The 89,791-nt window shown below is 72.0% G+C and carries 83 protein-coding genes and 1 pseudogene; 26 read left to right on the top strand and 58 right to left on the bottom strand.

All coding sequences use genetic code 11. The features are described from left to right. The 16 genes from ACZ6Y1_RS33795 to ACZ6Y1_RS33720 all read right to left on the bottom strand — a co-directional run. Positions 1-742, bottom strand: a 742-nt coding sequence (locus ACZ6Y1_RS33795; protein ID WP_469639047.1) for an adenosylhomocysteinase, incomplete at its 3' end; no start/stop codon positions are given. A 35-nt stretch (positions 743-777) separates the two neighbouring features. After that, positions 778-1,752, bottom strand: coding sequence for a methylenetetrahydrofolate reductase [NAD(P)H] (gene metF, locus ACZ6Y1_RS33790; protein WP_469639044.1), 975 nt, complete (start codon positions 1,750-1,752; stop codon positions 778-780). 19 nt (positions 1,753-1,771) lie between these two features. Then, entirely contained in the window at positions 1,772-5,224 is a 3,453-nt protein-coding gene (gene metH / locus ACZ6Y1_RS33785; RefSeq protein WP_469639041.1) for a methionine synthase, read from the bottom strand. Next, the gene (locus ACZ6Y1_RS33780) at positions 5,221-6,213 is read right to left on the bottom strand and encodes a carbohydrate kinase family protein (RefSeq protein WP_469639037.1); all 993 of its coding nucleotides are present in this window, start codon (positions 6,211-6,213) and stop codon (positions 5,221-5,223) included. The genes metH and ACZ6Y1_RS33780 overlap by 4 nt, the downstream gene beginning before the upstream one ends. Before the next feature lie 91 nt (positions 6,214-6,304). After that, the gene (gene metK, locus ACZ6Y1_RS33775) at positions 6,305-7,528 is read right to left on the bottom strand and encodes a methionine adenosyltransferase (protein WP_469639034.1); all 1,224 of its coding nucleotides are present in this window, start codon (positions 7,526-7,528) and stop codon (positions 6,305-6,307) included. A gap of 1 nt (position 7,529) precedes the next feature. Further along, complete coding sequence (locus tag ACZ6Y1_RS33770) at positions 7,530-9,491, bottom strand: condensation domain-containing protein (protein WP_469639031.1); 1,962 nt, start codon at positions 9,489-9,491, stop codon at positions 7,530-7,532. Positions 9,492-9,600: 109 nt separating this feature from the next. Beyond that, complete coding sequence (locus ACZ6Y1_RS33765; RefSeq protein WP_469639028.1) at positions 9,601-10,443, bottom strand: 4'-phosphopantetheinyl transferase family protein; 843 nt, start codon at positions 10,441-10,443, stop codon at positions 9,601-9,603. Then, a complete protein-coding gene (locus tag ACZ6Y1_RS33760; protein ID WP_469639025.1) occupies positions 10,440-12,212 on the bottom strand; it encodes an acyl-CoA dehydrogenase in 1,773 nt (590 codons plus the stop codon). Before ACZ6Y1_RS33760 ends, ACZ6Y1_RS33765 begins: the two co-directional genes overlap by 4 nt. A gap of 21 nt (positions 12,213-12,233) precedes the next feature. Next, a complete protein-coding gene (locus tag ACZ6Y1_RS33755) occupies positions 12,234-13,148 on the bottom strand; it encodes an aromatase/cyclase (RefSeq protein ID WP_469639022.1) in 915 nt (304 codons plus the stop codon). 176 nt (positions 13,149-13,324) lie between these two features. Beyond that, the gene (locus tag ACZ6Y1_RS33750) at positions 13,325-13,597 is read right to left on the bottom strand and encodes an acyl carrier protein (RefSeq protein ID WP_469639019.1); all 273 of its coding nucleotides are present in this window, start codon (positions 13,595-13,597) and stop codon (positions 13,325-13,327) included. A gap of 40 nt (positions 13,598-13,637) precedes the next feature. Then, on the bottom strand, positions 13,638-14,867 hold the full coding sequence (locus tag ACZ6Y1_RS33745) for a ketosynthase chain-length factor (RefSeq protein ID WP_469639016.1): 1,230 nt from the start codon (positions 14,865-14,867) through the stop codon (positions 13,638-13,640). Next, positions 14,864-16,129 (bottom strand): beta-ketoacyl-[acyl-carrier-protein] synthase family protein, encoded by a 1,266-nt coding sequence (locus ACZ6Y1_RS33740; RefSeq protein ID WP_469639012.1) that lies wholly within the window; start codon positions 16,127-16,129, stop codon positions 14,864-14,866. Before ACZ6Y1_RS33740 ends, ACZ6Y1_RS33745 begins: the two co-directional genes overlap by 4 nt. 97 nt (positions 16,130-16,226) lie before the next feature. After that, positions 16,227-17,183 carry an aromatase/cyclase gene (locus ACZ6Y1_RS33735; RefSeq protein WP_469639009.1) on the bottom strand — a complete coding sequence of 319 codons (957 nt, stop codon included), beginning with the start codon at positions 17,181-17,183 and terminating at the stop codon, positions 16,227-16,229. Beyond that, complete coding sequence (locus ACZ6Y1_RS33730) at positions 17,183-17,986, bottom strand: SDR family NAD(P)-dependent oxidoreductase (protein ID WP_469639006.1); 804 nt, start codon at positions 17,984-17,986, stop codon at positions 17,183-17,185. Before ACZ6Y1_RS33730 ends, ACZ6Y1_RS33735 begins: the two co-directional genes overlap by 1 nt. After that, positions 17,983-19,680 carry an FAD-dependent oxidoreductase gene (locus tag ACZ6Y1_RS33725; protein ID WP_469639002.1) on the bottom strand — a complete coding sequence of 566 codons (1,698 nt, stop codon included), beginning with the start codon at positions 19,678-19,680 and terminating at the stop codon, positions 17,983-17,985. The genes ACZ6Y1_RS33730 and ACZ6Y1_RS33725 overlap by 4 nt, the downstream gene beginning before the upstream one ends. Before the next feature lie 51 nt (positions 19,681-19,731). Further along, complete coding sequence (locus ACZ6Y1_RS33720) at positions 19,732-21,300, bottom strand: class I adenylate-forming enzyme family protein (RefSeq protein ID WP_469638999.1); 1,569 nt, start codon at positions 21,298-21,300, stop codon at positions 19,732-19,734. Between the two features lie 105 nt (positions 21,301-21,405). Here ACZ6Y1_RS33720 and ACZ6Y1_RS33715 point away from each other — a divergent pair, with 105 nt between their 5' ends. After that, positions 21,406-21,873, top strand: a complete 468-nt coding sequence (locus ACZ6Y1_RS33715) for a nuclear transport factor 2 family protein (protein WP_469638996.1) — start codon at positions 21,406-21,408, stop codon at positions 21,871-21,873. A 39-nt stretch (positions 21,874-21,912) separates the two neighbouring features. Here the strand turns inward: ACZ6Y1_RS33715 and ACZ6Y1_RS33710 are convergent, their stop codons facing one another. The 13 genes from ACZ6Y1_RS33710 to ACZ6Y1_RS33650 form a co-directional block, all read right to left on the bottom strand. Continuing rightward, complete coding sequence (locus ACZ6Y1_RS33710; RefSeq protein ID WP_469638993.1) at positions 21,913-22,227, bottom strand: hypothetical protein; 315 nt, start codon at positions 22,225-22,227, stop codon at positions 21,913-21,915. 226 nt (positions 22,228-22,453) lie between these two features. Continuing rightward, positions 22,454-22,777 carry a replication initiation protein, RepL2 gene (locus ACZ6Y1_RS33705; protein WP_469638989.1) on the bottom strand — a complete coding sequence of 108 codons (324 nt, stop codon included), beginning with the start codon at positions 22,775-22,777 and terminating at the stop codon, positions 22,454-22,456. After that, on the bottom strand, positions 22,774-23,262 hold the full coding sequence (locus ACZ6Y1_RS33700; RefSeq protein ID WP_469638986.1) for a MarR family transcriptional regulator: 489 nt from the start codon (positions 23,260-23,262) through the stop codon (positions 22,774-22,776). Before ACZ6Y1_RS33700 ends, ACZ6Y1_RS33705 begins: the two co-directional genes overlap by 4 nt. A 786-nt stretch (positions 23,263-24,048) precedes the next feature. Next, the gene (locus ACZ6Y1_RS33695) at positions 24,049-24,675 is read right to left on the bottom strand and encodes a class I SAM-dependent methyltransferase (RefSeq protein WP_469638983.1); all 627 of its coding nucleotides are present in this window, start codon (positions 24,673-24,675) and stop codon (positions 24,049-24,051) included. Between the two features lie 79 nt (positions 24,676-24,754). Then, entirely contained in the window at positions 24,755-26,023 is a 1,269-nt protein-coding gene (locus ACZ6Y1_RS33690) for a beta-ketoacyl-[acyl-carrier-protein] synthase family protein (RefSeq protein ID WP_469638978.1), read from the bottom strand. Continuing rightward, the gene (locus ACZ6Y1_RS33685) at positions 26,020-26,805 is read right to left on the bottom strand and encodes a thioesterase II family protein (protein WP_469638975.1); all 786 of its coding nucleotides are present in this window, start codon (positions 26,803-26,805) and stop codon (positions 26,020-26,022) included. The genes ACZ6Y1_RS33690 and ACZ6Y1_RS33685 overlap by 4 nt, the downstream gene beginning before the upstream one ends. A 32-nt stretch (positions 26,806-26,837) precedes the next feature. Further along, positions 26,838-27,659, bottom strand: a complete 822-nt coding sequence (locus tag ACZ6Y1_RS33680) for an AfsR/SARP family transcriptional regulator (RefSeq protein ID WP_469638972.1) — start codon at positions 27,657-27,659, stop codon at positions 26,838-26,840. Positions 27,660-27,914: 255 nt separating this feature from the next. Continuing rightward, positions 27,915-28,706 carry a 4'-phosphopantetheinyl transferase family protein gene (locus tag ACZ6Y1_RS33675; protein ID WP_469638969.1) on the bottom strand — a complete coding sequence of 264 codons (792 nt, stop codon included), beginning with the start codon at positions 28,704-28,706 and terminating at the stop codon, positions 27,915-27,917. 10 nt (positions 28,707-28,716) lie between these two features. Then, positions 28,717-30,483, bottom strand: coding sequence for a polyketide synthase (locus ACZ6Y1_RS33670; RefSeq protein ID WP_469638966.1), 1,767 nt, complete (start codon positions 30,481-30,483; stop codon positions 28,717-28,719). A gap of 16 nt (positions 30,484-30,499) precedes the next feature. Next, entirely contained in the window at positions 30,500-31,189 is a 690-nt protein-coding gene (locus ACZ6Y1_RS33665) for a phosphopantetheine-binding protein (protein WP_469638963.1), read from the bottom strand. 32 nt (positions 31,190-31,221) lie between these two features. After that, the gene (locus ACZ6Y1_RS33660) at positions 31,222-32,073 is read right to left on the bottom strand and encodes a ScbR family autoregulator-binding transcription factor (protein ID WP_469638960.1); all 852 of its coding nucleotides are present in this window, start codon (positions 32,071-32,073) and stop codon (positions 31,222-31,224) included. 13 nt (positions 32,074-32,086) lie between these two features. Beyond that, positions 32,087-32,938, bottom strand: coding sequence for an AfsR/SARP family transcriptional regulator (locus ACZ6Y1_RS33655; protein ID WP_469638955.1), 852 nt, complete (start codon positions 32,936-32,938; stop codon positions 32,087-32,089). Between the two features lie 238 nt (positions 32,939-33,176). Next, positions 33,177-33,812 (bottom strand): ScbR family autoregulator-binding transcription factor, encoded by a 636-nt coding sequence (locus tag ACZ6Y1_RS33650; protein WP_469638952.1) that lies wholly within the window; start codon positions 33,810-33,812, stop codon positions 33,177-33,179. A gap of 445 nt (positions 33,813-34,257) precedes the next feature. On the opposite strand from ACZ6Y1_RS33650, the gene ACZ6Y1_RS33645 reads away from it, so the two are divergent. Beyond that, positions 34,258-35,253: a ScbA/BarX family gamma-butyrolactone biosynthesis protein gene (locus ACZ6Y1_RS33645; RefSeq protein ID WP_469638949.1), complete on the top strand. Its 996-nt coding sequence runs from the start codon at positions 34,258-34,260 to the stop codon at positions 35,251-35,253. A 161-nt stretch (positions 35,254-35,414) separates the two neighbouring features. On the opposite strand, the gene ACZ6Y1_RS33640 is transcribed toward ACZ6Y1_RS33645, so the two are convergent. Further along, positions 35,415-36,260: an NAD(P)H-binding protein gene (locus ACZ6Y1_RS33640; protein WP_469638944.1), complete on the bottom strand. Its 846-nt coding sequence runs from the start codon at positions 36,258-36,260 to the stop codon at positions 35,415-35,417. 132 nt (positions 36,261-36,392) lie between these two features. Here ACZ6Y1_RS33640 and ACZ6Y1_RS33635 point away from each other — a divergent pair, with 132 nt between their 5' ends. Next, on the top strand, positions 36,393-37,064 hold the full coding sequence (locus ACZ6Y1_RS33635) for a ScbR family autoregulator-binding transcription factor (protein ID WP_469638941.1): 672 nt from the start codon (positions 36,393-36,395) through the stop codon (positions 37,062-37,064). Here ACZ6Y1_RS33635 and ACZ6Y1_RS33630 read toward each other — a convergent pair. Continuing rightward, entirely contained in the window at positions 37,007-38,755 is a 1,749-nt protein-coding gene (locus ACZ6Y1_RS33630) for an FAD-dependent monooxygenase (protein WP_469638938.1), read from the bottom strand. The two genes, ACZ6Y1_RS33635 and ACZ6Y1_RS33630, sit on opposite strands and share 58 nt — an antisense overlap. Before the next feature lie 281 nt (positions 38,756-39,036). Here ACZ6Y1_RS33630 and ACZ6Y1_RS33625 point away from each other — a divergent pair, with 281 nt between their 5' ends. After that, entirely contained in the window at positions 39,037-39,534 is a 498-nt protein-coding gene (locus tag ACZ6Y1_RS33625; protein ID WP_469638934.1) for an anthrone oxygenase family protein, read from the top strand. Positions 39,535-39,646: 112 nt separating this feature from the next. On the opposite strand, the gene ACZ6Y1_RS33620 is transcribed toward ACZ6Y1_RS33625, so the two are convergent. Then, on the bottom strand, positions 39,647-40,216 hold the full coding sequence (locus tag ACZ6Y1_RS33620) for an anthrone oxygenase family protein (RefSeq protein ID WP_469638931.1): 570 nt from the start codon (positions 40,214-40,216) through the stop codon (positions 39,647-39,649). 283 nt (positions 40,217-40,499) lie between these two features. After that, positions 40,500-41,948 carry a multicopper oxidase family protein gene (locus ACZ6Y1_RS33615; protein WP_469638928.1) on the bottom strand — a complete coding sequence of 483 codons (1,449 nt, stop codon included), beginning with the start codon at positions 41,946-41,948 and terminating at the stop codon, positions 40,500-40,502. Between the two features lie 201 nt (positions 41,949-42,149). Between ACZ6Y1_RS33615 and ACZ6Y1_RS33610 the strand changes: the two genes are divergently transcribed. From ACZ6Y1_RS33610 to ACZ6Y1_RS33585, 6 genes and pseudogenes are all read left to right on the top strand, one after another. Beyond that, positions 42,150-43,538, top strand: a complete 1,389-nt coding sequence (locus ACZ6Y1_RS33610) for a pyridoxal phosphate-dependent decarboxylase family protein (RefSeq protein WP_469638925.1) — start codon at positions 42,150-42,152, stop codon at positions 43,536-43,538. Positions 43,539-43,583: 45 nt separating this feature from the next. Next, the gene (locus ACZ6Y1_RS33605) at positions 43,584-44,174 is read left to right on the top strand and encodes a hypothetical protein (protein WP_469638922.1); all 591 of its coding nucleotides are present in this window, start codon (positions 43,584-43,586) and stop codon (positions 44,172-44,174) included. Then, a complete protein-coding gene (locus ACZ6Y1_RS33600; protein ID WP_469638919.1) occupies positions 44,171-44,806 on the top strand; it encodes a DUF6875 domain-containing protein in 636 nt (211 codons plus the stop codon). Before ACZ6Y1_RS33605 ends, ACZ6Y1_RS33600 begins: the two co-directional genes overlap by 4 nt. A 454-nt stretch (positions 44,807-45,260) precedes the next feature. Continuing rightward, the gene (locus tag ACZ6Y1_RS33595; protein ID WP_469638916.1) at positions 45,261-45,437 is read left to right on the top strand and encodes a hypothetical protein; all 177 of its coding nucleotides are present in this window, start codon (positions 45,261-45,263) and stop codon (positions 45,435-45,437) included. An 11-nt stretch (positions 45,438-45,448) separates the two neighbouring features. Beyond that, on the top strand, positions 45,449-46,504 hold the full coding sequence (locus ACZ6Y1_RS33590; protein WP_469638913.1) for a helix-turn-helix domain-containing protein: 1,056 nt from the start codon (positions 45,449-45,451) through the stop codon (positions 46,502-46,504). Positions 46,505-46,672: 168 nt separating this feature from the next. Further along, a pseudogene (locus ACZ6Y1_RS33585) lies at positions 46,673-47,086 on the top strand (Uma2 family endonuclease); the annotation flags it as partial. Here ACZ6Y1_RS33585 and ACZ6Y1_RS33580 read toward each other — a convergent pair. From ACZ6Y1_RS33580 to ACZ6Y1_RS33525, 12 genes are all read right to left on the bottom strand, one after another. Beyond that, entirely contained in the window at positions 47,083-47,940 is an 858-nt protein-coding gene (locus ACZ6Y1_RS33580) for an alpha/beta hydrolase (RefSeq protein ID WP_469638911.1), read from the bottom strand. The pseudogene ACZ6Y1_RS33585 and the gene ACZ6Y1_RS33580 sit on opposite strands and share 4 nt — an antisense overlap. Further along, positions 47,937-48,659 carry a beta/alpha barrel domain-containing protein gene (locus ACZ6Y1_RS33575; protein ID WP_469638909.1) on the bottom strand — a complete coding sequence of 241 codons (723 nt, stop codon included), beginning with the start codon at positions 48,657-48,659 and terminating at the stop codon, positions 47,937-47,939. The genes ACZ6Y1_RS33580 and ACZ6Y1_RS33575 overlap by 4 nt, the downstream gene beginning before the upstream one ends. Beyond that, the gene (locus tag ACZ6Y1_RS33570; RefSeq protein WP_469638906.1) at positions 48,656-49,411 is read right to left on the bottom strand and encodes a phosphoribosylanthranilate isomerase; all 756 of its coding nucleotides are present in this window, start codon (positions 49,409-49,411) and stop codon (positions 48,656-48,658) included. The genes ACZ6Y1_RS33575 and ACZ6Y1_RS33570 overlap by 4 nt, the downstream gene beginning before the upstream one ends. Further along, the gene (locus ACZ6Y1_RS33565; protein ID WP_469638903.1) at positions 49,408-50,553 is read right to left on the bottom strand and encodes an acyl-CoA dehydrogenase family protein; all 1,146 of its coding nucleotides are present in this window, start codon (positions 50,551-50,553) and stop codon (positions 49,408-49,410) included. The genes ACZ6Y1_RS33570 and ACZ6Y1_RS33565 overlap by 4 nt, the downstream gene beginning before the upstream one ends. A gap of 81 nt (positions 50,554-50,634) precedes the next feature. Continuing rightward, positions 50,635-51,009 carry an ectoine synthase gene (locus ACZ6Y1_RS33560; protein ID WP_384578522.1) on the bottom strand — a complete coding sequence of 125 codons (375 nt, stop codon included), beginning with the start codon at positions 51,007-51,009 and terminating at the stop codon, positions 50,635-50,637. Positions 51,010-51,084: 75 nt separating this feature from the next. Next, positions 51,085-51,960 carry a tryptophan synthase subunit alpha gene (gene trpA / locus ACZ6Y1_RS33555; RefSeq protein ID WP_469638899.1) on the bottom strand — a complete coding sequence of 292 codons (876 nt, stop codon included), beginning with the start codon at positions 51,958-51,960 and terminating at the stop codon, positions 51,085-51,087. Beyond that, a complete protein-coding gene (locus ACZ6Y1_RS33550; protein ID WP_469638896.1) occupies positions 51,953-53,095 on the bottom strand; it encodes a hypothetical protein in 1,143 nt (380 codons plus the stop codon). Before ACZ6Y1_RS33550 ends, trpA begins: the two co-directional genes overlap by 8 nt. A 54-nt stretch (positions 53,096-53,149) precedes the next feature. Further along, positions 53,150-53,407, bottom strand: coding sequence for a phosphopantetheine-binding protein (locus ACZ6Y1_RS33545; protein ID WP_469638893.1), 258 nt, complete (start codon positions 53,405-53,407; stop codon positions 53,150-53,152). Between the two features lie 11 nt (positions 53,408-53,418). Then, positions 53,419-54,957: an AMP-binding protein gene (locus ACZ6Y1_RS33540; protein ID WP_469638891.1), complete on the bottom strand. Its 1,539-nt coding sequence runs from the start codon at positions 54,955-54,957 to the stop codon at positions 53,419-53,421. Beyond that, the gene (locus tag ACZ6Y1_RS33535; protein WP_469638888.1) at positions 54,954-55,811 is read right to left on the bottom strand and encodes a MaoC/PaaZ C-terminal domain-containing protein; all 858 of its coding nucleotides are present in this window, start codon (positions 55,809-55,811) and stop codon (positions 54,954-54,956) included. Before ACZ6Y1_RS33535 ends, ACZ6Y1_RS33540 begins: the two co-directional genes overlap by 4 nt. After that, positions 55,808-57,061, bottom strand: coding sequence for a beta-ketoacyl-[acyl-carrier-protein] synthase family protein (locus ACZ6Y1_RS33530; protein ID WP_469638885.1), 1,254 nt, complete (start codon positions 57,059-57,061; stop codon positions 55,808-55,810). The genes ACZ6Y1_RS33535 and ACZ6Y1_RS33530 overlap by 4 nt, the downstream gene beginning before the upstream one ends. A 45-nt stretch (positions 57,062-57,106) precedes the next feature. Continuing rightward, positions 57,107-58,318: an aminotransferase class I/II-fold pyridoxal phosphate-dependent enzyme gene (locus ACZ6Y1_RS33525; RefSeq protein ID WP_469638882.1), complete on the bottom strand. Its 1,212-nt coding sequence runs from the start codon at positions 58,316-58,318 to the stop codon at positions 57,107-57,109. A gap of 278 nt (positions 58,319-58,596) precedes the next feature. Between ACZ6Y1_RS33525 and ACZ6Y1_RS33520 the strand changes: the two genes are divergently transcribed. After that, positions 58,597-59,409, top strand: coding sequence for an AfsR/SARP family transcriptional regulator (locus tag ACZ6Y1_RS33520; protein ID WP_469638879.1), 813 nt, complete (start codon positions 58,597-58,599; stop codon positions 59,407-59,409). A 138-nt stretch (positions 59,410-59,547) separates the two neighbouring features. On the opposite strand, the gene ACZ6Y1_RS33515 is transcribed toward ACZ6Y1_RS33520, so the two are convergent. Genes ACZ6Y1_RS33515 through ACZ6Y1_RS33505 form a run of 3 tightly spaced genes read right to left on the bottom strand, consistent with a single transcriptional unit; the run spans position 59,548 to position 61,549 of the window. Further along, positions 59,548-60,300: an SDR family NAD(P)-dependent oxidoreductase gene (locus ACZ6Y1_RS33515; protein WP_385126449.1), complete on the bottom strand. Its 753-nt coding sequence runs from the start codon at positions 60,298-60,300 to the stop codon at positions 59,548-59,550. Next, entirely contained in the window at positions 60,297-61,283 is a 987-nt protein-coding gene (locus ACZ6Y1_RS33510) for a 3-oxoacyl-ACP synthase III family protein (RefSeq protein WP_384589391.1), read from the bottom strand. The genes ACZ6Y1_RS33515 and ACZ6Y1_RS33510 overlap by 4 nt, the downstream gene beginning before the upstream one ends. A gap of 11 nt (positions 61,284-61,294) precedes the next feature. Beyond that, the gene (locus ACZ6Y1_RS33505) at positions 61,295-61,549 is read right to left on the bottom strand and encodes a hypothetical protein (protein WP_219665194.1); all 255 of its coding nucleotides are present in this window, start codon (positions 61,547-61,549) and stop codon (positions 61,295-61,297) included. Between the two features lie 205 nt (positions 61,550-61,754). Between ACZ6Y1_RS33505 and ACZ6Y1_RS33500 the strand changes: the two genes are divergently transcribed. The 6 genes from ACZ6Y1_RS33500 to ACZ6Y1_RS33475 all read left to right on the top strand — a co-directional run bounded on the left by ACZ6Y1_RS33500 (position 61,755) and on the right by ACZ6Y1_RS33475 (position 67,842). After that, complete coding sequence (locus ACZ6Y1_RS33500; RefSeq protein WP_469638872.1) at positions 61,755-62,651, top strand: class I SAM-dependent methyltransferase; 897 nt, start codon at positions 61,755-61,757, stop codon at positions 62,649-62,651. A gap of 49 nt (positions 62,652-62,700) precedes the next feature. Beyond that, the gene (locus ACZ6Y1_RS33495) at positions 62,701-64,224 is read left to right on the top strand and encodes a flavin-containing monooxygenase (protein WP_469639051.1); all 1,524 of its coding nucleotides are present in this window, start codon (positions 62,701-62,703) and stop codon (positions 64,222-64,224) included. 31 nt (positions 64,225-64,255) lie between these two features. After that, a complete protein-coding gene (locus ACZ6Y1_RS33490) occupies positions 64,256-65,779 on the top strand; it encodes an FAD-binding protein (RefSeq protein ID WP_469638869.1) in 1,524 nt (507 codons plus the stop codon). Between the two features lie 109 nt (positions 65,780-65,888). After that, a complete protein-coding gene (locus ACZ6Y1_RS33485; protein ID WP_469638865.1) occupies positions 65,889-66,362 on the top strand; it encodes an SRPBCC family protein in 474 nt (157 codons plus the stop codon). Continuing rightward, positions 66,359-67,195, top strand: a complete 837-nt coding sequence (locus ACZ6Y1_RS33480; protein WP_469638862.1) for an alpha/beta fold hydrolase — start codon at positions 66,359-66,361, stop codon at positions 67,193-67,195. The genes ACZ6Y1_RS33485 and ACZ6Y1_RS33480 overlap by 4 nt, the downstream gene beginning before the upstream one ends. Then, entirely contained in the window at positions 67,192-67,842 is a 651-nt protein-coding gene (locus ACZ6Y1_RS33475; protein ID WP_469638858.1) for a 4'-phosphopantetheinyl transferase family protein, read from the top strand. Before ACZ6Y1_RS33480 ends, ACZ6Y1_RS33475 begins: the two co-directional genes overlap by 4 nt. Here ACZ6Y1_RS33475 and ACZ6Y1_RS33470 read toward each other — a convergent pair. The 4 genes from ACZ6Y1_RS33470 to ACZ6Y1_RS33455 all read right to left on the bottom strand — a co-directional run bounded on the left by ACZ6Y1_RS33470 (position 67,828) and on the right by ACZ6Y1_RS33455 (position 71,033). Next, positions 67,828-68,826 carry an AraC family transcriptional regulator gene (locus ACZ6Y1_RS33470; RefSeq protein ID WP_469638854.1) on the bottom strand — a complete coding sequence of 333 codons (999 nt, stop codon included), beginning with the start codon at positions 68,824-68,826 and terminating at the stop codon, positions 67,828-67,830. The two genes, ACZ6Y1_RS33475 and ACZ6Y1_RS33470, sit on opposite strands and share 15 nt — an antisense overlap. Positions 68,827-68,942: 116 nt before the next feature. After that, positions 68,943-69,437, bottom strand: coding sequence for an anthrone oxygenase family protein (locus ACZ6Y1_RS33465; RefSeq protein ID WP_469638851.1), 495 nt, complete (start codon positions 69,435-69,437; stop codon positions 68,943-68,945). Beyond that, complete coding sequence (locus tag ACZ6Y1_RS33460) at positions 69,434-70,093, bottom strand: hemerythrin domain-containing protein (protein ID WP_469638847.1); 660 nt, start codon at positions 70,091-70,093, stop codon at positions 69,434-69,436. The genes ACZ6Y1_RS33465 and ACZ6Y1_RS33460 overlap by 4 nt, the downstream gene beginning before the upstream one ends. A 121-nt stretch (positions 70,094-70,214) precedes the next feature. Next, positions 70,215-71,033 (bottom strand): NAD(P)H-binding protein, encoded by an 819-nt coding sequence (locus ACZ6Y1_RS33455; protein WP_469638844.1) that lies wholly within the window; start codon positions 71,031-71,033, stop codon positions 70,215-70,217. 378 nt (positions 71,034-71,411) lie between these two features. Between ACZ6Y1_RS33455 and ACZ6Y1_RS33450 the strand changes: the two genes are divergently transcribed. Next, the gene (locus tag ACZ6Y1_RS33450) at positions 71,412-72,404 is read left to right on the top strand and encodes an AMP-binding protein (protein WP_469638841.1); all 993 of its coding nucleotides are present in this window, start codon (positions 71,412-71,414) and stop codon (positions 72,402-72,404) included. Between the two features lie 70 nt (positions 72,405-72,474). On the opposite strand, the gene ACZ6Y1_RS33445 is transcribed toward ACZ6Y1_RS33450, so the two are convergent. Both ACZ6Y1_RS33445 and gdhA read right to left on the bottom strand, forming a co-directional pair. Further along, on the bottom strand, positions 72,475-73,281 hold the full coding sequence (locus ACZ6Y1_RS33445; RefSeq protein WP_469638838.1) for an SDR family NAD(P)-dependent oxidoreductase: 807 nt from the start codon (positions 73,279-73,281) through the stop codon (positions 72,475-72,477). A gap of 80 nt (positions 73,282-73,361) precedes the next feature. Beyond that, a complete protein-coding gene (gene gdhA / locus ACZ6Y1_RS33440; RefSeq protein ID WP_469638835.1) occupies positions 73,362-74,726 on the bottom strand; it encodes an NADP-specific glutamate dehydrogenase in 1,365 nt (454 codons plus the stop codon). 321 nt (positions 74,727-75,047) lie between these two features. Between gdhA and ACZ6Y1_RS33435 the strand changes: the two genes are divergently transcribed. Beyond that, on the top strand, positions 75,048-75,524 hold the full coding sequence (locus tag ACZ6Y1_RS33435) for a GNAT family N-acetyltransferase (protein WP_469638832.1): 477 nt from the start codon (positions 75,048-75,050) through the stop codon (positions 75,522-75,524). Positions 75,525-75,562: 38 nt separating this feature from the next. After that, positions 75,563-76,111, top strand: coding sequence for a flavoprotein (locus ACZ6Y1_RS33430; protein WP_469638828.1), 549 nt, complete (start codon positions 75,563-75,565; stop codon positions 76,109-76,111). On the opposite strand, the gene ACZ6Y1_RS33425 is transcribed toward ACZ6Y1_RS33430, so the two are convergent. Beyond that, positions 76,000-77,259: an epoxide hydrolase family protein gene (locus ACZ6Y1_RS33425; RefSeq protein WP_469638825.1), complete on the bottom strand. Its 1,260-nt coding sequence runs from the start codon at positions 77,257-77,259 to the stop codon at positions 76,000-76,002. The genes ACZ6Y1_RS33430 and ACZ6Y1_RS33425 overlap by 112 nt on opposite strands. Before the next feature lie 698 nt (positions 77,260-77,957). After that, positions 77,958-78,782: a TetR/AcrR family transcriptional regulator gene (locus ACZ6Y1_RS33420; protein WP_469638822.1), complete on the bottom strand. Its 825-nt coding sequence runs from the start codon at positions 78,780-78,782 to the stop codon at positions 77,958-77,960. A gap of 227 nt (positions 78,783-79,009) precedes the next feature. Between ACZ6Y1_RS33420 and ACZ6Y1_RS33415 the strand changes: the two genes are divergently transcribed. From ACZ6Y1_RS33415 to tpg, 6 genes are all read left to right on the top strand, one after another. Then, positions 79,010-80,263, top strand: coding sequence for an FAD-dependent monooxygenase (locus ACZ6Y1_RS33415; protein WP_469638818.1), 1,254 nt, complete (start codon positions 79,010-79,012; stop codon positions 80,261-80,263). Positions 80,264-80,458: 195 nt separating this feature from the next. Next, positions 80,459-81,112, top strand: coding sequence for a ScbR family autoregulator-binding transcription factor (locus ACZ6Y1_RS33410; RefSeq protein ID WP_469638815.1), 654 nt, complete (start codon positions 80,459-80,461; stop codon positions 81,110-81,112). A gap of 271 nt (positions 81,113-81,383) precedes the next feature. Then, on the top strand, positions 81,384-82,640 hold the full coding sequence (locus ACZ6Y1_RS33405; RefSeq protein WP_469638812.1) for a ParA family protein: 1,257 nt from the start codon (positions 81,384-81,386) through the stop codon (positions 82,638-82,640). Continuing rightward, positions 82,637-83,548 (top strand): ParB/RepB/Spo0J family partition protein, encoded by a 912-nt coding sequence (locus ACZ6Y1_RS33400; RefSeq protein WP_469638808.1) that lies wholly within the window; start codon positions 82,637-82,639, stop codon positions 83,546-83,548. Before ACZ6Y1_RS33405 ends, ACZ6Y1_RS33400 begins: the two co-directional genes overlap by 4 nt. Before the next feature lie 134 nt (positions 83,549-83,682). Next, positions 83,683-86,031, top strand: coding sequence for a telomere-associated protein Tap (gene tap / locus ACZ6Y1_RS33395; protein ID WP_469638805.1), 2,349 nt, complete (start codon positions 83,683-83,685; stop codon positions 86,029-86,031). A 6-nt stretch (positions 86,032-86,037) separates the two neighbouring features. Further along, positions 86,038-86,592, top strand: a complete 555-nt coding sequence (gene tpg / locus ACZ6Y1_RS33390; protein WP_469638802.1) for a telomere-protecting terminal protein Tpg — start codon at positions 86,038-86,040, stop codon at positions 86,590-86,592. 109 nt (positions 86,593-86,701) lie between these two features. Here tpg and ACZ6Y1_RS33385 read toward each other — a convergent pair whose 3' ends face one another. Further along, the gene (locus tag ACZ6Y1_RS33385) at positions 86,702-87,175 is read right to left on the bottom strand and encodes a MarR family transcriptional regulator (protein ID WP_384589314.1); all 474 of its coding nucleotides are present in this window, start codon (positions 87,173-87,175) and stop codon (positions 86,702-86,704) included. Next, positions 87,172-87,888 carry a hypothetical protein gene (locus ACZ6Y1_RS33380; RefSeq protein WP_469638798.1) on the bottom strand — a complete coding sequence of 239 codons (717 nt, stop codon included), beginning with the start codon at positions 87,886-87,888 and terminating at the stop codon, positions 87,172-87,174. Before ACZ6Y1_RS33380 ends, ACZ6Y1_RS33385 begins: the two co-directional genes overlap by 4 nt. Positions 87,889-89,791: the final 1,903 nt, after the last annotated feature.

Below are 89,791 nucleotides of genomic sequence, written 5' to 3'. Positions count from 1 at the left end.
TGATGCCGTCGATCAGGGAGTGGCGGCAGCCGTACTTGTTGTCGAACTTCGACTTCGTCACGGCGTCGTTCACGTTGATCGCCGGGAAGAGCAGGGCGCCTTCCTTGTGCATCTCGTACAGGCGGTGGACACCGGTGGTGGTCTCCTCCGTGACACCGCGGATGCCGTCGGCGAGGGTGACCCAGTCGATGGTGCTCTTCTGCAGGAGGCCGAGGACGAGCGCGTACTCCTCGTTGTCCGCGGTGGACGGGTCCGGAACGGAGCCGGCCTTCTCGAACTCGACGCCCTTGTGGACGAGGAGGGTGGCGTCACCACCGTCGTCGAGGATCATGTTCGGGCCCGCGTGGCCCGGCCAGGTCAGCGCCTGCTCGGTGCACCACCAGTACTCCTCCAGCGTCTCGCCCTTCCAGGCGAAGACGGGGATGCCCGCGGCGGCTATGGCCGCGGCCGCGTGGTCCTGCGTCGAGTAGATGTTGCAGGACACCCAGCGGACGTCGGCGCCGAGGGCGACGAGGGTCTCGATGAGCACGGCCGTCTGCACGGTCATGTGCAGGGAGCCGGTGATACGGGCGCCGGCCAGCGGCTGCGACGCCGCGTACTCCCGCCGGATCGACATCAGACCGGGCATCTCGTGCTCGGCCAGGGTGATCTCCTTGCGGCCGAAGGCGGCGAGGGAGATGTCGGCGACCTTGTAGTCGGTGAACTCGGCGGTGGCGGCGGTGTCGGTGGACTGGCTGGGCATGGACTACTCCGGTGTGTGGGCGGCAGCGTGCAGCGTCAGTTGACGTTCAGGTTCTGGTGGATCTCTCGGGTCGCCGTGGAGCGGTTGAGGGTGATGTAGTGCAGGCCGGGCGCGCCCTCGGCCAGCAGCCGCTCGGCCATGACGGTCGCGTACTCCACCCCGATGGCGTGGCCGGCGGCCGCGTCGCCCCGTACCGCCTCCAGGCGGCCGGCGAGGTGTTCGGGGAAGTGGGCGTCGCTCAGCTCGGCGAAGCGGCTGATCTGCCGTACGTCCGTGGCGGGCATGATCTCGGGGATCACCGGGGTGAGACAGCCGACGGCGGCCAGCCGGTCGCGCAGCCGCAGGTAGTCCTCCACCTGGAAGAACATCTGCGTGATCGCGTAGTCGGCGCCCGCCCGGCACTTGGCGGCGAAGTGCCGGATGTCCTCGGTCCAGCCCGGTGAACGCGGGTGGCGCTCGGGGAAGGCGGCCACGCCCACGGTGAAGTCGCCCAGCCTGCGGATGAGGCTGACGAGTTCGTGCGCGTGCGTGAAGCCGTCCGGGTGCGGGGTCCACACCCCCTTCGGGTCGCCGGGCGGGTCACCGCGCAGGGCGAGGACGTCACGGATCCCGGCGTCGGCGTACTGACCGATGATGTGCCGCAGCTCGGCGACCGAGTGCCCGACCGCCGTCAGGTGGGCCACGGGGCGCAGCGTGGTCTCCGCCGCGATCCGCTTGGTGACCTCGACCGTACGGTCGCGGGAGGAGCCCCCCGCGCCGTACGTGACGGAGACGAAGGAGGGCGAGAGCGCCTCGATGCGCCGGATCGCCTTCCAGAGCGTGCGCTCCCCCGCCTCCGTCTTCGGCGGGAAGAACTCGAAGGAGAACGAACGCCGTCCGCTGGCCAGCAGCTCGCGCACGTCGGGACGGGCCGCGGGCACGGCGGCGGGTGTGGACGGGGTCGCGGGGGTGCTCGCGGGCGCGGTCGCCGGGGGCGAGAGCGCCGGGTGCTCGGTGAGGAGGGCTCCCATGCTCGGTCCTTTCCGTACGTCAGCGCGCGTTGAAGTACGAGGCTTCGGGGTGGTGGATGACGATGGCGTCGGTGGACTGCTCGGGGTGGAGCTGGAACTCCTCCGAGAGCTGTACGCCGATCCGCTCGGGCCGGAGCAGCTCGGCGATCTTCGCGCGGTCCTCCAGATCGGGGCAGGCGGGGTAGCCGAGGGAGTAGCGGCAGCCCTGGTACTCGGTGCGGAACATGCCGGCCATGGACGCCGGATCGGATCCGGCGATGCCCAGTTCGGTACGGACGCGGGCGTGCCAGTACTCGGCCAGGGCCTCGGCGAGCTGGACGGAGAGGCCGTGCAGCTCCATGTACTCGCGGTAGGCGTCGGCGGCGAAGAGCCGGGCCGTCTCCTCGCCGATCCTGGAGCCGACGGTGACGACCTGGAGGCCGACGACGTCGGTCTCGCCGGAGTCCTCCGGGCGGAAGAAGTCGGCGAGGCACAGGCGGCGGCCGCGGCCCTGGCGGGGGAAGGTGAAGCGGGTCCGCTCGGAGCCGTTGTCGTCCAGGATGATCAGGTCCTCGCCCTTGGAGACGCAGGGGAAGTACCCGTGCACGACGGCCGCTTCGAGCAGCCCGTCGGTGTGCAGCCGGTCGAGCCAGCCGCGCAGCCGGGGCCTGCCGTCCGACTCGATGGTGCCGGCGTCCTTCAGCCCCCACTGGCCCTTGAACAGGGCGGTCTCGTCGAGCCAGGAGGCGTACTCCTTGAGAGGGATGCCCCTGACGACACGGGTGCCCCAGAACGGCGGTGCGGGCACCGGGTTGTCCACGGCCACGTCCGAACGGCCCCCCGGCTCGGGCTCCGCCACCTGGAGGGCGGCCGTGTCGCGCTTGGCGACGCGGCGCTGCTTGAGAGCGGGGAGAACGGCCCCGGGGACCCCGCGTTTGACGCCCATCAGCGCGTCCATGAGGCGCAGGCCCTCGAAGGCGTCGCGGGCGTAGCGGACCTCGCCCTCGTAGATCTCGTGGAGGTCCTGCTCGACGTAGGCGCGGGTCAGGGCCGCGCCGCCGAGGATCACGGGGTAGTCGGCCGCCAGCTTGCGCTGGTTGAGCTCCTGAAGGTTCTCCTTCATGATCACGGTCGACTTCACCAGCAGGCCCGACATGCCGATCACGTCGGCCTTGTGCTCCTGCGCGGCTTCGAGGATCGCCGAGACCGGCTGCTTGATGCCGATGTTCACGACGTTGTAGCCGTTGTTGGTGAGGATGATGTCGACGAGGTTCTTGCCGATGTCGTGCACGTCGCCGCGGACGGTCGCCAGGACAATGGTGCCCTTGCCCTCCGCGTCGGACTTCTCCATGTGCGGCTCCAGGTAGGCCACCGCGGTCTTCATCACCTCCGCGGACTGGAGCACGAACGGCAGCTGCATCTGCCCGGACCCGAACAGCTCGCCGACGACCTTCATGCCCTCCAGCAGGGTGTCGTTGACGATGTTCAGGGCGGGGCGTTCGCGCAGGGCCTCGTCGAGATCGGCCTCCAGGCCGTTCTTCTCACCGTCGATGATGCGGCGCTGCAGACGCTCCTCCAGCGGCAGGGCCAGGAGCTCTTCGGCCCGTCCGGCCTTGAGGGACTTGGTGTTGACGCCCTCGAAGAGCGCCATCAGCTTCTGCAGCGGGTCGTAGTCGCCCTCACGGCGGTCGTAGATCAGGTCCAGGGCGGTGTTGACCTGCTCCTCGTCGAAACGGGCGATCGGGAGGATCTTCGAGGCGTGGACGATCGCCGAATCCAGACCCGCCTTGACGCACTCGTCCAGGAAGACCGAATTCAGCAGCACACGGGCCGCCGGGTTGAGGCCGAAGGAGATGTTCGACAGACCCAGCGTCGTCTGGACGTCCGGGTGGCGGCGCTTGAGGTCGCGGATCGCCTCGATCGTGGCGATGCCGTCCTTGCGCGACTCCTCCTGACCGGTGCAGATCGTGAAGGTCAGGGTGTCGATGAGGATGTCCGACTCACGAATCCCCCAGTTCGACGTCAGGTCCTCGATGAGCCGCTCGGCGATCGCGACCTTGTGCTCGACCGTCCGCGCCTGGCCCTGCTCGTCGATGGTCAGCGCGATCAGCGCCGCACCGTGCTCCTGCGCCAGCCGCGTCACCTTCGCGAAACGCGACTCCGGGCCGTCACCGTCCTCGTAGTTCACCGAGTTGATGACCGCACGACCACCCAGCTTCTCCAGACCCGCCTGGATCACCGGGACCTCGGTCGAGTCCAGGACGATCGGCAGCGTCGAAGCCGTGGCGAAGCGACCCGCAATCTCTGCCATGTCCGCGACACCGTCACGGCCCACATAGTCCACGCACAGGTCGAGCATGTGCGCGCCCTCACGGATCTGATCGCGCGCCATCTCCACGCAGTCGTCCCAGCGCGCCTCCAGCATCGCCTCGCGGAACTTCTTCGACCCGTTGGCGTTCGTCCGCTCACCGATCGCCATGTACGAGGTGTCCTGCCGGAACGGCACCGTCTGGTACAGCGACGCCGCACCCGGCTCCCGCTGCGGGCTGCGCTCGGTGACGGCCGCGCCGCGCACCCGCTCCACCAGCTGCCCCAGGTGCTCCGGGGTCGTACCGCAGCAGCCGCCCACGAGCGACAGCCCGTACTCCTCGACGAACGTCTCCTGGGCGTCGGCCAGCTCGGCGGGGGTCAGCGGATAGTAGGCGCCGTCCTTGGCCAGCACCGGCAGGCCGGCGTTCGGCATGCACGACAGCGGCAGGCGGGAATGGCGCGCCAGATAGCGCAGGTGTTCACGCATCTCCGCGGGGCCCGTGGCGCAGTTCAGGCCGATCATGTCGATGCCGAGGGTCTCCAGCGCGGTCAGCGCCGCGCCGATCTCCGAGCCGAGCAGCATGGTGCCGGTCGTCTCGACCGTCACCGAGCAGATCAGCGGGACGTCGATACCGAGCCGGTCCATGGCCCGGCGGGCGCCGATGATCCCCGACTTGGCCTGGAGCAGGTCCTGGCAGGTCTCCACGACGAGCGCGTCGGCGCCGCCGGAGAGCAGGCCCTCGGCGTTCGTCTGGTACGCGTCACGCAGTTCCGTGTACGCGACGTGGCCGAGCGTGGGCAGCTTGGTCCCCGGGCCCATCGAGCCCAGGACCCACCGCTGACGGCCGGTGGAGGTGCTGAACTCGTCGGCCACCTCGCGGGCGATGCGCGCACTGGCCTCGTTCAGCTCGAAATTGCGGTCGGCGATGTCGTACTCGGCCAGGGCCGACAGGTTGCCGCCGAAGCTGTTCGTCGAGACGCAGTCCACCCCGGCCGAGAAGTACGCCTCGTGCACCGAGCGCACGATGTCGGGCCGCGTCACGCTCAGGACCTCGTTGCACCCCTCCAGCTGCTGGAAGTCGTCCATCGAGGGGTCCTGGGCCTGGAGCATCGTTCCCATCGCCCCGTCGGCGACGACCACACGCGTGGCGAAGGCCTCGCGCAGTGCGTCGACCCTGTTCATGAGGTGCCTCCCTGCGGGTCCAGTACGGCTTCGAGCTGCTGCGCGGCGCCGGTTCCGTACACCGTCCGTACGGTGCGCAGCAGTGCGGCCGGGTCTGCTTCGTACGCCTGCGAGCCGACGGCCCGCAGCACCAGGGCGGCCATCGCGCAGCCGAGCCGGGCGGCGGCCTCCAGCGGCAGGTCCTTGGCTGTAGCGGCGAGGAAGCCGGAGCGGAAGGCGTCCCCGACGCCGGTCGGGTCCTCGGCGGGTACGTCGGGGACGGCGTCCACGACGATGGCCGGGGCGCCCTGGCGTTCGATGCGCACGCCCTTCGAGCCGAGGGTGGTGACCCAGGTGCCGACGCGGGCGAGCACGTCCTCGGCCGTCCACTCGGCGCGTTCGCGCAGCAGCGCGGACTCGTACTCGTTCGTGAAGAGCCAGCGGGCGCCGTCGACCAGGCTGCGCACCTCGTCGCCGGAGAGCCGGGCGAGCTGCTGGGAGGGGTCGGCGGCGAAGGGGATGCCCAGGGCGCGGCATTCCTCGGTATGGCGGACCATCGCGGCCGGGTCGTTGGGGGATACGAGGACCAGGTCCAGGGGGCCGCCGGAGGCGACGAGCGCGCGCAGGTCGATGTCTGCGGCCTCCGCCATCGCTCCCGCGTAGAAGGAGGCGATCTGGTTGGAGTCCTGGTCGGTCATGCACATGAAGCGGGCGGTCTGGTGGCCGGCGGAGACGTGCACTCCGCCGGTGTCCACACCGTGTTCCTTGAGCCAGACCTCGTACTCGCCGAAGTCCGGTCCCACGGCCCCGACGAGCAGCGGGGTGAGCCCGAGCACTCCGAGGCCGTAGGAGATGTTGGCCGCCACCCCGCCCCGCCGGACCTCCAGCGAGTCGACGAGGAAGGACAGCGAGACGTGTTCCAGCTGGTCGGGGAGGAGCTGGTCGACGAACCGGCCCGGAAAGGCCATGAGGTGATCCGTCGCGATGGATCCTGTCACCGCAATACGCACGGGGTCTCCTGGGGCGGGTTGGGCCGGGCTCTCGCTGTCGGCGGGTGGGGCGGCGGGAGGAGGGAGGGGAGGACGTGGGCGGGAGGAGCGGTCAGCGGGCGGCGGCGGCCTTGAGGGCCTCGGCGCGGTCGGTGCGCTCCCAGGTGAAGTCCGGCAGCTCGCGGCCGAAGTGGCCGTAGGCGGCGGTCTGGGCGTAGATCGGGCGGAGCAGGTCGAGGTCGCGGATGATCGCGGCCGGGCGCAGGTCGAAGACCTCGGTGACCGCCCGCTGGATCTCCGCGACGGGGACGGTCTCGCTGCCGAAGGTCTCCACGAAGAGACCGACGGGCTCGGCCTTGCCGATGGCGTACGCGACCTGGACCTCGGCGCGGCGGGCCAGTCCGGCGGCGACGATGTTCTTGGCGACCCAGCGCATCGCGTAGGCGGCGGAACGGTCCACCTTCGACGGGTCCTTGCCGGAGAAGGCGCCGCCGCCGTGGCGGGCCATGCCGCCGTACGTGTCGATGATGATCTTGCGGCCGGTGAGGCCGGCGTCGCCCATCGGGCCGCCGATCTCGAAGCGCCCGGTCGGGTTGACCAGCAGGCGGTAGCCCTCGGTCTGGAGCTTGATGCCGTCCTCGGCGAGCTGGGCCAGTACGTACTCGACCACGTGCTCCTGGACGTCGGGGGCCAGCAGCCCCTCCAGGTCGATGTCGGCGGCGTGCTGCGAGGAGACGACGACGGTGTCGAGGCGGACGGCCGTGTCGCCGTCGTACTCGATGGTGACCTGGGTCTTCCCGTCCGGGCGCAGGTAGGGCAGCGTGCCGTTCTTGCGGACCTCGGAGAGCCGGCGGGAGAGCCGGTGCGCGAGGTGGATGGGGAGCGGCATCAGTTCGGGGGTCTCGTCGGTGGCGTAGCCGAACATCAGGCCCTGGTCGCCGGCGCCCTGCTTGTCGAGCTCGTCACCTTCTTCACCTGTGGCGGCACCCTCGACCCGGCTCTCGTAAGCCGTGTCGACGCCCTGGGCGATGTCCGGGGACTGCGCGCCGATGGAGACGGACACGCCGCAGGAGGCGCCGTCGAAGCCCTTCTGCGAGGAGTCGTAGCCGATCTCCAGGACCTTCTCGCGGACGAGCTTGGCGATCGGCGCGTACGCCTTCGTCGTCACCTCGCCCGCTATGTGCACGAGCCCGGTGGTGATGAGGGTCTCGACGGCGACGCGTGAGGCCGGGTCCTCGGCGAGGAGCGCGTCGAGGATCGTGTCGCTGATCTGATCGGCGATCTTGTCGGGGTGACCCTCGGTCACGGACTCCGAGGTGAACAGACGGCGGGACATGTCACTCCTGGTGGTTGGGAACGGAGGGGACTGAGGGGGCTGAGGGGTCCGGCGGCGGCGCCGGGGGCACGGGGGCGGAGCCGGCGGCGGACCCTGCGGCGGACCCGGAGCGCGGGCTGCGCACGGCCGCCGCCAGCGCACGGGCCAGCGTCCGCAGCGGGCCGGGCCCGCCGTCCGCGGCCCCGGCGATCGTGACGGACGGCGCGGGCCAGCCGTGGGCGGCGACGCGTTCGGCGGCCTGCCGGGCGGCGTCGCCGGCCCCGGAGAAGCCGCCGAGTAGCACCGGTTCGCCGCGCGCGAGCGCGGGCCGCAGGGCCTGCACGCACCGGACCGGGTCCTGCCCGCCGGGCCCTGCGCCCAGGGTGGCCAGGGCCTGCGGGCCGTCGTAGAGCTCGGGCAGCCCGTCGTAGCAGCCGGGCGGTGCGCCCGGCGGCGGCAGCAGGCAGATCGTGCCCGCCCCGGGCCGGGCGGCGGCCCGCAGGATCCGCGCCGGAGCGGGCTGCCGGGGCCGCGCCAGGGGTACGGGTACGCCGTCGAGCAGGCCCAGGGCCCCGGCCACGTCCGGTGCGGTCCGCCCGTCGGGCAGGGCGCTGAGCAGCATGGTGGCCTGGGCGAGCAGCGCGGCCGCGGCGGCGTCCGGGAGGCCGGCGCGGTCGTGGACGCCGGTGAGGACCAGCCCGCCCCGGGAGTCGTGGTGGGCGACGAGGGTGAAGGGCACGGCGGCGTGGCCCTCGATCACCTCGGGCGCGTCCACCCGTACGCCCTCGGCGGCGAGTTCGTGTGCGAGGGCGCCGACCGCACCGAGGGCGGCGTCGGTCCCGTACCCCGGTTCGAAGACGACGAGGGACTCGACGGCCGGCGGCGTCCCGGCCGCCGTGCCGTGGTGCCCGGCCGCCGTGGCGTGGTGCCCGCCCGCCCACTGCTCGATCTGGCCCGCGGACACCCACTCGTACGCCGCCCGGTCCAGCGCCTGCCCGCCGAGCTCCTCCAGCAGCGGCGCCAGCGGTGTCGAGGCCCGCAGGCGCAGCGACAGCGGGAGGGAGCTGCGCAGCGTGCCGGAGAGCAGCTCGGCTCCGGCGAGGCCGATGCCCCGGCCGGAGACGGCCGCGGAGAACGCGACGGGCACCGGGTCCGGGTGCCCCGCGTCGGCGGCGGCCCGGTACAGCAGCAGCGCCCACACCAGGTGCAGGGCCGTCGACTCGCTCGCCCCCCGGCCCGCGGCCCAGGCCCGCAGCCGCTCGGCCTCGGACCGGGTGAGCCGCTCCCGGCTCCAGCCGTGGCCGGACCGGTCCGGCTCCCCCGCGCGCGCGGAGCGCAGCGCGGGCAGCGTCGCGGCCCCGGGCGGCGGGGCGGCCCGCCCCCAGAACTCGCGGGCGCCGGAGGTGTCCTGACGGGCCAGCCAGTGCGCGTGGTCGCGTACGTCGGGCCGCCGCTCGCCGCCCAGCGGGCGGCCGTCGGCGAGGTAGGCGCGCAGGAACGCCCGCAGCAGCCCGCGCACGCTGCGCCCGTCGAGGAAGGCGTGGTGGTAGGTGAACAGGATCCGGGTGGCCCCGGGCGGCGCGGTCTCCTCCAGCAGCAGGATGCGCAGCTGCCCCGGCCGGCGCAGGTCGGACTCGCGCAGCCGCTCGGCCCGGACGAGGGCGTGCCAGTCGGCGCCGTCCGGGTCGGCGTACGTGATCCGCGGCTCCACCCGGGGGTGGACGGCCATGGCGGGGAGCCCGCCCGCGGGAGCGGCGAGCGTGGTGCGCAGGGCGGCGTCGGAGTCGTGGAGCGCCTGCCAGGCCGCGGTGAACCGGTCCGCGTCCAGGGGCCCGTACCAGCGCAGCAGCAGCTGCCCGGTGTGGACGCCGGTGCCCGGGCGGGCCAGGGTGTCGAGGAGCAGGTCCCGTTGGAGGGCCGAGGCGGGGACGGGCAGCGGGCGCGGGCCGGTGCCCGTGCGGAAGCTCTGGCGAGCGGCGCTCATCGCGTTCGTTCCTCCTCTCCTGTCGGGATCGCGGATCTCGGTGCCCGGGGTGTCGGGCCCGGGGGGTGTCGTGCCCGGGGGTGTCGGGCCCGGGGGGTGTCGGGGGGTGTCAGCCGGCTTCGAGTTCGGCCTCCACGGCTTGCATGAACCCCTCGTCGAACATCGTGTCGACGGCCGTGTCGCCGGCGGGGTCCAGTCCCGCGTCCGAACAGGCCGTGCTGAGCAGGTACCGCCCCAGCACGCGGTGCGTGGCGAACCACCAGGAGGCCTCCCCCGCCGCCGGCCGGCCGTCCGGCCCGAGGAACGCGCCGTCGGCCAGCCCGAAGCCGAACTCCGTGAATCCCAGCCTCAGCCCCTGTCCCAGGGCCTTGGTGTAGGCCTCCTTGAGGGTCCACAGCCGCAGCATCTCGGCGGCCTGCCGGTCCGGGGGCATCCGGCCGAGTTCGACGGCCTCGGAGGGGATGCACACGCGGTCCCGCAGCAGTTCGAAGGACATCCGCCGGCCGGCCGGTTCCACGTCCACGCCGATCCGGCCGATCCGGCTGAGCCCCACGGCGATGAGGTCCTCGGTGTGGCTGAGGCTGAGGTCGATCTGGCTCATGCCGCGGATGTACGGGCGTCCGCCGATCCGGTACGAGAGGTCGAGCGCGGCCGGCTCGGTGCGCAGGGCTGCGGCCGCCGTGTACTTGACGACCATGCGCGAGGTGACGAAGCGGTAGCGGACCGCCGCGTCGGGCGTGCGCCGGTAGCGCTGCCAGTCCCGGCCGAGCAGCGGGCGCAGCGAGGTGTCGGCGAGCGCGGCGGTCAGCCACTCCCCCCAGGTCGCGTACACGACGACGCTGCCGCGCGACTCCAGCCCGGCGGAGACCTCTTCCCAGGGTCCGGCGGGGCCGGTGACGTGGACGGGCGGCGCCGCCGCCAGGTTCACGGGCACGGGGTTCACGGGGTTCATCGGATGAGCTCCGTCCCGTCCAGGTCGTAGCTGCGGCCCGCGAGGTGGCGGCGGGTCAGCTCGCCGAGCACCTGGGCGAGGCAGCCCTCGGGCAGGTCGGGCACGGCGATGCCGAGGCGGCTGCCGATCCGGGTGAGGGCGAGCACCGCCCACGCCGGGTCGGCGAGGAAGGCGTCGGAGCCGTCCTGCGCCTCCCAGATGCCGAGGACCGAGGCGGCCGCAAGGACCAGCGCGTACCGGTCTGCGAGCACCGCCACTCCGGGGCCGGCCTGTGTGGCCCGGCCCGCGGGCAGGGCCGCGCACCGGGTGCGCAGGTCGCGCAGTTCGCCCACGAACCCGTCGGCGAGTTCGGCGAGCGCGGCCATCTGGCCGCCGAGGGCCAGGGCCCCGCCGAGCCGGTCGGCGGCGCCGACGAGGGTCGCCGCGAGGAAGTCGTCGCCCCCGGCGACGCCCAGCTGCCGGTAGTCCAGGGCGGGCAGCTGCGCGCCGCCGCCGAAGAGGCCGGGCGGCGGCTCGGGCATGCGGAACCAGGAGCGTTCGGCGAGGGTGCGCAGCTGGGGCACGATGACGGCCTGGCAGGCGGCGGTCCCGGCGTGGCCGAGGCCGGCCACCGGGAGGTCGCGTACCAGCTTGTCGAGGGCCCCGTACTGGGCGTCGCCGCGCACGTATCCGTGGCCGCCGAGGACGCCGGCCAGCTCCTCCAGGTCCTCCCGGATCATGTCGGGTACGACGTACTTGACGGCCGCGGCCAGTACGTTGACGTGCTCGGGCAGCAGGCTGAGGGCGCGCAGCGAGACGGTGGCCATGCTGTCGGCGGCCAGCAGGTCGGCGAAGACGCCGGCGAGCGGCTTGTGCCAGCGCCGGGCCAGGGGGGCGGTGCGGCCCTCGGTGACGGCCCGTACGGCGGAGTGCAGGACGGTGTCCGCCGCGGCGACGGCCAGGGACGGGATCAGGCAGCGGTTGACCTGGAAGGTGCGCAGCGCCAGGGCCACGCCCTGGCCCTCGGCACCGACCAGGGCCTGGCCGGGCAGCGGGAAGTCCTCGAACCGCAGTCCGGAGAAGAGGCCTCCGCGCATGCCGTTCATGGGGACGCGGGGCAGGTGCGTGAGCCGGCCGGCGGCGCGGGCGTCCGCGATGGCGTCGGTGCCGAGCAGGAAGACGGAGTGGCTGCGCGGGCCGCGGGCCGGGGCGGTGCGCGCGTAGACCACGTACGCCCCGGAGCGGGCCGCGTTGAGGATGACGTCCTTGCTGCCGCTGAGCCGGTAGCCGCCCGCGGGCACCGGCTCTGCGGTGAACTCGTCGCGCAGGATCCCGTTGGCGTGCGCGAGCTCGTGGTGCACGATCGACGCCCGGCCCCCGCCCAGCAGCACCGCCGCGAGCTCCGCGCGCTGCTCGGGGCCGCCCTCGGCCCATACGGGGGCGGCGGCGAACAGCGAGGTGATGCCGTAGCCGAAGCCGAGGGCCACGTCGCGCCGGAACACGGGGCGCAGCACCTGCGCGAGCAGGTCGGCGCGGGTGAGCCGGCCGCCCTCCCCGGCGGGCACGAACTCGGCCCCGAGGCGCGTCCCGGCGAGCAGTTCCTCGGTGGCGGCCGGGGGCGTGCGCCGGGCGTCGGCTTCGGCGAGGGCCGCGATCCCGTGCGGGTTGGCCGGGTCGTGCGGGTCGCCGAGGAGCGTTTCGAGGCGTGCGGCGCGGGCGGCCGCCTCGGGGGCGCCGAGCTGCGCCACGGGGGTGGCGTGCGGGCCGGCGGGGGCCAGGGAGGTCGTCATGTGCGGAGCTCAACTCCCCGGTCAGAGGCTGCGGACTGCGGATTCCGCGTGCTGTGCGGCGACGGCCAGGGTGGCCGTGCTGTCGCGGCCGAGCGCCCGGCGGACGTACGCGCGGGCGTCGGCGAGGTCCGCGCCGGGGCCGAAGACCGCTTCGACCGCTTCCTCGCGCAGCAGGACGCTGTGCCGGGAGACGGCGCTGACGCCGGTCTCGTCGGGGAACAGCGCCCACTCGCCGGTGTGCGCGGCGAACAGCGGGGTGGCCGGGGTCTCCTTGTGGACGATCCGGTAGGCGGCCGGGAAGCAGATCCGCACGGATTCGGTGGTCTGCCGGACGCCGTCGGGGCCGAGGGTGTCCGTGCTGAGGTGCTGGATGCCGGGGGCGTCCTCGGTGACCTCTGCGCGGGTGACGTGGGACAGGTGCGCGGGCCAGGCGTCGGCCCGGTAGAGGAAGTCGTAGACGAGCTCCGGCGGCGCCTGGACCTTGATCTCGTCCTCGAAGGTGAGAACCAGGTCGTCGAGGCGCTCCCAGCGCTCGGCGGCCTCCTTGATCCGGTCGAGTTCGGCCCGGCTGTTGGTGTCGGTGGCGAGCCCCACCCAGGCGGCGTCGTCGGGGCGGTCCTCCGCCACGGTGAAGTCGTGGTCGAGGGTGAGGCGGGTCCGGCCGGCGCCGAGCTCCTGCACGGTCCAGCGGCCGCCCAGGCTGAGCGCGGGCGCCGCGGGGGTCTCCTGGCGGAACTCGACGGTGCGGCCCACGGGGTCCATGGCCCGGCGGGAGAACCACGACTTGACCTCGCCGTTGGCGGTGACCCACATCTGGAACCGGTCCTCGGTCCCGTCGAAGTCGAGCCGCTCCACGTGCACGCTCGGAGGCATGAGCAGGGGCCACTGCGTGGTGTCGGCGATCAGGCCGTACACCACGCCGGCGGGTGCGTCCATGTCCACCGTGTAAGCCCTGTGATGTGTCCGCTCGAGTGACATCGGTCCACCTCTCTCGCCCTGGGGTCACGAATGTGCCCGAGCTCGCCGGAAGGTGGCTGGAAGGCCGCTTGAGGACCGTTCGGGGAGGGGTCGACGGCCGCCCCCGGTCCGTGCGGCGGCGGCCGGGAGGGCGGTCAGACGGCGGCCCGCGAGGCGGCCAGCGCCCGGTTGACCATGTCGAGGTAGCGGCGCGGGGTGTACGCCTCGTCGAGCTCCTCCTCGTCGAGGACGACGGCGTGGTCGCGCTCCACCCGGCCGGTGGTCTCCAGCATCGCCAGCGAGTCGTAGCCGAGGTCCCCGAACGTCGTGTCGAGGATGTCCCCGTCGAGGTCGGCCCCCTCGGCCTCGCCCGCGCATTCGCGCAGCAGCCTGACCAGGTCCGCCAGTTCGAACTGCTCCTTGCCCATGGACGTGCCTCTCTTCCGTTCTTCCGTTGCGTGTGTCGTGTCAGGCGGCGCGGACGACGGCCGCCGCGTTGAAGCCGCCCCGGCCCCGCGCCAGCACCAGCGCGGTGCGCAGCACGGGCCCGGTGCGCGGGGTGCCGGTGACCAGGTCCACGGGGCAGTCGGCGGCGGGCCGCACGGTGCCGGTGGTGGGGGGGATGACCTGGTCGCGCAGGGCGAGCAGGGCGGCCGCCAGGTCGAGGGCGGCGCCGCCCGAGGAGAGCCGTCCGGCCATGCTCTTGGGTGCGGTGACGGGCACCGCGTAGGGGCCGAAGACGGCGGCGATGGCCTCGGCCTCGGCCCGGTCGGCCGCCCGTTCGCCCGCGGCGTCCGCGAGGACCAGGTCGACGTGGGCCGGTCCGATCCCGGCGTCGGCGAGCGCGAGGCGCGCGGCGTCGGCGAGGCGTGGCTCCTGCGGGGAGGCGTCGAAGGTGGCCGCGTGCCCGGCGAGGCTGCCGTAGACGCGGGCGCCGCGGGCGGCCGCGCTCGCGGCGTCCTCCATGACGAGCAGCGCCCCGCCCTCGCCGACCACATGGCCCGAGGCGTCCGGATCGAAGGGCAGGTAGGCCCGGGCGGGGTCGGCGACGGTGCTCATGGAGCCGCCCGCGAGGTGCGCGGCCCAGCCCCAGGGGCACAGGGCGGAGTCGAGGCCGCCGGTCACCACGAGCCGGGCTCCCTTGCGGAGCTGGCGGCGGGCGTGCGCCACCGCGTCGAGCCCGCCGGCCTGTTCGGAGACGACGACGCCGGAGGCGCCGCGCAGCCCGTGCCTGATGGAGATCTGGCCGCTGTTGACGGCGTAGAACCAGGCGAAGGACTGGTACGCGCTGACGTGCTGGGGCCCCTGGCTCCACAGGGCCTGGAGCTCGCGGTGGCCGAACTCGAAGCCTCCGCAGGAGTTCGCGGTGACCACGCCCGCCGCGTACGGGGGCAGGGTGGCGATGTCGGCGCCGGAGTCGTCGACGGCCTCCTGGGCGGCGGCCAGCGACAGCCGGGTCACCCGGTCGGTCTGCGGCAGGAGCCGGCTGGGGACGTGGTCCTCGTCGACGAAGCCGGGCACCTCCCCGGCGATGCGGACCGGGTAGGGGGAGGCGTCGAAGCGGGTGACCGGGCCGATGCCGCTCTCGCCGCGCAGGACGGCGGACCACCAGGTCTCCGTGCCCAGCCCGCCCGGGGCGGCGACCCCGATCCCGGTGATGACGGCGGTGGTCGCGGGCGCTGCGAGGACGGCGTTCATACGGCTGCCTTCAGGCTCGGTCGGGTCAGGATCATGGCGCTCTGGAAGCCGCCGAAGCCGCTGCCGACCGTGAGGACGGTGTCGGTGCGCTGTTCGCGGGCGGTGAGCGGGGTGTAGTCGAGGTCGCAGGCCGGGTCGGGCTCGTGCAGGTTCGCGGTCGGCGGGACGACGCCGTGCTCGATGGTGAGGGCGCAGGCAGCCACTTCCAGGGCGCCGACCGCCCCCAGGGAGTGCCCGATCATCGATTTGATCGAGCTGACGGGCACCTGGTGGGCGCGTTCGCCGAGGCTGCGTTTGAAGGCGTCGGTCTCGTGCCGGTCGTTCTGCTTGGTGCCGGAGCCGTGGGCGTTGATGTAGTCGACGGCGCCCGGGTCCAGCCGTGCCTCGTCGAGCGCGAGGCGGATCGCCTCGGCCATCTCCGTGCCCTCGGGGCGCAGTCCCGTCATGTGGTAGGCGTTGCTGCGCGAGGCGAAACCGGCGATCTCGGCGTAGACGTGCGCGCCGCGCCGCCGGGCGTGTTCCAGTTCCTCGATGACGAGGACGGCCGCGCCCTCGCCGAGCACGAATCCGTTGCGGGTGCGGTCGAAGGGGCGCGAGGCTCCGGCCGGGTCGTCGTTGCGGGGGGTGGTCGCCTTGATCGCGTCGAAGCAGGCCAGGCTGATGGGCGAGATCGGCGCCTCGGCGGCCCCGGTGACCATCACGTCGGCGCTGCCCTCGCGGACCAGGTCGACGGCGTGCCCGATGGCGTCCAGGCCGGAGGTGCAGCCGGTGGACACGAGGGATACCGGGCCCTGGGCCCCGGCGGCGCGGGCGACCTCGGCCGCCATCGAGGAGGGCACGAAGTAGTCGTAGAGCTGCTCGGCGGCCCGGGTGTGGTCCACGAGCCACCGTCCGCCGCGGTCGCTGACGGTTGCGTACTCGCGTTCCAGGCCGGTGGTGCAGCCGAGGGCGCTGCCCAGGGTCACACCGCACCGGGTGGGATCGAGCGACCCCGCCGGCCCGCTGTCGGCCAGCGCCTCGCGTGCGCTGACCAGGGCGAACTGCGCCGCCCGGTCGAGCCGATGGACATCCGACGGTCCGAAGCCGTGCTCCAGCGGGTCGAAGTCTGCCTCGGCGGCGACCTGCGAGCGGTAGGGGGCGGGGTCGAGGAGGGTGAGGGTGCGGGTGGCCGTGCGCCCGGAGGTCAGCAGCGACCAGAACTCCTTCGTACCGGGCTTGCCCGGGGCGACGACCCCGATGCCGGTGATGACCACGCGTCTCATCGCTGCCCCCGCGAGTTGGTTGCCCGTACGGTCTTCGAGCGTCGGCGACCGCACTGGAGGACGGCTGGAGCCGCCGCCGTCCTCCGGCAACCGCCTGCTAGAGGCTCTCCGCGTACCGCTTGGCGAAGGTGAGCGTGGCGGTGCTGTTGCGGCCCAGGGCCGTACGGACGTACGCGCGCGCCGCACGCAGATCGGCGTCCTCACCGAGCACGGCGGTGATGCTGTCCTCGCGCAGGACGACGCTGTGCCGGGCGGTGGCGACGGTGCCGTGGGCGTCGCCGGTCACGGTCCAGGAGCCGGTGTGGGCCTCCATCAGGGCGGGGGTGCGGGTCTGCTTGTAGACGATGCGGCCGGCCTCGGGGAAGCAGACGCGCACCGATTCGGTGGTGTGCGCGGAGCCGTCGGCGGTCAGCGTGTCCATCGACATCACCTGCACCGGGCCCTCCTCGGCCACGTCGAGCCGGGAGACGTGCGGGAGCAGCTTCGGCCACTCGCCGACCCTCTCCAGGAAGGCGTAGACGTCCCCGGGCGGCGCCGCCACGTGGACGGTGTCCTCGAAGGACATCACCAGGCCGTCGAGCCGCCCCCAGCGCTCCCCGAGCCGGGCGATGTTGCCCAGTTCGGCGCGGCTGTTGGTGTCGGTGGCCCGGTTCACCCAGTCCACGTCCTCGGCCCGGTCGCCGGCCACGGAGAACTCGTGCAGGAGGGTCAGCCGGGAGCGTTCGGCGCCCAGCGCCTCCACGGCCCAGGTGCCGGTCATCGCCGACAGCGGGGCGGCGGGGACCTCCTGGCGGAACTCGATCCGGCGGTCGGCCGCGTCCAGGACGCGGCGGGAGGTCCACGACGTGGTCCGGCCGTTGGCGGTGGCCCATACGGCGAGGTGCTCGTGCACCCCGTCGAAGGCGAGGCGCTCCACGTGGACGTTGGGCGGGAAGTACAGCGGCCACTTGGCGGCGTCCGCGATCAGGCCGTAGACCACGCCCGCGGGGGCGGCGACCTCGATCGCGTGCGAGGTGCGGTGCAGGCGCCCGGTGCCGGGGAGGGAGGTGGTCATCAGAAGTTCCCCAGCCCGCCGCAGACGTTGAGCGCCTGGGCCGTGATCGAGGCCGCGAGCGGCGTGGTCAGGTAGCCGACGAGGGCGGCGACCTCCTCGGGGGTGGAGTAGCGGCCCAGCGGGATCTTCGCCTCGAACTCCGCCATGACCTCCTCCTCGGTCCTGTTCCAGGCGCCCGCGTACCCGGCGCGCACCCGGGCGGCCATCGGCGTCTCGACGTATCCCGGGCAGACCGCGTTGACGGTGGTGCCGGTGGTGGCGAGTTCCTTGCCGAGGGACTTGGTGAAGCCGACGACGGCGTGCTTGGAGGCCGTGTAGGGGGCGCCGAGCACCACGCCCTGCTTGCCCGCGGTGGAGGCGATGTTGATGATGCGGCCGTAGGGGCCGGTGCCGAGGCCGCCGCTGCGCAGCGCCTCGCGGGTCACCAGGAACACGCTGTTGAGGTTGGTGTCGATGATGTCGTACCAGAGCTCGTCGGCGATGTCGGCGGTGCGGCCGCCGCCGCTGCGTCCGGCGTTGTTGACCAGGACACCGATCGGGCCGAAGGTTTCGACGGCTGTCGCGACGAGCCGGACGACGTCCTCCTTGACGCGGACGTCCGCCGCCGTGCCCTCGGCTTCCAGGCCTTCGGCGCGCAGGTCCTCGACGGTCTGCTTGACGGCCACCCGGTCGCGGGCGCAGAGGAACACCCGGTGGCCGCGGCGGCCCAGGTCCCGGGCCACGGCCAGGCCGATCCCGCTGGTCGCGCCGGTGACCAGGGCCACGGGGGTGGCGGGCACCGCGTCGTCAGTCGTCGCCGTCATCGTCGTCCCTCCAGGACTCGGGTGGTTGTCCTGACCGTGTCCCGGACCGCTGGGGACGCGTTCGAGGAGCGGTGGAGGAGCGCTGGACCGAGGACCGCCAGGGCGTCCTCGAGCCGTCGCGCGGTGAGGCTGCGGCCGCTGGAGGCGAGGTAGCCGTCGGGGCGGATCAGCACCCAGCCGCCGGAGGCGAGGCCGAGCGCGTCGCGCAGCGCGCCGTCCGGGTCGGGCAGCGGCCAGGGCGCGCTGCCGGCGCCGGCGCCGACGGCCCGGACCGAGAGCCAGTCCCGGGCGGTGGCGGCGGCGCCCTCGGCGGCGGCGCTCGCCTCGTCGCCGTCGGGCACGTAGAGCAGGGTCCAGCGGATGTCGCGGAGTTCGGCGTGCAGGGCGGTGGCCGCAGGGCCGGCGGGCAGGGCGGCCGCGATGGCGGCGGCGCGCGATCCGGCGGGCACCCGCAGCCCGTCGTCACCGGGTCCGTTCAGCGGGGAGTCGGGGTAGCCGAGGAGCAGCCCGGACATCCCGCCGAGGACCTTGCGCTGGATCCTGCGGCGCAGCGGCGGCGCACCGCGCACGACGGAGAAGACGGCCGGGAGCATCACCCCGGCCAGGCTGTTCTTGAGCTGGACGAGGAAGGTCGCCTGCTTGGTGGAACCGAGGAGCCTGCGCCCGACGGGGACGCGTTCCTCCGTGTAGGTATCGAGCAGCGCCCGCCCGGCCCGGCCGTGCGCGGTCATGGCGAGCTTCCAGGCGAGGTTGTACGCCTCCTGGATGCCGGTGTTCATGCCCTGGCCGGAGGCGGGGCTGTGGACGTGCGCCGCGTCGCCGGCGACGAAGACGCGGCCCTCGTGCATACGGGGGACCATGCGCTGCTGGAAGGTGAAGACGGAGGTCCACTCGGGCCGGCCGACGCGGACCTCGCGGCCGAGGCCCGCGCTGAGCCGGGCGGAGAGGCGTTCGGCGCTCTCGAGGTCGTGAGCGGCGCCGGTGGTGCCGGCGCGGGCGGTGGGCGCGGTGTCGAGCAGCCGCCAGTGGCCGTCGCGCAGGTAGGGCACCATCATCAGGGCCTGGCCGCCGGTGTGCACCCAGTAGATGGTGTCGGGCGGCAGGTCGAAGTCGACCTGGGCGTCGGCCAGTTCCCAGGTCTCGCTGGATTCGCCGATCAGCTCCAGTCCGATCTCCTTGCGGACGGTGCTGTGGCCGCCGTCGCAGCCGACGAGCCAGCCGGTCGCGTACTCCTCCGTGCGGCCGTCCGCGTGCTCCAGGCGGGCCCGCACCCCGTGCTCGTCCTGGCGCAGGCCGGTCAGCCGCACTCCCCATTCGGGGGTGACGCCGAGCCGTCCGCAGGCGTCGCGCAGCAGTTCCTCGGTGCGGGTCTGCTCGATGACGACGGTGAAGGGGAAGCGGGTGGGCATCGAGGAGTAGTCGGCTTCGAGCCGCACCAGGCGGCGCCCGCCGGCGTACATGGTGAAGGCCTTGTTGTGGCGGCCGCTCTCCAGCACGGGCCCGGCCACGCCCATCTGGTCGAAGGTCTCCAGGGTGCGCGGGTGGACGGCGACCGCCCGGCTGGTCGCGGCGGGTGCGGGCGCCGCGTCGACGAGCCGTACGCGGATGCCCCGGCGGGCCAGTTCGTGGGCGGCGGTGAGGCCGACGGGCCCCGCTCCCACGACGAGCACCGAGGTCTGGTCGGACGTCACCATGGCGGTCCCTCTCTCTCGGGGCGGTGCTTGTGGCACGTGCGGCGGAACGGCTCAGACGGCGGCTTCGACGGCGGCCCGGCTGTGCAGGGCCTGGCGCAGCCGGCGCCGCTCCGGCTTGCCGACGGGGGTGCGGGGCACGGCGTCGACGACCTCGACGCGGCGGATCCGCTCGAAGCGGGCCAGGCGCCGGTTGGCGCCGTCGACGATCGAGTCGAGGGTGTCGAGGAGGCGGGGTGCGTAGGGCTCGCGCAGCACGATCCCGGCCCAGGTCACGGCGCCGTGGACGGGGTCGGGCCAGCCCGTGACCACGCAGTCGGCCACCCGCGGGTCCTCGGCCAGGACGCTCTCGACGGCGGTGGGCGAGACGAGTTCGTTGTCGTACTTGAAGACGTCCCCGATCCGGTCGACGAGGAACAGCTCGCCGTGCTCGTCGACGTACCCGATGTCCCCGGTGGACAGCCAGCCTTCGCCGTCGACGCCCGGGTCCTCGTCCGGATCCAGGTATCCGGCCATCAGCTGGGGCCCGCGCACCTGCACCTCGCCGGTGGCGCGGGCGCCCAGCGGCTGCCGGCCTTCCAGGTCCACGATGCGGCATTCGGTGCCGGGCACGGGCCGGCCGACGGAGCCGGCCGGGCCTCCGTCGGGGCTCTGGCAGTGCGAGAGCGGGGACAGTTCGGCCATCCCGTAGCCCTGGACGACGGGGACGCCGAGCCGGGCGGAGAGCGCCGCGGCCGTGGCGGGCGCGAGCGCGGTGCCTCCGGACAGGACGGCCGTCAGCGCGGGCCCGGCGGGCACCCCCTCGGTCCACGGGCCGGCCTGCGCGAGCCGGCCGGCGAGCCGGTGCAGCCGGGCGGGCAGCCCGTAGTAGTGGGTGGCTCCGGTACGGGCGGCCAGCGCGAGGGAGGCCAGCGGGTCGGGGCTGGTGCACAGCACCTGGGCGGCGCCCGCGAACACGGCCGAGTTCAGGTGCATGGTGTGGAAGAGCGGAAGGTGGTTGAGGGTGACCGAGCCGCCGTCCAGCCGGTGCGCGGCGGCGGTCTGGGCCGCGTTCGCCACCAGGTTGCGGTGGCTGAGCCGGACCCCGCGGGGGCGTCCGGTCGTACCGGTGGTGAACTGGACGCACGCGTCCGCGTCGAGGTCGGTCACGGGGAACGGGGCCGCGGACAGGCCGCCGGGCAGCGCTCCGGGAAGGCCGTCGCCCTCCGGCCCGACCACCACCACCGCGCGCAGCGCCGGCAGCCGTTCGCGCAGCCTGCCGAGCAGTTCCGCGGTGGCGGCGGGCACGAAGGCGACCTCGACGGCGGCGGCGGAGAAGACGTGCAGCAGCCCCGCCTCCTTGATGAGCGGGTTGACCAGCACGGCCGTGCCGCCACTGCGGACGGCTCCGTAGTAGGCGGCGGGGAACTCCGGCCCGAGGGTGTTGGCCACCCCGATCCGGGCCCCCGGCCGCCCGGTGAGGTGGCCGGCGCAGGCGGCGAACCGGTCGGCGAGGGAGTCGAGTTCGGCGAACGTGAGGTCGCCCGCACCGGTCCTGAGGGCGCAGCCGTCCGGGTCGCGCTCGGCGGCCCGGCGCAGCAGCCCGTCGAGGGGGAGCTGCGGGTAGGTGATGGAACTCGGCACGGCAGGGTCCTCCTCATCCTCCTCATCGGACGTGCCCCACCCTCGGCCCGGGCGCTTGAGAAGGATTCGAAGCGGGCTCGATGTCCGGTGCAGAAGCTGTCGGGCATGACCCCGACCACGACGATCGACGCGATGGACCGGTCCGCGCGGGAGCAGGTGGAGTTCGGCGTCCTCTATGCCGAGGTCCAGCAGTTCTACGCGCACCAGATGCAGCTCTTCGATTCGTTCCGGGCCGAACCGTGGGCTGCGACGTTCACCGAGGAGGCCGTCTTCGACGTCCCGACCCTGCCGGAGCCGGTGCGCGGGCGGGCCGCGCTGGCGGCGTGCGTACGCCACAACGAGGAAGTGGCGCGGCGCACGGGCGAGCGGCTGCGGCACTGGCTCGGCATGCTCGACGTACAGCAGCGCCCGGACGGCACGGTCCGCACGCGCGCCTACGCGCTGGTGTACATGACCCCGCCGGACGGCGTCCCGAAGGTGCACCGCGTGTGCGTCATGGAGGACACCCTGGTCCGCTCCCGCGGCCGCTGGCGCACGGCACACCGCCTGGTCTCCCGCGACGACCTGCCGTAGCCGGTCCCCGGCCCCGTCCTGACGCCGTGGCGGCGCACGTCAGCCGTTGACCCGCCGCAGCGGAACGACCACGCGCCGACCGGTGGCCTTCGCGCCCAGACGGAAGAACTTCACCTGGCCCACCTTGTGCGTGAACTCCATCCACCCCTCCGCCTCCAGCTCGCGCCGGCTCCGGGAGAAGTGCGAGGGGGGAATGCCGACGATCTCAGCCAGCTCTGCGGCCGTCATCTCCACCGAGTGGTCCATCCCGCCGAAGATCGCGTACGTCATCAGCAGGTTCTGCTTGAGGTGCGACAGTCCGCTTATCCGCAGACGCAGACCTTCGAGCTCGGGGTACGGGCTTTGGCGTGACATGGCGTTCGTCCTTCGGTGCTGCGTCGGGTCTCCCCGGGAGAGTAGGAAGGTGGTAGGCGGCTGCTGCGCCCGACAACGCCTGACGGGGCCGGGCGCGTGCGGTCAGTCCCCCAGGAACGTCTTGCGCCAGTCCAGCGGTTTCATGGCCGGCGCGGCCTCGGCGAGGGCCTGCGCGGAGGCCGTCTTGAGGCTGCTGAGCCATCGTCACGGAGAACTCTGAGCCGGTTCAGCCGCCGACTGCGCGCAGGTGCCCCCCGGGCCGGTCGCGCTCACGCTCTATCTCCGGCGTCAGACGGTAGACGCGCAGGCTCTTCGATACGGGCACCTCTTCCAGCCAGCCGAGGCCTACCAGTTCCTTGCGCGTGCGGGAGAACACGGGTGCGCTCATGCCGGCGGTCTCTGCCAGGACGGTTGCCTTCTCGATCACGGAGCCGTCCGCGCGCTGTTCTGCGGCTGCGTAGGTGATCACGACGAGCCGCTGGTTCGGGGTGAGGACACGGCCCGTGCGCTTGAGGAGGTAGTTCACGTCCTCGCTGTCGTGAATCTTCATTCGGAGGCTTCCTTCTTGTTCGTCTTGCGGCGGCTTGTGCGCGGGGTGCCGACGCGCATCTCCGGCGGATTCCAGTCCTTCACCGCTTCTCGATGCTGGAAGCCCGATCCGATGAACGCAAGATATGGCGTCGTCCGGTAGAAGGTCGTACGACCCACTCCTCCGGCCGGGACCAGGAGGCGGGCGGTCTTGAGGAGCTTCACGGTCTTACTCAGTGCGTCCGGGCTCATGCCGAGCTCGGCGGCGATTTCCACGCCGGTCATCTCCACCGGGCCCTGCTGTGCCTCGGTGGCGAACCAGTACCAGACGAGCACGCGGAACTGCCGGTCGGTGAGGCCGGACGCAGCCGAAGCGAGCTCGCGGCCTTTGCGGATGCCGACGTTGACATGAGGACCGCCGAAGGCGTACTTCGCCCGTTTGACCTCCTCGATGTCTCCCGTCTCCTCGTCGACGAGAGCAAGGATCTGCCGTGCGGGCTGTGCCATGAGACCGTCCCCCTGGAGTTGCTCTGAGCCAAGCGATCCGATTCCCGAGACGGGTTGCTTAGCTAGAAGCACATTGCCACATTGCTAAGCGTCCCGATCGCAGAAACGGTTCAATTGCCGCGTCGACAACCGACCCAACCCGACTCCCCGATCGGGTAACCCGATTCCAGGATCGGGTCAGGAATTACATCTCCGCAGGTCAGGCGAGTGCGGGGGCTACGTTCTTCTTAGTCCGCCATCAGGAACGACAGCCACCCCCGGTCCCTCGTGGGTCTGGGGTTGGTGGGGCCTGGCCCCGCACCTCGACCAGGGCCACGGCCCCGGCAGGCGGCTGCTCGCCCCATCGCTCCGCGAAGGCGCTCCCAGGTGGGTCCACCGCCGGCGACCACCGGTGCCCGCCGGGTCGGCGCGGGAGGAGGCGAATCAATTGGCGTGGCTGGTACCGGGGCTGGCTGATGCCCACATTGCTACCGGATCCCGCATGACGGGCATCGTCGTGGCTCGCTTTCTGTGGTTGCCGTTCCGACTCGGTGCATGGCGATCCGAGTACTGCGGCCGCAGGGCCACTCCCGTACGCGGAGGTTCGCGGAGCCACGGTGGAGGCTTTCGCCTGAGCGATCAGGCAGCAGGACCGACCCATACCTGCGCTGCCGTGAGGCCTTCCTCAGGACCTACCGGCACGCGTTGAGCAGCCAGAGGGGAGGTCCGAACCTTCGATCACCTCCCCGGAGCCTCACCTGGACAGGGGCCCGGTGTTACCGCCGCACGTCCTTCGACCCGTCGCTGTCAGGCCTCAGCCCGCCGAGCCCAGAACAGGACGTGACCGCTGTCGCCCTCGGGCACGAACTCCTCGTGAACCACGTCAAAGCCGGCTTGCACGAGCCATGCGCGGTTCGTAGGGGCGTCGGCGTGGCTCCACCACATCGCGGCCCCGCCACCGAGCCAGTTCTCATCGGTCCCGGTCCAAGCCCGATGCCCGGAGGTGCTCAGGAACCAGCCTCCCGGCCGCAGCCAGGAAGCGATCCGCTCCAGCAGGGCAGGCTGTTCCTCCAATGGAACATGGATCAGGGCGTACAGACAGACAACGGCGTCGAAGCTGTCCCGGGGGAACTCCGAGGTCGTGGCATCAGCCCGGATGAAGTGGGCGTCGGGCACAAGCTCCCTGGCCCTGCGGATCTGGACCTCGCTGATGTCGACACCCGTCACGCGGTGACCCGCCGCGACCAGGGACCGGGCTACGGGAACCCCGGTGCCGCACCCGATGTCCAGGACGGTGCCTGTCTCGGGGAGCCGACCGAGCAACTCCTCGATCCACGGACCGTATTTCGACTCGCTGCCAAATACCCTTTCGTAGTGCTCCGACAGTACGTCGTACCCGCGCCGGACCACTTCCTTCGGATCTTCAACGTTCACGCGCGCACGCTACGGCGCACCTGTCGGGAGCGCGACCGCATTTCGCTCAGGTTCAGTGGCCGGCCGTCCACGCGGGCCGTCAGACCCGCGTCACCAGCAGGGCGCTGTGCGTACCGGCGAAGCCGCTGCCCACCGTGAGGGCCGCCCCGACGCGCCGTTCGCGGGCGGTGACCGGGGTGTAGTCCAGGTCGCAGACCGGGTCGGGCTCGTGCAGGTTCGCCGTCGGCGGGACCACGCCGTGCTGGACGGCCAGGAGGCAGGCGGCCACGGCGAGGGCGCCGAGCGCGCCCAGCGAGTAGCCGATCATCGAGGCGACCGCGCTGACCGGTACCCGGTGGGCGTGGGCGCCGAGGGCGCGCTTGAGCGCGACGGTCTCGTGCACGTCGCCGCTGCGGGTGCCGGCGCCGTGCGCGGCCACGTGGTCGACGGCGTCCGGGGCCAGGCGGGCCTCGTCGAGGGCGGCCCGGACGGCTTCCGCGAGGTCGGCCCCGCCGGTGCGCAGCGCGGTCATGTGGAAGGCGCTGCTGCGCGAGCCGAACCCGGCGATCTCGCCGTACACGCGGGCCCCGCGGCGCCGCGCGTGTTCGAGTTCCTCCACGACGAGGAGGGCCGCGCCCTCGCCCAGGACGAATCCGTCGCGGGTGCGGTCGAAGGGCCGGGCGGCGCCCGCCGGGTCGTCGTTGCGGTGGTGCGAGGCGATGCGTACGGCGTCGAAGGCGGCCAGCGTCATCGGCGAGATCGGCGCCTCGCTCGCCCCGGCGACGACGACGTCGGCGATGCCCTCTCGGATCAGATCGAGGGCGTGCCCGAGGGCGTCCAGGCCGGATGTGCAGCCGGTGGAGAGCAAGGAGACCGGGCCCTGCGCGCCGACCGCGCGGGCCACTTCGGCGGCCATCGAGGAGGGCACGAAGTAGTCGTACAGCCGATCCGCCGCGCGCGCGTGGCCGAAGGCCGTACCGGCAGGGGTGGCCGCGGTGGCGGCGGCGAACTCCCGGTCCAGGGAGCTCGCGCAGCCGAGCGCGCTGCCCAGCGACACCGCCCGGCGCACCGGATCCGCGAGGCCGTCCAGCCCGCTGCCGTCCAGCCCGCTGTCGGCCAGCGCCTCCCGTGCGCCCGCCACCGCGAACTGCGCCACGCGGTCCAGCCGCAGCGCCTCGGTCAGGCTGAGCCCGCGGGCCAGCTCGTCGAACTCGGCCTCGGCGGCGACCTGTGAGCGGAACCCGGACGGGTCGAAGCGGGTCAGCGCCCCCGTGGCGGTGCGCCCGGAGGTGAGCAGGTCCCAGTAGCCCCGCACCCCGGTGCCGCCCGGGGCCACGACGCCCAGGCCGGTGACGACGGCCCGCCTCACCGGCCCCTCACCACGGCAGACGCGGCAGCCACGGCCGAGGCGGCAGACACGGCAGACGCGGGCCCCGCCACCCGCGCCACGACCCGTGCGGCCCGCCCGATCAGCCGCGGCAGCACCCGGTCGCGTACGAAGAAGTGCCCGCCGGGCACCGTGCGGTGGACGAACGGGCCCGTGGTCCAGCGCGCCCAGCCCGCCACCACCTCGGGGGTGACCAGGGGATCCTCGCGCCCCGAGACCGCCAGGACCGGCACGGGCAGCGGTGTCGCGTCCCGGCGGGCCGCGGTGCGCAGCGCTCCGGCGAGCCGGAGGTCGTCGCGCAGGACGGGGAAGACCATGCGGTGCCAGATGTCGCCGGGTCCGGTGCCGGCCGGTACCGCGTCGAAGGTGTCGAGCAGCCCGAGCAGTGCCGCGTCGGGCAGGTCGGCGGAGGCCGCCAGCGCGGCGGGCCCGTCGGGCGGGGGCACGGCGCCGAGGGCCAGCAGGGCGGGCAGCGGCAGTCCGTGCTCGTACAGGTGCCGGGTGAGGGTGTGGGCGACGATCCCGCCGAGGCTGTGCCCGTACAGCACGTACGGTTCCCCGGCGCGCGCCAGCGTGGCGACGAGCGGCGCGAGGTCCTCCAGGAGCCCGGCCCGGTCGGTCACCCGGGCCTCGCGGCGCCGCCGGTCCCGCCCGGGCAGCGGCCACGCGTCGGACTCCGTGCCCGGCCCGAGCAGCCTCGGCCAGTGGTGGAAGGCCGAGACCCCGGCCCCCGCGTGCGCGAAGCACCACACCCGTACGCCCATCCTCGTGCCCCTCCCGTGCCGGACCGGGCCGCTCAGGCCGCGTACAGGTTGAAGGTCGATCCTCCCCGCGGTCCGGCGACCACGTCGAGCGCCGGGTCGACCGCGAGCATCGCGTGGTGCAGCCGCTGGAGCTGAGGCGAGGGCTCCACGCCGAGGTCCTCGATCAGCCGGGCCCGCATTCTGCGGTAGATGTCGAGGCCGGTGGCCTGGCGGCCCGAACGGTAGAAGGCCACCATCGCCTGCGAGTGCAGTCCCTCGTGCTGGGGGTGGCGGGCGATCAGCTCCTTGAGCTCGGCGAGGAGTTCGGTGTGCCGGCCGAGGCGCAGGTCGGCGTCGATGCGCCGCTCGATGGTGCCGAGCCGGCTCTCCTCCAGGCGCATGACCTCGATCTCCAGGATCGGCCCGACGCGCACGTCGACCAGCGCGTTGCCGTTCCACAGCCCGAGGGCCCGGCGCAGCAGCGTGGCGGCGGACTCGTCGTCGCCCTGTTCGAAGGCGTTCTGGCCGCGCGTCACGAGCTGCTCGTACTCGTGGACGTCGACGGACTCGGGCGGGATCTGCAGGAGGTATCCGCCGTGGCGGGTGGCGAGCACCTCCTTGGCGTTGCCCGGGGCGCCCGGTCCCATGGCGGTGCCGAGGCGCCGGCGCAGCTGGAGTATGTAGGTCTGGAGGGTGGTGAGCGCGCTGTGCGGCAGCTGCGTCCCCCATATCTCTTCCATGAGTGTCGGTACGGGCATGACCCGGCCGGGGTAGAGCGCGAGCAGGGCGAGGATCTGGCGGGGCTTGCGTGCGGTCGGAACAATCGAGCCCCCGTTGACCTCGGCGCTCAAGGGACCCAGAACCTGAATCTGCATGGTCTCCTCCGTCACTTTCGTCGAGTTCCCCTCGATTTCCAGCCTTGACCCGTGCACGGTAGCGGGACTCCGCGAATAACCTCCGGATGCTTGAGCAGCCGTCGAGCGCGCTTCCAATTTCCTTTTCGTACAGGGGAGTTGCCGCTGGCGAAGGCGGTATACGGAAGGGCCTGCACTCCTTTTCCGCATTGCCACGGGCCGTTCGACCGACGCTTGAATCCTCCTGGAACGAGGGACTGTTTCCGGTCACGCAGGTCAGGTCAGGCGCAGTACCCGGGGTGCCGGGCGCGCCCAGGGAAATCCCTGCCGCAGATGAACGGCCGGCGGGCCGCCCGCCGGGCGTTCGAGCCGCACGGCGACCGCGGCGAGCGTCTCCGGCACCGGCTCGAACTCCAGGAAGCACCACCGGTCCGCGTCGCCATCGCCCTGCCCGTCCACCGTGAAGGCGAACGTGCCGCACTCGGCGGCGCGCGTGAAGGTGTACGTGCACGGGGCCGCGGCCGGGTCGGGTCCGGCGCCTCCGGCGCCCTGCGCGCACGCCTTCGCGTACGCCTGCCGGAGCGTCCACAGCCGCATGGCGCGGCGGGTGCGCGCACGCCCCCGGGGCGCGGCGGCGATCCAATCGCGTTCCGCCCGCGGGAAGGCCTCGACGACGCCGTCCAGGGCCGCCGCACCCCGGCCGAGGTGCTCCACGTCCACGCCGATGCGGTGGCCGCGGGCCACGCCGACGAGGGTGTGGCCGGGCGTGCGGGCGAGGTTGAAGTCCAGCGCGGCGCCCCCGCGCGGGAGTCCGCCCGGCGGCGGCTCGAGGTGGGGCCTGCCGTAGGGGGAGCGCCGCAGGACGGCCTCCGCCTCGGGGATGCCGGTCTCCATGGCCAGCACCCGGCGCAGCAGGGTGTGCGCCACGAGGTACTGGCGCCGGTCGCGTTCGAAGAGGAAGCGGGAGGCGGTCTCCCGTTCCTGCTCGTCGAGCCAGTGCGCGGCGAGGGTCGCCGAGACCGCGGGGGCGAGGTCCGCGTCGGGGCAGAACCAGAGGCTGATGCTCACCGGACGGCGCTCACCGCGCAGGCAGCCACAGCGCGGTGCGCAGCAGGGCGGACGGCGGGAGCGGGACGGACACCGCCGAGGCGCCCGGCGCGGCCTCCAACGCGGCCCAGTCCACGTCCACCCCGGTCAGCCACAGGTCGCGCAGCTGCCCGAGCCGGCCGCCGCGCCACAGGGCGGCGAGGTAGTCGGCGCTCTCGGGGGCCTCACCGAGGCGCATCGGGTCCCGGCGCCCGCCGCGCAGGTCGGCGCACGGCGTCTCCTCCTCCTCCAGCAGGCGCCCGAGTTCCTCCACGCCGTGGACGACGAAGGCGAGCCGGCAGTCCATGGCGGCGCGCCCGGTCCGCAGTCCGCGGGCGACCGCCGCGAGGCCGGGCACCTCGTGGCCCGCCCGCAGCCACTCCCCGAGCCGCCGTGCCGTGGCCCGCGCGTGCTCCGGGGTGGGCCCGGACACCAGTACGAGTTCCGCACGTCCGGCCGAGTGCTCCCGGACCGGCGGTTTCGGGGCTGCGTACTCCTCCAGCACCACCTGGGCGTCCACTCCGCCCGCGCCGCGCAGACCCGCGACCGCCCGTCGGGGTACCGAGGGGTCCGCCGGGTCGGGGCGGCTCCAGGGTTCGGCGGCCTCCCGGCCCGGCGCGGGGAGCAGGACGCCGTGGCGCAGCTGGAGGACGGCCCGGGTGAGCAGTGCCAGTCCGATGGCCGGGCCGCCGCCCTCCCCGACGGAGGGCCGCGCGCACGGCGCTGTCTCCCGCAGGCCCGGTTCCTGTTCGGCGGCCCCGGCCCGGTCCAGGGCCGCGGCGAGGGCAGCCCCGCCCCGGGCGTGGGCCGCCGCGCTGCCGCGGACGACGGCGTGGACGGTGTCGCCGTCGGCGAGGGCCCGGTCCAGCGGCTTCAGCAGCAGCGCCCCCACCGCCTCGCCCGCGCCCGGTCCTCGGCTCCGGGGGTGCAGCAGCAGGTGGACGCCTCCGACGAGGGCGGCCGTGCACTCCCCGCGTTCCAGGGCCGCGAGCGCGAGGTGCAGGGCTGTCGGCACGGAGGCCTCGGCGGTGTCCACGCACTGGCTGGGGCCGGTCAGGCCGAGCACCCGGGAGACTCCGTTGGCGATGTCCCAGTGGCCGCCGCGCGAGGGCGTGCCCGCCTCGGCGGCGAGCAGCGGCCAGTCGCCGGCTCCCGCGCCGACGAACACCCCGACGTTGCGGGGCGTTCCGTCCGGGGCGCGCAGGGCGTCGAGCCGGCTGCCGGTGCATCCGCCGTCCTCGAAGGCCTCCCAGGCGGTCTCCAGCAGCAGCCGTTCCCGGGGGTCGGTCAGGGCGGCCTCCTTCGGGTCGAGCCCGAAGAACTCCGCGTCGAACTCCGCGACCCGCTCCAGGTAGTGGCCGGCGTCGCCGCCGGGCCGGCCGGGCGGCGGCGCGGCAGCCGTGTCCCGGCCCTCGCACAGCAGCCGCCAGTACTCCGCCAGGTCGCGCGCCCCCGGATAACGTCCGGCCATCCCGACGACGGCCACGGGGGCCGCCCGCAGGGGCAGTTCCCGCGTCGGGGGCTCGTACGGCGTCATGGGCGCGACCGGCGCGACCGGCGCGACCGGCGCGACGGCCGTCGCGGCCGTTCCGTCGGCGGCGCCGAAAGCGCTGAGGGCGTCAACGGCGTTAACGCCGTTAACGCCGTTAACGGTGCTGCCCGTGCCGGCGGTGCCGACGACGGGCGCCAGCAGGGCCACCGCCTGTCTCCGGTCCAGGGTCCCGTCCTTGAACCGGGTCAGAATCTCCCGCTCGTCCATCCCGGCCCGTCTCCCCTCAGACCTGGGCCCGGCGCGGCAGCAGCAGGAGCGCCTCGGCCACGCTGAGCCGCCCGTCCTGCAGCGCGTCCAGGAGCAGTTCGAGCTCCCGGACGGCCGGCGGGGCGGCCGGGACGCCGGTCCGCCGGGCGATGTACGCCGCGAGCGCGTCCAGCGTCCGGTACTCGTGCAGCACCACGGCCCGCTCGTTCAGCCCGAAGACGCGGTTGACGACGGAGACGAACTCGGCGCCGAGGAGCGAGTCCACCCCCAGCCGCGGGAACGGGGTGTCCGCGTCCACGTCCCAGCTGTCGCAGCACAGGATCGCGGTGAGCTGCTCGCGCAGTACGTCGACGATCTCCGTGCCCGGGACCACCGGGACCGGCGGCACCTGCGTGACGGGCACGGCGGCGGAGGCGACCGGGACGACCTGCAGCGCCACCGGGTCGGCCGCCCGCACCACCTCCCGGGCGAAGGCGGCAGGAGTGGGGTGGTCGTAGAGGTCGCTCGGGCACAGGGCGGTCCCGTAGCGGGCGTTGACCACGGCCACGAACTCCGCGATCAGCAGCGAGCCGAGGCCGAGGAACTGGAAGGTCTGCTCGGGGTCGATCTTCTGCGGGTCCACCTTCAGCACGTCGCCGAGCACCCCGATGATGTCGGGCAGCACGTCGGCGGCGCGCGGTGGAGCGGAAGGACGGTCGTTCGTCATCGGTGACTCCTCCAAACCGGCGCCGATGCGGGTCAGCCGGCGCTGCCCGGGAATCCGTGCGCGTACGCGGCCCTCGGCGCCGCCGTACGGAAGCCGTCCTCCGCGCCCTCGGGTACGAGGCCGGGCAGCAGCAGCGTCCACAACGCGGCCACCCTGCGCTGGAGCTCCGCGCCGGGCATCCCGGTGCCCGCCATCACCTCGATCCCGCACACGGTCGCGGCGACGAGCGATTCGGCGCCCTCCCAGGGGCACCCCTCGCGCAGCTCGCCCGCGTCCCGGGCCCGGCGCAGCAGCCCGCAGGCCGCCGCGACCCAGACGCGGTGGAAGTCGGTGAGGGCGGGCAGGGTGTCCGCGCACTCCTTGGTGATCCGGAAGCTGGCGGGCACGGCCGGCTCGTCGAGCAGGGCCCGGGCCAGCCAGTGCGTCGCGTCGACCAGCGACTGGAGCGGGGAGAGCCCGGAGGCCTCCAGCGCCCGCAGGGATTCGTCGAGCAGCGCGCATCCGCGTTCCTGGACGGCCACGGCGAGTTCGTCCTTGGAGGCGAAGTGGAAGTACAGGGCCCCCTTGGTCACTCCGGCCGAGGCGGCGATCCCGCCGAGGGTCGCGTTCGCGTAGCCGTGGCGGTGGAACCATTCGGCCCCGGCGTGCACGAGCTTGCGGCGGGTCCGCTCCGAGCGCTCCTGCACGGCGGCGCCGGCCCGGCCCGCGCCCCGGCTCCGGGGCCGTGCCGCGGCGCGTACCGCGGTCCGGGCCGTCGTACGCGTCGTGGTCGGGGATGTCGTACGGGCTGCCGCCCGGTCGGTCGTACGGTCCGTCGCGCGGTCTGGCGTGCGGTCCGTGCTGCGGTCCGTGCTGCGGTCCGTCGTCTGAGGTGTCGCCCTCACGCGCGCGGCCATGTCAGCCCACGCGTACCAGTCGTCCGCCACCCGCCTCCGGCACCTCTGCCAGGCCGTCGGGGCTGGCCATGAGGATGGAGCGCTGGAGCCGGCGCAGGGAGGTGGAGGGTTCGAGGCCCAGTTCCCGTACGAGCGTCGCGCGCAGCCGCTGGTAGACGTCGAGGGCCTCGCCACGGCGGCCGGAGCGGTGCAGGGCGAGCATGAACTGGCCGTGCAGGTTCTCGTGCGTGCGGTACTGGCTGACGAGCACGGTCAGTTCGGCGAGCAGCTCGCGGTGCCGGCCGAGCCGCAGGTCCGCCTCGATGCGCTGGTCGAGGGCGCAGAGCCGGGTCTCCTCCAGCCGCCGGGTCTCCATGTCGAGCTGGATGCCGCCCTGTACGTCGGCGAAGGCGGGGCCCGACCACAGCGCCAGGGCCTCGCGCAGCTTGCGGGCGGCGCCGGGGAAGTCACCGGCGTCCATGGCCCGGTAGCCCATTCCGGAGAGCCGTTCGAACTCGCGTATGTCGCTGAGGCCGCCGCCGCTGTCGAGCAGGTAGCCGCCGGGCAGCGTGACGAGCACGTCCTTGGCGGTGCGCCGCCGGCCCTCGCACTCGCCGTCGCCCTCGGCGGGCGCGCCCTGCTCCAGGGCCGTCGCGATGAGGGTTCTTAACTGCAGTACGTAGGTCTGGAGCGTGGTCCGGGCGCTGCGCGGCGGGGTGCCCGCCCACAGCTCTTCGATCAGTGCCGATACCGGGACCACCTGGTCGGCATGGAGCGCCAGTATCGCCAGTACCTGTCGCGGCTTGGGGGCGGTCGGCGTGACGGAGATCCCCTGCTCCCGCACGGCCAGTGTGCCCAGTACTTCGATGTCCACGCCGTACTCCCCTGTCCTTGGATGAGCCGGTCTCAGTTAAAAACAGGACCCACGGTTTGTCAATAGAAAACCGACCGTGCTGTTTTGAGTTCATCACCCATCCATTCTGGGCCCAAACCTGCCTCTGACCTGCATATATCTGCTCGGGTCCGGGATCGACGGCGCCCACAGGAAGACTCCAGGGCCACTCCAGAACGGGCCGATACGCTGCTAAAACAAACCGGTTGCGCCGTACTGTCTAGCGGGCGCGGGTGCCCTCGGCCTCCAGGTCGGCGAGCAGGGCCGGCGCCACCAGGGTCGGCAGCAGCAGGCGCCAGAACCGGCTGACCGTCGCGGCCGAGAGCCACTCCGCGTCCCGGGACCCGAGCACCTCCAGGCCCACGGTCGCGGCCACCACGGCGCCCCCCGCGTCGCCCGCGGCCACCTCGGGCCGCAGCTCGCCCCCGGCGTCGGCCCGCTCCAGGGTCTGCTCGACCCACTGCCGCCACTGCCCGCGCAGATCCACCCGGGGCGAGCGGGACACCTCACCGCTCAGCTCGAACCCGGCCCGCAGCACGACGTCCGCACGCAGCGCGCCGGCCAGCCCGTGGGTGACGTCCACCAGGACCTGCACGCGGCTCGCTCCGCTCGCGGCCTCGGCGCCGGTGACGGCCAGCAGCCTGGTCAGCGCCGCCCCCTCGACGGCATCGGCCAGCGCCGCCTTGCTGGCGAAGTGGAAGTGCAGCGCCCCGTTGCTCACCCCGGCCAGCGAGCTGATCGCGGTGAGCGACGCGACCGGGAAGCCCTCCCGGTCGAAGACCTCGGCCGCCGACCGGATCAGGGCGTCGCGCGTGCGCGCCGCGCGTTCCTGCTTGACCATGGGCTGCTCCGTCACTGCGAGAGAGTGCGCGCCCGGTGAGGCGGGCAGGGCAAAGGTGCCGCGGAGCTGCGCGAGGAGGCGGTCCCGCTCAACGGAGCACTATAACAAACCGCCTGTGCGGTTTTTGTGTGGGCGGGCCACGGTCCACCCCGGCTCGACTGCGGGGATCTGCCCAGCCGAGGGCGTCCGGCCACCTTCGGCACCGGCGCTCAAGACCGGCTCGCAGCCCACTCGAGCGGCCTATGCCCCCAGCAACACCTAAATACTGGGCGGAAGTTGTGAAGAAAGACGGGACAAGCCGCCCGACCAGGAGTAAGAGGTAATGAAGAGAAGATCCCTCCACTTCACCCGATAGCGGATGGTCGGGTACCGCTAGAGATTAAACCGGCTGGTCTGTATCTTCCTGGCCCAGAGACACCGAGGCACAAGCCCTTCTCGCCAGCGCAGCCTAGGGGGAGCCATGTCCGCCAGCACGTTTCGCGTCGAGTCCAAGGTCAGCACCGCAGCGGGAGGCCTCGCCTCTCCCCTGTCACTCCAGAACGGCTTCCGGTTCCCGTCCCTCACCGTCACCGTTCCGAAGGAACTCGTCCACCGGGCGTCCGTCGCCGAGGTCGTGCTCACCGACTGGCAGCGACTGACGGAGGACCGCTTCCTCGTGTCCGCCCAGTGGCCCCGCGCCCACAGCTTCTTCACGCCCGTCGCGGACGGCTACCACGACCCGCTCATCATGTGCGAGACGGTCCGCCAGTACAGCATCCTGCTGGCCCATGCCGAATTCGGCGTCCCGCTCGGCCACCAGTTCATCATGTGGGACCTCGGCATCACCGTGCGCCCCGAGCACCTGCGCGTGGGCCTGGAGCCCGCCTCGCTCGACATCGAGATCACGTGCACCGAGGTGGAGCGGCGCGGCAAGAACATCTCGAAGCTCCGCTTCGAGTCGGTCGTATGGCGCGACGGCTACGTCGTCGCCACCGGGAACGGCTCGTGCTCCTGCATGCCGCCGGCGGTCTACCGGCGCATACGCGGCGCGCACACCCTCGGCGACGACTGGCACCAGCTCCCGCTCACCAGCCCGGCGGCCCCGCAGAGCGTGGGCCGCATGTCCCCGATGGACGTCGTCCTGTCCCCCACGGCCGAGCCGGACCGCTGGCAGCTGAGAGTGGACACCCGCCACCCCGTCCTCTTCGAACACGCCGTGGACCACGTCCCGGGCATGCTGCTCCTGGAGGCCGCCCGGCAGGCCACGGCCGCCCTGCTCGGCCGCTCGTCCTACCTCCCGCTCTCGGTCGCCGGCCAGTTCATGCGGTACGCCGAGCTGAACTCCCCCTGCATGATCGAGGCCCGCAGGATCGCCGGCCCGTCCCCCGACGGCGAGGAGACCGTGCTGGTCACGGCCCATCAGGACGGCGTCCTCGTCTTCAGCGCCACCGTGACGGCGGGCACGCACGGCTGCTGACGGTGCGCGGGCCTGTACACGGGCCCGCGCACAGGCCCCGTACACAGACGCCGTACGCAGGCCCGTACGCGCACCGCCGCGCACGCCCAGACGCACAGGCACAGGCACGCGCACGCGGACGCGGACGCGGACGCGGACGCGGACGCCGCCGGGTTCCCGCCTCACGCGGCCCCGAACGCCCCCAGGTGGTCACTCGCCCACGCCCTGAAGGACCCGGCCGGACGCCCCAGCAGGGCCGGAACCGTGTCGTCCACCCGGCCCTTCCCGGCCTGCAGCTGCCGCCCCGCCCGGTACACGAGGGCGTCGGCCACGGCCACGGGGTGGACCCTGCGCAGCGCGGTGCGCGCCTGCTCCGGTTCCAGTTCCGCACAGCGCAGCGGGCGGCCCAGCAACTCGGCGAGCTGGGCCGTCTGTTCGACCGCCGTGAGCGCCCCGGGTCCGGTCAGCGTGTAGGTCCGACCCGCGTGCCCGTCCTCGGTGAGCGCCCGCACGGCCACCTCCGCCACGTCCCGCGGATCGACGCAGGCGACGGCCGCCGTGGGGTGCAGGGCCCGGACCACTCCGTCCTGCCGCACGGACCGGGCCCAGGAGAGGGCGTTGGACATGAAGGCACGGGGGCGCAGCAGCGTCCACTCCATGCCGGAACCGCGCACCGCCTCCTCCTGGGCGCGCTGCCCCCGCGACAGCACGTCGTCGGCCCCGTCGTCCGTGACGGCCGCGGCGGACAGCTTCACCACGTGGCGGACCCCGGCCGACCGCGCGGCCCGCACGACGCGGGCGTCGTCCTCCCCCAGCCGGTTGGTGACCAGGAAGAGGGCCGTCACCCCGTTCAGCGCCGCCGCGAGCGAGCGCGGGTCCTCGTAGTCCCCGTAGACGGTGCGGGCCCGCCGCGGTGCGTCCGCGACCCGCTCCGGGTCCCTGGCCATGATCCGGACCGGCCGGTCGGTGGGGAGCCTGCGGACGACCTCGCGTCCGATCGTCCCGGTGGCCCCAGTGACGAGGATCATGCTGTTTCTCCTCCGGCATTCAACATCTTGTGCCTCATGGATCGGACGTAGACCATTGGAATCTGTAAGATACGAACTGAGCGGTTTTTTTTATTGACCTCGAACTCGTGATCCTGGGAAGGGAGAGCCGGCGTGGCAGAGCAACTCCGAGCCGTCCGTACACGTCAGGCGATCCTGGTGGCAGCGGCCAAGATCTTCGAGGAGTACGGGTACCAGGCCGCGACGATCTCGCAGATCCTCAGCGCGGCCGGGGTGACAAAGGGCGCCCTGTACTTCCACTTCCAGTCGAAGGAGGACCTGGCGCAGGGCGTGCTCGCCGAGCAGGACCAGCGCCTCGTCCCGCCCACCCGGGCCACCAAGGTCCAGGAGCTCGTCGACGCGGTGATGCTGCAGGCGCACCGCCTGTCGACCGACCCCATCGTGCGCGCCGGCGTCCGGCTGACGATGGACCAGCGGGCGCACGGCCTGGACCGCAGCGGCCCGTTCCTGCGCTGGAGCGAGGTCGGCGTCCACTTCCTCCAGCAGGCGCAGGAGCAGGGCGAGCTGCTGCCCCACGTCGTGCTGACCGAGACCGCGGACGTCATCGTGGGGTCCTTCGCCGGCGTCCAGTCCATGTCCCAGGCCATCTGCGACTACAGCGACCTGGTGAGCCGGGTCTCGGCGCTGATGCGGCACGTGCTGCCCAGCGTGGTGGTGCCCTCCATCCTCGCCTCGCTGGACCTCTCCGAGACCCGCGGTGCCACGGTCTACGCCGAGGCCCTGAAGGCGGCCGAGGAGCAGGAGCTCGCGGGCGCCGTCGGCTGAACCACCGGCCCGGACCACGCCACGCCCCCCACCCCACCCGGCGGCCCATCCGCACCGGGCCACTCCGCCGCACCCGGCGCCGCGCCGGACCGCCCCGCCGCGCCGGGCCACTCCGCCGCGCCCGGGCGCCCCACCCCACCCGGCCGCCCCGCCGCACCCGGCCGCCGGGTGCTGCCGACCGGCCGGGGCACTGCCCGCCCGTCACGCCCGTCGGCCGCGTCCGCAACCGGCCGCCCCAGGTACTCCGACACCGCCGCCGACAGCTCCGCGGCGCCGGGCGTCCACGCCAGGTAGCCGTCGGGTCTCACCAGCAGCGCGTCGTACGGCACGTCGGGCGTGGGCAGCGCCCGCACCACGTGCAGCGCCCCCTCCCACGACCGCGCCTCCGCCTCGCGCGAGGCGCCCTGCTCGCCCAGCAGCAGGAGCAGCGGGCGGCCGTCCCGCAGGAGCCCGATCACATCCGTCGGACCCGTCTCCGTGTGCAGCGGCGCGTTGTAGAGAAACGTTCCTGCACCGGGCGAGGCGCGATCCGCGGAAACCGGGAGCACCGTGTCCTGTGCGCTGATCATGCCGCTGAGCCGCCCGTGACCACCGCCCGCGGACAGCAGCTCGGTGAACACCGTGCGCAGGGCGTCCGGTTCGGGTCCCGGCCGCATCAGGGCCAGCTGGGCCCGGGTGTTGCCGATGACCCGCTCGGCGGCGGGCCTGCGCTCCGCGTCGTACGTGTCGAGCAGCTCCGGGGCCGCCGTGCCGCGCACGGCGAGCGCCAGCTTCCAGCCGAGGTTGAGGGCGTCCAGCACCCCGGTGCTGAGGCCCTGGCCGCCGATCGGGAAGTGCACGTGCGCCGCGTCCCCCGCGAGGAATACACGGCCCGCCCGGAAGGTCCGGGCCAGCCTGGTGGCGTCGCTGAACCTGCTCAGCCAGCGGGGATCCGCCATGGCGACCTCGTGCCCGGCGATCCGGGACACCTCCCGCCGTAACTCCCCCAGCGTGGGCTCCCGGTGCCGGTCGCCGTGGGCTCCGGCGCAGTCGAGGGTGCGGATGTGCGTGCTGCCCTCCGGGTCGCGCTTGGAGACGATCCAGCCCCGGTCCGTACGGAGCCAGCCCTCCGGCAGCGCCGCCGGGTCCGCGAGCGTGACCGTGCCCATCAGCGAGGCGACCGTGGCCGGCCGGAGGTCGGCGGCGATGCCCGCGCGTTCACGGACCGTACTGCGCGCCCCGTCCGCCCCCACCACGTACTGGGCGGTGCAGGTGAGCGGCCCCTGCGGCCCGTACGCCGTGACGCTCACCCCGTCCGGGTCCTGGAGGACCTCGGTCACCCGCAGCCCGCGCAGGATCCTGGTCCCCGCCGCCCGGGCCCGTCCCTCGAAGTGGCGCTCCAGCTCGGCCTGCCGGCACTTGAGGACCGGCTGCGGCTCGGTGCGGGGGGCGGCGATGAGCAGGCCCGACAGTCCCGCGAAGTGGAAGGGGGCGGGTCCGGCGGCGCCCGCGGGCCGGGCGCCCGGTTCCGGGAGGTGGCCCCGCCTGGCCAGGCACTGCACCGCTCTGGCGTGCAGCGTGGTCGCCTTGGGCCGGTCCGAGACCCGGGTCTGCGGTTCCAGCAGGACGGTGTCGACCCCGTACCCGGCCAGCTCGGCGGCGACCAGCATCCCGACCGGCCCCCCGCCGACCACGACCACCTGCGCCTGCATGTGAAGTAACCCCTGCACAGCGGTGCCCTCCCCCTCGACAGCCCGTGTCCATCCGGCGGAGCCGAAAATATACCGGCGGCCCCGTTTGTTTTCCAGGAGCCACGCCCACGGGATCCGAGCAACCACCGTCCCTCCGGCGGGAGTTCGGGCGAGGCGGCTCAAGACCCGCTGGAAGGCCGCTCGAATCCTCCGTACGCCACCTGGCCTACCCCCGTATAGTCGCCATGCCTTGACCATTCGATGACCCGTTCCCGAAGAACCGATGACCCAGGGGGAGCCCCATGGAGACCGCACGCCTGGCCTCGCTCATCGCCGCGACCCTCACCATGGGCCTGGTCAGCGGCCTGTTCTACGGCTTTTCCGTCTCCGTGATGCCGGGTCTGAAGCGCACGGACGACCGGACCGTCATCGAGGTCATGCAGCACATCAACAAGGCCATCCTGAACGGCTGGTTCGTCCTCGGCTACATCGGGGCGTTCCTCTTCACGGCCCTCGCGGTGGCCCTGCACGTCCCGTCCGACGGCCGTGACGTCCTGCCGCCCCTGATCGCGGCCCTGGTCTGCTACATCGTCTCGATGGGTGTCACCAACAAGGTGAACATCCCGCTGAACAACGCCCTGGAGAAGGCCGGCCCGGTCGCCCGGATCGCCGACCCGGCCGCCGTCCGGCGCACCTTCGAGGGCCCCTGGGTCCGCGCCAACGTCTGGCGCACCCTGCTGTGCACCGCGGCCGTCGGCTTCCTGGCCTGGGCCCTGTACCTCAACGGCCAGGCCGCCTGACCGGGGCGGCACGCCCCACCCGGACGCCCGTACGCACGAAGTCCCCCGGTCGGGTGGGCCGGGGGACTTCGTCGTGGTGCGTGGGGGGATCGGGACCGGCGGCGTCGGTGGATCAGCGGGTGGCCCGGCCGAAGAGGATCAGGGCGCGGGACATGGCGGTCAGGCCCAACGTGCACAGCAGGGTGCGCAGGATGTTGGTGGAGACCCACGTGGTCTTGAACTTCTCCACGATCGAGAAGTCCGTCAGCTTCGCCGCGTCACCGACGTCGGCCAGCTCGTTGTTGAGGGGGATGTTCACGGAGAAGGTGATCATCAGGACGACGAAGTAGGCCAGGGCCGCGGCCCCGACCCAGATCGCCACGTTGCGGCGGCCCTTGCGGAACTCGATGACCGCCGAGGCGGCGGACGCGAGCAGGGCGACGATGAACGCCATGCCGAAGAGTCCGTTGCCGTCGATCTTCGAGTTGAAGTTCTGCATGGCGGTGACGTACGTGCGCTCGTCGCCCGCGGCCAGGCCCGGCATGACCGAGACGTCGAAGGCGAAGAACAGGCCCGCCATCAGACCGATGAGGACCGTCGAGACGATCAGCAGGGAGGTCGCGAGCCCGGAACGCTCGGCGGACGCCGGCGCGGGCTGCTGGGGCGGGGCGTAGTAGCCGCTGCCGGCCGGATTGGAGTTCATGGGACATCCTCGTCTGGGGGTGGTGGGAGTTGTGCTCGCCCTCGGCACGGACATCCGATCGTGGCACTCCCCGCCAAGGCCCTGCCATGGGTTTCCACCAGTGCTTGAGCGGGGCTCAAGCGGCCGTACTCGTGCACGTGGACTCATGCGGAGATCCGTGGGGGACACGGCCGGACATGGTCTGTTGCCCAGGATTCTTCCGACGCTCCCTCGGCTCGCCCTTGAGCGTTCGTCGAGCGGGGCGACAGCGCGGCCGCGCGCCCCGCCGGACGGCCGGGCGCGCTCAGCGCACGCGGAAGTTCGCCATCATCCCCATCGCCGAGTGGTCCAGCAGGTGGCAGTGGTAGACGTACGTCCCGCGGTAGGTGTCGAAGGTGGCGTGGAGCTTCACCGTCTCGCCGGGGAACAGCCGGACGGTGTCCTTCAGCCCGGCCTCGGACGGGGCCACCGGGGCGCCGTTGCGCTCCAGTACCCGGAACTGGATCAGGTGCATGTGGAAGTTGTGCGGGACGATCTTGTTCGCGTTGGTGACGGTCCAGATCTCCGACGTGCCGTGCGCGATCGTCTGGTCGATGCGCTGGTAGTCCCACTCCTGCCCGTCCATCAGGCCCCGCGGCTCCTCGCGGCCGTCCTCGTCCATGCTGAGGACGATGTTCCGCTGGACCGTGGCCGTCCGCATCGCCGGCAGCGTGCGCAGCACGTCGGGCACCCGGCTCGGGTCGGCGGCCGTCCGCACGACGTCGAAGCGCAGCACCTTGCCCACCTGGTCGGGCGTCCCCGGGCCCAGGGTGTTCTCCAGGACGATCTTCGTGCCGACCGGGTAGCGGGAGAAGTCGATGACCACGTCCGCGCGCTCCGCCGGGGACAGCCCGACGGTGTCGGTGGTGAAGGGGCGTTCCAGCAGTCCGCCGTCCGTGCCGATCTGGATCATCTGGCCGCCGTCGGCCAGGCGCAGCTGGAAGAAGCGCATGTTGGAGGAGTTGAGCAGCCGGAAGCGGTACTTGCGCGCCGCGACCTCGACATACGGAGACGGACGGCCGTTGGCGAGGATCGTGGTCCGCCCGAAGACGTCGTCCATCTGGTAGACGAGCTGTCCGGCCTCGTCGAAGCGGGCGTCGCGCAGCGCGATCGGGACCTCGTACTGTCCGGCCGGCAGCGGCAGCGCGCGCTCGGTCTCGTCCGAGAGCAGGTACATGCCGGACAGGCCGCGGAAGACGTGCTCCGACTCCATGTGGTGGGCGTGGTCGTGGAACCAGAGCGCCGCGCCCGGCTGCTGGTTGGGATAGGTGTACGTGCGCGAGGTGCCCGGCCCGAAGGTGTCCATCGGGCCGCCGTCGTTCTCCGGTGAGACGCTGCCGCCGTGCAGGTGGACCGAGACCGGCATGGTGAGGCTGTTGCGGTGCCGGATCGACACCGGCCGCCCGGAGCGGGCCCGCAGCACCGGGCCGGGGAAGTTGCCGTTGTAGGTGAGGACCTTCGTCTGCACCCCGGGGATGATCTCCCGCGCCACCTCCTTGATGGTGACGGCGTACGTGTCCTGGCCGCCCAGCACGGAATACGGCGAGAGCACCGGCAGCGTCGGCATCTTCACGGTGAACGGCGCCGGTACGGTGACCGCCTCCGTGGCCCGCGCGGATCCGGCGTTGAGCAGCGGCGCCAGCCCGCCGGTGGTGAGCAGGCCCGCACCGGCCGCGCCTATGGCGCCGCCGAGCACGCTGCGTCTGGTGACCATGGGTTTCCTCCTGGGACGGGTGGGGACCGCGCGGGTGTCGCGCCGCGAGTGGAACAGAGCCGGCTCGCAGGTCGCTCGAGCCCGGATGGGGTCAGGTTGCGCGGGCCTTGCGGGGGCCGGGCAACCCTTACTCGTGCGTACGTACGACCGCGTACGCCCGACTTGTGCCGCCCTGTCCGGCGGCCGCTGGGGGAGATTCCCGTGGACCTGAACGACCTGCACGACTTACGCGACTGGCTGCCGCGCGCGCTCGGGGTGGCCGAGCGGTGGGGCGGCCAGTTCGGCCCCTACGAGACCCACGACGCCCACCGGGTGCCTCCCGACGCGTTCACCGAGGCCTTCGACAGCCTCGCGAAGCGGATGGACCACAACTATCCGTTCTTCCACCCGCGTTACGCCGGACAGATGGTCAAGCCCCCGCACCCGGCGGCCGTGACCGGCTACCTCACCGCGATGCTCTTCAACCCGAACAACCACGCCGCGGAGGGCGGCCCCGCGACCACCGAGATGGAACGCGAGGCGGTCGCCGAGCTGGCCGCCATGTTCGGCCTCGCCGCGCACGTCGGGCACCTCACCACCAGCGGCACGATGGCCAACCTGGAGGCGCTGTACGTCGCCAGGCAGCTGCACCCGGACCGGGGGGTCGCGTACAGCAGCGAATGCCACTACACGCACGAGCGGATGTGCCACGTCCTCGGCATGCAGGGCCACCGCATCCCCTCCGACGCCCACGGCCGCATCGACCTCGACGCGCTGGAGGACGCCCTGCGCGGCGGCCGGATCGGCACGGTCGTCGTCACCACCGGCACCACGGGCCTGGGCGCGGTCGACCCGGTCCACGAGGTGCTCCCCCTCGCCCGCCGGTACGGCGCCCGGGTGCACGTCGACGCGGCGTACGGCGGCTTCTACGCGATCCTCGGCCGCTCCGCCACCGGCGACATCGACCCCGCACCCTGGCGGGCGATCGCCGAATGCGACTCGGTCGTCGTCGACCCGCACAAGCAGGGCCTGCAGCCCTACGGCTGCGGGGCGGTCCTCTTCCCGGACCCCCGGGCCGGCCGGCACTTCGCGCACGACTCGCCGTACACGTACTTCACCGACTCGGACCTGCACCTGGGCGAGATCAGTCTGGAGTGCTCACGGGCGGGCGCGGCGGCGGCGGCCCTCTGGCTGACCCTGCAGCTCCTCCCCCTCACCCCGGACGGCTTCGGCAGGATCCTCGCCGCGAACCGCCGCGCCGCCCTGAACTGGTCGGACCTGCTGACGGGGTCCGAGGCCCTCACCCTCTACCAGCGCCCGGACCTCGACATCGTCACGTACTTCCCGACGCCCTCCTCCCCCTCCCTCTCCTCCATAGACGCGGCCTCGGACCGGCTGCTGCGCGACGGCATGACGTCCGAGGCCGACCCGGTGTTCCTGAGCGTGCTGCGCGCCGACGCCGACGCGTTCGCACGCCGCCACCCGCAGGTGGTGCGCGACGCGGACGCGGCCCGGGTGATCCGCAGCGTCCTGATCAAGCCGGAGCACGAGCACTACCTCCCGGTGCTCCACGCCCGCGTGGCGGAACTCGCCGCACGGGGCCGCGCCTGACGGAACACGCCCTCCCGTCCCACCCCCATCCCACAGGAGGCCAACTTGTCCCCGACCACCGCACCGTCCCTGACCCGGTCCCGGATCACCCACCTCTCCGCCCTCCTCGCGACCACCTTCCACGAGGACGCGATGACCCGCTGGATCATCCCCGACGAGCGGCTGCGAGCCGAGCTCCTCCCCGGGTTCTTCCGCGTGTTCGTCGAGCTCTCCGCCTCGTACGACGCGGTGCTCACCACCCCGGACGGCGACGCCGTCCTCCTCTTCCTGCCCCCCGGTGCCGAGCCCGACGACGCGGCCCTGGACGCCGCATTCTCCCTGGCCCTCGGCGAACACGCGGACGCCCTGCGCACCATCTCCCGACTCCAGGCGCAACACCACCCCCACGACCCGCCGCACTACTACGTCTCCTTCGGCGCGGTCCGCGCCGGCCGCCAGCAGGGCGGCCTGATGACCGGCCTCCTGGGCGAAGTCATAGCCCGCGCCGACACCGAACACGTACCCGTCTACGCGGAAGCCAGCTCGCCCGGCGGCGAGGCCGCCTGCCGCCGCCTCGGCTTCGACCGCCTGGGCGATGACATCACGCTCCCCTCGAACGGCCCCGCACTCCGACCGATGTGGAGGAACCCCCGATGAGGGGCGACGACCTGATCCAGACCTGGACCGCGGGCGAGATCGCCCGCGGCGAGGTACCGGCCGACGCCATCGGCCCGCTGCTCCAAGTCCTCATGTGGAGCCGGGACTTCCTGGTCTCCAGCCACCCCGAACTGGGCCGCTCCGGCCCCGTCTGCCCCTACACCCAGCCCTCGCTCCGAAAGGAGCTCTTCCACCTCGCCCTCCCCTCCCCGGACTGCGAGGACCTCAGCCAGGCGGTCGACTCCCTCCGCACCCGCCACGCGACCCTCTCCGAGCCCCTCTCCCCGGAAGACCGCGAGCTCCTCACAATCCTCCTGGTCCTCCCGGCCTTCGACCCAACAGACTCGATCGAACTCGACGAACTCCAACGCAAGGCAAAGGACGAGTTCGTCGCGGAAGGCCTGATGATCGGCCAGTTCCACCCGGTGTGCGAGGAGCCGGGCCTCTACAACGAGTCCTTCCGCCCCCTCCGCGCCCCGCTCCCCCTCCTGGCGGTCCGCAAGCTCCTGGTCTTCGACCTCCCGTTCCTGGTCGGCGACGACTCCCACATGGACCACTACCTCCAGCGCTTCGCCCCGGAAATCCCGTCCCGCATCCGAGACCAACTGGTGAGCCGCGTGGTGGCGGCCTGATCCTTCACGCACAGAAGACGGCGGGTCCGGGGCGCACGTGCCCCGGACCCGCCGTCTTCGCGGTGGTTGGGCGCGCTCGCGGCAACGAGGGGCGCCCGGTCATGCATGCGGCTTACCGTCCGGACCAGGACAACAGCCGTATCCAGAAGCTGAGCATCCAAGTAGTCCGCTTGTTGCGGCAGGGGCAACCACGACCTCGGACGGATTTGGACGCTTCTGGACAACGAAGCCCTGACCAGGACGTCAGCACATGTTGTCCGGCGCGGCCCGGACGGACTCGGACAACCCCAGGCGTTGCCGAGCGACGGCAACGCCTCCAACGCCGTACGCATCCGGAAAACCACTGCGCCGGAACATCTGGTTCGCCCTGCGACCGCCGTGGCAGGGTGATCGTGCGGCCCGGGCGGCAACCCGTGACGCACCCTCAACATCCGTCCGGACCAAGGACCTTCACATGAACAACACGTTCTGCATCGGCCTGCCCAACGGCGGCTCCATCACCCTCCCGGCCGTCCTCCCGGTGGGCGTCATCGTGATCCTGCTGGTCGTTCTCGGCTACGACCTGTCGGCGGCGGTCGCGGCGCTCATCGCCCTGGGTACCGCCACCCGCGAACTGACCCGCACCCGCTGAGGGGCCGCCGCATGGCACGGCCCGAGAAGCCGATCGCCCCCGACGCGCCGTACGCGGCGTTCGCCCGGCGACTGCGGGCGCTGCGCAGGGATTCCGGCAACCCCACCTACCGTGCGATGGCCGCGCGCGTCGGGCACCGTTGCTCGGTGTCCACACTCGCGGCCGCCGCGGCAGGTGACACACTGCCCAGTCTGGACGTCACCCTGGCCTACGCCGAGGCATGCAAGGCGGACCCACAGCACTGGACCGAGCTGTGGTACCTCGCCGGGCACCAGAACACGCCGTGGGACGGCGAGCTCTGGTCCGTCACACCGCCGCGCCCCGAGCCCGCCGCTCACCCGGCCGAGTACGTCGCCCGCCTGCGCGAGCTGCGCCTGTGGGCAGGCTCGCCCTCACTCACCCGGCTCGCCCGGCTGACGGGCGTTTCCCGCAGCTGCCTCGCGGACGCGCACAGCCCGCATCGCACCAGTCTGCCGACCGCGGGGGCGGTCACGGCGCTGGTGCGGGGCTGCCTGACGCATGCGCAGGAAACCCGCGGCTGGATGGTGAGGCGCGGGATCTCCGCAGCGGATCCCGCCCTGGCGGAGCTGGACTGGCTGCGTGTCTGGCACCGGCTGCTCGCACAGGAGAGGAACCGGATCCCACCGGCGCCACCCCGAGCACCCGACTCGGCGGACCCATCCGCTCCACCGGGCCCGCGGCCCGTCCAGCAGCCACACCCTCGCGACGCCTACCTCCCCGAGCCACGGCGCGCCCTGGCCCAGGCTCTCCGCCAGCTGTTCTCGTTCATTAAGATCCCCCTGCGCGAGTACGCGCACACGCACTACTGCGATGCAAGCACCGTCTCCCGATACCTCAACGGCGACCGCATCCCGCCCAGGCAGTTCGTCGTGGAACTCCTCCAGTACGTGGCGAGGGACTTCGACGTGGCGCCGTCGCACACCGACGAGGTGCTGGCGCTCCACACCGCCGCTCTCCGCTCGTCGGATTCCCCGCACCACCGGATCGCCCACCTGGAGGAGCAACTCCGCGAGGCCCAAGCACTGCTCGCATCCCTGGGCCACTGACCGACGCCGGGGATCACACCGGTTCGTCGACGAGTGCACGTCAGCCACGATCGTCCGCTACGCCGACTGGTGGGAGGAGAACGCGGTCCGTGCTCCAGACCGCTGCCTCCCCCGTCCCGCGGGGGAGGCAGCACCGCGTTCGGCCCCTCGACCCCGAGCGCGCAAATCGAGGCCATCCGCGATCAGGTCGAGGCGCGAGCCAAGGAACTGGGCTGTGCCACCGGGGCCGGCAACATCGGTCTCCCGGGGTCCCCCAACTGGTATGTGCCCGACATCGCCGTGGTCCCGAGAAATCTGGCGAAGGGCAGTAGTGCCCTCCTGCCGACCGACGCGCTGCCCGTCGTCGAGGTGACCTCTCCTTCGAACGCCGACACCGACCGGGTGGTGAAGCGTCGTCGATACGCAGAGTACGGTGCCCCGCTCTACCTCCTCGTGGACCTGATCGAGCAGAGCGTGACGCTTTTTGCCGAGCCCGGGCCGTTGGGCTATACCCGTACCGAAGGGCCGCACCCCTTCGGTACGGCCCTTCGGCTGCCCGCGCCGTTCGGGATCGAGCTCGACACCCCCGAGCTCCAGCTCTAGGCGCCCGCCGGCGGCAGGCATTCCTCCAGGAACATCAGCACCCGCAGGTGGTACGCCGGCGCCGCGTGGCCGAGGCTGATGTTGTGACCCGCCGCCGGGAGGTGTTCCAGGGCCACCCTCGGCGACGAGGTGAGGCGGGCGGCCATCGCCGTCAGGACGGTGGGGTCCAGGTCCCACCAGGCCTCGTATTCGGCGAAGGTGAGGCGGACGGGGACGCGCACGCGGTCCGCCAGGTCCTCGTACTGGCCGGGCCAGCGCAGGGTTTCGGCCGACTCCCGCGGCGGGGTCGGGGAGAGGAGGGCGCGGCTGGCCTGGAAGGTGCCGCGCGGGTAGAGGGGCAGCGGGCCCCAGTTCAGTTTGGTGGCGCCGCCGCCGAGGGTGGACGGGAAGTGCAGGGCCTCGGGGTTGTAGCGGTAGCCGACGCCCGAGGCGTCCAGGCCCAGCAGCGGAACGCCGCCGTCCGTGGCCGCCGTGTGGAGCGCCACTTTGCCGCCGTCCGAGTGGCCCAGGAGGAAGACTCCGGCGCCGATGTCGTGGCCGGCGGCGTGTTCCTTGAGCGCCGCGTGGAGGGTCTCCGCCTGGGCGGCCAGGCCCTGGCCCTCCGGCAGCAGGTTCGCCGAGTCGCCGTAACCCGGCCGGTCGACCGCCAGCACCGCGTGGCCCAGGCTGGTGGCGAGGGGGATGAAGGAGTTCCAGTACGCCGCCCGCATGCCCCGGCCGTGGATGGCCAGGATCGTCGAGCGGGGGGCTGCGTCCGCGGCCGCCGCGCCTTCCGGCAGCGCAAGGATCGCCGACAGCGGGATGCCCGCCGCGTTCAGGGTGTAGGGGCGTACTCCGCCCAACAGTGTGGTCATCGGACCGCCAGCTCCTTCCGCGCCGCCGCCATCGCGTCCACCCAGGCCGTCGGGGACCCGGTGCGCAGCAGCGAGGTGCCGACCAGGAGGCCGCCGAAGCCGGCGTCGAGGAGTTCGGCGGCGTTCGCCGGACCCTCGATGCCGCTGGCGCTGACGGGGCAGGCGGTGCCGATCGCGCGGAGCGCCGGGAGCAGGTCCAGGGAGCGGCCGAGGTCGCCGGCGCCGCGCTCGCGCGTCTTGATGTCCTTGTTGTTGACCGCGATCACGCACTCCTCGGGGTGGTGGACCGCTTCGAGTTCGGATTCCTCGGTGACCTCCACGAAGGGGGTGAGGCCGGTCAGCAGGCATTCCGTGACCAGCGTGCGCATGCTCGACGCGGGCAGCAGGGCCGCCGTCAGCAGCACCGCGGAGGCGCCGAGCTCCTTGGCCGTACGGATCTGGTCCTTCCTGGTGATGAAGTCCTTCTGGAGGAGCGGGAGGTCGGTCAGTGCCGCCACGTCCCGCAGCAGGGCGGGCGAGCCGCCGAACCAGCGGCCCGTCACCACGGAGATGCAGGGCGCGCCCGCGAGTTCGTACGACCCCACGATCGCGGCCGGGGTTCTGCCGCCGACCAGGTCGTAGCCGTGCGCGTCGCGCCGCTTCACCTCCATCACGACTGGGGTGGGGGAGGCCTGGAGGGCCTCGAGAAAAGGGAAGCCGGTCCGGTTCTGCTTCGTCATCGCGAAAGCTCCAGTCGAGGGTCGTCGGTGATGTGCGAGACAGGGGGGACGGGGGAGTCGGTGCGCCAGGCACGGGCGAGGGCGGCGATCTCCGGGACGCCGAAGCGGCCGGTCGTCAGGTCGCGCGCCGCGGTGTCCACGTCGATGCCGCGGAATCCGGGGTGCTGCACGACCTCCTCGTAGGCGGCCCGGTTGGCCGGGGACAGGCCGCCGGCCAGCAGGAACGGCCTGGTCAGCCGGGGCAGCAGGGCGGTGAGGCGGGCCGGGTCGAGGGTGCGTCCGGTGCTGCCGATCCGGCCGTCCCCGGTGGCGGTGTCGAGGAGGAAGAGGTCGGTGCCGGCCCGTTCGTACGCGCCGATCAGCGGGCGTTCCACGCAGCCGCCGCGCTCCTCGACGTGCAGCACCTTGACGATGCCGGTCTCGGCGGGCAGTTGCTCGCGCAGGGCCCGTACGACGGCCGGCGGCTGGTACGCGTGGAGCTGGACCCAGCCGGCCCCGGTGCGCCGGACGAGCCCGGCGATCTCACGGGGGTCGGCCAGGAAGGTCACCAGGACCGGGAGGAGCCCGGCCGAGCGGGCCGCCGCCGCGAGGGCGGCGAACCCGTCCTGGTCCAGTTCCGACGGGCCGCCGGGTACGCCGTGCCAGAGCCCGACGCAGTCCGCCCCGGCGGCCGCCGCCGCTTCGATGTCCTGCGGGACCGTGGCCCCGCAGACCTTCAGCAGCGTCTGGGACAGCGGGCGTGCGGTGGTCACTTGCCCAGTCCCAGCGTGGAGGCGATGCGGTTGTACTGGATCTCGTTGGAGCCGGAGTAGATGGTGCCTCCGACGGCGTTGCGCACTTCCTGCTCGAGGCCGAACTCCGACATGTAGCCGTGGCCGCCGAAGATCTGCACGGCGCTGATGCTGCCGGCCAGGTTGGCCTCGCTGGTGACGAGCTTGGCGATGGCGAGGTCCTGGGTGACGTTCTCGCCCGCCTGCAGCCGCTCGCCCGTGTCGTAGAGCCACTTGCGGGCGGTCTCCAGCTGGATCTTCATGTCGACGATCTTGTTGGCGATCGTCTGGTACGAACCGATCGCCTTTCCGAACGACTTACGCGTCTTCGCGTATTCGACACACCGCTCCAGCCGGTGCTGCATCTCGCCCACGTTGACGATGAAGGAGAAGAGGATCTCCCGCTTCATCACGTAGTCCATGACCATGAAGCCGCCGCCGACCCGGCCGAGCACCGCGCTCCTGGGCACCCGTACGTCGTCGAAGAACAGCTCGCTGATCGGCGAGGTCCTCAGACCCATCTTCTTGATGGGCTTTCCGGTGGTGATCCCCGGCGTGTTGCGGTCCACCAGGAACGCCGTCGTTCCGAGCGGCCCGCCGTCCGGGTGGGTCCGGGCGTAGACCACGACCAGGTCCGCGACCGGTCCGTTGCTGACGAAGACCTTGCTGCCGTTGATGACGAAGTCGTCCCCGTCACGGACGGCCCGGGTGGCCATCGCCATGGCGTCGGATCCGCCCTCGGCCTCGGTGATGGCGTGGGCGCCGATCGCCTCGCCCGAGCAGATCAGGGGCAGGTAGCGCTCCTTCTGCTCGACGGTGCCGAACTTCTGGAGCGGGATTCCGGTGGAGCAGATGGACGTGGTGACCGAGAAGCTGAGGCCCGCGTCGCGGTTGTACTCGCCGAGCCCCTCCAGCACGTACATGGTGGTGAGGATCGACTGCCCGAGGCCTCCGAAGTCCTCGTCGAAGGGCAGTGAGAGGATCCCGGTCTTCTGGACGAGCTTCCACTTGTCCTCCGAGAAGGCGGACTGCTCGTCGAGCTCGATGTGGTCTGCGCTGAGTGCGTCTCCCCACCGCTCCAGGCTGTCGCGCAGCTCGGCCTGGTCGGCGTTCCAACGGATCACGACGGACCCCTTTGTTTCGGTGGCGGTGCTTCGGATGAGTGGCGCTCCGGACGGGCGCCGGTGCGCCTGACGCCTGGCGCCTCAGTAGGCGGAGGAGGTGTGGGCGTCGAGGCTGTGCACCTCGTCGCCGCGCAGGGCCGGCGAGAAGACGCAGACCAGGCGCAGGTCCTCGTGCGGGCTGGCGACGAGGTAGTGCGCGTCGTGCTGGTCGAGGGCGTACATCCGGCCCGGGACGATCTCGTGCGAGGTGCCGTCGAGCTCGATGACCTCGCCGGAGCCCTCGATGCAGTAGCAGGCCTCCAGGTGGTTGACGTACTCCAGGCGGGACTTGGTGCCGGCCAGGACGAGGGTGTCGGTGAGCGAGTAGCCCAGCCCGTCGGAGGCGAGGAGGAAGCGGCGGCTGAGGCCGTTGCCCCACTCGACGGTCTTCACGGACTCGATGTCGCGAACGATCATGACGGTCTCCCGGTGTGATGGTGGTGCGCGGATTCGGATGAGGGGTGGAGCCTTCTTCTGGTGGATCGGTACTGGTCAGGCGGTGCGGTGCGGTTCGTCGGGCAGGACCGAGCGGACGAACTCGCGGAAGGCCTCGGTCACATCGCGACCGGCCTCCTGCGCCCGCTCCACGGCTGCCACCGCGGCGGAGCCGATGATCGCGGCGTCGGCGCCGGCCGCGCCGACCGCCTCGACGTCCTGCCGTGTGCTGACCCCGAAGCCGACGGCGATCGGGGAGTCGGTGTGCGCCCGGAGAGCGGTGACCGTCCGCGCCAGGGCGGCATGGCCTTCGGCGGGTGCGGTCCCGCTGCGTCCGTAGTGGGCGACGAGGTAGAGGTACGCCGAGGCGTGCGCGGCGGCCAGCGCCTGCGTCCCGGGGTCGCTCTTGGCGTAGCAGGTGGTGACGACGGGGAGGCCCGCCGCCGCGGCGGACTCCAGGTGTTCGGCGCGCAGCCTGGGCGGCAGCGCGTGCACGAGCAGTCCGTCCGCTCCGGCCGCCGCGATCTCGCGGGTGGTGGCGGCCAGGTCCCGGTGCTTGAGGGAGTGGCTCCAGTCGGCCAGCAGGGCGATCCGCAGGTGCGACAGGTGCGGCCGTACGTCCGAGACGAAGGCGAGTACGTCGTCCAGTCCGGCCCCGCCGCGGTCCAGGGCCCGGCGCGCCGAGCGCCGGACGACCGGGCCGTCGGTGACCGAGTCGGGGAACGGGACGGCCAGTTCCAGGCAGTCCACGCCCTCCTCGTCGAGCATGAGGACCAGGTCCCGCAGGACCGGCAGGGGCGGGTCGCCCGCGTTGAGGAACAGCGCCAGTCCGGGCACCCCGCCGGGGGTGCGGCGGGCGAAGAAGGGAGCGGGGGCGGGTGCGGTCGCCGCGGTCGGGGCCGCGGGGGTCCCCGCCGTCGTGAGGCTAGACACTGGCCACCGCCAGGGTGCGCGGAGCCGTGGCCGGGGCCTTGACGGGGGCCTTGGCCGGGTCCTCGGCCGAAGCCGTGGCCGAAGCCGTCGCCGGAGCCGTCGCCGAAGCCGTCGCCGGTGCCTTCGCCGCGGCCGCGAGGCGCTGCGCCAGGTCGTGGGCGGCGCCGGAGCGGATGGCCTCCTCGGCCAGCGAGACCGCGGAGGACCAGTCCCGGCGGTTGCCGGCGGCGACCACCAGGGCGGCCGCGCCGAGGCAGACCGTACGGGTGGCCACCCGGCCCGCCGCCCCGGAGAGGACGGAGAGGAAGTGGTCGACGGCCCCGGCCGGGTCGCCGGCGGGTCGCAGGTCTCCGAAGGAGCCGTCGCCGGGGGTGAGTTCGCCCGGCCGGATGACCCGGGCCGGGGAGCGGTCCCCGTGGATGGTGTTGGTGGCGAAGGGGAGCAGTTCGTCCGCGCCGGTGTCGTTGGTGGTGAGCCAGATGCGGCGGGTCGTGGTGGTCGCGGCGAGCTCCCGCAGGGTGTCGATCGGTGCGGCGGCCGAGACCCCGGTGACCTGGGCGGTCACCGGCAGGTCGGCGAGGAAGGGGCCCAGGGCGTTCAGGAACCGGCCGAAGGGCTTCATGCTGGTCGGGGCCACCGTCCGGGCCAGCCGGGTCAGCTGCGCCGGGTAGACGAACGGCCCGGCGAAGGCGATCCCGAAGGCGTCGAGGGTGTCCTCGGTCTGGGCGTACGAGGAGGTGAGACGGACTCCGAGCCGTTCCAGCAGGTCGACGGAGCCGAGCGAGCTGGTGTAGGCCCGGGAGCCGGTTTTGACGACCTTGACCCCTGCGGCCGCGGCGACGAACGCCGAGGCGGTGGAGATGTTGAAGGTCTTGGGGCCGCCGCCGGTGCCGACGACGTTCACGGTGCCCTCCCAGGGGGTGGTCACCGTGGCCGCCGGCCGGCGCTCGGCGAGCGAGTCCAGCAGGTGGCGCAGGGTCTGGTGGTCGGGGAGCCGGCTGGTCAGGGAGGCCAGCAGGGCGAGGACCTCGGCCTTGTCGAGGCCGCCCGCGCCCAGCTGGTCCCACCAGGACCGCCAGGTCTCGCGGCCGACCGGAGCCTTCTGCTCCAGCAGGCCGGTGAGTGCGTCGTGCACGGTCGTCTCCGTCTCGTCTCCGTCGTGGCCGTCGGGGTGCCGTGGGTGGTTGGCCTAGGCGGCGGCCGTGCTGCGGGCCTGGCTGATGAAGGTGTCGATGGCCGCGACGCTGCGGAAGTTGTTGGGGTCCAGGTCCTCGTCGCCGATGGCGAGCTCGAAGCGGTCCTCGACCCAGGCGATCAGCTTGAGGACGCCCAGGCTGTCGATGACCCCGTCGTTGAGGAGGTCGTGCTCGACGGCGAGTTCGGAGGCCGGGGTGCCCGGGAGGAACTCGGTGATGACGAAGTTCTTGATGGTGTCGACGTTGCTCATGACGGATTCCTTCAGGCGAGAGGTGAAGCGACGGGTGTGGTGGTCAGGCTCAGCTGGTCGAGCCGGTCGAGCGCCTTGCGGTCGACCTTTCCGGTGGCCGTCTTCGGCAACGGCACGTCGGTGAGGGTGAGCTGGTGGGGCACGGCGGCCCTGGGCAGGTGCCGGGCGCAGTGCGTTCGCAGTTGCAGGCCGGTCAGGGTGGATCCGGGGGCCCGCTGGACTCCGGCGACGAGCCGCTTGCCGGCGATCGGGTCGGGCAGGGCGGCGACACCCGCTTCCAGGACCTCGGGGTGTTCCTGCAGGACCCGTTCGATCTCGGCGGTGTTGACGGCGACCCCGCGGACCTTGACCTGGAAGTCGGTGCGGCCGGTCAGGTGCAGGGTGCCGGCCGCGTCGCGCCGTACGAGGTCGCCGGTGCGGAACCAGCGGCGGTCGTCGAGGCCGAGGGGGTGGCCGGTGAACTTGTCGGCGTGCCGGGTCCGGTCGAGGTAGCCGCGGGTCTGGAAGGGCGTGGAGACGAACAGCTCTCCGCTGCCGGGCCCTTCGACGGGGGCGAGGGTGTCGGGGTCGAGGACGAGGGTGTGCACGCCCGGCAGCGGGCGGCCGATGGGGACGGGCGGGAAGGAGGTCGTCGAGGTGTCGACCTCGTGGATGAAGCTGTCGTTGGTCTCGGTGCAGCCGTAGATGTTGTGGATGCGGGCCTCGGGGAAGAGGGCGGGCAGGGCGGCGAAGGTGCGGTCGGGGATGGCGTCCCCGGTGAACATCACGTGTTCGACGCCGGGGAAGGTGTCGCCGGTCTTGGCGGCGGCGTCCTGGAGGAGCCCGAAGGCCATCGGGACGGCCTGCACCACGTGCACTCCGTGGCGCCGGACCAGGTCGCTGAGGTGGCGGCCGTGGGCGGCCAGTGCCGGGTCGACGAGGACCACGCGTCCGCCGCGGGCCAGGGTGGTCCAGACGTCGAGCAGGCAGAGGTCGAAGTTGAGGGGGGCGTAGTTGAGGACGGTCCGGTCGGGGCCGATCCCGAAGGCGTTGCCCGCCCACCGGGTGAAGCGGTCCACGGCGTCCAGGGTGATCGGGACGATCTTCGGGAGGCTGGTGGAGCCGGAGGTGGTGAGCATGAAGGCCGTGTCGGCGGCCTCGTCGGCGGGCAGCGGCTGGGCGGCGACGTCCGGGTTGGGTGCGACCCGGGCGGTCTCGCCGCCGGGGGCGAGGACGTGGGCGCAGCCGGCCTGGGCGAAGAGATCGGCGAGCAGGGTGTCGGCGAGGGCGGGGGACGGGAGCAGCAGCGGCCGGCGCGAGAGCAGGCACCCGAGGACGAGGGCCACGGTGGCGGGGGACTTGTCGGCGAGGACGCCGACCGGTACTCCGGGGGCGAGTGCGAGCCGGGCGAGCCGGTCCCGCTCCTGGCCCGCCAGCTCGTACAGCTCGCGGTAGGTGGTCTCGGCCCCGTTGAAGACGAGGGCGGTGGCGTGCGGCCGGTCGCGGACCTGGGTCAGGAAGCCGCCCAGGAGGCCGAGTTCGACAGCGGGGGCCGTCGGGATTCCGGTCACGGCGCCTCACCCGCCTCCGCTGCGGCCGGCCGGTCGAACTCGATCCAGCCGCTCTTGACGGCGGCGCCCTTGGGCGTCTTGCAGGTGAAGCGGACGACGCGGGCCTCGGCGTCGGGCTGGAGGGTGATCTCCAGCGGGATGCCGGGCGGCACGGGGGCCGAGAAGCGGCAGCCGAGGCCGCGCACCTTGGCGGAGTCGCCGTCCGCGAAGCGGTCGACCGCCTCCTCCACGGCGAGGGCGACGACGCTCATGCCGTGCGCGATGACGGTGTCGAAGCCGGCCCCGCGGGCCGCCTCCTCGTCGAGGTGGATGGGGTTCAGGTCGCCGGAGGCGTGGGCGTACGTGCTGATCCAGTCGGTGGTCAGCTCGTGCACCGCGGTCTGCGGCTCGCCCGCCCCGAGCGGGGCGGGGGCGGCGGGGCCGCCGGCGATGTCACCGAAGGGCTCCAGCAGGGTGGCGCCGACCAGCAGGGCGGAGATGACGAGTTCAGCGAAGGGTTCCGGGCCGTCCTCTCCGATGAGCCGGACCCGCAGCGCGATCCGGGCGCCGCGCGGCTCCTTGCGTATGCCGAGCACGTCCAGGCGTACGGTCACCTCCTCGCCGGGCCGGACCGGGCGCAGGGTGCGGATGTCCTGGCCGAGGTGGACCACGGACACCGGGCCCGGCTCGGCCTCGGTCAGTGCGGCGACGGTCTGCTCGGCCACGGTGTGGGCGAGGACGAAGGTGTGGACCGGCGAGGCCTGGCCGGGGCGGCCGGTGGTCAGCCCGCGCCGGGCCGCGCCGCGGTAGTCGGTGATCTGGGGCTCGGTGACGGTGAGCGTACGGACCGGGGAGGGCAGCGACAGGAGCGTCATACCGGCGTCACCACCACGGAGGAGTTGTGGCCGCCGAACCCGAAGGAGTTCGTGATCGCGGGTCCCGGGGGCACGGCGCGGGGCGTGCCGTGCACGACGTCGATGTCCATTCCTGGCTCCAGCTGTTCGTGGTTGGCGGTGGGCGGCACCTCGCAGTGCCGCATGGCCTGCACGGTGGCGATGAGTTCGACGGCCCCGGCGGCGCCGATGAGGTGGCCGATGACCGACTTCGGTGCGGTGACGGGCGGCTGTGAGCTGCCGAACACCTTCCGCAGGGCCGCCGCCTCGGACCGGTCGTTGTGCGGGGTCGAGGTGCCGTGCGCGTTGACGTGCACGATGTCTTCGGGGGCGAGGCCGGCGTCGGCGATGGCGCCCGACATGGCGTCCGCGGCGCCGGCGCCGTCGGGCAGCGGCATCGCGAGGTGGTGGGCGTCGGCCGTCGCCGCGTACCCGGCGACCAGTCCGTACGTCTTCGCGCCGCGGGCCAGCGCGTCGTCGAGCCGTTCCAGTACGACGAACCCCGCGCCCTCCCCCATCACGAAGCCGTCGCGGTCCTTGTCGAAGGGGCGCGAGGCGTGCTCCGGGTCGTCGTTGCGGAAGGAGACCGCGTTGAGGTTCCCGAAGCCGGCCAGCGTGACCGGGGTGAGCGTGTGCTCGGCGCCGCCGGCGATGACGAGGTCGGCGCGGCCCGTCTGCAGGAGCATCAGGGCGTGTCCGATGGCGTCGGCGCCGCTGGCGCAGGTGTTGGCGACGGTGAGGGCGGGGCCGGTCCAGCCGAGCCGGATGGCGATGTGCGCGGCGGCCGCGTTGGGCATCGTCATCAGCGGCATCAGGGGGTTGACCCTGCCCGGGCCGCCTTCGGTGAAGTGGGCGGACTCCAGGTCGCTGGTGGCGCGCCCGCCGACGGCGTTGCCGACGACGATGGCGGTGCGGCCGGCGTCCGCGGTGGGCGATCCGGCGTCGCGGTGGGCGGCGAGGGCCGCGGCCGTTCCGTAGTGGGCGAAGGGGTCCATCCGGCGGGCTTCCTTGGCCGGGACGAGTCCGGCGAGGCCGTCGAGGCCGCGGACCCGGCAGCCGATCTTCACCCGGTGGCGGCTGAGGTCGAAGTGGGTGAGCTCGGCGGCGGTGGACCGGCCGGCCCGCAGCGTCTGCCACAGCTCGTCCGGGGTGCACCCGCCGGGGGTGACCACGCCCATGCCGGTGATGGCTACGGGCGGCCGCGCCGAACTGCCCCTGGACGGTCCAGGCATTGTCTGCTCCCTAAAGGGTGTGAACGGTCGTCGTCGTGAGGGCGGTCAGATGATCCGGCACTCGCGCGCCGACTTGATGAAGGCCTCGGCCGCGAACTCGAGGTCGGCCTTGGTGTGGGCGGCGGTGATGGCGATGCGCAGCCGGGCCAGGTCGTTGGGGACGGCCGGGGTGACCACGGGGAGGCCGATGACGCCGTTCTTGCGGGCGACGGTGGCGAGGTCGTACGCGGAGTCGTCGGAGCCGGCGATGACGGGGACGACGGCGGTCTCGCTGTCGACGGTGCTGATCCCGGCGTCGTTGAGGGTGTCGCGGAAGCGCTGGGATTCCTTCTGGATGAACTCGACGCGCTCCGGCTCGCGCTGCAGGATCCGCAGGGACTCCAGCGCCGCGCCGGTCTGGGCACCGCCGAGGGCCGCGGAGAAGAGGAAGGGGCGGGCCGCGTAGCGCAGGTGGTGGATGAACTCGGCGGAGCCGGCGACCCAGCCGCCCATGGAGGGGATGGCCTTGGAGAGGGTGCCGAGCTTGACGTCGACCTTCACCTCGTAGTTGAAGTGCTCCTCGATGCCCTTGCCGGTGGCGCCGATGACGCCGAGGGCGTGGGCCTCGTCGACCATCAGCAGCGCGTTGTGGGCGTCGCAGACCTTGCGCAGGTCGACCAGGGGGGCGATGTCGCCGTCCATGGAGTAGACGCTGTCGACGATCACGAGTCGGACGCCGGTGTCGGGGGCGGAGGCGAGGCGGCGCTCCAGGTGCGCGACGTCGTTGTGGCGGAAGCGCACGACTTTGGCGCCGGAGAGCTTGCAGCCGTCGACGATGCTGGCGTGGTCGTACTTGTCGATGAAGACGGTGTCGCCGGGGCCGACGATCGCGCCGACGGTGCCGGTGTTCGCGGCGTAGCCCGAGCCGAAGACCAGGGCCTTCTCGCGGCCGGCCACCTTGGCGACCTCCGCCTCCAGTTCCTCGTGCAGGGGGGTCGTTCCGGCCAGGGCGCGGACGCCGTGGTTGCCGGTGCCGTAGAGGTCGACGGCGGCCTTGGCGGCCGCGACGACGCGCTCGTCGCCGGCGAGGCCGAGGTAGGAGTAACCGGACATCATCAGCAGCCGGCGGCCGTCCTGGTCGGCGTACGCGGAGTCCCGCTCGGCCGTGTAGGCGACGAAGCTGTTCTTCCGGTTGGGCTCGTATTCCAGCTGTGCGACGCGGTCGCGGAAATACGCCAGCTTCGGCTCCAAGCGCTTCCAGGCAGCGGATGAGTTCACGTTCTTCTCCTCGTCGTGATCGTCCGGCTGATCCGGATCTCCATCGTTGCTCCGCCGTTTTTCCGGCTCGGCTCTAGTGGAATTCCATTAAGGCTCGGGGGGCGCAAGAGCGACGCAAGAGCAGACCGCCGCTATTCTCTGAATCGCACGACCTTGGGGGACTCGGCCGGATTGACGACCGTTTCGGAGAGTGCATAGTGCTGATCAGACTCGTAGGCCTTGTCACGATCGAGCCGGACGGAGCACCGCCACAACACCTGTCGAGCGCGCAGGCCCAAGTGGCCTTCGCACGACTGCTCATGGAGCGCGCCGGGGGCACGGACCGTGACCAGCTGGCCGAAACCATCTGGCCCGAGGGCCTGCCGGACACCTGGGCCTCCGCGCTGCGCAGCCTCGTGAGCCGGGTCCGTACGTTCGTCACGACGCCCGGTGACCAGCCGGGGGTCACTCCCCTCATCGCGCAGGGCGGCCGTTACATCCTGCGACTGCCGCAGGACGCGGCCGTGGACGTGGAGTGCGCGGAGGTGGCCGTCACCGAGGCCGCCGAGGCGTACGCGGCGGGGGCCTACGCGGTCGCGCAGCAGCTCGCGGCCGGCGCGGTGTCGAACCTGCGCGGCTCGTTCCTGCCCTCCCACGAGGGCGAATGGGTCGACGCGATGCGCGAGCAGCTGGAGGAACTGCGCCTGAGGGCGCTGGAGATCGCGAGCCTGTCCTCCTCGGCCCTGGGCGACGAGCACCACTCCCTGCGCTACGCGGAGGAGGCGGTGCGCCGGGCCCCGTTCCGCGAGAGCGCCTACCGCTGCCGGATGACGGCCCACTCCCGGGCCGGCAACCGCGCGGAGGCGCTGCGCAGCTACCAGCAGCTGCGCGAGGTACTGGCCGAGGAGCTCGGCATCGACCCGGCCCCGGAGACGGAGGCCGCCTACCTGGAACTGCTGCGCACTCCGGAGCCCCGGCCGGCTCCGCGTTCGTGCACCTGCCTGGACCCGGTGCTGATGGGGGTCTTCGAGGTGGACCACCGGGCGCCGGGCGCCCGTTCCCCGTCCGCCGGCTGCGTCACCCACCGGGTGGCGTCCTCCCCCGCCGCCTGACCGGGCCCTGACGTACGAAGGCCGCCGCCGCGGAGATTCCGCGGCGGCGGCCTTCGTACGTCTGCCCCCGCACGCACGACGAGGGCCCCGGCCTCCCCGGGGGGAGGGAGGCCGGGGCCGAGGGGACGACCGCGGGGGTCAGGTGATGGACACCCCGCTGTCGATGCTGATGACCTGGCCCGTCATGCAGTCCTGGTCCAGGAAGAGGCCGACGCTGCGCGCGACCTCCTCGACCGTGACGAAGCGCGGGATCGGGGCCTTGTCCTCCATGCCCTCGATCACCCGGTCCGGCAGGGTGTTCGTCATGCCCGTGATCATGAAGCCGGGCGAGAGCGCGTTGACCGTGACTCCACGGCGGCCACACTCGGACGCGAGGGTCCGCGTGAAGCCGATCAGACCGGCCTTGGACGCCGAGTACGCCGTCTGTCCGGCCGTCGCGATGATGCCGGACGGGGACACGATGTTGATGACCCTGCCCCACCGCTGCCGCAGCATGTACGGCACCGAGACGCGAGCGGTGTGGAAGGAGCCGATCAGGTTGGTCTGGATGACCTGCGCCCAGTCCGCCGGGTTCTGCATGGCCATCAGGCTGTCCTTGCGGATGGCCCCGTTGTTGACGAGGACGTCAACCGGCCCGAGTTCGTCGGAGATCTGCTGGTAGAGGGCCTGGGTGGCCTCCCACGAACCGACGTCGCCGGTGACCAGCACCGACGGGTTGGTCAGCTTCTCGGCGACCGCCTCGGCTCCCTCCCGGGAGCTGTTGTAGTGGACCGCGACCCGGCAGCCCAGCGCGTCCAGCTCCAGCGCCAGGGCCTGGCCGAGGCCGCCCGAGGCGCCGGTCACGAGCGCGACCGGGGACTCCGGCCGCACGCCCGCACTGTTCTTGCTCATGCCGCGACACCGCCCCATTCCATCAGGATCGAACCCCATGTCATGCCGGCTCCGAAGCCGGCCAGCAGCACCTTGTCGCCGGCCTTGATCCGGCCTTCCTCCAGGGCTTCGGTCAGCGCGATCGGGATCGACGCCGAGGCCGTGTTGCCGTACTTCTGGAGGTTGGTGATCAGCGCCTCCTGGCGGAGCCCGGTGTGCGACAGGATCGAGTTGATGATCCTGATGTTCGCCTGGTGCGGTACGACGTGGTCCACGTCGGCCGCGTCCACCTTGGCGTTCTCCAGCGTCTCGCGCACCGTGCGGACGGTGTAGCGGACGGCGTTGAGGTAGATCTCGTTGCCGTTGATCTGCGCGTAGTGCAGGCCCGCGTCCAGCGTCTCCTGGGTGGTGGGCATCCGGCTGCCGCCGGCGAGCACCTTGAGGGAGCCGGTGCAGGAGCCGTCCGCGCCCAGGTTCCAGGCCTTGACCCGGTTCTCGGAGCCCGGCTGCAGGACGATCGCGCCCGCCCCGTCGCCGACGAGGATGGACAGGTCCCGGTCGGCGGGGTTGGCCGTCAGGGTGTGGGTGTCGGAGCCGATCAGCAGGATCGGACGGGGGTCGATGGCGATCAGCGCCATCGCGGACACCAGCCCGTAGACGAAGCCGGCGCACTCGGAGTTGACGTCGTGCGCGCTGCCCGCGATGCCGAGCTCGTGGTGGACGAACGCGGAGGTCGCGGGGGACGGCTGCTCGGGCGTGGCGGTCGCGACGATGAGGTGGGCGATGTCGGCGCCGGTCAGGCCGGCCTTCTCCAGCGCACGCCGGCCGGCCTCGACGGCCAGGGAAGCGGTGGTCTGCCCCGGGTCGACCGCCCGCCGCTCGCGGATGCCGCAGCGGCTGGTGATCCAGTGCTCGTCCACGCCGAACCGCTCGGCGAGCTCGAGACTGGTGACGATGCGTTCGGGTACGGACATGCCCCACCCGGTGATGTCGAAGCCGGTCACGTCACCCCTCGCTACGCCTGAGCCGGGACGAGCTCGACGATCTTGGCGTACACGTCACGCAGCGTGGTCGTGTCGTCGAGGTCGGCGAAGAGGGACTCGTCGGCCGGGATGTGCGGGTACTGGTTCTGGAATCCGTACAGCCACTCCATCAGGTCCAGCGAGTCGACGTCCGCGATGTGCTGGAGCGGGGCGTCGGGGCTGACCTCCGCGGCACCCGAAACGGCCTCGAGCTGGCTCGCCAGTTCTTCGATGGTGGGCAGCGACATGGGGTCGGTCCTCTCTCGGCAATGCAACTCGGCAGTGCGTGTCTGGTTTTCGAGAGCGATAAAAGCCCCGCCCCCGCAAGGAAGGCGCAACACCGGACGGTGGCGCGAAACCGGCCCGTCTTGCGCACGCCTTGCGGGGCATCCGGTTTTCTCTGACGCGAATTCGGAAACACGGCCCGCCGGACACGCAGGAAAGAGGATCAGGATGACAACGGTCGCCCCCAAGTCGGTGGACCCCGAGGTCGATGCGATCAGGCACCACTACGAGGTCAGCAACGATTTCTACCGGCTCCTGCTGGGCCCCACGATGATGTACTCCGGCGGCTACTGGGAGGACGGCGAGGACCTCGTCGCCACCCTGGACGAGGCCCAGGAGCGCAAGCTCGACAAGTTCGCCGAGCTCGCGGGCGTCCGCGCCGGCGTCACCAAGCGGGTCCTGGACGTCGGCTGCGGCTGGGGCACCATGCTCAACCGCCTCACCACCGTGCACGGCGCGGAGCAGGCCGTCGGCCTGACCCTGTCCCGCACCCAGGAAGCGTTCATCGACGGGCTGAACAACCCGAAGATCACCACGCTGGTCCAGAGCTGGGCGGACTACAAGGTCGCCGACGACAGCGAGAAGTACGACGCGGCGTTCTGCATCAACGCGCTGGAGCACTTCGTCTCCTCCAACCTGCCGCCGAAGGAGCGCACCAAGCGCTACCGCTACTTCTTCCAGCAGATCGCGAACGCCCTGAACCCGGGCGCGAAGTTCGTGCTGCACACCATGACCGCCGAGGCGCTGCCGATGAACCGCGCGCTCCTCGACGACCTGAAGTTCCTGCAGCGCTCCGAGTTCGAGGGCTGCCACATCCCGCACCTGCACGAGCTGAGCTCCGCCGCCGAGGGTCTCTTCGAGATCGACGAGATCGTCAACGAGCGCGAGTCCTTCGCGATGGCCTGCCGCGCCTGGCTGGTCCTGCTGGCCGAGCGCCGGGACGAGGCCGTGGCCCTGGAGGGCGAAGAGGTCGTCTCCCGCTTCGAGCGCTACCTCGACATCTTCGCGTACACGCTCGAGGACAAGTTCTTCAACAACTTCCGCGTCACCATCACCCGCCGCTAAGGAGGCCGACGTGGCGAGCATTCTCAACCCGGCCACCGATGGCGGGGCGCTGACCGGTACGGCAGCCGCCCCCGGCGGTGGCGGCCCGACCCGGCACCTGCGGGTCGCGGTCATCGGCACCGGCTTCTCGGGCCTGGGCACCGCCATCCGGCTGCTGCAGTCGGGTATCGACGACTTCCTGGTGTTCGAGCGGGCCGACGAGGTCGGCGGCACCTGGCGCGACAACAGCTATCCGGGTTGTGCGTGCGACGTCATGTCCCACCTCTACTCGTTCTCGTTCGCCCAGAACCCGAACTGGAAGTCCACCTTCGGCAAGCGTGACGAGCTGTACGCGTACCTGCGCGAGACGGCCGACCGCTTCGGTGTGCGCCCCCACATCCGGTTCGGCCACGAACTGGTCGCCGCCCGCTGGGACGACGGCGAGCGGCACTGGAAGATCGAGACGTCGCAGGGCGAGTACACCGCGCAGTTCCTGGTGACCGGCACCGGCTACCTCAGCGAGGCGGCCGTGCCGGACATCAAGGGCCTCGCGGACTTCGAGGGCAAGGTCTTCCACTCCTCGAACTGGGACCACGACCACGACCTGGCCGGCCGCCGCGTCGCCGTCATCGGTACGGGCGCCTCGGCCATCCAGTTCGTACCGCAGATCCAGCCCGAGGTCGGGCACCTGGACCTCTACCAGCGCACGCCCCCGTGGATCGGCCCGAAGAACGACAAGCCGACCACCCCGCTCCAGGCGAAGCTGCTGCGCTCGCTGCCCGGCTACCAGAACTTCCGGCGGAACTTCAACATGTGGGGCCGGGAGATCCTGGCCTTCGTGATGGCCCGCCCGAAGGTCGCCGGGAAGATGCAGAAGATGGCGAGCGACCACCTGAAGAAGTCGGTCCCGGACGAGGCACTGCGCGCCAAGCTGACGCCCGACTACGTGATGGCCTGCAAGCGCCTCCTCTTCAGCAACACCTGGTACCCGGCGATCCAGCAGCCCAACGTGGACCTGGTCACCGACGGGATCGCCGAGGTCCGCGCCAAGTCGATCGTCGGCAAGGACGGGGTCGAGCGCGAGGTCGACACCATCATCCTGGGCACCGGCTTCCAGGCCACCGACCGACCGGTCGCGAAGCGGATCTGGGGCCGCGGCGGCGTGCAGCTTCGCGAGGCGTGGAAGGACGGCATGTCCGCGCACCGCGGCACCACCATCGCCGGCTTCCCCAACCTCTTCATGCTGCTCGGCCCGAACACGACCCTGGGGCACTCCTCCCAGGTCGTGATGATCGAGGCGCAGATCGCGTACGTCCTCGACGCGCTGAAGAAGGTCGAGAAGCGGGGCCTGGCCAGCGTCGAGGTCCGTCAGGAGGCGCAGGACGCCTACAACAAGGCGCTCGACGCCAAGCTCGACGGCACCGTGTGGAACGCGGGCAACTGCCAGAGCTGGTACCTGGACGCCAGCGGCCGCAACCCGTCGATCTGGCCGACGTACACCTGGCGCTTCCGCGGCGCCACCAAGCGCTTCGACCTGAGCGAGTACCAGCTCGCCTCGCAGGTGCGCACCAGCAAGCCGGTACCTCACCAGTAGTACGCCCACGGGATTCGGGAGACGCACCCAGATGAGCACTACCCCAAGAAACCCCGCCGACGAGGCGGTCGCGCAGCCGTCGCGGCGCAGGATCCTCGGCGGCATCGCCGCCACCGCCGTCGCGGTCGTCGGCTGGAACGCGGTCGACCAGACCTGGGCGACGGCCGCCGAGGCCGCGGGCAACGCCAACGTCGTCCCGGTTCCGGGACTGGTCGGCACCCTGACGACGGACGCGGCCACGGTCGGCTCCTTCGGCCAGGACTTCGGTCACCTGTGGGACGACGCGAAGCCGTGGGCGGTCCTGCGCCCCGGCAACATCGACGACATCGTCAAGATCGTCAACTACGCCCGGGTCAACGGCATCAAGGTCGCGGTCAACGGCCAGGGCGGCACCGGCGCGGACATCGAGTCGCACTCGGTGTACGGCCAGGCCCGCGTCCCGGGCGGCATCTCCATCGACGCCAAGGGCATGTCGAAGATCCTCTCCATCGGCAGCGACTACGCCGTGGTCGAGGCCGGTGTGACCTGGGGCCAGCTGACCGACGCCACCCTGAAGCTGGGCAAGACCCCGCCGGCGCTGCCCGACTACCTGTACATCTCGGTCGGCGGCACCATCAGCATCGGCGGCATCGGCGGCACCGTGCAGAAGTACGGCCTGCTGTGCGACACCGTGCAGGCCATCGACATCATCACCGGCGACGGCAAGCTGGTCACGGCCACCCCGTGGCTGCGCTCGGACCTGTTCAACGCCGCCCTGTCGGGCGGCGGCCAGGTCGGCATCATCGTCCGGGTCAACGTCAAGCTGGTCCCGGCGCCGCAGCGTTCGGTCATCTTCAGCCTCTTCTACGACGACGTGGCGACCTACCTCGCCGACTCGGAGAAGATCCTGGCCGACGGCCGGTTCCAGGTCCACGCGGGCGAGATGCTGCAGAAGCCCGACGGCTCGGGCTGGCGCTACAAGATCGAGGCCGGCGCCACCTACGACACGACCCCGCCGAACCGCGACGCGCTCATCGGCGACCTCAGGGACGTGCGGGCCGACGCGGTCATCGAGGACACGACGTACCGGGAGTACATGTTCCGGCTCGACGCGTACGAGGCGTACCTGAAGGAGTCCGGCCACTGGTACCAGCCCAAGCCGTGGCTGAGCATGTTCCTGCCGGCGTCGAAGACCAAGACCTTCATGCAGCTGGTCGAGCGCGAGCTGAACGCCGAGTCGCTCGGCGGCGGGTTCCTGCTCTTCTACCCGTACTTCACCTCGAAGATCAAGAGGCCGCTGGCGGTGCAGCCGAACGAGTCGGTCGGCTACCTCTTCGACCTGCTGCGCTTCCCCAACCCGGGCGCCGACATCCAGGGCATGCTCGCCCAGAACCGACGCCTGTACGAGATCGCGCGCTCCATGGGCGCCAAGCGCTACCTGGTGGGTTCGGTCCCGAACATGACCCGCGAGGACTGGAAGGCCCACTTCGGCAACCGCTGGTCGGCCTTCTGCAGCGCCAAGCGCAAGTACGACCCCAACAACACCTTCACGCCCGGCCAGGGCTTCTTCGCCTGACGGCAGGAGTCCGAGCGGTCGTGGAGTCCCGGCGGGGGCGGGGAGAGGGATCCCGCCCCCGCCTTTCCCCTTTCCTGCACGTTTCCCCGTATCCCCTGGAGGCTTCGGCATGACGACGTACGACCTGATCGACGAGGCGGTGATCGACGCCCCGGCGGACGCCGTCTGGGACGCGCTCCTCGCGGAGTTCCGCGGCGGAGAGAAGTGGTGGGTCCCCGCCAACACGTTCAAGACGATCTCCGGCGCCCCCGACGAGGTCGGCGGCCTGGTGGGCGTCACCGTGCACACCAAGGGCTCCGACAAGGGCGGGCTGAAGCTGCGCTTCACCTCGCGCACCGTGGCCGTGGAGCCGGGCCGACGCCTGGACATCGAGTACGTGGACGGGGTCTTCCGCGGTCCCAGCACCTTCCGCCTCGAACCCCTCCCGGACGGCCGCACCCGGATCTCCATGCACTTCGTCGGCAGCCCGCACGGCTGGCTGAAGATCCTCTCCAAGGTCGCCGACCTGGGCGCGGAGCACTCCAAGGGCACCCTTGCGGCCTTCGAGTCGCTGGACCGTCAGCTCTCGGCGGTCCCGCGGTGACCACGGCCCCCGACCTCACCCACGAGCTGACGGTCCGCACGGACGACGGCGCCGACCTCGCCGTCACCGTCCTCGCCCCGCTGTCCGGCCCCGCAACGGCCGGCGACGTGGTCCTCGTCCACGGCTGGGCGCACGCCCGCCGGGCCTGGGGCACGGTCGCCGACCGGCTGATCCGGGCCGGCCACCGGGTGGTGCTGTACGACCAGCGCGGCCACGGCGCCTCCACCGAGGGCCGCACTCCGGTGTCGGTGGAACGCCTCGGCTCCGACCTGGCCGCGGTGCTGGCCGAGACGGGCGCCCGCGAGGCGGTGGTCGTCGGCCACTCGGGCGGCGGCTTCGCGGCCCTTTCCTACGCGGCCACCTCGCCGTCGGCGGGCCGGCTGCGCGGGCTGGTGCTGCTGGGCACGGCCGCGCACGGCCAGGACACCCCGGACAGTGAAGTGAAGATGATGGGCAACCCCCTCTTCACCAAGGCCCTGCGCCGCCCGTGGCTCGGCCGCAAGCTGCTCGGCTCCACCATGGCCAAGAAGGTCGACCCCGCCCTCCTCGACGTGAACCGCCAGATGTTCGCCGCGACCCTCCCCCGGGTCCGGGCGGACTTCTTCCGCTGCACCCGTGGCTGGGACCTGCGCGGGGCGCTCGCCTCCGTCACGATCCCGGCGGTGGTCCTGCACGGCGAAGCCGACAAGGTCATCGACCCCGCCCTCGCCGAGACCCTCGCGAACACCCTTCCCGACGCCCGCTTCGAGAAGATCGCCGACACCGGTCACATGCTCCCCCTGGAACGCCCCCTGCTCGCCGTCTCCGCGGTGGCCGAACTCGCCTCGCGATGATCGAGGAACTCCTGCCCCCGGGCGTCACGTCTTCGGAAGCCTTCGACGACGCGGCGCCCGCTCCTCTCTTCCCGGCCGAAGCCGCCCTGATGGAGGGCCGCCGGGCCCGCCGGCGCCGCCAGTTCGCGACGGCCCGCGCCTGCGCCCGCCGCTGCCTCACGCAGCTGGGCCGCAACCCGGTCGCCCTCCTCCCGGGCCCGGGCGGCGCCCCCCAGTGGCCGTCGGGCGTGGTCGGCAGCATCACCCACTGCGACGGCTACCGGGGCGCGGTGGCGGCGAGGGCCTCCTCGGTGACCGCCCTGGGCATCGACGCGGAACCGTCGGGCCCGCTCCCCAAGGGCGTCCTGAACCTGATCACCTCCGAGGAGGAGCGCACCCACCTGGCCGCCCTCACCGAGGCCGCCCCCTCCCTCCCCTGGGACCGCATCTTCTTCTCCGCGAAGGAGGCCGCCTACAAGGCCTGGTACCCGGCCACGGGCATCTGGCTCGGCTTCCGCGACGCCACCCTGCTGCTCTCCCCCGACGGCACCTTCAGCACCACCCTCCGCCCCCCGGTCCCCCCACCCGTGGACCCGGTGTACGAGGGCCGCTGGCTGGCCGGCCCCGACCTCGTCCTGACGGCGGTGGCCCGGTCAGCCTGCCGGTAGCACCACCGTGCGCGGCGGCTGTGCCGCCTCCGGGGCGGCGGCCGGGCCGGCGCCGCTACGGAACTCCTGGGGGCTGACCCCCCGCACCCGCTTGAAGGCCGTCGAGAGGGCGAAGGCCGAGCCGTAGCCCACGCGCCGGGCCACCGTCGCGACCGTGGCGTCCGGTTCGCGCAGCAGGTCGGAGGCGAGCGCCAGGCGCCAGCCGGTCAGGTATGCCACCGGTGCCTCGCCGACGACCTCGGTGAACCGGCGGGCCAGCGAAGCCCGCGAGACCCCCACCTTCAGGGCGAGTTCGGCGACGGTCCAGCCGTGCGCCGGGTTCTCGTGCAGCAGCCGCAGCGCGGGGCCGACCACCGGGTCGCTCTGGGCGCGGTACCAGGCGGGCGCGCCGCTGCCGGGAGCCGCCAGCCAGGTCCGCAGGACCCCGATCAGCAGCAGGTCCAGGAGCCGGTCCAGGACGATCTCCTGGCCCGGCTCGTCCTTGGAGATCTCCGAGGTCAGCAGGGTGACCAGGGTGTTGTCACCGCCCCCGGCGGGCCGCACGAGGATGGTCGGCAGCGCGTTCAGCAGCCGCCGCCCGATCTCGCTGGGCGCCTGGTAGGTGCCGCTGAGCATCACCGCCGAGCCGGCGTCCTGGAAGCCCGCGCCCCAGGTGCGTACACCGAGCGCCATGGTCTCGGTGACGTCCTCGCCGTCCTGCGTGCTGCACCGCTGCTCCGGGCCGACGGTGATCTGGACCGGCGTGTCCGGGGCGTCGGCGACCGTGTAGCACTCCGGGCCCCGTACGACGGCCACGTCGCCCGGCCGGATCCGCACCGGTTCCCCTTGGTCGGGCACCAGCCAGGCGTCGCCGTGCACCATCGTGACGACGGACAGCGGGGCCCGGTCCTCGACGCGCAGCGCCCAGGGCGGGTTGAAGACGGACTTGAGGAGGAAGGCCCCCCGGGCCTTGGGCCCTTCCAGCAGGCCGGTCAGCGTGTCCATGCGTACATCCTCTCCGAACTCTCCACGGGCACCCCGAAGCGCCCGCTCTGCCGCGGGGGACGGAGAGAGAGCGGGCGCCGTTCACGGGGGTGTTGCCGGTGCCGCGACAGGGCTGCCTACGCCGCCGACGCGCGGCCGTGCAGGGTCAGTACGCGGCCCAGCGCGGCGAGGGCCGCCGTACAGGCCACCGTGCGCACGACGTTGCCGGAGGTCCATCGGCCGCCGAAGCGGGTGCGGGCCGCCGAGACGTCGGCGCCGGCCCGCGCGAGCTGGTTGTTGAGGGGGATGTTCACGATCGCCGTCACCAGCAGCGACAGCCCGTACAGCGCGAAGGCCACCCAGCCCCAGCGCGCCGCGTCGGGCCGGCCGCCGCGCTGCTGCTGCGCGGCCGCGACCCCGGTCGCCAGGAAGGCGCCCAGGAACAGCAGGCCGAACAGGCCGTTGTCGATGGCCTCGTTCATGTTCCGCATCGCGGTCACGTAGGTGTGGTCGTCGCCGCGGCCGAGGCCCGGCATCACCGAGATGTCGAAGGCGAAGTAGAGGCCGGCCATCAGGCCGGTGCCCACCGTCGCCGCCACCAGGGTCACGGATTGCGTCGTCGTGCTGGTCACTTCAGGATTCCCTTCAGCGTGCGCTCGTACCGCCTCTTCAACAGCGTCGCACCGATCAGCCGGACGGGTGGCGGAATCGTCTCGGAGACGTAGGCGACGGAGCGGCTGTTCGCACCGTCGAACATCCAGGGCTGGAGGTACGTCATCACGCGCATGGGGGCGCTGGAGATCAGCTTGCGTTCCTCGGCCAGGTAGGCGCGTTCACCGAGCCGGTCGAAGACGGGGAAGACGATCCGCTCCTCGTCGCGCAGGTGGTCGCGCAGCACGCCCTCGAAGGTCGACGCGGCCCGGACGAGGTCCTCGCCGCGGCGGTCGATCGCCGTGGACACGGCCGCCATGGCGGCGTCCAGCTCCTCGTGGTCCTCGTGCAGTTCGCGTGCCTGTGCATCGAAGTCGGCGTCCCGGCGGCGCAGTCCCGGCCACAGGACGTCGTCCTCGCTGATGTGGTGCCATTCGACGACCTCGCGGAAGCGCTGCCACCACTCGGCTCCCGAACCCTTCCACGCGGGGGCGGCGGCGCGCAGCCGGGCCGCGTCGCGTCGCATCGCGATGTGCATCAGGGCGAAGCCGTGGAAGTGCGGGGGTAGTGATTCCAGTCCGTGTTCGCTGGAGAACGACTTGGGAGTGGGCACAGGAGCCTCCTGCCGGTCGGTCATGCGCGGTGCGTGCCGTACGTCGTGCGCGGGCGCTTCCCCGAAGGCCCTGCGTACCGGGCGGCGGCCGTACCAGAGTCGCCGCCCGGCAGGCGGGCAGTGAGGGAAAGCGGTCGTGGAGTGGTCAGACGTTCCAGACCCCGCCGGCGGCCGCCTCGCGGGCGAACTCGGAGAAGTCCTTCGGCTTGCGGCCCAGGGCCTCCTCGACACCGTGCACCAGGTGCGCGTTGCGCCCGTCGAGGATCATCGTGAAGAGGTCCGCGAACTCCTCCGGGAGGTCGTTCTCGCGCAGGACCGCGCGGTACTCCTCGTTGGTGACGGAGATGTACTTGATCTCGCGGCCGGTGGCCTTCGAAAGCTCGGCCGCGACGTCGGTGAAGCTGAGCAGCCGCGGACCGGACAGCTCGTAGGTCTTGCCGATGTGCTTGTCATCGGTCAGCGCGGCCACCACGACGTCCGCGATGTCGTCGGCGTCGACGAAGGCCTCCACGGCATCCCCGGTCGGCAGGGCGATTTCGCCGGCCAGGACGGGCTCGAGGAAGAAGCTCTCGGAAAAGTTCTGGTTGAACCAGCTGGCGCGGACGATGGTCCAGTCGGCGCCGGAGGCCTTCAGGTTGTCCTCGCTGACCTCCGCGGCCTCCTCACCGCGACCGGACAGCAGCACCAGACGGCGCGCGCCGTTCGCCACGGCCACCTTGGAGAATTCGGCGACCTGCTCGGCCGCACCGGGGAAGGCGAGGTCGGGGAAGTAGGTCACGTACACCCGGTCGACGCCCTCGAGCGCCGGGACCCAGGTGGAGGGTTCGTGCCAGTCGAACGCGGGCACACCGCTGCGGGAACCGATCCGGACCTGGCGGCCCTGGGCGGAAAGCTTGTCGGCAACGCGGCGGCCGGTCTTGCCGTTGCCGCCGATGACGAGGGTGACGTTCGTGTTCTGAGTCATGAGTACAGTCAATTCCAGTCTCGTGAGACGGGCCATAGCCACAAAGCTCAGTTCCATGTGCGTGCGTCTACGAGTGGTCCGCTCGGAGCACGACGGGGAAAGTGCGGCTTCGGTATGAGCCCGAGAATCGTAGGCACGCGTACGGGGGCCGGGCCAGGTCGTCCCGAGCCTCCCTCGACCCCGTGTGCGGCGGCCTTCCAGCGGTTCTCGAGCGCCTCCGGACGGACCCCGGACGGCCCCCGTACGCGCCCCTGACCTGCCCCTGACCCGACCCCGACGCGCCCCCGACCGGTCCTGTACGGCAGGACTTGAGCGTTCCTCCGGCGCCGCCCGACACCATCGGGCAGTGGAGCAACGACCCGCCCGCTGGGAGGCCGCATGAACGCCACTCCGGACCGTCCGGAGCTCGACCAGTTGTCCGCCGACCTGGCCGGTCTGCTCGGACGGATCGGGCTCGACCCGGCCGGCGAGTGGCCCGCGGGCCGGGACCGCATCGACGTCCGTTTCGCGGCCGCCGCCGCCCGCCACCCGGGCCGGGTCGCCGCCCAGGACGCGGAGGAGAAGGCGACCTACCTCGAACTGGAGTGGGCAGCGGACGACATCGCCCGCCGCCTGTCGGGGCGGACCGGCCCCGGCGCGGCCGTCGCCGTGCGCGCACAGCGCTCGTGCATGGCGTCCTCCGCCGTGGTGGGCGCGCTGCGCACCGGGGCGGCGGTGCTGCCCCTGGAGCCCGGGCACAACGCGGGGCTGCAGGAGTTCCTGATGCGCGACGCCGGCGCCGAGATGGTCGTCTCGGACAGTGGACTGCTGCGCGACGAGATCCCGGTGGCCAAGGCGGGCCGGTTCGTCATCGCGATGCGGCCCGAGGGGGCGATGCACCGCGAGATCCCGCCGCACACGGCCTTCCTGGCGCTCCCCTCGGGCGGCGATCCGGGGCGGGCCGTGGCCCTGCGGCCGGTGTCCCACCTGGACGTGCTGTCCTGGGTGGACGGTTGCGTCCCGATGCTGGAGACCGGCCCGGACGACGTGTGGACGTACTTCCACTCCATGAGCCTGGACCTCGGCATGCGCGAGATGTGGGGGCCGCTGCTCACGGGCGGCCGGGCCTTCGTCGTGGACCGGGAGACGGCGTCCGACGCACACGGGTTCGCCCGGCTGCTGGCCGAGCAGGAGGTGACGGTGGTGACGCAGCTGCCGTCCGCCTTCGCCCGGCTGACCTCGGCGGCGCGCGGCAGCAGCCTGCCCGCGCTGCGGCACGTCCTGCTGGCCGACGAGCAGGTGGACCCCGGGGTGCTGGCCGACTGGCGGTCCGCCGCAATCGCTCCGCAGGCCGTCGTACGCGATGTGTCGGGGTCGCCGACCGTCCTGTGAACAGCACCGCACGAAGCCGACGTACGAGAGGGCCCCGACCGGTGGAACCGGCCGGGGCCCTCGTACGGCCTCAGTAGTTCCCGAGACCACCGCACACGTTGAGCGCCTGGGCGGTGATCGAGGCGGCCAGGTCGGTGGTCAGGTACCCCACCAGACCGGCGACCTCCTCGGAGGTGGAGTAGCGGCCGAGCGGGATCTTCGCCTCGAACTGCTCCTGGATGTACTCCTCGGTGGTGTCCCAGGCCTGCGCGTACCCGGTGCGCACGCGCGCCGCCATGGGGGTCTCCACGTAGCCGGGGCACACCGCGTTGACGGTGGTCCCGGTCGCCGCGAGCTCCTTCCCGAGCGACTTGGTGAAGCCGATCACCGCATGCTTGGAGGCCGAGTAGGGCGCCCCGAGCAGCACCCCGTGCTTGCCCGCGGTGGAGGCGATGTTGACGATCCGCCCCCAGGGCTCGGCCCCGAGCCCGCCGCTGGTCAGGACCTCACGGGTCAGCAGGAACACGCTGTTCAGGTTGGTGTCGATGACGTCGTGCCACAGCTCGTCGGTGATGCCGGCGGTGGCGCCGCCACCGCTGCGGCCCGCGTTGTTGACGAGGATGCTGACGGGCGCACCGTACGCCGTCACCGCCGCGGCGACCAGCGCCTCCACGGCGGCGCGGTCGCGCACGTCGGCGGCCGCGCCCTCCACCGTCAGCCCTTCGGCCCGCAGGTCCTCCACGGTCTGCTTGACCACGGACTCGGTGCGGGCACAGAGGAACACCCGATGGCCGCGGGCTCCCAGATCCCGGGCGACGGCCAGCCCGATCCCACTGGTGGCCCCGGTCACCAGCGCCACGGGCCTCTCCGGAGCCTTGCCCATCGCCTTCACCGTCATCGTCAGCCCTCCATCGCTCGCATGGACGCGTCGAGCGTGTCCCAGCCAACTCGGGCCGCGACGGAAGTGGGATGGAGGCGTCAGATCAGGCCTTGCGCCAGCATCGCGTCGGCCACCCGCTCGAAACCGGCCAGGTTGGCGCCCGCGACGTAGTCGCCGGGGCGGCCGTAGCGCTCGGCCGTCTCGTACGCCGTGTCGTGGATGCGCCGCATGACTCCGGCCAGCTCGTCCTCGACCCGGGCGAACGGCCACGCCTCGCGCGAGGCGTTCTGGCTCATCTCCAGGGCGCTGGTGGCGACGCCGCCCGCGTTCGCGGCCTTGCCGGGGCCGAAGGCGACGCCGGCTTCCTGGAGGACGCGTACCGCCTCGGGCGTGGTCGGCATGTTCGCGCCCTCCGACACTGCCTTGACCCCGCCCCGCACCAGGTTCAGCGCGTCGGCCTCGGTCAGCTCGTTCTGCGTCGCGGACGGCAGCGCCACGTCACTCGGCACGTCCCAGACACTGCCACCGGCGACATAGCGCGCGGACCCTCCACGCCGCTCGGCGTACTCGCTGATCCGCCCCCGCTCCACTTCCTTGATCTGCTTGAGCAGCTCCAGGTCGAGCCCCTTCTCGTCGACCACATAACCACCGGAGTCGGAAACGGTCAGCACCTGCGCACCGAGCGCCTGCGCCTTCTCCACCGTGTAGATGGCGACGTTGCCCGACCCGGAGACGGTGACCCGCTGCCCGTCCAGCTCCTCGCCGCGCACCTTGAGCATCTCGCTCGTGAAGAGCACGTTGCCGTATCCGGTGGCCTCGGTACGGGCGTGGGAGCCGCCCCAGCCGATGCCCTTGCCGGTGAGGACGCCGGCCTCCCAGCGGTTGGTGATGCGCCGGTACTGCCCGAACAGGTAGCCGATCTCGCGGCCGCCCACGCCGATGTCGCCGGCAGGGACGTCGGTGTGCTCGCCGAGGTGCCGGTGCAGCTCGGTCATGAAGGCCTGGCAGAACCGCATCACTTCGGCGTCGGAACGCCCGCGCGGATCGAAGTCGCTGCCGCCCTTGCCGCCGCCGATCCCGAGCCCCGTCAGGGCGTTCTTGAAGATCTGCTCGAAGCCGAGGAACTTCACGATGCCGAGGTTCACGGACGGGTGGAAGCGCAGGCCGCCCTTGTAAGGGCCGAGCGCGCTGTTGAACTCGACCCGGAACCCGCGGTTGACCTGCGTACGGCCCTGGTCGTCCTGCCACACCACCCGGAAGAGGATCTGCCGCTCGGGCTCGGCGATCCGCTCCATGACCCTGGCCTCGCGCAGTTCGGGGCGCGCGTCGAAGACCGGGGCGAGCGTCTCCAGCACCTCCCGTACGGCTTGGTGGAACTCCGGCTCCCCGGGGTCACGGCGCTCGATCCGCTGCTCCAGCGAAGCGAGCCAGGCGGTCGTGGAGGTGATGGAGGTCGACGGCATCAGGGCGGTTCCTCTTCTCTGGGTCCGGGAGAGCCAAGGAGCTGAGCACACGGAGCTGACGGCACGGAGCCGACGGCACACGGAACTGACGGCGCACGGAACTGATCACATGGAACTGGAGATACGGAGCCGGGCACATGGAGCTGAACGTATGGAACCGACCGAACGGAGTTGGACGAACCGGAGCTCGACAAACGTCCCGACCCGTACGGCTCGACGCGCCCGATGGTGCACCCATGCCCTTGAGCGCTGGATGTGCGCGGCCTTCGCCGCCCCTGCCGCAGCAGCCTGACCAGCCCGAAGACCACCTAGACTCCCCCCATGGCCACCCCCACCGCCCTCCGCCTGGAACCCGTGACCGCCGACAACATCGACGTGGTGTGCGCGATACAGGTCCGCCCCGACCAGAACCACCTGGTCTCCCCCGTGGTGAAGTCGCTGGCCGAGGCGTACGTCCACGGCGAGACCGCCTGGCCGCGGGCCGTCGTCGACGGCGACGAAGTCGTCGGCTTCGTGATGGCGTTCCTCGACATCGCCTGGAACCCCGCCGAGGACCCGGCCGACCGGCGCTCCGGCATCTGGCGCCTGAACATCGCCGCCGGCCGGCAGGGCAAGGGCTACGGCCGCTTCGCGGTCCAGGCGGTCACGGCCGAGCTCCGCGGCCGTGGCGCCTCCCACGCCTACGTCACCTGGCACGCGGGCGAGGGCAGCCCCGAGCCGTTCTACCTGGGCCTGGGGTTCCACCGCACCGGCGAACTCAGCGGCGACCAGCCGGTGGGCGTCCTCCCGCTGACCTGAGGGACGACCGAGGTCGAGCAATATGATCATATTGCGACATGACCACGAAGACGCTGTACCTGCTCTGCTCCGCCGCTCCGCCCGTCTTCGACGTGGCCCACGTGGTCGAGGACGCCCAGGCCCGCGGCTGGGACGTCTGCCTGGGCCTCACCCCGACCGCGGCCCACTGGCTGTCCGGCAGCCTCGACGGGCTGGCCGCCCTGACCGGCCACCCGGTGCGCTGGCAGTACAAGCTCCCCGGGGAACCCGACGTATGGCCCACGGCCGACGCCCTGCTCTTCGCCCCCGCCACGTTCAACTCGGTCAACGCCTGGGCGCTCGGCCTGACGGACCGCTTCGTGGTGGGGGTCGCCGCCGAGGCCATCGGCAAGGGCACCCCCGTCGTCGCCATGCCCTGCACGAACTCCGCCCTCGCCGCGCACCCCCAGTTCGACCAGTCCCTGGCCGTCCTGCGCACCGCGGGGGTCGAGGTCCTCTACGGCGAGACCGGGTTCACCCCCGGCCCGGCCGGCCCCGACGCACCGGCCCACTTCCCGTGGCCCCTGGCCCTCGAAGCGGTGGACCGCCGCCCCACCCCCGAGTTCTGACCTCTCAACTGCCGGAAAAAGGCCCGCACGTCCGCCACCAGCAGCTCCGGCACCTCCATGGCGGCGAAGTGCCCGCCCCGGTCGTACGAGGTCCACCGCACGACGGAATCGGTCCGCGCGGCCACGTGCCGCAGCGGAATGAAGTTGTCGCGCGGGAAGTCGGCCACCGCGGTAGGCGTCCGCGAGACCTCAGGACATGCCGGCGAGGCAGCGTGCGCCCTCTCGTAATAGATCCGGGCGGCTGACCCCACGGTCCCGGTCAGCCAGTACAGCATCACGTTGGTCAGCATCTGATCCCGGTCGATGGGGCACCGGGGGTCGCTCCACTCCGCGAACTTCTCCCCGATCCAGGCGAGCAGCCCGACCGGCGAATCGTTCAGCCCGTACGCGAGGGTCTGCGGCCGGGTCGCCTGGATGTCGGCGTACCCCTGCCGCTCACGCGCCCACACCCGGTACCGCTCCCAGGAGGCCCAGGTCCGCTCCCTCTCCTCGGGACTCAGCGCGGCCAGCTCCTCCTCCCCGGGCTCGGCGGTGGCACCGCCACCCGGCAGCAGATTCAGGTGCACCCCCACCACGTTCTCCGGCCGCACCCGCCCCAGCTCCCGCGAAACGGCGGCGCCCCAGTCCCCGCCCTGCACCCCGTACTCCGCGTACCCGAGCCGCTCCATCAACGTCCCGAAGGCCCGCGCCACGCGCCTGAACTCCCACCCCACCTCGGTCGTCGGCCCCGACAACGCGAACCCCGGGATATGCGGCATCACCAGATGAAACGCATCACCGGCGTCCCCGCCATGAGCCCGAGGATCGGTCAACGGCCCGACGACCCGCTGGAACTCCACGAACGAACCCGGCCATCCATGGGTCATCAACAGCGGCGTAGCACCCGGCTCAGGCGATCGAACATGCGCAAAATGCACCCGCGCCCCGTCAATGACCGTCACGAACTGCGGCCATTCGTTCAACCGTCGCTCAGCCGCACGCCAGTCGTACTCGTCACGCCAGTACCGCACGAGCTCGCGCACCTCGGCCACGGGAATCCCGTAGTCCCACCCCACCCCCTCCAACCCCTCGACCCACCGCACCCGCCCCAACCGCTCCCGCAGGTCATCCAACTCCGCCTGCGCCACATCAATCCGAAACCCATCCACCCCCGCATGCTAGGGACCCCCACCCCCAGGCTCGACACACACTGAGGCGGAGCCCCACCCTCCGAGACCGCCTCCCCAGCACAAAACCCGAGCCGGAGCCCCACCTCCACCACCACTCAAGCCGCCCTCCCCAAGACCAAGCCCCACCCCCTCACCCCAAAGCCGCGAGGCCGGAGACGGAGCCCCACCCCCCAGCCCCGCCGGCGTTTGAGGCAGCGGTCTGAGGCGGCCCACCCTCAACGCTCGAGCCGCACCTTCTGGGCGGGGGCCCACCCCCGCAGCACCGCCGGCGTCCGAGCCACCGACACCAAGCCCCACCCCCTCAGGCGTTCGAGCCGCCCTCTCCGAGACCGAGCCCCACCCCCTCACCCCAAAGGCGCGAGGCCGGAGACGGACCCCCACCCCCTCAGCCCCGCCGGCGTTTGAGGCGCGGGGTCTGGGGCGGAGCCCCAGGAAACGGAGAAAGGGCGGGTCGGGGACCAGCTCCGCGCAGCGGCACCCCCACCACGAACACGGTCGACGCACCCTCGCCACCGAACTGCCCAGGCAAAGAGCTGTCCTGAACCCCCAGCCAGTTCTACGCCGACTACTGAGGCCCACCCGCCGAACGGCGACATCCGACGACCCGAACAAAGCCAGACGCAGCCGACAGCACAAACGCCGCCGCCCTCTTAACGCCGTTAACGCCGTTAACGGCGTTAAGACAACCCCCCACCCACCCGCCGCGCGATGAGCAACCCGAGCCCGTCCAGGATCCGCTCGAGCCCGAACTCCAACGCCCCGTCCTGCCCCCCGTGCTCCGCCACCGAAGCCAACGCCGCCCCGAGCGCCGGAAACTCCGCCCCCCGCACCCGCATGACCTCCCCCAGCATCACCGCAAGCTGCGCATCGGGCCCCACACCCCCGGCCGCCGCACCACCCCCGGCCGCACCACCCCCAGCCGCCACACCCCCGTCCGCCGACCCCCCGGCCGCCCGCTCCTGCTCCGCAATCCCCCGTACATGCCCCGCAACCAGCACCACCGCGTCCATCGCCTCGGCCCCGCTCAATCCGCAGCCGTGCAACGCGGAGAGCGCCCGCTCCATCCAGCCCAGCTCCCGGGGCCCCATCACCCGGACCCCGACCGTCGCCTCCAGCAGCCACGGGTGACACCGGAACCCCGCGTACAACTCCCGCGCCCACACCTCCAGCTGATCGCGCCACCCGCCCTCCACCGACCCCTGTACAGGAACCGGCACGGCCGGCACAGGCACGGCCGGCACCGGCAACGCCCCCTCCACCATCAGCGCGACCAGCTCCGCCTTCCCCGGCACATACCGGTACAGCGCCATCTTCGTGACCCCCAACTCGCCGGCCACCCGCTGCATCGACACCGCGCCCAGCCCCTCCGCGTCAGCGATCCCGATCCCGGTCCGAGCGATCGCTTCCAGCGTGAGCCCCCGCTTCGGCCCCCGCGCGGGCTTGGCCGACGGCTCCGGCCCCCACAACAACCGCACGGCCGCGCCCCACTGCTCATCCGCCATCGGACCGAATCCCCTTGCGCTCGCACGAAAACTGCGTCTACCGTACACACTAAATCTTCAGTATCCACCAGACACAATTAACGGCGTTAACGCCGCTACGCCCCACCACCCGCCGGCCCCAAGAACCAGCACCGGCGTAAACGCCGTTAACGCCGTTAACGCCCCAGCGCTCAGCGCCGAGCGCTCAGCGCCCAGCGCCCAGCGCCCCAGCGCCCCCGAGGAGCCCCGTGCCCCGCAGCATCCTCATCTCCGGCGCCGGCATAGCCGGCCCCGCCCTGGCCCACTGGCTCGCCCGCCACCACTTCCGCCCCACCGTCGTCGAAGTCGCCCCCACCCTCCGCCCCGGCGGCCAGGCCGTCGACTTCCGCGGCCAGACCCACCTGTCCGTCCTCCACCGCATGGGCGTCCTCGACGACCTCCGCCGAGTCCAGACCACCGGCTCCCCCATGACCTTCGTCGACGCCCACGGCGAACCGCTCCTCCACCTCCCCGCCCAGTTCGCCGGCGGGGACATCGAGGTCCTGCGCGGCGACCTCTCCCGCGTCCTCCACGCGTCCTCCCTCCCCTCCACCGAATACCTCTTCGGCGACACGGTCACCTCCCTCACCGAAACCGCCACCGGCGTGGACGTCACCTTCCGCCACGCCCCGCCCCGCTCCTTCGACCTCGTCATCGGCGCCGACGGCATCCACTCCCACACCCGCCGTCTCGCCTTCGGCCCGGAAGCCGACTTCGTCACCCACCTCGGCCACTACGCCGCCGGCTGGAGCCTCCCCAACCGCCTGGGCCTCCGCCCCGGCACGGGAACCTTCGGCCACAACGCCCCCGGCCGCCTCGCCGGTGTCGGCGCCCACCGCACCGACCCGGCCCGCGCCCACGCCTTCTTCGTCTTCGCCTCCCCGGAACTCACCTACGACCGCCACGACACCGAGGCCCAGAAGCAGCTCCTGCGCCAGGCCTTCACCGGCCTCCCCTGGCACGTGGACCACCTCCTCGACTCCCTCGGCTCCGCCGACGACCTCTACTTCGACTCCATCAGCCGCGTCGACGTACCCACCTGGTCGTCCGGCCGGATCGCCCTCCTCGGTGACGCCGCCTGCGGCGCGACCATCGGCGGTATGGGCACCGGCACAGGCATCGTGGCCGCGTACGTCCTGGCGGGCGAGCTCTCCCGCTCCCCCGAGGACCACCGGGCAGCCTTCGCCCGCTACGAATCCCTCCTGCGCCCCTACGCCCAGGGCTGTCAGAAGAACGGAGCGCGTACGGGTGCCTTCCTCGCCCCCGCCTCGAAGCTCGGCCTCGGCCTTCGCAACGGCCTGCTCGGCCGCCGCCGCATCCTCGACCTCATGCTGAAGGCTGGCGAAAGCACCTCCACGCTGCCCCTCCCCACCTATGCGACGCCTCCACCCGCCCACGGCGTCAACAACATCAACGGCGTTAACGGCGTTGACGCCACCCCGCCCGCCCCTCGCCACCGTTAACGGCGTTAACGCCACCCCGCCCCGCCCCCCGCCCCCGGCCCGCCCCGCGTTAACGGCGTTAACGCCGTTAACGCCCCCCGAGCCCCCAAAAAATACTGGCCGACTGGTTTCCTCCCCCAAGACCTGCCTACATTGACGCCGCTCCGCAGCGATCACCGCGCGGACGTGGGGGCAGCGACCAGAGGGAAGGCGCACATGACGAGGGTCAGGCAGCAACGGGCCGAGATCACCCGGCAGGCCATCCTCGACGGAGCGGCCATCGCCTTCGACGCCGCCGGATTCGACGGCACCAGCCTCAGCGAGGTCGTCAAGCACGCCGGTGTCACCAAGGGCGCGCTCTACTTCCACTTCCCCTCCAAGGAAGCCCTCGCCCGCACTCTGATCGACGAGCAGTTCCGGATCTCCTCCGGCGTTCCCGCCCTTGAGGAACCGGGTCTGCAGACGGTCATCGACCTCACCCACCAGATGGCGTTCGGGCTGCGCGGAAACGTCCGCGTCCGCGCAGCCGTCCGCCTCGTCGTCGAGTTCGGCTCCTTCACCGACCCGGACCCGTCCCCGTACAACACATGGATCGAGACCTGCCGTACGTGCCTGACGCCGGCCCAGGCACGCGGTGACGTCAAGCCCTCGCTGGACGTCCACGACATCGCGACCTTCCTCGTCGGTTCGTTCACCGGCATCCAGGTCACCTCGCACGTCCGCACCCACCGCCAGGACCTGCACACGCGCATCACAGAGCTGTGGGACTTCCTCCTCCCGGGCATCGTTCCCGAGAACCGCATCCACCGCTTCGCCCCCGCCGGCTCGCCCGAGTGCCGGGCCGAACTCGGGCTCGCCCCCTCCGCCTGACGGCGTGTTCGGGACGGCCTGGCGCAGCGCACGAGGCCGCCCCGAACCGTTAACGGCGTTAACGCCGTTAACGCCGTCACCTCAGCCAGGGACGCGGGCCCACCGGACCCCGCTGCCCGCCTCCGGCAGCCGAGGGCGTTAACGCCGTTAACGCCGTTAACGCCGTTAACGCCCTCAGCACCCCTACCCCCACCCCCATCTCTCCCACTTCGTTAGCAAAACTCAAGCGTGGCGCCCACGAACACCCCTGAACGTTAGTAAAGTCCCTCTCATGACTTCGCCCTCGTCTCAGAGCGACCGAGAGAAGGTCGTCTCCAAGCTCCCCCCGTGGCTGCGCCAGGAGTTGAAAATCCGCACCGCTCAACTGCGGGTGGACATCCAGGACGCCGTCCACCAGGGCATCGCCCACTGGAGCGCACTCGCCTCGGCCCCCTCCCCCGTCGACACCTCCGGCGCCGAATCGTTCTCCACCTGGCTGCCCGCCGGCCAGTGGGAGTCCTTCCGCGCCGCCTCCAAGGACCGCGGCGTCTCCCTCATCCAGGGACTGGCCCAGGCCGTCCACCTCTGGCTGGAGCTGAACCCGGCCCCCACGGTCAAGCGCCCCTCCGTGGTCCGGCGCATCGTCGTGTGCAACCAGAAGGGCGGAGTCGGCAAGACCGCCATCACCGCAGGCACCGCCGAGGCCCTGGCCGAGGATCCGTCGACCCTCCACCCGGTCCGCGTCGCCCGCCAGCTGGCCCGCCTCTCGTCCCCCGAGGACGAGCCCCACCCCGACCCGGGCACCCCGCTGGACCTGGAGGACCTCCCCGGTCTCGGCATGCGAGTCCTGCTGATCGACTTCGACCCCCAGGGCCACCTCACCAAGCAGCTCGGCCAGCAGCCGCTGCCCATCGGCGGCGACAGCCTCACCTGCCACATGGCCGGCGAGGCCAAGGGACCCCTCAAGGACCTCATCGTGCCCATCGAGCACGACCGCTTCGGGGACCGCCTCCACCTCCTCCCCGCCTGCACGGACGCCTTCCTCCTCGACGTCCGCCTCTCCACGGTCCGCGCCCGCGAGGCCGCCCTGGAGCGTGCCCTCACCCCGGTCGAGTCCGACTACGACGTCATCCTGGTCGACTGCCCGCCGAGCCTCGGCCTCAGCATGGACGCGGCCATCTATTACGGCCGCCGCCGCGACGCCGAGCAGCCCGGCGCCTCCGGCGCGCTGATCGTCGTACAGGCGGAGGACTCGTCCGCCGACGCCTACGACCTCCTCACCTCCCAGATCAACGACCTCCGCGACGACCTCAGCCTGGACATCGACTACCTGGGCCTCGTGGTCAACCTCTACGACGGCCGCCGCGGCTACATCGCGACCTCCTCCCTCCAGGCCTGGATGGACATAAAGGATCCGCGCGTCGTCGCCGTCGTACCGGACCTCAAGGAACAGCGCGAAGCAGTCCGTGTGAAGCAGCCCCTCTTCGTCTACGCACCCAAGGGCGACCAGGCCGTGGCCCTGCGTGCCCTCGCCCGGGAGATCTCATGAGCAGCAAGGCAGACAAGCTCGGCGTCTCGGCCTCCTTCGCCCGGGCCCAGCCGGTCGGGGTGAGCTCCCGCCGCGCGGCCATCGCCGAAGCGACGGGGGCCCCCACCTCCGGAGTGGTCCCCCCGTCCGAGGTCCCCATCGAGGCCCTCGCGCACAACCCGTTCAACCTCCGCGAGGACCTCACGGAACTCGACGAACTGGCCGCGTCCCTCATCGCCCGAGGACAGCTCCAGCCCCTCGCGGTCGCCACCCGCATGGCCTTCATGGAGGCCCACCCGGGCGCCACCGACGGCCTGGGCCGTGCCCCGTACGTCGTGATCGACGGCAACCGCCGACTGGCGGCAGCCCACCTGGCCGGTCTCAAGACGATGCACATCCACGTGAACGACGCCCTCTCGGCGTCGTCCTCGGACATCCTCGAATCGGCCCTGATCGCCAACATCCACCGGGTCGACGTGGCGCCCATGGACCAGGCCCGCGCCCTCCAGGAACTCGTCGACGTCCACGGCTCCCAGGCCCAGGTCGCCAAGCGCCTCGGCAAGACGGGCGCCTGGGTCTCCCAGCGCCTGGCGCTCCTGAACCTGACGCCGGAGCTCCAGGACAAGGTGGAATCGGGCGAGCTCAAGGTGGAACCGGCCCGCCGCATCGGCCGCCTTCCCCAGGAGGCCCAGGAGGCGGCGGCGGACGAGACCCTCAACGCCGTCAACCCGCCCCGCCAGCGCACCCACCCCGTTAACGCCGTTAACGCCGTTAACGCCCCCCCGGCCCCCACCCCCCCGGCCCCCACCCCCGCGCCCCGCATCACCATCTCCACGAACTCCCCGGAGACGATCGCGGACGCCCTCACCGCGCACCTGACCCCGGACGACCTCAAGGCCGTCACGGAGCTCCTCATGCTGCGCATTTGAGCGGGGCATCTGAGCCGCACACGCCGGGGGCATTAACGCCGTTAACGCATCACCGTTAACGCCGTTAACGCCCCCACGTGCGTTTCATGTGCGTTTAGAGGTGCGTTTCACATAGGCTGCCTTCGGAGGTACCGATGCCCAACGAACAAGAGAGCCTCTTCGCAGCGGTAGACGCCCTGCTGGAAGAAGCAGCCGCCAAGGACGCGCTCCCCCACCCGGACGAGCGCAAGCGCCTCCGCGAGGCCGCCGGCCTGAGCCAGGACCAGATCGCGAAGGCCCTCTCCGTCCGCCGCGAAACCGTCACCTCCTGGGAGATCGGCCGCACGGCCCCCCGCCCCCCGAAGCGCGCCGCCTACGCCCGCCTCCTGGAGGGCCTGGCCACCCTCCACCCCCTTAACGCCGTTAACACCCCCGCCCCTGAACCCGAGGCAGACCCCACCGAACCCACCCCCACCGTTAACGCCGTTAACGCCCCCACCCCGCCCGAGCCCGCCCCGGAGCCCAGGGCAGAGCCCACCGAACCCACCGCCACCGTTAACGCCGTTAACGCACCCGCACCCGAGGCAGACCCCGACCACCCCACCTCCGCCCCCTCCACGAGCACCCTCAAGCCGGAGGCAGAGACCCAGCCAGAGACCGAAGCAGAGGCCGAGGCAGTCAAGTCAGAGGCCGAGACCAAGGCCGAGGCCGAGACCAAGGCCGAGGCCGACCAGCCCACCGCCCCCGCCCCCAGGCCCCGCAACCAACCCCCCCACCGACCCGGGCCACAGCGCGGGTCCCAGTCCCGGGAAGGGGCGGCCAAAAAGGAAACCCGCCTGGAAGGCAACGGCCCGCTCGCCGTCCTCGACGGCACCGGCCACGCCTACGCCGCCGCCGGCCTCATCCTCGACCACCCCACCACCAGCCTCCCCGACCTCGTCACCTGGGCCCTCACCGAGGCGAACCTCCGCTCCCCCCGCCTCCACCGCAACGGCCGCGACGGCGACCCCCTCCTCGTCCTCACCGCCCCCGCCGTGGAACGGCTCGGCCTCCCCCCGACCCTGGAAGACCGCCGCGCCCTCCGCCTCCCCGACAACCACCCCGCCCTGAAGCAGCTCGCCAAGAGCAAGTGGCAGCTGACCCGTCGCGGCTTCGGCCCCTGGCCCCGCATCTACCGCCCGGCCACCCCCACCACCGGCCGCCAGTGCGTGCAGCTCGCGATCCTCCCCTGGGGCGCCCTGGACCCCCGCGCCTGGGGCGAGGACACCGCCACCCTCTCCGCCCCGGAACTTGCCGAGCTCCTCACCACCTACGCCACCCGCGTCCTCACCCCCCGCGGCTCCACCGCCGTCACCGGCCTCGAACTCATGACGGCCCTGCGCCCGCCCACCCGCGCCGCACGCGACGAAGCCACGAACACCTGGGTGTCGGCCCCGGTCCCCGGCTCCCTCACCCGCCCCGTCGACCCCGCTCCCCCGGAGGCCCCGGACGAGCACCCGGTCGTCGCCTCGCTCTACCCCCGCTCCCACCAGCGCACCCCGGACCAGGTCCTCGACGAAGAGGCCTACGACTGGATCCGCGACCCGGAGCTGCTCACCGACGCCGAGTGCACCCGCACCCACGCCGTCGGCATCGACGTGAACATGGCCTTCGCCGCCGCGGCCAACCGCCTTCCGGTCGGCCTCGGCCCCGCCACCCACGTCACCGCCCCCCGCTTCGACCCCAAGACCCCCGGCTGCTGGCTCGCGGACCTCTCGACCCTGTCCCTCGACCCCCGCCTCCCCAGCCCCTTCACCCCCCACGGCAGGCCCCCGACCGGCCCCGCCTGGTACGCCACCCCGACCCTCGCCTACGCGCAGGAGCTCGGCCACGCCGTCCACCCCACCGAAGCCTGGATCCGCGAGGACCACGGGCCGTACCTGGACGCCTGGTACACCCGCCTCCGCGACGCCTACATGGCGACGATGGCGGACCTCGGCGTCACCCCGTCCCTCTCGGAACCCGACTTCCTCACCGCCATGTCGACCCACAAAACGAACAACCCGACCGCCGCGGCCGTCCTCTCCGCGATCAAGTCGACCGTCAAGGGCGGCATCGGCAAACTCCGCGAACGCCCCCAGGGCGCCGCCTACCGCCCCGGCGAGCCCTGGCCCGCCCTCGAACGTCCCACCTGGCGCCCCGACATCCGCGCCGCCGTCATCGCCACGGCCCGCGTCAACATGCACCGTAAAATGCGCAAGCTGGCCACCGAAGCCGGCCTGCACCCCATCGCGGTCCTTTCCGACTGCGCGGTGTACCTCTCCGACGGCCCCAGCCCCCTCGACTTCCTCCCCCACACCCCCGAAGGCAAGCCCCTCCCCGGCGGCTTCCGCCTCGGCGTCAGCCCCGGCATGGTCAAGCACGAGGGCACCCAGCCCCTCCTCTGGGCCGTCCAGATGCTCGACGAACACCTCAACCCCGCCCGCCACATCAAGGGCCACGACGCAGCGGCAGACGGCGAGTAACGAAGAATGTCCGACATCTCCGACAGCCTGACCAGGGCCGACGAACAGCACTTCACGCGCCCGATCCCCAAATCCGCGGGCGCCCAGATGCGCTACCTGGTCAAACAGCTCAAATCAACAAAAGCGGTCGCAGCGGCCCTGGGCATCTCCCAACGCACCGTCGAGCGCTACGTCAAGAACGAGATCAAGCAGCCCAAACCGGCCCTCGCCGCCCGCCTCGAAGCGGAAGTACGCCGCCGCTGGCAGCCCCTGGTCCGCAAACGCGCCCGCGCCAAGGCCGCCCGCACCACCGGCCTCGTCATCGAGACCCGCGCCCGCTTCGGCTTCACCGCGGCCCCCGGCACCACCGACGACGGCCGCATGCGACGCATCACCCAGCACCTCCCCCCGGAGTACGCGTCCCGGCTCTTCGCCGCCCAGGAGGCGGGCGCCACCGAGTCCCAACTCCGCCACATCGCGGCCGAAGGCCTCCAGGAGCTCTACTTCAAGGACAACGGCTCCCGCGCCGCGAGCCTCCTCGTCGAGTTCACGGACATCGACTACGTGGACTTCGCGTTCTAGCAGGCCCCAAAGCCCCCAGAGCCGCCCACGCCCCCAAACCAGAGGGTCCCGGGGGGAAATCCACCCCGGGACCCTCAAAAGCCCTCACAGGCCCGTCCAGACGCTCGCATCACCCCACGGCGTGCAACGTCCTGCGCCGCTTCGACTCGGCGGCCTTCTTCGCGGCGGCCTGCGCGGCGCGCTTCTTCCGCTGCTCGGCCAGCTGGTCCTGATACTCCGCCACCGCCTGGTGGTAGCTGGCGACATAACCCCGCGCGTCGAGCCGCTCGTCGGGAGCCATCGCGTTCACGGCCGCGACGGCGTCCTCGAACGAGTTGTACCCGGCCAGCATCGGGTTGATCTGGTAGACGCCGTTCCTGACCTTCCGCACGAGCTTCGCGAGCTCCAGGCTCCGCAGCGCGGCGTTGACGCTCGGCCGGCTCAGCTCCAGCAGCCCACCCACAGTGGCCTGGTCGATGAGGATCCGCCCGCCCGGCTCGCTCAGCGAACGCAGCTTCAGCAGCACACGGTAGGCCGCAGGCGGGAGGTCGAGGTCGGAGAGAAGCCCGTCGGCGTTGACCGCAGCGAATCGCAAGGTGCTCACTGAGCTGTCCCTTCTTCCGTGCGCTTCGCCCGGCTAAGCCGACGCGCAGCGCGCTCTTTGGCCCGTTCGGCCCGCAGTTCCGCGATGGCCTGACGCATGTGATCCAGCGACGGGAAGCGCACCAGATCAGGCAGGCTCGTATCGCTACGAATCTGCGAGATGGTGCTGTGCTGCTCCACCTTCACGAACTCACCCGTCATCTCCGTACCCGGGATGAACTCAGCCACCCGGTAACTGTAGGGCGGGTTGAACTGATAGACACCCCGCCGCACCTTGAAGACGATCCCATGAGACATGACGGTGTGCAGCGCCTCCGACGTCTTTGTCCGGCTGACGTCCAGGATCGTAGCCATCTCCTCCTGCGTAAGAGGAATCCGCCCCCCCGCTCGTTGGCACGCGATGAGCAGCAGGATCAGCCGCAACGGCAAGGCTTCCCGGAAGTACTGCGCGATCACCAGGAAGAACTCGAGGCTGTCCATCGAAAACGCGTTTGGCTGACTTTGAGTCCCGTAGAACTCCAGCGGCTTGCGCTCTCCGTCCAGCGTGAGCTTCCGGCTGGGGTACCGCCGGGCCAGACTGTCCAGATCCTTGACCGGAGCCAGCGGCTGACTCCACGCCGAGATCGCGTCATCAACGGGGAGATCAGGACGCGGCGCACGCGTCGGACTCGGCCGACGGCGCTGTGGCTCTGATGACACGAGGATGCTCTCCACTTCGTTGATCTGCAGCAGAGAGTATGTCAACAAGGGTGACACAAGTGTCACGCTCGTTGACGTTCGGCGTGTCTTATGTAACCCCACAGGTGACATATCTCAGCCACACCGCCCCCGCTGGCCAATCCCCGCCGCGCCCCCAACCGCTCCCCCCTCCCCAGCAGTTCGGGGACACATCTCCAGCAAAACGTCAGCCGCGCAGACGTTTTGGCCCAAAAACCGTCAGTACCATTGACGTTTTGCGCTCGTTCTGTCCCCCTACCAGCGACACATCCCCCGAGTTATGTCCCCCCTGAGGGGACATAACTTTCCCCCCGCACCCCCGCTGACCTGCGGCAACGCATCTCCGTACCTTCTATAGGCCGTCTCCTGCCGCGCTGCGCGAACGAAACGCCGTCCCCAACCCACCCGCAGTCACAACTTCCTGACACCCCACCAGCCCTTCCCACCCCCCACCAGAAGCCCGCCACCCCCACCGAAACTGACTGAATCCCATCTCTATCCGCCCCCAACTTTGAAGCAACCCGTTAACGCCGTTAACGCCCCACCCCCACTCCACACCCAAAATCAGCCAAAAAACATCCCACAACCCCCCACACAGCAGCTCCCACGCCCTAACTCACCCATAAAGAACACCCGAAAAACACCCACCCAGCCCGCCCCCGGCGATAACCAAACTCCTGCACACCGAACGCCCCAACTGCCCAGCACACACCGAGGCAGCTCCCCTAAGCACGCAGCAGAACCACTGGCACCCCTGCCCGAAGGCAGGACGTCCCTCTTGGTTCAAAGCGAAGCGGAAGACACCCTGGGACCAGGCCACAGAACCCCCTCAGGCTCACGCCGCGGGCCTGCCACTCCAACCACCGAGCGGAGCCGTCCGGTCCCTGAGTCCGAGCAAAGCCCAGGACCACCTCACCGAAGGAAAGCTCTGAGGTGCGCAGTACCCCAGCCACCAAGCACAGCAAGCGGTTCCTAGTCCGGAACAGAGCAGAAAAATTCCAGCAAGAAGCTGGCTTGGGCTCAAAACGTCCTGGCCCCGAGCGAAACGCGCCAGCCCGTCTGCAGCGAAGCAAAGAACCCCCAGCCGAAGGCCGGAGCACTAGTGCACGCTGCACCCCAACTGCCGAGCACAGCGAAATGGCATCCCCAGTCCGGAGCAAAGCTCAGGACTGGCACGGGCCGGCTCAGACCGCAAAGCGCCTCCACTCCGAGCTCAGCGACGCTGCCCTCTTGGGTTCGAAGCGAAGCGGAGAACCATCCAGGCCGAAGGCCGGGCATTGGGACACAGGACGCCCTGGCCGCCGAGCGAAGCAAGGCAGATGCTTTAAAGGCGCAGGCCTACCCCTGCCGAACCCGGGGCACTAAGTCACGGAGCGCTTCACCGCCGAGCGAAGCGAGGGGGATTCCATAGGCCAGGGCAAAACAGAGAACACCCCAAAGGGAGACCCTGGGCTGGAGAGCAGCCCGCTGCCCAGCGTAGCGAGGCAGATTTCACAGCCCGGAGCTAAGCGGAGGACTATCCCCGCCGAAGGCGGGGAAGCTGGGGCGCGAAGCCCCCAGTCCCCGAGCACAGCGAGGGGGTCCCATAGTCCGCAGCGAAGCGGAGGACCTCCGGCCAAAGGCCGGACACTGGGGCTCGAAGCGCCCCGCCCCCGAGCGCAGCGAGGAGGGTCCTTTGGGTCCGGAGCGAAGCGGAGGACCTCCGGCCAAAGGCCGGGCGTTGGGGCGCGAAGCGCCCCCCCTCCGAGCGCAGCGAGGAGGGTCCTTTGGGTCCGGAGCGAAGCGGAGGACCCCCGGCCAAAAGCCGGACACTGGGGCGCGAAGCGCCCCACCCCCGAGCGCAGCGAGGGGGGTCCCTGCCCAGGCGCGCAGCGCCTGGGGTCCCGCTCCGCGGGAGATC

The organism is Streptomyces sp. NPDC053432 (assembly GCF_055585365.1).
Note: the sequence above shows the minus strand (reverse complement) of the source record. Positions and strands in the feature narration are given on the sequence as shown.

Bases quoted from the DNA above. Each gene is read 5' to 3' on its own strand.
- metF (WP_469639044.1), bottom strand. From the start codon at position 1,752: ATGGGAGCCCTCCTCACCGAGCACCCGGCGCTCTCGCCCCCGGCGACC.
- metH (WP_469639041.1), bottom strand. From the start codon at position 5,224: ATGAACAGGGTCGACGCACTGCGCGAGGCCTTCGCCACGCGTGTGGTC.
- metK (WP_469639034.1), bottom strand. From the start codon at position 7,528: ATGTCCCGCCGTCTGTTCACCTCGGAGTCCGTGACCGAGGGTCACCCC.
- ACZ6Y1_RS33770 (WP_469639031.1), bottom strand. From the start codon at position 9,491: ATGAGCGCCGCTCGCCAGAGCTTCCGCACGGGCACCGGCCCGCGCCCG.
- ACZ6Y1_RS33765 (WP_469639028.1), bottom strand. From the start codon at position 10,443: ATGAACCCCGTGAACCCCGTGCCCGTGAACCTGGCGGCGGCGCCGCCC.
- ACZ6Y1_RS33760 (WP_469639025.1), bottom strand. From the start codon at position 12,212: ATGACGACCTCCCTGGCCCCCGCCGGCCCGCACGCCACCCCCGTGGCG.
- ACZ6Y1_RS33755 (WP_469639022.1), bottom strand. From the start codon at position 13,148: ATGGACGCACCCGCCGGCGTGGTGTACGGCCTGATCGCCGACACCACG.
- ACZ6Y1_RS33750 (WP_469639019.1), bottom strand. From the start codon at position 13,597: ATGGGCAAGGAGCAGTTCGAACTGGCGGACCTGGTCAGGCTGCTGCGC.
- ACZ6Y1_RS33745 (WP_469639016.1), bottom strand. From the start codon at position 14,867: ATGAACGCCGTCCTCGCAGCGCCCGCGACCACCGCCGTCATCACCGGG.
- ACZ6Y1_RS33740 (WP_469639012.1), bottom strand. From the start codon at position 16,129: ATGAGACGCGTGGTCATCACCGGCATCGGGGTCGTCGCCCCGGGCAAG.
- ACZ6Y1_RS33735 (WP_469639009.1), bottom strand. From the start codon at position 17,183: ATGACCACCTCCCTCCCCGGCACCGGGCGCCTGCACCGCACCTCGCAC.
- ACZ6Y1_RS33730 (WP_469639006.1), bottom strand. From the start codon at position 17,986: ATGACGGCGACGACTGACGACGCGGTGCCCGCCACCCCCGTGGCCCTG.
- ACZ6Y1_RS33725 (WP_469639002.1), bottom strand. From the start codon at position 19,680: ATGGTGACGTCCGACCAGACCTCGGTGCTCGTCGTGGGAGCGGGGCCC.
- ACZ6Y1_RS33715 (WP_469638996.1), top strand. From the start codon at position 21,406: ATGACCCCGACCACGACGATCGACGCGATGGACCGGTCCGCGCGGGAG.
- ACZ6Y1_RS33710 (WP_469638993.1), bottom strand. From the start codon at position 22,227: ATGTCACGCCAAAGCCCGTACCCCGAGCTCGAAGGTCTGCGTCTGCGG.
- ACZ6Y1_RS33705 (WP_469638989.1), bottom strand. From the start codon at position 22,777: ATGAAGATTCACGACAGCGAGGACGTGAACTACCTCCTCAAGCGCACG.
- ACZ6Y1_RS33700 (WP_469638986.1), bottom strand. From the start codon at position 23,262: ATGGCACAGCCCGCACGGCAGATCCTTGCTCTCGTCGACGAGGAGACG.
- ACZ6Y1_RS33685 (WP_469638975.1), bottom strand. From the start codon at position 26,805: ATGGGCGTACGGGTGTGGTGCTTCGCGCACGCGGGGGCCGGGGTCTCG.
- ACZ6Y1_RS33680 (WP_469638972.1), bottom strand. From the start codon at position 27,659: ATGCAGATTCAGGTTCTGGGTCCCTTGAGCGCCGAGGTCAACGGGGGC.
- ACZ6Y1_RS33670 (WP_469638966.1), bottom strand. From the start codon at position 30,483: ATGGACGAGCGGGAGATTCTGACCCGGTTCAAGGACGGGACCCTGGAC.
- ACZ6Y1_RS33665 (WP_469638963.1), bottom strand. From the start codon at position 31,189: ATGACGAACGACCGTCCTTCCGCTCCACCGCGCGCCGCCGACGTGCTG.
- ACZ6Y1_RS33645 (WP_469638949.1), top strand. From the start codon at position 34,258: ATGTCCGCCAGCACGTTTCGCGTCGAGTCCAAGGTCAGCACCGCAGCG.
- ACZ6Y1_RS33640 (WP_469638944.1), bottom strand. From the start codon at position 36,260: ATGATCCTCGTCACTGGGGCCACCGGGACGATCGGACGCGAGGTCGTC.
- ACZ6Y1_RS33630 (WP_469638938.1), bottom strand. From the start codon at position 38,755: ATGCAGGCGCAGGTGGTCGTGGTCGGCGGGGGGCCGGTCGGGATGCTG.
- ACZ6Y1_RS33625 (WP_469638934.1), top strand. From the start codon at position 39,037: ATGGAGACCGCACGCCTGGCCTCGCTCATCGCCGCGACCCTCACCATG.
- ACZ6Y1_RS33620 (WP_469638931.1), bottom strand. From the start codon at position 40,216: ATGAACTCCAATCCGGCCGGCAGCGGCTACTACGCCCCGCCCCAGCAG.
- ACZ6Y1_RS33615 (WP_469638928.1), bottom strand. From the start codon at position 41,948: ATGGTCACCAGACGCAGCGTGCTCGGCGGCGCCATAGGCGCGGCCGGT.
- ACZ6Y1_RS33600 (WP_469638919.1), top strand. From the start codon at position 44,171: ATGAGGGGCGACGACCTGATCCAGACCTGGACCGCGGGCGAGATCGCC.
- ACZ6Y1_RS33595 (WP_469638916.1), top strand. From the start codon at position 45,261: ATGAACAACACGTTCTGCATCGGCCTGCCCAACGGCGGCTCCATCACC.
- ACZ6Y1_RS33590 (WP_469638913.1), top strand. From the start codon at position 45,449: ATGGCACGGCCCGAGAAGCCGATCGCCCCCGACGCGCCGTACGCGGCG.
- ACZ6Y1_RS33580 (WP_469638911.1), bottom strand. From the start codon at position 47,940: ATGACCACACTGTTGGGCGGAGTACGCCCCTACACCCTGAACGCGGCG.
- ACZ6Y1_RS33575 (WP_469638909.1), bottom strand. From the start codon at position 48,659: ATGACGAAGCAGAACCGGACCGGCTTCCCTTTTCTCGAGGCCCTCCAG.
- ACZ6Y1_RS33560 (WP_384578522.1), bottom strand. From the start codon at position 51,009: ATGATCGTTCGCGACATCGAGTCCGTGAAGACCGTCGAGTGGGGCAAC.
- ACZ6Y1_RS33545 (WP_469638893.1), bottom strand. From the start codon at position 53,407: ATGAGCAACGTCGACACCATCAAGAACTTCGTCATCACCGAGTTCCTC.
- ACZ6Y1_RS33535 (WP_469638888.1), bottom strand. From the start codon at position 55,811: ATGACGCTCCTGTCGCTGCCCTCCCCGGTCCGTACGCTCACCGTCACC.
- ACZ6Y1_RS33530 (WP_469638885.1), bottom strand. From the start codon at position 57,061: ATGCCTGGACCGTCCAGGGGCAGTTCGGCGCGGCCGCCCGTAGCCATC.
- ACZ6Y1_RS33515 (WP_385126449.1), bottom strand. From the start codon at position 60,300: ATGAGCAAGAACAGTGCGGGCGTGCGGCCGGAGTCCCCGGTCGCGCTC.
- ACZ6Y1_RS33505 (WP_219665194.1), bottom strand. From the start codon at position 61,549: ATGTCGCTGCCCACCATCGAAGAACTGGCGAGCCAGCTCGAGGCCGTT.
- ACZ6Y1_RS33500 (WP_469638872.1), top strand. From the start codon at position 61,755: ATGACAACGGTCGCCCCCAAGTCGGTGGACCCCGAGGTCGATGCGATC.
- ACZ6Y1_RS33490 (WP_469638869.1), top strand. From the start codon at position 64,256: ATGAGCACTACCCCAAGAAACCCCGCCGACGAGGCGGTCGCGCAGCCG.
- ACZ6Y1_RS33485 (WP_469638865.1), top strand. From the start codon at position 65,889: ATGACGACGTACGACCTGATCGACGAGGCGGTGATCGACGCCCCGGCG.
- ACZ6Y1_RS33475 (WP_469638858.1), top strand. From the start codon at position 67,192: ATGATCGAGGAACTCCTGCCCCCGGGCGTCACGTCTTCGGAAGCCTTC.
- ACZ6Y1_RS33470 (WP_469638854.1), bottom strand. From the start codon at position 68,826: ATGGACACGCTGACCGGCCTGCTGGAAGGGCCCAAGGCCCGGGGGGCC.
- ACZ6Y1_RS33460 (WP_469638847.1), bottom strand. From the start codon at position 70,093: ATGACCGACCGGCAGGAGGCTCCTGTGCCCACTCCCAAGTCGTTCTCC.
- ACZ6Y1_RS33455 (WP_469638844.1), bottom strand. From the start codon at position 71,033: ATGACTCAGAACACGAACGTCACCCTCGTCATCGGCGGCAACGGCAAG.
- ACZ6Y1_RS33450 (WP_469638841.1), top strand. From the start codon at position 71,412: ATGAACGCCACTCCGGACCGTCCGGAGCTCGACCAGTTGTCCGCCGAC.
- ACZ6Y1_RS33445 (WP_469638838.1), bottom strand. From the start codon at position 73,281: ATGACGGTGAAGGCGATGGGCAAGGCTCCGGAGAGGCCCGTGGCGCTG.
- gdhA (WP_469638835.1), bottom strand. From the start codon at position 74,726: ATGCCGTCGACCTCCATCACCTCCACGACCGCCTGGCTCGCTTCGCTG.
- ACZ6Y1_RS33435 (WP_469638832.1), top strand. From the start codon at position 75,048: ATGGCCACCCCCACCGCCCTCCGCCTGGAACCCGTGACCGCCGACAAC.
- ACZ6Y1_RS33430 (WP_469638828.1), top strand. From the start codon at position 75,563: ATGACCACGAAGACGCTGTACCTGCTCTGCTCCGCCGCTCCGCCCGTC.
- ACZ6Y1_RS33420 (WP_469638822.1), bottom strand. From the start codon at position 78,782: ATGGCGGATGAGCAGTGGGGCGCGGCCGTGCGGTTGTTGTGGGGGCCG.
- ACZ6Y1_RS33410 (WP_469638815.1), top strand. From the start codon at position 80,459: ATGACGAGGGTCAGGCAGCAACGGGCCGAGATCACCCGGCAGGCCATC.
- ACZ6Y1_RS33405 (WP_469638812.1), top strand. From the start codon at position 81,384: ATGACTTCGCCCTCGTCTCAGAGCGACCGAGAGAAGGTCGTCTCCAAG.
- ACZ6Y1_RS33400 (WP_469638808.1), top strand. From the start codon at position 82,637: ATGAGCAGCAAGGCAGACAAGCTCGGCGTCTCGGCCTCCTTCGCCCGG.
- tap (WP_469638805.1), top strand. From the start codon at position 83,683: ATGCCCAACGAACAAGAGAGCCTCTTCGCAGCGGTAGACGCCCTGCTG.
- tpg (WP_469638802.1), top strand. From the start codon at position 86,038: ATGTCCGACATCTCCGACAGCCTGACCAGGGCCGACGAACAGCACTTC.